We start from the raw sequence: 98573 nt of genomic DNA on the forward strand, positions 1-98573 counted from the left end.
TCAGGGCTTCCAGCCGCGTTCGCTTGCGGCCTTTTCTGCTTCGGCGTCGAGCGCGCCGCCTGCGGCCATATCCTGTGCGGCGGCGAGCAGATCGGCCTCGCTTCCGGCCTGGCGGAACTGCCCCCCGGCACTTTCGCCCAGCGCGAATTGCTGTTCTATCTTCCAGCCGGTGTCGTCGCGGCAGGCGATCCCTCCCTCGCTGCCGCCCCGCCACGCGCGGCACAACCCGCCGCCGTCGCGTTCGAAGCTGAGCAGGATGCGGGTCTCAGCATCGGTGGGCTGGGTGGCGACCAGCTGGCTGTCGAGTGCAGCGGCGAGCGCCGGTTCGGCATAGCCTTCGGGGCTCGCGCCGTTCCATGGTTGCAGCACCGCCAAGACCAGCGAGGCCGCCAGCGCAGGCCCCGCGATCGGCCCCCAGCGCCGCAGCACCGGCACGAGGCCGCGCTTCTGGCGTGCGGCTGCAAAGCTGATCACGTCGCCGCCATCCGCTTTGTCCTTGTTCTGCCCGCCGGAAAGCAGCGCGGCGAGATGCGGCGGGACGGCCTGTTCGGCAATCGGCGCGTAGTGGGCTGCAAGCCGTTCCTTGAGAGCACGGTGCGCCGCGATCCTGGCGACCAGCGCCGGATCGGCCGCGACCGCCGCCGCGACGCGCGCGCCCTCGACCTCGTCCAGCTCGCCGTCGGCATAGGCGGCAAGAATGTCATCGGTGATGTTCATTCGTTCACCTCCAACAGCGCCATCAGCGCGTCGCGCCCGCGCACGAGCCGCGAATTGAGTGTGCCGACCGGACAGCCTACGATCGCGGCGGCTTCCTTGTAGGAATAGCCCTCGACCATCACCAGCAGCACCGCCTCGCGCTGATCGGCGGGCAGGCGTGCCATTGCCCGGTCGACCAGCGCCAGCTCGACCCCAGCCTCCTGCCCGCCATCGGCACCCACTCCAAGACCGGCTTCCTCGTCGACGAAGGTCTCGCCGCGTCGCGTGCTCGCCCGTCGCTCATCGATGAAGATATTGCGCATGATCCTGTACATCCAGCTGTCGAGCCGCGTTCCTTCCTGCCACTGGTCGCGGCGGGACAGAGCGCGCTCTATGGTCATCTGGCACAGGTCGTCGCCATCGGCAGCCGAACCGGCAAGACCGATCGCGAACCGCCGCAACCGCGGCAGCAGCTCAAGAGCTTGCTGTTCGAAGCTTCTGGACAGCGTTTTGTGCCTTTCTGAAGGATGAAACGGATGGCGGCGTTCGTTTCATCCATGCTTAAGATGAAATGATCGAAGGAAATAGAGATGCGTCCGCTTCTGCCCACCATTCTTGCCGCGATGGCGCTAGCCGCCGCACCGCTCGCCGCGCAGCTGCAATTGCCGCGCGTGCCTGGCGTGGGCGGGATTGTCGGCAATGTCACGGGCACGGTGGACGACACGCTTGAGACCGCCGACCGCCTGACCGCGCGCGAGGCGCGGCGCCTGCTGCGGGTCCGCGATCAGACGCTGGCGCGGCTGCTGCGCCAGAACAGCGACGTGATCGAGCGCGATGTGCGCGGGGAGCTCGCCCGGCGGGGCGAATTGCTCGCGATCGAGGCCAGCGCTGCCCAGATCGCACAGCTGGAAGCGGCGGGATTTCGTGTGCTCGGCCGTGAGCGGATCGAGGGATTGGACATCGCGGTCACGCGGCTCGGGATACAGTCGGGCCAGTCGCTCGCACAGGCACAGGCGCGCGCCGCCGCCATCGTGCCGGAGCTGGAACTGGGCGCGGACAATCTGCACTTCGCCGCCGGAACGGTTGTTGCGGCTTCTACCTCGGCCCCGCTCGCGGTGTCGCTTGCCGCCGCTCAGGCCGCGCCGATCACCGTCCCCATCGGCATCATCGATGGCGCACCGGGCAATGCCGTGCCGGTTGCCGCGATCAAGGGATTTGCCGAGGGTGCGCCAACGGCCTCGGACCACGGGAGCGCGGTGGCGAGCCTTCTGCGGGCGACCGGGGTGCGGACCATCCGGGTGGCGGATGTCTATGGGCAGGAACCCGCAGGCGGCAATGCGCTGGCAATTTCAAAGGCGCTCGGCTGGCTCTCTGCCAGCGGCTGCAAGGTGGTGACGATCAGTCTCGTCGGCCCCCGCAATCCGCTGGTTGAACGCGCCATCAAGGCGGCGCGCGAGCGTGGCATCATCATCGTCGCAGCGGTCGGCAATGATGGCCCCGCCGCGCCGGCCGCCTATCCCGCCTCCTACGACGGCGTGCTGGCGATCACCGGCGCAGACCGAAAGGGACGCGCGCTGATCGAGGCCGGACGGGCGCTGCATCTCGACTATGCTGCTCCAGGGGCGGACGTGTATGCGTTCGACGCGAAGGGACGGAGCAAGCTGTGGCGTGGCACCAGCTTCGCCACGCCGCTGGCTGCCGCACGGGTGGCCGCCGCTCTCTCGAATGGCCAGCGCTGGCGCGCCGCGCTCGACACAGAAGCGCGCGACCTTGGCGCCAAGGGCGCAGACAAGGTGTTCGGCCGCGGTCTGCTTTGCGGCGGCTGCGGCAAGAAATGAGATAAATTTTCCATCCGCGTGAATTAAACCTCGCGGCCCGTCCGTTTTCCTTTCGAGCGAGCGAACACACCGGCTCGCTGTAACTGACGAAAGGATATGGACATGAAGAAGCTCATTCTGGCCGCAAGCGTTCTTGCGCTCCTTCCCGCTACCGCAAATGCGCAGCTGCTGGGCGGCGGCGGTCTTGGCGGGGGCCTCGGCGGCACCATTGGTGGTACCGTCGGTGGAACGCTCGACACTTCCACTCGCAGCGTGCGCGGCGCGGTCGACGGCACTGTGCGCGGCGAAGGCACGACCCGTGGCAGCCAGTCGGTTGACGCGCGGCGCGGCACGGTCTCGGCCGAGCGCAGCGCAGGCGGTTCGCTCACCGGCTCCACCGCCAGCCTTGCCGACCTCGTCGTTCCGCCGATGACCGGGATGGCGAGCGCGAACGGAACCGGTTCGGCGAGCGGACAAGGCTCTGCCAATGCCCAGCTGATCGGCACCGATGCAGTGACGGGCGCGCTGGCACCTGCGGCTGGCGAAGCGCGCGGCCTTGCCACCAATGCAGCGGGAACCGCCACCGGAGCCGCAAGCGATGCAGTCGCTGCGGCGCCCATGCCCGGCATGTCTACCCTGCCGGGTGCGGGCATGATCAGCGGCAACGGGGGCGGTTCGGCTGAAGGCAATGGCGCGGCTTCGCTCACCAACCCGCTGCTTGCGGTGGCTGGCTCGGCTGCTGCCGCTGGCGAGGGCGCGGCCACCGTCGCTCCCGGCATGCCGGTGATGACGTCGGAAGGCGCCTCGCTCGGCAAGGTGCGCCAGGTTGTCGCCAACGGTCGCGGCGAAATCGAGCAGGTCGTGGTCAAGCAGGGCAAGGTTACCCGCACGCTGCCTGCCGGCATGTTCAGCGCCTCGGGGAACGCGCTGGTGGCTGGCAACGCCAGCGGCAGTGCTGTCGCTGAAGGCGCTCAGCCTGCCCCGGCCACGGACGCTACGGGCGAATAATAGACCTGCCCCCGCTCCGCCGCGTTTTCCCGATGAGCGGCGGACTGACAACTGAGGGCGGTCACATCCTGTGGCCGCCTTTCCTTTTTTGGATAAGCTGCAACTACACCGCGCCGTCTGAGGTGCCGTTACACCAGGGCCGCACTTAAACCCTTGATGTCGGCTTCCGGTGAAGTCTGTCGTTCGACACGGCGCTCATAAACGACGGCTAGGTCCCAGAACGGGCAATTGAGACCTGCTGGTCCACTGCGCGCGGCGATCCCGGGGGCAACGCTTTCAGGCTTCGATTTCCTCGTCGAGTGGGGGGCTGGGCTCTAGCTAAAAAGCCCGAAACATAGGCACACCGTACGCGACTAATCGCTGCTCTATTGCCCTGAATTCACTTATAAAATAGGCAAGAACTGCATGTGGCAGCTTCTCAATCAAATCCGACTGGTCAATCGGATCCGATTAATTGGACGTTATGCCACTGAAATTCCGTCAAACTTTGCCAAGGCCAGTCATCCGGATCTGATTGACGATTCCCAACTTCAAGTTCGAACCGGACTGTCCCAGGTTTTCCACAAGCATCCAGGAAATTTGGGGTGTCGGTTGGGGGCCAGAAAAATTTTACCGTGGAAAATTGGTTGGAAACATCAATTAAATATGCCAACTTTTGGCTTCCCGCTACCCGCTCCATTCCCTTTCGAGCCGTTGCACGCCGCTGCCTCAGCCGTCTTCCCCCGTGATCCGCTGCATCACCCATCCGGCGGTCAGGCCGTGGATGATGGTTGAGGCGAAGATGCCGAAGGCGACGGCGGCCCAGAGCCGTTCGATGCTGCCGAAGCTTGCCTCGCTCGCGGCGTAGGCGACATAGAACACCGTGCCGATCCCGCGCACGCCGTAGAACGACACCGCAGCCCGGTGCGTTCCGCCTAGCGTTCCGCCTGCGAGCGACAGCCATGCGACCACCGGACGCACCACGATCAGGCTCAGGGCGATCAGCACCGCGATCCGCCAGTCGAGCCATGGCCACAGCTGCGGCAGGCTCGCGCCGATCGCGACAAGGAGCATCGCGGTCAGTGCATGTTCGATCGTTTCGCTGAAGCTGTGGAGCGAGGTGTGGAAGCTGTGCTCCGCCTCCTCGCGGCGCAGCAGCAGGCCCATCACGAACACCGCGAGGAAGCCGTAGCCCTCGGCGAGTTCGGTCAGGCCATAGGTCGCCAGGATCGCCGCCAGCGCGACCACGCCGGCATTGGCGTCTGCGAGGGTGTGGCCGTGCGGCACGGTGAAAAAGCCCTTGCCCAGCAGCCAGCCCGCCGCTGCTCCGCAGCCCAGACCGACTAGGATTTTCCAGACGACGTAAAACCCCGCCCACGCGCCCCAATCGAGCGTTCCGGCGGCGAGCAGGATCGCAGCATAGACGAAGGGAAAGGCCAGCCCGTCGTTAAGCCCGGCCTCGGTGGTGAGGGCAAAGCGCAAGGGGTGTTCTCCGCCCTCGCGCGGCGGGCCGACCTGCAAGTCGCCCGCCAACACCGGATCGGTCGGCGCGAAGGCCGCGCCCAGCAGCACGGCAGTTGCCAGCGGCAGCCCCGCCCACAACCCCAATCCGGCAATCGCTGCAATCGTCAGCGGCATCGCGATCAACACCAGCCGCAGCGCCGGGGTCCAGCGCGCAAAACTGGCGATATTGTCGATCCTGAGGCCCGTTCCGAACAGCGCCACAATCACCGCGATTTCCGCCACCACCGACCACTCGGGCGCGTTGGTCACGGGATTGAAGACGGCGGGCATCCCCGGCACCAGCCCGAGCACCGCCGCGCCGAGCACCACCAGCAACGCAGACGCGGTCGGCTCGCGGCCGCCAACGAAGCGCGGCAGCCAGAAGGCCAGGATGATCGCCGCTCCGATCCCGGCCAGCGCGATGTGATATGGGGTGAGGTCGAAGGTCATCGGTTCAGCTGGAGCACTTTCCGACGTTGAAAGCAAAACGGCGACCCGAGCGCTTTCGCATTCGGGCCGCCGTCGGGAGTTCGCACGCCTGTAGAGCGAGGGGGAGAGCGGCGTGCGAAGGGGGAGAGTTATTCAGGCTTAGTCACAGCGTCTTCGACCGCCGCTCCGGCCTCGGATGCGGCATCGCCGATCTGGCCCGCCGCTTCGCCGACGTCGCCCGCCGCTTCGGCAATGGCGGTATCCTTGGCGGCTTCGGCGTTGGCCATCTGGCTGATCATGAAGATACCGGCAACAAGTGCGACCAGTGCGAGAACCACCAGCGCCCAGCGCGCGCCGCCGCCGGCGCTGCTGGCGGGTTCGCCATGGGTGATGGTGTGGGTGGTATGCGTGCGTCCGAGGCTGTCGGTCGTTTCGGTAATGCGTTCTTCGGTCATGTTTCGATCCTCCCTTGGGGGGCGTGTGCGGGATGAATTGCACCGCCGAGGGAATGTTCCATCACCCAGTGACGCGCGGTTACGGTCAGCTCTCCTCGCGGATCAACCGGTCGGTGGTGACACCGCGCGCGTGAAGGGCGGTTGCGACCGCGTCTTCCATTGGCGGCGGGCCACACAGGTAGAACAGCCCGCTGAAATCGGTGACAGCCCGGTCGAGATAGTCGCCATCAAGCCGCGTGTGCTCGGCGCCCGGCGCAGGTTCTTCGGTCAGCAGCAGATCGAGCGCGAGGCCCGGCATCGCCTCCAACTCATCGCGCAAGATGATGTCGCGGGCGCGGCTGTTGGTGAAGATCAGGCGGTAGCCATCGAGATTGCCCGCTTCGGCCTGCCGCGCGCGCAGGATCGCGATGAAGGGCGTGATCCCGGCTCCGCCTGCGATGATCGTTCCGGGGCCGCGATCCTCGATCGCGCCCCACGGATCGCCGATGATGACCTTGTCGCCCGGCGTCATCTGCCCGATCCGCGCAGTGACGCCATCGTGATCGGGGTAGGACTTGATGACGAATTCCAGCAGCGAGGAACCGGGCAGCGAGGCGAAGGTGAAGGGCCGCTTCTCGTCGCGCCAGCCATCGCGGTCGAGCGCGAGTTCGGTCGCCTGTCCGGGGCTGAAATCGAGACCCTCGGGCCGGGGAAAGGTCAGGGCGTTGACGTTGTGCGTCACCGGGCGGATCGATTGCAGGCTGAGGGTGTGGGGCATCGGCAACTCCTTGTGTTCGGAAGGCCAACCGGCTGGGCGCGGGGGATGTTCCATCGCCCTGTCCCATGTGCGCGGAGCAGGTTCGGTGAGCTCGCACAGCGCTTCAAAATTTTTTCGTTTGGCCATGAAACAAAGTCGGTTCGGCGCACTTTCCCCTGACGCATCCCGAAGTGACCCGGATGCGCCCCGATTGACTGAGCCCCGCCACGCTTCGCGCTGGCGGGGCTTTTTTCGTGCTGTCGGACGAGCGCAAGCGCTACAACAAACACCCGGCGAGGGATGCCTCGCCGGGTGTCGTGAGATCGCGATGATTTGGTGTGGCGAGGATGCCGAGCGTCAGACCGCGACCCGTTCCGTCTCGCCTTCGATGATGGACTTGATCGCCGCACGGGCCCGGTTGAGGCGGCTCTTGATCGTGCCAATCCCGACCCCGACGATGTCGGCTGCGTCCTCATAGCTCATGCCTGCCCCGGCGATCAGCCACAGGACTTCAGCCTGATGCTCGGGCAGCCGGGCCATGGCCGTATCGACATCATTGACATGAAGCGCGTGTTCCTGCGTCGCTTCCTGCACCAGCGTGCGCTCAGCGACTTCGGGGTCGAGCGACGTCTCGCGCCGCAGCTTTTTCGCGGCGCCGTAAAAGTGGTTGCGCAGGATGCGGAACATCCACGCGCGGAAATTGGTGCCCGGCGTAAAGGTGTGGCGCGAGGCCCAGGCCCGCATCATGGCTTCCTGCGTCAGGTCATCGGCCAGATCGGGGTTGCGGCACAGCCCGCGTGCGAAGGCGCGTAGCGAGGGGATGAGCCGGACCATGTCGCTGCGAAACTGTTCGTAATCGTCATCGGTCGGGGCGTCGGTTGTGGTCGCTTCCATCACGCTTCGCCCGGCCGGGTCTTGCCCAGTTTGGCCACGAGGTCCGCGAAATCATCGGGCACCGGCTCGCTTTCGATCCCGTCGAAAATTTCGCGCAGCGCCGCCTCGATCGGATCGAAGGCCGGAATCTCGGCAGTGCGGGCGGCAGTGGGAGGGAGCTTCTTTTTCATCATAATGTCTCGCGCTGCGGAAAGACCGCGGGCGGCATCCTTTGCTGGGGCTGTTCCTGACTGACATCGTCGATGCGATGCAGGCCTTTCAAGCGCCCCGCCAAAAAAATGTTCCCTGCGGGTGGAACTTTTATCCTGAGTACCGCTTGGCGGATCAGGGAGTAAAGAGCCACCATGACATTCCAATCCGAAATCGCCCGTGAACTGCCCTTTCTGCGCCGCTACGCGCGCATGTTGACCGGGACGCAGGAGGCTGGCGATGCCGCCGTCCGCGAAACCCTGCAGGTACTGATCGCCGCACCCGAAGAACTACGCTCGGACACCGCGCCGCGCGTGGAACTCTACCGGGTCTTCCACAAGCTGTGGGGAGACACCTCGCTGCGCTCGATCGATCTGCCCACCGCGGTGATCGGCGCGCTGCCCCATGCCGCGCGCAAGGCGCTGCTGCTGACAACGATCGAAGGCTTCACCCATGCCGAAACGGCGGTGATCCTCGATCTCGATGAGGACGAGTTGCGCGATCGCATCGCCGAGGCGCGCGAAGCGGTCAACGCGATGCTGTCGTCGCGGGTGATGGTGATCGAGGACGAGGCCGTAATCGCGCTGCATCTCAAGCAGCTGCTGATCGGCATGGGCAATGATGTCGCCGCAGTCGCACGCACTGCGAGCGAGGCGATTGCCGCCGCGCGCGATGTGCGGCCCGAGCTGATCCTCGCCGACATCAATCTTGCCGACGGGTCGAGCGGGATCGACGCGGTCGACCAGATCCTTACCGAGATGACGGTTCCGGTGATCTTCATCACCGCCTTCCCGGAAAAGCTGCTGACCGGCGACCGGCGCGAACCGGCCTATGTGATCGCCAAGCCGTTCAATCCCGACGATGTCGCCGCCACGGTGCTTCAGGCGCTGCTGGTCAGCCGTGAAACCATCGCCCGTCCCGAGCCTGTCTGAGCCAGAGCAAGCACGGCGCGAAGCGTCGTCTTGCCGGGGCAATCCTGCCCGCCGCGCCCGTGCCCGGCTGCGAAACACGCAGCCGGTCGGCCGCGTATCAAGTTGAACCATGACAATCCGACCTTTCGACCTGCGCTTGCTCTACCTGCCCGATCCCGCCCGCGAGGATCGGGGTCTGGTGCAGGCGCTGGCCGAGAAGGGGTTCGATGTCACCGCTATGCCCGGTCTGGATCGCGGCCTGCCCGAAGGGATCGTGGCGGATGCGGGCGTAGTGCTGATGGACGGCTCGCAGCTGCCGCACTGGCGGTGGCGGGCGGACGATCCGCCGGTGGTGGTTCTGCTGCCCGATAGCGATCCGGGTGCTGCCGCCGACGTGCTCGAGGTCGGTGCCAGCGACTGGGTCGCGGAGAGTGAGGGGCCGGATTTCGTGCGGCTGGTGGCCACCGTGCTGCTGCGTGCTGCCGCTGCCGACCGGACGGCCCGCGGGGCCCGGACGGCCGCCGACGACGCCGCCGTCATGCGCGAGCGGGCTGAGACCCTGTTCACCGAAATCCGCCACCGCATCGCCAATTCCATGGCGCTGGTCGTGTCGGTGGCGCATCTGCAATCGGCAATGATGCCGCCCGGCCCCGGTCGCCGCGCGCTCGACGATTTCGCCGACCGGGTGCTGGCCATCGCGCAGGTGCACAAGGGGCTCTACACCGCATTCAATGTCGGTGCGGTCGCGCTCGATGCCTATCTCGGCGGGGTCGCGCGGGAGCTTCAGCGTAAGCATGTCGGGCGGCGCGCGTTGAGCGGGATTGTGTTCGAGGGCGATCCGATTACCGGATCGGTCGACACCGCGATTTCGCTCGGGGTGGTCCTGTCCGAACTGGTCTCGAACGCCGCGCGCCACGCCTATGGCGACGAGCAGCGCGGCGAGGTGCGCGTGACGCTGCGGCGGGTCAGTGCGCTCGAAGCCGCTCTGATTGTCGAGGATGACGGGGCTGGTGTCGCGCATGGCGAAGCTTTTGCCGAAGGGCTCGGGTCGCAGCTTGTCGCGGTTCTCGCGCATGGGGTGGGCGGGCACTTCACCTTGCGCCCGCGCGAACGTGGCACCACGGCGGTGCTTACCTTCTCGACGGTCGAGCCCTGAGAGGCCACGACGTCGTGGCCGAGCCAACATTTGTTACATATATTGGATTCGCCAAGCGCAAGTGCGAGTTGTAGGGCGACACGATGGCCGATCAGCGCGTTCTCGACATTATCGACGCAGGTCGCCTGCTTTACACCGCGAGTCCCTCGCCGATGCTGATCTATGCCCCTGATCTGACGCTGCTCTATGCCAACGCGGCCTATGAACGCATGATCGGACGAAAAGCGGAGGATCTCATCGGCCGCCACATGTTCGATGCCTTCCCCCCCGGCCCGGGCGGCGACGAAACCAACGCGGTGGGGATCATCGAAGATACGGTCGCGCAGATGGAGCAGTCCGACGATCCGGTGATCATTCCCGAATTGCAGCACGATCTGCCCAACGAGTCGGGCGAGTTCGAGGATCGGTTCTGGTCGGTGGTGCAATGGCCGATCCGGCAGGATGGCAAGCTGGCCGCGATCGTGCAGCGGTCGGAGGACATTACCGTCCAGATCCGCCAGCGCCGGTTGATGGAGACTGTGCGGCAATCGGCCGAGGCCGTTTCCGGCATGTCGTTCTTTTCGTACAATCCGGTCACCGACCGCTTTGCGCGCGGTGCCGAGATCGACGCGATGTTCGGTTTCGAACCGGATGAGGCCGGGCCCATGGCTGCGCCGTTCTTCGCACGGATCCTGCCCGAAGATCTGCCCGCCGTGCATCAGGAGGTCGATCGCGCCTTTGCGGGCGGGGCGGGCACCAATGCTGCCTATGATTACCGCGTGGCGATCCCCGGCGATCCGCGCCTGCGCTATATCCGGGTGCGGGCCGGGGTGGAGCGTGATCCGAAGGACGGCATTCTCAAACTGTTCGGTGCCTTTGTCGATCTGACCGATCTCGAAAACTCGCGCCAGCAGCTGCGCGAATTGTCTGAACGCAATGCCGCTCTGGTGATGGAGAGCAACCACCGCATCAAGAACTCGCTGGCGATTGCCTCGGCGATGCTGTCGTACCCGATGCAGGCGAGCCAGGATCCGGTGGTCAGGCAGACATTGTCGGCGGCCTCGACCCGGATCATGGCGATCGCCGATGTGCATGGCGAGCTGTTCGGCGACACCGGGGTCGAATGGGTCGATGCCGGTCGTCTGCTGGAACGCTTCGCCCGAAGCTTCGCGCGCACCGTGGATCATGAAGGCGCCACGTCCCGGATTGCGATTACCACGCAGCGCGTGATGCTGCCGTCGCGCTATGCGGTCACGATGGCGCTGATGGTAAACGAATTGCTGACCAACGCGGTCAAATACGGCCTGTCGGAGGGTGGCGGCTGCGATGTCAGGGTCGATCTTTCCGCGACCACCGGCATGGCGCATCTCGCGGTCGAAAACGCGGTGGCGGACGAAAGATTCGCGCAGATCGTCTCCGAAGGGGTCGGCACCGAACTGGTCCAGGCCTTTGCCGCCCAGCTGCGCGGCACGGTTGAGACGCGCGAGGACGAGGGGAGGTTCCGGGTGGCATTCGAATTTCCCATCCCTGACGAAGACGAAGCCACGCGCGAGGCCGATCCGCGCACCGCGCTCTGAATTGCGCTCCGAAGCCCCTGCGCCGCAGGCCGTGCCGGGAAAGGGTCAGTCCGAGTGGCCCGGCCACCGCCGGTGGAACATTTGCCCCGCCATCCTCTTGTTTCGTTCATACACGTAACAGGAGAAGCACCATGTTTAACTGGGCAATCGCATTTCTGATCATCGCCGTCGTCGCCGCCCTTCTTGGTTTCGGCGGAGTCGCCGGCGCAGCCACCAACATCGCCTTCATCGTCGCCATCGTGGCGCTGGTGCTGGCCGTGTTCGGCTTCATGCGTCGCCGCGCATAAAGAGCCGGCAAGGCAAGACTTTTGCCAAGCTAGAGCGGGGTGCCCGAGCGGGCGCCCCGCTTTTTTGTGTGCAGTGCGGGGCGAGCGGTGAGAAGGCAGCCGGGCAGGCGCCTCACCACATCAGATCGGCGCCGTACAGATAGGCCGGATCGAACTGGGCGTACTGCTTCAGATTGTCCCAATCATTGGCATACAGCGTCCCGCGGCGGATTTCGGCCAGCTCGATCTCGCGCAACTTGGCCACCGCGCGGTTGGCGTGAACAGCGCTGACGCCGCACATGTCGGCGAGGTCGAACTGGGTAAAGGGCGCGCGCACCACGCTATCTTCCGCCCGCCTGGTGAAGGCCAGACGGGTGTGAAGCTCGCAATAGATATGCGCGATCCGGCGCGGGGCATCGTGCTGTTCGAGCATCTGGATCCAGCGGCGGTGCACGGCGGCATCGAGCAGCGAGGCAAACCACAGCGCCCGCGCCAGCGTGGGACGGGTTTCGAAGGCGTGCCCGATCGCGGCATGATCGACCTCGACCAGTTCGACATTGCCGACCGCAACGATGTCATGATCCAGCCGCCGCAGCGCAAAGCCTTGGAGGTCGACGAAATCGCCCGGAACGCACAGGCCGACGATCGAGCGCCGCTCGCCGCGCGCGATCGTGCGAAACATCAGCCCTTCGCGCAGCAGGCAGGCGTGGGTCAGCACCTTGCCGCGGCGCGTCAAGGTCTCCCGATCCCCCAGAACGAAGCGGTCGCCCGCCATCGCCTCGAGGTGATCGAGGTCCTCGCGCGCCATTTCATGCCGCAATCGTCCCGCCAGAAAGCTGCCGGTCAGCGGATGCTGCGGCCTGTCCGGCACCAAAATGTCCCTCGCCATCCGTAAGGCGATAGGTGCGCGGTGGAACGAGCGTCTATTGACGGATGTTAACTTCATTGCGGTTCTCGCAAATAAATTTGCAGTCACAACAAAGAAGCGGTCGAAAGCGGCGATGTGCCACGCCCCGTGCCAGTCAGCGCACGGGCTGCCGCACTTGCATCAGGTGCAAATGTCCCGGCGCAGGCTGAGCGCGCCTTCGCCGTAGAGATAATCGGGCTCGAACCGGCCGAAATCCTCGAGCAGTGCCCGGTCGGCAATATCGACGCGGCCGCCGCGCATTTCGGCGATCCCGGAATCGCGCAGCTCGCCCATCGCGCGGTTGACGTGAACCGCGCTCGCGCCTGACAGCTCGGCCAGCGCCGCCTGAGTGAGCGGTGTGGCAAAGCCGCCCGCATCGCCCAGCCCCACCATCTCCAGCCTGCGCCACACCTCGGCAAAGATATGCGCGATCCGCCGCGCGGTGGTGAGCTGTTCCAGCTTCATCACCCATTCGCGGTGCATTGCCGCATCGAGCAGGGTCGAAAACCAGAACAGCCGGGCAAGATGCGGATGCTCCTTCATCACGAAAGCGATCCGGTCGTGCGGCACCAGGCCGAGCGTCACCGTGCCGATCGTATCAATGTTGTGATCCAGCCGGCGCAGCGCGAAACAGTGCAGATCGACGAAATCGCCGGGAACGTGGAAACTCACCCCGTAGCGCTGCAACGGCCCGTCGAGCGTGCGCAGCACGAAGCCGTCGATCAGCATGGTCGATTGGGTGTAGACCTTGCCCTTTTCGAGAATGCGGGTCGGGCGGGTGAGGGTAACGGTCTCTTCGATCAGCGTTTCGAGTAGCGCCTTCTCGTCCGCCGACATGTCGTGGCGCAGACGGCCCATCAGGAACCGCCCGGTCTGGGGGTAGGCGGCGAGCTCGGCTGCGATGTCATCGGACTGCATAGGCTCACCCCCTTGTTCGTGTCGCACCCGCACACGCCGCCAGCTTGCAACACACGCACCATCCTGCGCAAGCGCGTTCATGGCTGGCTGATGCATTATCGGGATACCGTGTGTCGTGCCCGATAGGGCCCGTCGTACGCAGGTTCCCAATCCAACATTTGTCAGTAAGTATCTACAAGAACGGAACAATCATTCCGCGCCCCGCTTGCTTCAACCATGGAACAAGCCCCTGCCCCCCCACAGCGCATTCTGGTTGTCGAGGATCATCTGATCCTTGCGATGCAGACCGCAAGCGTCCTCACCAGCATGGGCTGCCATGTGGTCGGCCCGATCACGTCGCTCAGCGATGCCATCACCGTCGTGGGGCTGCATCCGATCGACGGGGCGGTGCTCGATTTCGATATCGGGGGCGAGCCGGTCAGCCCGCTCGCGCGGCTGCTTGATGAAAACGGAACGCCCTACATCATCTGCACCGGCACGCCCGAACAGGCGCGGGGCGCACTCGGACTGCACCCCGATCGCATCATGGAAAAGCCGGTGTTCCGGCCAAGGCTTGAAGAGCGTCTGCGCAGGCTGCTCGACGCCTAGAGCCCTATTCGAGTGGTCGGCCCGCATCGAGAATATCCGCCTCAGCACCGCCGCCCTGCGCCCGCTCCTCGGCGACCTTGCGGGCGATATGGCTGTCTGCGCTCGTATCGATTTCCTCGCAAGGCGTGCGCGGTTTCGCCTGCGCCTTCGCGCTCTTGGCGGTGGCGTCGCCGCCACCTAGCTGTTGGTTGCCCGAAGCGATCGTGAGCGGTGTCGCACCATCGAAGCGCAGTCGGTAAATCGGTTCCGGCAGGCCAAATCCTTCGGCCTCAAGCACCTGCATCGTCGCCGCGATCGCACTGGTGCGCGCCTTGGGAAAGGCGGTCTGCGTCTGGTCGATCCAGGCGAGGAACCGGATCACGATATTGGAATCGCCGACCTCTTCGATAAAGGCCGTCGCCGCAGGATCGCTTAGCACGAAGGGCAGTTCGTTGAGCCGCGCGAGGCCGGTGGCGATGGCGGCTGCGGGATCATCCTCGGCATCGATCCCGAGCACGAAGGAAAAGCGCCGCTGCGGGTTGGTCGTGTAATTGAGGATTTCCGATTTGAACACGGTCGCATTGGGCACCCGCAGATGGTTGCCATCGAGCGTCATCAGGATCGTGGCGCGTGAGGTGAGACGGATGACGTGCCCTTCGAATTCGCCGATCACGACATGGTCGTTGGCGCGAAAGGGCTGCCGGATCGAAAGCATGATGCTGGAGACGTAGTTGTCGACCGTGTCGCGGATCGCAAAACCGACGGCGAGGCCGATCACCCCGGCACTCCCGAGGATGGCCCCGAGCAAAGCGGTCGCCTCGAGCAGGTCGAGTGCGAGGATCAGCCCGATGATGACGAACACCACGCGCACCCCGGTAGCGACCAGTTCCGCAAGGAAGGCATTGGGTGTGATAGCGCGCCACAAACCTGTAAACCGCGCCAGCAGGCCGCCCAGAATCCAGAACCCGGCCACCAGCGCCAGTGCCAGCCCCAAGAGGGGCAGGCCCGCACTGATGGTGTCCAACCTGTCGGACAGCTGTGTCGTCAGCGGGTCGATCTTGCCCGCGACGGCGAGGTCACGCTCCAACCCGTTCTGAACCGTCACCACCCCGGCCACCCGCGCTGCGATACGTTCTGCACGTTCGATATCGGCGTTGGTCGCCACCGTCCCGCTAAGCGTGACCACGCCCGATTTGACCTCTACCGCGATGCCTGCAAGCGGGTCGATTTCGGCAAAGATGCCATTGAGGCGCTCGGCAATGGCGGCATCGGTGGGTGTGGCGTCGGCAGCCTCGATCACCGGTTTGGGATCGGCGGTGGCTTCGCCGGCTGTGTTCTCCGGAATGAGCTGGGCGCTGGCGGGAGTAGGGGCGAGGCTTGCCGCGATCAGTAGCGCAAGCGCGGCGAGATCGGACAAAGCGCCTGATTGGGGCGCGGCGATCCTGCGGCCACGGCGGGCAGGCAGACAGAACGAGAGCAGTTGCATATTACCAAAGGCCAAGCCCCCGGCGCGATGAATGTTCCGCTTGCGCCGAGCCTTTCGGGAATTGAACTGCCTCAGTCGCCGACGAAATCGCCCGGCGTGCCTTCATGGGGGGCTTCGTAGGTCGCCCAGGTCGCGCCGGTCGGCGGCGCATCGGGCGTGCCGGCGGGGCCGCGCACTTCACCCGGCTCGCCGGTCCGCAAGCGGTGCAGGTGGACCTTGGCGATCATGTTCGCGCTGATCGGCGCGGTGACGAACAGGAACACCGACACGAGGATTTCGTGGGTGGTCCACACGCCCTCGGCCAGCTGGAACCACGCCACTGATGCCACCAGCATCGCGCCCAGCCCCAGCGTGGTCGCCTTGGTCGGCCCGTGCAGCCGTTCCATCAGCGAGGGCAGGCGCACCATCCCCCAGCTGCCGATCAGCGCAAAGCTGGCGCCCAGCACGATCAGCGCGCTCACCAGAAGCTCGACGAGGAAGGGTGCATCGCTCATTCGATGATGTCCCCCCGCAGCAGGAACTTGGCGTAGGACACCGTACCGACAAAGCCCACCATCGCCAGCAGCAGCGCGGCCTCGAAGGCGGTTTCGCTGCCGCGCGCGATCCCGGCGAGCACGATCAGCCCGATGACATTGATCACCATGGTATCGAGCGCGAGGATCCGGTCGGTCACGCCCGGCCCCTTGAACAGGCGCCACAGGTTCAACGCCAGCGCGATGCCGAGGCCTGCGAAGCCGAAGGCGAGCGCACCTGCGATCATGCGTAAATCTCCTTCAGCCGGCGCTCGTAGCGCGCCTTGATCTTGGCGACCTCCGCCGCCGGATCGGTCGCGTGGAGCGCATGGACGAGCAGATATTTCCCGCAGGCCGAGACATCGGCCGACACCGTGCCCGGCGTCAGGCTGATGGTGCCGGCAAACACCGTGATCGCCTCGGGCGTGTCGAGTTCGAGCGGGATCGTCAGCCATGCAGGGCGAAGCTTGCGATTGGGCTTGAACAGGATGATCGCGGCGACCTCGAAATTGGCGACGACGATATCCCACAGCACAAGGCCGCAATAGGCAAGGCCGGGGATGAAGCGCACGTGAGGGCGGCCCGGCCACCAAGGCGCGGTGAAGATCGGCACCACGATCCCGAACACCAGCGCCAGGAACAGCGTGCCGAAGCTGACATCGTTGACCATCACCACCCACATCGCGATCAGCAGGGCGGAGAGGCCGGGGTGGGGGAACAGGCGGCTCATGGCGCGGCCTCCGTCAGCACGGCGGCTGCGCTCTGCGCCGGGTCAAGCACCTGCGCTGCGGCGGCATCGGCATAGGCGGTCGCCCAGCCAGCCCCGGCGGCAAGCGCGGCGAGCAACGCCAGCGCCAGCGCGGGGGCGGCGAGATCGGCACGGCGGGTCACGGGGGCGGCTGGTGTCTCACGATCCTCGCGGACCTTCCAGAACACCGTGCTGCCGACCCGCGCAAAGCCGACCACGCCGAAGAACGTCGTCACCAGAATAACGCTCCACGCCCAGCCCCAGTCGGGCAGGGCCGCGACCGAGCGCAGGATCAAGAGCTTGCCGATAAAGCCCGACAGCGGCGGCAGGCCGCAGGTGGCAATCGCAGCGATCATGAACATCAGGCCCACCGCGCTGCGATCGGCAAAGGCCGGGCCGGGGCTGGCGGTATCGCCATAGGCCCTGCGCCGCCGCGCCGTCACGTCCGCCACCAGAAACAGCGCCGCCGCCGCCAGCGTCGAGTGGGCGAGGTAATAGAGGCCCGCGCCAAGGCTCGCCGCGCTCCAGCTTGCCACCGCGATCAGCAGCGTTCCGGCCGATCCGATCACGCCGTAAGCCGCCTGTTCGGACATTGTCCGGGCGACGAACACTCCGGCAAAGCCCACGCAGGCGCTCAGCAACGCCGCCGGAAGCAGCCATGGCGCGCCCGCCCAGGCTGCGGCCCCGGCGCCTTCGCCAAACACCTGCGGCACCACGCGGATGATCGAATAGACCCCAACCTTGGTCATGATCGCAAACAGCGCCGCCACTGCGGGCGTGGCCACGGCATAGGTGCGCGGCAGCCACAGGTGGAGCGGCACCACCGCGGCCTTGAGCGCGAAGACGCTCACCAGCAGCAGCGCGGCGACGCGCAGCATCCCCTGGTCTTCTGCGGCGACAGCGGCCACGCGCAGGCCCATGTCGGCCATGTTGAGCGTGCCGGTGAGCGCATAGAGCATCCCCAGCGCGATCAGGAACACCGACGATCCAACGAGGTTGACCACCACATATTGCACCCCGGCCTTCAGCCGCGCCGCGCCCTGTCCGTGAAGCATCAGCCCGTAGGACGCGATCAGCAGCACCTCGAAGAACACGAAGAGGTTGAAGAGGTCGCCGGTCAGGAAGGCGCCGTTCAATCCCATCAGCTGGAACTGGAACAGCGGGTGGAAATGCCAGCCCTTGCGGTCCGCGCGGGTGATCACCGCATGGGTCAGCGCGATCAGGCCAAGGCACGACGTGAGCACCAGCATCATCGCGGCCAGCCGGTCTGCCACCAGCACGATGCCGAAAGGCGCGGGCCACGCGCCGACCGCATAGGCGAGTGTCGCCCCGCCCGAGACCTGCGCCATCACCGCCAGCGCGGTGACCAGCAAGGCCAGGCACGAGGCAAAGCCGATTGCGACCCCCAGTGCGCGCCGCCGCCGCATTACCAGCAGCGCGGCGGGCGCGGCCAGCGCCGGGATCGCGACGGGAAGGACAATCAGATGATCGGCGAAGGTCACGGCTGCGCGTCCTCCACATCAGGCGCGACCGTAGCGTTCTTTGCGGCCATCCCGTCCTGCGGATCGCACGGCACCGTGTCGCCATCGACATGATCGCTGCCGCTTTCGAGAAAACCGCGCAGGGCGAGGATCACGACAAAGGCGGTCATGCCGAAGGTGATGACGATCGCGGTCAGAACCAGCGCCTGTGGCAGCGGGTCGGCATAGTTGCTGACGGCCTTGTCCCAGATCGGCGGGCGGCCGATCACCAGACGACCGCTGGCGAACAGGAACAGGTTCACCGCGTAGGAGATCAGCGTCAGCCCCAGCACCACCTGAAAGGTGCGCGCTCGCAAAGCGAGGAACACGCCCGCCGCGACCAGCACGCCGATGGCGCTCGCGACGAGGAATTCGTAGCTCATCATGCGCGGCCCTCACCCGATTGAGCTGCGCGGGCGGCGCGCTGGGAGATGTGGCTTAATTGCGCCAGCGCCAGCATCACCGCGCCCAGAACGGTCAGGAACACGCCGGTGTCGAACAGCATCGCACTCGCCAGCTCGAACTTGCCGATCAGCGGCAGGCTGAAATAGTCGAACCAGCTGGTCAGGAACGGCGATCCCAGCGCCATTGCGCCAAGGCCCGTCGCCATCGCCACCAGCACGCCCCAGCCGATCAGCTGGTGCTCGCCGAAGGGCAGGCGCTCGTCCGACCAGTCGAAGCCGGCGGCGAGATACTGGACAAGGAAGGCCACCGCCACCACCAGCGCCGCGATGAAGCCGCCGCCCGGCTGGTTGTGGCCGCGCAGGAACAGGAAGATCGCCACGGTCAGGGTCAGCGGCAGGATGATCCGGCTCGCCATCACCAGCATCATCGGGTGCCGCTCGGGCGAGAGCGGCATGTCCGCACGCCAGGCCCTCAGCCGCGCGCCCGACGCCCCCGTCGCCGCGCTGTCGAGCAGCGCGAAGATCCCCAGCCCGGCGATCCCCAGCACGATGATCTCGCCCAGCGTGTCGAAGGCGCGGAAATCGACCAGCGTGACGTTGACGACATTGGTGCCCCCGCCGCCCGATTTGGCATTGGCGAGGTGGAAGGCCGAAATGCTCGCCCCCGGATCACGGGTCAGCATCGCCCAGGCCACCCCGCCGATCAACACACCGCACAGCGTCGCCAGCGCGCCGTCGCGCCACTTGCGCGAGGGGGCGGAGAGGTAGGGCGGGTTCTTGGGCAAGAGGTGCAGCGCCAGCAGCAGCAGCAGGATCGTCACCACCTCGACCGAAATCTGCGTCAGCGCCAGATCGGGGGCGGAGAACTGCACAAAAGCGAGGCTGATGACGAGCCCGATCACGCTGATGTAGATCAGTACGCGAAGGCGGTTGCGCGCATCGTTCACCACCGCGGCGGTCGCTGCGATCAGCAGCACCCAGGCGGCGATGGCGGGCGGCGAGGCGGGGATGAGCGTGCGGGTGCCGGTCAGCGCGCCGCCAGCCTGCGCACCGTCCACGATCAGGAAGGCGATCACGCCGAAACTTGCCAGCAGCATCCGTTGCAGCGAGGGCGTGTGTGTGGCGACGATCGCCTTGCGCACCCACGTATCGGCAAAGGCGAAGGTCGCTTTGAACATGCGCTTGGCATCGGGCAGACCGGCGCGCTCCCACAGACCCAGCAGCGCGCGGTGCTGCCAGAACAGCAGCGCCCCGCCGGCGACCGCGATCAGGCTGAGGATCAGTGCCAAGTTCACCCCGTGCCACAGCGCCAGGTCGAATTCGGGTACGCCCGCGCCGGTCACCACCCCCGTCACCGCGCCCACCAGCGGCGCGGCGAGGAGCATCGGGATCAGCCCGAGCAGCACCGCGAGCAGCGTGAGAAAGGCTGGCGCGGCCCACATGCCGATGCCGGGATCATGCGCGCGCGCATGGGGCTCGGCCTCGCGCGGCTGTCCGAAGAACAGGTGCCCGGCCAGCCGCAGCGAATAGCCGACCGAGAAGGTCGCGCCCACGGTAGCAAGCACCGGCAGCAGCCACGGGAGACCGAGCAGTGCGAGCTTGGGGGTCTGGTAGAGCATCAGCTCCTTCGAGATGAATCCGCCCAGCGGCGGCAGGCCGGCCATCGAGGCGGCAGCGAGCGTCGCCACGGCGGCAGTGATCGGCATCGCCTTCGCCAGCCCGCCGAGGCGGCGAATGTCGCGCGTGCCGGTCTCATGTTCGACGATCCCGGCGCTCATGAACAGCGCGGCCTTGAAGGCAGCGTGGTTGAGAATGTGGAGCACCGCCGCCAGCGCCGCCGCTTCGAGGCTGAAGCCCAGCAGCATCACCAGCATCCCCAGCTGCGAGATGGTGGAATAGGCGAGGATGCTCTTCAGATCGTGCCGGAATAGCGCAACCACCGCGCCGAAGATCATCGTGACGAGGCCGACCGTGGTGACGGTGAGGGTATAGGCCTCGGTCCCCGCCAGCACCGGCCACAGGCGCGCGAGCAGGAACACGCCCGCCTTCACCATCGTCGCCGAGTGGAGATAGGCGCTCACCGGGGTCGGCGCGGCCATCGCGTGCGGGAGCCAGAAGTGGAACGGAAACTGCGCCGACTTGGTGAAGCAGCCCAGCAGGATCAGCGTCAGGATCGCAGGGTAGAGCGGCGAGTCCTTCACGATATCGCCCCGAAGCAGGATAGTGGCGAGGTCGAAGCTTCCGGCCGCTATCCCCAGCAATACCATGCCCCCGATCAGCGCGAGCCCGCCGCCGCCGGTCACCGCCAGCGCCATGCGCGCGCCTTGCCGGGCTTCCGCCTTGTGCTGCCAGAAGCCGATCAGGAGGAACGACGCGAGGCTGGTCATCTCCCAGAACACCAGCAGCAGCAGCACATTGCCCGCGATCACGATGCCCAGCATCGCGCCCTGAAACAGCATCAGACTGGCGAAGAACCGCCCCGTCGCCTCACCGGCGTAGAGGTAGAAATGCCCGAAGATCACCACCGCAAGGCCGATGCCCAGGATCAGGCCGGCAAACATCAGCCCCAGCGGATCGACCATCAGCGTGAGATCGAGGCCGAGAGTGGGCACCCATTGCCACGTTGCGGAAGGCACTGCACCGCCGATCACCGGCCCGGCCAGGCTCGCCAGCAGGACGAGCCCTGCGGCACTTGCGCCCGCGGCAATCCCCGAATGGACGGCGCGCGATGCCTGGTGCAGCACCGCAATCGCAAGCGCCGCAGCGAAGGGGAGCGTCACCAGCGTCAAGAGCGTCAAGGCATAAGCCATTGGCGGTTCGGTTGCGTCCTTCGAGGGTGGTTCTAACGGGCGGAAAGGGCGCGCCCGGCACCCGGATGGGGCATAGACGAGCGATTGACATTCTTACAACCCCGACCGCCCTGCCGAGGTTCCCTGAAGGCGAACTCAGCCTTCAGTCGCCCTCGAATTCCATTAGCGCATTGACCGTGATGCCCGCTCCGCGCAGCCGTTCCGCTCCGCCCAGATCGGGCAGATCGATCACGAACAGCGCATCGCTGACCACCGCCCCGGCCTTGCGCAGCAGAGCGGCCGAGGCGAGCGCCGTGCCGCCGGTGGCGATCAGATCGTCGACCATCACCACTGTCTGCCCCGGCAGAACCGCGCCCGGGTCCATCTCCAGCCGATCGGTGCCGTATTCGAGCGCATAGTCGATGCCGATGGTGTCGATCGGCAGCTTGCCGGGCTTACGCACGGGCACGAAGCCAATGCCGAGTTGCACTGCCACCGCCGCGCCGAAGATAAACCCGCGTGCCTCCATCCCCGCGATCTTCTGCGCCCCGGCGGCATCGGCCAGCGCGGCGAGGTGATGCACGCTCGCGGCCATGCCCTGATGGTGGCCGATCAGCGTCGTGATGTCGCGGAACTGGATCCCCGGCTGCGGGAAATCCGGCACGGTGCGCACCAGCGCCTTCAGCTCTTCGGGAGAAAGATGTGGCGATGTCATGTTGGCGAGCCCCTTTCCTTGCCCTCAAAGCAGAGCGCCCCGCCATCCGCAAGGGATGACGGGGCGCCGCTGTGCCTCGATGAAGGCGGGCCTCAGCCCTTCTTCGGTTTGATCCCGGCCCAGATCTGCTTGTAGCTCAGGAAGGCCAGCACCGTGGCGAAGAGCAGGAAGCCGATCACGAACCAGCCAGTCTGCTTGCGCTGGATCAGCGAAGGCTCGGCGGTCCAGGTCAGGAACGCGGCCACATCGGTCGCCATCTGCGGAATGGTGGCATTGGTTCCGTCCGCGTAGGTAACCTGACCGTCCACCGCGAGCGGCGGCGCCATGGCAATGTTCACGTTAGGGAAGTGCTTGTTGAAATAGAGGCCCGGAGGGGTTTCGAACCCGACCTTCGCCGCCTTTTCCGGATCGGGCTCGCCATAACCGGTCAGCAGCGAATAGACGTAGTTCGAACCGTCATGCCGCGCCTTGGTCATCAGCGAAAGATCGGGCGGAATGGCGTTGTTGTTGGCCGCAGCCGCCGCAATGCTGTTCGGGAACGGCATCGGGAAGTAGTCGGTCGGCTCGCCCGGACGGGTTGTGGTCTCACCGGTCGCCGGATCGATGCCCGGAACAGTCCAGCTGGCGGCCTCGGCGTCAACCTCGGCTTCGGTGTAGCCGAGTTCCTGCAAGTTGCGGAAGGCGACGAACTTCAGGCTGTGGCAGGCCGAGCAGACCTCCTTGTAGACCTGATAGCCGCGCTGCAGCTGGGCATAGTCCCACTTGCCGAACGCGCCGTCGAACGAGAACCCAGCCTCGGGGCCTTCGCCATGCTCGTAGAACGCGTAGGAGGGCTGCTTTTCCGGCGCCGGGCCGAATGCGTAGTTGTAGGCACCGGGCAGGAGCGACCACAGCACCAGCACCGCAGTGATGGCGAGGCCGAAAAGGATGCCTCCGAGACGAATAGACATGTCCGAACTCTTTCTCGTTATCGGTTCAGATTGCGTGAGACTGCGGGCCGCCGATCACTCGGCGGGCTGCAGCGACCCATCGGTGGCGGTACCGGGAAGACCCTCGACCACGCTTCCGGCATCGATCGCACCGCCGCCCGAAGTGCCGCCGGGCTTGTCCTTGCCGACCACCGCTTCGGTGATCGAGAAGGGCAGGGGCTTGGGCACTTCGACCTGGCTGACGATCGGCAGGATCACCAGGAAGTGGAGGAAGTAATAGGCCGTCGCGATCTGGCTGATCACCACGTAGGGCTCTTCCGCCGGCGCACCGCCGCAGATGAACAGCGCGATCATGGTCGGGATCAGGCCGAACCAGAAGAACTTGCGGAACATCGGGCGGTAGTGGCCCGAACGCACCGGGCTCTTGTCCAGCCAGGGCAGGAAGAACCACAGCAGGATCGAGCCGAACATCGCGATCACGCCCAGCAGCTTGGCGGGGATCAGCACGATGCCGGTGAAGGGGATGCTGAGGTCACCGGTGAAGGCGCGCAGGATCGCGTAAAACGGCCAGAAGTACCATTCGGGCACGATGTGCGCCGGGGTCGAGAGCGGGTTCGCCTCGATGTAGTTGTCCGGGTGGCCGAGGTAGTTGGGCAGGAAGAACACCATCGTGGTGAACAGGATCAGGAACACGCCGAGACCGAAGCCGTCCTTGGCGGTGTAGTAGGGGTGGAACGGAACGGTGTCCGATTCCTGCTTCACTTCCACGCCGGTCGGGTTCGACGAGCCGGGAATGTGCAGCGCCCAGATGTGGAGGATCACCACGCCCGCAATCACGAAAGGCATCAGGAAGTGCAGCGAGAAGAAGCGGTTCAGCGCGGCGTTATCCGGCGCGAAGCCGCCCAGCAGCCACACCTGCAGCGGCTCACCCACCAGCGGGATCGCGCTGAACAGACCGGTGATGACCTGCGCACCCCAGAAGCTCATCTGGCCCCAAGGCAGCACGTAGCCCATGAAGGCGGTCGCCATCATGAGCAGGAAGATCACCACGCCCAGCAGCCAGATCATCTCGCGCGGGGCCTTGTACGACGAATAGAACAGGCCGCGGAAGATGTGCATGTAGATGACGATGAAGAAGAAGCTCGCCCCGTTGGCGTGGGCGTAGCGCAGCATCCAGCCGTAGTTGACGTTACGCATGATGTGCTCGACCGTACCGAACGCGACCTGCGCGTTGGCGGCATAGTGCATCGCAAGCACGACGCCGGTGACGATCTGGATCATCAGGCAGAAACCGGCCAACACGCCGAAGTTCCACATGTAGTTGAGGTTGCGCGGAACCGGATAACCGGCCCCCACCGCGTTGTAGACGAGCCGCGGGAACGGCAGTTTCTCGTCCAGCCACTTGGTGAAAGCGGTCTGCGGTTCGTATTGCTTGGCCCAGGCGAAACTCATGGCGTTCTCTCGGCTTGATCGTTGATGAAGATCGGGACGATTATCGTTGTGATATCAGATACGCAGGATCAGCCCACGCGGATGACGGCGTCGGACTTGAAGCTGTATTCCGGCACCTTGAGGTTGAGCGGCGCGGGGCCCTTGCGGATGCGGCCGGCGACATCGTAGTGCGAGCCGTGGCAGGGGCAGAAATAGCCGCCGAACTCGCCCTTGTTCTCGCCTTCGGCCGCGCCTAGCGGCACGCAGCCGAGGTGGGTGCAGACGCCCATTGTCACGAGGATGTCCTCGTGCCCTGCCTTGGTGCGATCGGCCAGCGTGGCGGGATCGCGCATGTTGGCGCCATCATCGGCCTTGGCCCGGGCGATTTCCTCGGGCGAAAGACGCTTCACGAACAGCGGCTGCTTGCGGAAGGTGGTCTTGATGCTCTGACCCGGCTGGATCGCGCTGACATCGACTTCGGTTGAGCTGGCGGCGAGCACGTCCCGCGACGGAGCCATCTGGCTCACCAGCGGGAACAGCACTGAAGCCCCGCCGACTCCCGCCGTGCCGAGCGCGGCAATGTGGATCCAGTCGCGGCGACGCACGCCGTCTTCGGTGCTGAGTTCGCTTGCGGCGGCCGTGTCAGAAGCCATGTCGTCTTACCCTGCTCGTTTTGCCGCGGCGGAAAGAGTGCCCGCGCGGCGTGATGTTTCAGTGGCGGGGCACGCGCCCCGGTTCCGATCCGTCGATTGGTCCCTGCTTCAGGCCCCGGATACGCCGTATGCGCACCTTGGCTGGAGCTTGGGCGGGGCAATTAACGGCAATCTATCCAGAATCCAACCGTGTTTTAAACAAGCCACGTTCGCCGCCGTGCAAGACAAACTCAGGGCAGCGCGATCATGCTGATCTGCCGACCATAATTGGCCTCACCCGCCTGACTGGCGCGTCTGTGAGAATGGTAACGCGCGACATGTGAGAATGTATCCCGGCCGATATCAGCAATTTTGCTAAGGCCTGCTGCGGCCAGCCGATCCATGATGAAGCCGGGCAGGTCGAACTGCCAGCGCGCCAGCCCGTCGCGATCCGGCGCGGGGGCGAAGAAGCGCTCGGCAGTGGCGGGGAAGCGCGCGCGGAAGGGGGCGTCGACCTCGTAACTCGCCTGCGCGATGGTCGGCCCGAGCACCGCGATGGTATCGCCGCGCCGTGCGCCGAGCGCTTCCATCGCGGCGAGGGTGTTCTCCAGCACCCCGTCCACCGCTCCGCGCCACCCGGCATGGGCCGCGCCGATCACGCCCGCAGCCTCGTCGGCGAAGAGGATCGGGCCGCAATCGGCGGTGACGATCCCGAGCACCACGCCCGGCGTCGCCGTGACCACCGCATCGGCTACCGGGCGGCCTTCGGCGGCATCGTCCCAGACCGCGCTGACGGTGACGACGTCGGGCGAATGCACCTGATGCGGCGCGGCGAGTCGGCCTCCCGGCAGGATCGCCGCTGCGGCCGCTGCGCGCAAGGACCGCACCTCGGCCCCGTCGCCCGGCCCGCCGAAGCCGAACTGGTGCGTGCCCCCCGCGCTGCCGAAAAAGCCGTGCGGCACGCTGCCGAGCAGCGGGTGAGTCTCGATCTGGAAACCCGTCACCTCAGCCGTCCAGCGAGCGGCTGACCTGCTCGAAGGTATCGCGCGACAGGTTCCCGGCGGCGAGGATGCGCTCCAGCTCGCCCTTCATCAGCGCCGCCCGGCCCGGCTCGATCCGCCGCCAGCGGCCGAGCGAAGGCACGAAGCGCGCGGCGGTCTGCGGATTCATCGGGTCGAGCGCGAGGATCACGTCGGCGACCATGCGGTAACCCTCGCCGTCTGCCTCGTGGAAGCCCTTGGGATTGCCCGCGAAAGCCATGTGGAGCGAGCGCACACGGTTGGGGTTTTTCATGGTGAAGTCGGGATGCTCGGCGAGCGCGCGGACGTGCTGGATCACATCGGGGTGGAGCGACAGCGCCTGCAGCGTGAACCACTTGTCCACCACCAGCGCATTGTCCTTATAGCGCTCGTAGAACGCCGCGAGCTTCTCCGCGCGGGCCGGGTGATCGAGGCCGCACAGCACCATCAGCGCGCCCTGCCGGTCGGTCATGTTGTCCGCCGCGTCATACTGCGCCGCGGCCAGATCGGCGGCCTTGGCCGGATCGGCGGCGGCTATCAGCGCCAGCGCAATCGTCTTGACCTTCCGCGCGCCGCGCCCTGCCGGATCCTCGGTGGCGACCGCCGATGCGCGGGCGTGGAGTGCGCCCAGATCGTCCGCCAGCGCGGTGCCGATCGCGGCCTTCAGCCCCTCGCGCGCGGCATGGATCGCGCCGGGATCGGCCTTTCGTGTCCCGCTGGCCATGACTTCGAATAGGTAGGTTTCGGAGGGCAGCACCAGCAATTCGCCCCGCATCGCATCGTCGAGCGCATTGTCGGCGAGGCTCGAACGGAATGCGCCGATGATCGCCGCCTCGCCTGCCGCCTGCTCGTGGGCGGAAAGCGAGCCGCTCGCTGTGCCCACGAGGTGCCCCACGCCAAGTTCCTGCAAGGCTTCCGAGCGCGCGAAGGGGTCATTGTCATGCGCGGCGAGGAACACCAGATCATCGCGCGCCAGATCGCGCTCGATCACCACCGGGGCGGTGAAGCCGCGGTTGATCGAGAGCACCGGATCGGCCCCGGCGAGGGGCAGGGTAAAGGTCTGCTCGGCCTCGGTCAGCACGACCAGCTGCTCGGCCCCGAGCGCGCCGCCACGGGCATGGACCGCCAGCTTGAGCGGGATCGGCATCGGCGCCTTGTCGGGCTGACCGGGCGTGGCCGGGACGGTCTGCTTGAGGGTGAGTTTCAGGCTGTCACCTTCGACTGCATGGCTCACGCTGACGCGCGGCGTGCCGGCTTGCGAATACCACAGCCGGAACTGCTTGAGGTCGACCTCGGCCCCGTCCTCGATCGCCTTGACGAAATCCTCGCAAGTCGCGGCCTCGCCGTCGTGGCGGTCGAAATAGAGGTCGGTGCCCGCCCGGAAGCGCGCCTCGCCCACCATCGAGCGCATCATGCGGATCACCTCCGCGCCCTTGTTGTAGACGGTCGCGGTGTAGAAGTTGCTGATCTCACGGTAGGAATCGGGCCGGATCGGGTGGGCGAGCGGGCCCGAATCCTCGGGGAACTGCGCCGCGCGCAGGATGCGCACATCCTCGATCCGCTTGACCGCCTCGCCCCGCATGTCCTGCGAGAAAAGCTGGTCGCGCAGCACGGTGAAACCTTCCTTCAAGGACAGCTGAAACCAGTCGCGGCAGGTGATGCGGTTGCCCGACCAGTTGTGGAAATATTCGTGCGCGATCACGCCCTCGACCGCGTCGAAATCGGCGTCGGTCGCGGTGTCGGGGTCGGCCAGCACGTACTTCGTGTTGAAGACGTTGAGCCCCTTGTTCTCCATCGCCCCCATGTTGAAATCGCTGACCGCGACGATGTTGTAGAGATCGAGGTCGTATTCGCGGCCGAACACATCCTCGTCCCACTTCATCGAGCGGTGCAGACTTTCGAGCGCGTGATCGGTGCGCGCGAGGTCTTCCTTGCGCACCCAGACATTGCACTCGACCTCGCGGCCTGAGCGGGTGGTGAAGGGTTTGGAATTGGCGACCAGATCGCCTGCGACCAGCGCGAAGAGGTAGGACGGCTTGGGCCAGGGATCGTGCCACTCGGCCCAATGGGTGCCATCCGGGTTCTCGCCCTCGGCGACGCGGTTGCCGTTGCACAGCAGGATCGGGAAAGCGGCCTTGTCGCCCTCCATCCGCACGGCATAGGTCGAAAGCACGTCGGGCCGGTCGGGGAAGAAGGTGATGCGCCGAAAGCCCTCCGATTCGCACTGGGTGCAGAGCATCCCGTTCGAAGCGTAGAGGCCCATCAGCTGGGTGTTGGCGCTAGGGTCGATGGTGGTGACGACCTCCACTGTGTGCTTGGCGCCGGGCAGGGTGACGATCAGGTCCGGCCCGTCCATCCGCCACTCGGCCGCTGCGCCGTCGACCGTCACGCTTGTCGCCGTGAGGCCATCGCCGTTGAGGCGCAGCTCGGGCGAGGCGTCGGCGGCGGGGTTGCGTTCGACCGTCAGCGTCGCGGTGACGCGGGTCGCGCTCAGCCCCAGCCGGAAATCGAGCTGCGTCGTCGGCACTGCCCACGGGAGCGGCTTGTAATCCTCGCGCCGGATCACCGGCGGCTCGTGCGGGGTGGGGGCGGCATCCGCGAGTTCGGGGTTGCCTTCGGGGTTCTGGGGGGTGGTTGCGATATCCATGCAGGCCGATTTAGGTTGATTCGGCCCCGCGTCCAATCTTTAGCTTGCGCGCATGGGCAATCTGCTGATCTTCGGACTGGGTTACACGGCGACACGGATCAAGGATGCGATGCGTGCGCGCGGGTGGCAGGTGCGCGCCACCGGAAGCGCGGGCGACATCGACTTTGCCGACCGCGCGGCGGTGCTGGCGGCGCTGGGCGAGGCGAGCCATGTCCTCTCCTCGGTCCCGCCCGACCGGGCGAGCGGGCTCGACCCGGTGCTCGATACCTATGGGCGATCCTTTCCCCCGGCATGGTACGGCTACCTGTCCTCCACCGGCGTCTATGGCGACCGGCAAGGGGCTTGGGTGGATGAGGCGACGCCGACGATTGCCGAGACGGGGGAAGGCCGCCGCAATGCCCGTGCCGAGGCCGACGCGCTGTGGGTCAGGCTGGGCGCGCGGGTGTTCCGCCTGCCGGGGATCTACGGGCCGGGACGATCGGCGCTCGACCGGGTGCGGGAGGGCAAGGCGCGGCGAATCGACTTGCCCGGTCAGGTGTTCAGCCGGGTCCATGTCGACGACATTGTCAGCGGCGTGGTGGCTGCGCTGACGCAGGATGTACCGGAGGGCGCCTATAACTTGGGGGACGATCTGCCGTGCAGCGGCAATGAAGTCACCGAATACGCCTGCCGCTTGCTGGGGCTGGATCCGCCCCCGCTCGAGACACTGGAAGAAGCCGACCTGTCGCAGATGGCGCGCGGCTTTTACATGGAGAACCGCCGCGTCGCCAACGGCAAGGCCAAGCGGGTGCTGGGGTGGTCGCAGAAATATCCGACCTATGTCGAGGGGCTGGAGTCTTTGTTTGCGCCTCAGGCGCCGACGGGCGCATCCGCGCCCTTGGCTTCCGCGCCATAGGGCGCGACGGGCGGTCGCCCTTGCGGCCCTTCGGGCCGATTAGTCCTCACCTCCTCAAAGCTCCCGACTGCTGCACCTGCAGCGACTTCACGCGCCGCGCCCGGAGCGCCAATCCCATGCCCAGCAGCGCCAACGCCATGCCGCTGGCCGAGAGCGCGTCCCACCGGAACCCCTCGAACACGGTCGACAGCAGCATCGCCACGCAGACCGTGACGATGGCGTTGTAAGCCGTCTTCCCCGCGCCGATCTCGCGCACCAGATTGTAGTGCAGCGGGAAGGTCACGACCGATCCGATGATCGCGAGATAGGCCGTTCCCGCCCAGAACTGCCAGCCGCTCGGCAGGGTCGGCGGGCCGGCGGTGACGAAGGCATAGACCAGATCGAAGGCGGTGCCGTAGAGCATCGCCCAAGCGAGGAAGCTCACCATCGGAACGCCGCGCCCGGTGGGGTTGGCCTGCACCACATTGGCGATCGAGGCCGCCAGCATCCCGCCGATCGCGAGCACGATGCCGAGCCCGACATTGCCACCGAGCGGCGCGGCGTTCCATTCGTGCACCAGCAGCATCGCTACGCCGGCGATGGCGACAAGGCTCCCGCCGATGAAGCCGCTCTGCACCCGCTCGCCGATGAACACCCGCGCAAACACCGCATTGGGCACCATCAGCAGCGCAAACATCACCGCGACGATGCCGGAGGTGATGTGCTGCTCGGAATGGTAGACGAACAGGAAATTGCCGCTGAACTGCGCGATCCCGACGCCCAAAGCCAGCAGGTGCTCGGGCCGGTTCAGCCGCAGCCGGTTGCCCATCACCACGGCGAGCGCAAACAGCGCCGGGGTTGCCAGCATGAAGCGGAAGAACACCCCCCACGCGGCGGGCACGTTGCTGATCTGCCCGGTTATGACGAACCAGGTCGAGCCCCAGATCGTGCCGGTCAGCATGAAGGGGATCAGCACCTTGGGGCTGAGCATGGAAGGCGCGTTGGTGTCGCTCACAGCGCAGCGATGGCCTTGCCGAGCGCGCTCGCGTCCTCGGCCCGCGTGTTCCAGGCGGTGACGAAGCGCGCCGAGTCCGTGCCCCAGTCGTAGAAGGCGAAATCCTGCGCCCGCAGTGCCTCGCGCTCCGCAGGGGTCAGGCGCACGAACAGTTCATTCGCCTCGACCGGGTGAAGCAGCCGGTCGCCGCAGCCCGCCGCCACTTCCTGCGCGGCGGCGTTGGCGTGCGCGGCGTTAGCGAGCCACAGCCCGTCGTCGAGCATCGCGAGGATCTGCGCGGCCAGATAGCGGCCCTTGCATTGCAGGTGCCCCGCGCGCTTGCGGCGATAGCGCACCTGCCGCGCAGCTTCAGGATCGAACAGCACCACGGTCTCTGCGCCCATCCCGCCGTTCTTGATGAAGCCGAAGGCGAGGCTGTCGACCGGGCCGCTCGCGCTGCGCGCCGCATCCTCGGGCGAACCGCCGAGGAAGGCCGCCGCATTGGCGAAGCGCGCGCCGTCCATGTGCAGGCCGAGCCGGCGCGCCTTCGCGAAGTCCCCAAGCGCGGCGAGTTCGTCCGGGCGGTAGCTGCGCCCATATTCGCTCGCCTGCGTGATCGCGACCGCATGGGGCTGCACCTGATGCACATCATTGCGGATCGGGTCGATCAGCGCGGCGATGCTCTCCGGCGTCAGCTTCGCGCCTTCGCTCCCAAAACCGTCATCCACCAGCATCAGCTTGGCGCCGTGGAGGAAGAAGCCCGGTGCGCCGCCCTCGTCGACTTCGATATGCGCCTCGCGGTGGCACACCACCCCGCCGTGCGGCGCGCACATGGTGGCGAGCGCCAGACAATTCGCCGCCGTCCCCGTCGCCACCCACAGCGCGGCGCATTCGCGCCCGAACAAAGCGGTGAAGCGCGCATCGAGCTCGGCGGAGAGCGCGTCCCCGTCGTAGGGATTGTCCGGCTCATCGGCCTTGCGCATCGCCTCCCACAGGCGGGGGTGGACGGCAGCGGCGTTGTCGGACAGGAAAGGCTTGGGCAATGTCATGGAACATCGCCTCTAGCCGCACATTCACGTCTGACAACCCGGAGTCATCAATCGTGAGCGAACAAACGCCCAAGCTGACCATCACCCACCATGTCGCAGGACAGGGCGGTCGCTATGTCGCCGTGGTCGAGGGTGCTTCCGAGGAAGGCTATCTCGAATGGGAGGCCGGCGGGATGCGCGATGGCAAGGAGGTGTGGGTGGCCGCCCACACCATCGTCCCGCGCGCGATCGGCGGACGCGGGGTGGCCGCTGCGCTGGTAGCGCGGCTGGTTGCGGATGCGGAGCGGCAGGACTTCCTGATCCGCCCCGATTGCTCCTACGTCGCCAAGCGCTTTGCCGAGAACCCCGACTGGGCGCGTTTCAGAGTGTAAGCGCAGGTTCCTCCAGCGGCGCGTCGATCCGCGCGTAATCGGTGGCGGCAATCGTGGCGAGGATGCTCGCCCGCAGCGCGCGCGCATCGGCCAGCGGCACGCCGGGGATGGCGAAGCTGCCGCCCGCCAGCCCAAGATGGACCGTCGCATAGCCATGCAGCCGCGCCAGCGGGCCCTGCGCGATCTCGACCGAATGAAGCTTCAGCCGCGTCGCGATCCTGCTGGTTGGGGACAAGAGCCCGGTGGTCGCAAAGATCTGCGTGTCGCTCAGCGCAAAGCGGCGGAAGTGCCAGGCGTAGAGCTGGGCTCCCACCATCAACACTGCGAGGCCGAGCGGGATCAGGAACACCCCCGTCGGCGCAAACACTGCCGCCGCGATGGTCGCCAGCACGAACAGCGCCGATCCCAGCACCGCCCGGTCGTTGCGGTGCCGCTTGCTTGATCGCTGCCACCGCGTGCCTTCATCCGGCAGATCGAAGCCCGCCGTCGCCACGATCGGGGCCAGCTCCTCCATCTGCGCAAAGGGCGCAACCACGTGGCTCTCGTCCTCGGCATCCTGCGCCAGACTGACGAAGCTGAGGCCGTGCCAGCCGAAGCGATAGCGCAGCAGGCCAGTGCCGATCACCAGCCCCTGCACCCGGTGCACGGGCATCACCACGTCGGTGCGGGTCAGCAATCCGCGCTGCCGTCGGAACCCGCGGGGGCTGCGGGTGAGAGTGAAGCCCCAGTCGCGCAGCACCGTGCGCGCGATGCCGGTGGCAAAGCCGACCCCGATCAGCCCGATCACCCCCGCTACGGCCCCGATCGCCTGCGCCATCGGGCCGAGGCTGGCGACGGTTTCTCCCGACTGGCTCAGCCAGCTGCGCCACAGATCGACATCCCAGACATTCACTCCGGTGACATTGTCGACATATTGCAGCACGCCGCCCAGCACCGCGAAGACGGCGAGCGAGAATTCGAACATCCCGAAGGTCAGCAACCGCTTTGGGGTGAGGGCATAGAGCACCTCGGCTTCCTCGGCGCGCGGCGGGGCCTGCGGGTCGGCGGGGGTACCAGGATCCGCGCCCGCCGCCTCGTCCTCGCGCCGCTCGCGCACCAGCTGGCGCAGGCGCTCACCCTCGGCCGCAGTGAGGTATTGGAGCGCAAGGTCATCGCCCCCGCCCGCCCCGGTCTCGAACTTGACCGCAACCACCCCCGCCAAGCGCGCCAGCGGGGTGGCCTCGAGGCTGACATCCTGAATGCGCTCATAGGGCACCGCGCGCGCGGTGCGGCTGATGACGCCGCTTTCGACCCGCACGTCGCTCTCGCCGATGGTATAGGTCAGCCGCCGCCAGCCGAGCCAGCTGAACCCCGTGCCGATCAGCGCCGCGGCCATGCCCACCCCTATGGCGAGCGCATAGCGCCCGTCGCCGCCGATCCCGGAAAAGGCGATCGCGGCGGCAGGAAGGATCGCGCTGCGGATGCTCCCGAGCGCGCCCAGAATGACGCTCACCGGGGCGGTGCGCTGCGGCGCGGTCATAGCGTCTCGCGGCGGATATGCGCGCGGATCGTCTCGCGCATCTCGCGCGCCAGCGGCTCGCCGAGGCCGGGCAGGGCGACGCTCGAATTGTGATTGCCCGCGGTGTGCAAAGTCAGCGTGGCGATGCCGAAGAACCGCTCGATCGGGCCCTGATCGACATCGATATGCTGCACCCGGCTGAAGGGCACCACCGTGTCCGAGCGGAAAAGCAGGCCGCGCACCACGCGCAGCCGGTCGGCGCTGATCTGATAGCCGCGCGCGCTGTAACGGCGGGCGGGAATGCGGATGATCAGCGCCGCGGCGATCACCAGCACTGTCCCGGCTATCAACCCCTTCGGCAGCAGCCCTTCGCCCGCCAGCGCGGTTTCGAGCACCAGCGACCCGATCAGGAAGGGGATCGCGGTCAGCGTCGTGCGCACCCGCAGCGCGTGGGCATAGTTGGGGTGCAGCTTGGTCAGCGCGCCCTCATCGTCGAGCGGCACGGCGGGGAGCGGCGGAGAGGTTGCGTCCATGGTGCCTTATCTGCGCAATACAGCCGCCCCGTGCAAGCGCTTTCGCAGCACCGGCCTAGCGGAAATATGAGGGCGACGACCAGCCCCCCGCGCCCTAGAACCACCCGGCAAAACCACCTCCCGGAGCAACCCGCCATGACCATCCTGCATTCCAGCCTCGGCCCCAACCCGCGCCTCGTGCGGATGTTCATGATCGAAAAGGGGCTGGAGGAAGGACACGATTTCACCCGCGTGCACTACGACATCATCACCGGCCAGAACCGGCAGGATGCGGGCTACATGGCGAAGAACCCGCAAGGCACCACCCCGACGCTGGAGCTGGATGACGGCACCTGCCTCACCGAAAGCTGGCCGATCTGCGAATTCATCGAGGAGCAGCATCCCGACCCCAACCTGTTCGGCGCAACTCCCGTGGAGCGCGCCACGGTGCGCAAATGGGCGCGCCTGTTCGATCAGGAGGTGGTGGTGCCGATGACCATGGGCTTCCGCGCCGGCGCCGGCCGCCCGATGTTCGCCCCCCGCATGAGCGTCGTCTCGCCCGAGGCCGGGGCGGAGCTTTCGGCGCTGGCGGACGAGAAGTGGCGGCTGTTCGATACCTATCTGGGCGCAAGCAACCACATCGCGCTGGGCCGCTTCACCTTTGCCGACCTGCTGATCTTCGCCTTCGCCAATTTTGGCTTCACGGTGGGGTGGAAGCTGCCCGAAGGCACCGACAACCTCGCGCGCTTTGTCGCGGCGCACAACCAGCGGGCCTGTGCGGCGGTATGGAGCGAGGCGGAGTAGCGCGCGGAAGTGGTCTGCTGACCGGGTGGCCGCACTTAAGCGTTACAAAGCGGACACCGTGTCCGCTTAGTGGGTGTGAATTTTAGCTCGATAGCGCAGAGGCTTAACCTGTTTTCTGCCATGCGGACGGACAGGGGAGAGGGGGCTTGTTCGGCCCTTGGCGGTCACGCGACCACCCTGACAGCGATGGGAAAGAGCGGGCGCGGAGGATAGCGGCGGGGAGAGGTGTAGGAAATGTCGGCAATCGCGGCTTTGTCGCCGAAAGCTGCCGTTCGGGAAGTGACCCCATAGCGGTCCTTTACTACTCGTCGCCCCGTGCTTGACACGGGGTTTGGCTTTTCTTCCTCTCAGGTGGCGAAGCAAAGGAGCCAAGCCCCGTGTCAAGCACGGGGCGACGGTGAAGAGAGGCGGCAGAGAACCACCCCCAAGCGGTCATGGGCGGGACCGATCCGTGATCCCGAAAGCGGCATGGCGGCTTTGCCCCGCTCGCATAAAATTTCCGCCATTCAGCAAGCGACCCCATTGCTGCCGCCGCCCGATCCGTGTAAGATTTGCAAAATGAAACCATACGCTTGCACGTTCGCGCTCGTCTTACTTTTGTTCGCGTGCTCAGATAATGAGGTCACAAAAAGCGAAAGTGTGGAAGAGGTTGATGGCGAAGTTCCGATGACGGCCTATTCCCTTACAAGTGCCGACGTGATTAAGGCCGAACAAGCGGCGGCGAGAGGAGATATTGAGGCTGATAAGGACTTGGCCTTTCATTTCGGGCTGGTCGGTGAACAAGCTAAATCTGAAATGCATCTCAGTCGTTGTTTAAAGGCTCTGCACCCAGAGTGCTTGGCGGAAAAAGCGGCTCTTTTGATCAGAGACTCAATGGATCCCCAGACAAGTCAATCTGATCGTGTCAAATTATTGAATGAGGCTTTGCACTTCAATGATCAGGCAATTGAGTCAGACGGACGCAAGGGCAGTTCTCGCAAGAACGATTATCTCGCTCAACGCCAGTTTATAACCGACCTTCTTCAGGGCAAAAGCCTCAACGAGCTCGGCCCCTGAAGCTGTCCGCTTTCCACCCATCTCCCGCCATCCATCTGCGTTCCAGATGCCCCCAAAAGCGGACACAGAAAAACCCCGGCGGATCGCTCCGCCGGGGTTTTCTTGTCTTGAGGCTGGGCTGACTCCGGCAAAGCCCGAGTCGTCAGTCGGAGCTTCGCCCCGCTGGCCGGCCTGCGGCGTGGACGGGTCAGCCGAGGCTGGCCCGCCCGCCTTAGGCTTAGAACCCCATGCCGCCCATGTCGGGCATCGGGGGCGAGGCCGGCTTGTCGTCCGGGCGTTCCACGATCGCCGCTTCGGTGGTGATCAGCAGGCCGGCGACCGAGGCCGCATCCTGCAGCGCGGTGCGCACGACCTTGGTCGGGTCGATCACGCCGGCCTTCACCAGGTTTTCGTAGACATCGGTCGAAGCGTTGAAGCCCTGCGTTTCGTCATTCTCGCGCAGCAGGTTGCCCGCAACAACCGCGCCATCGTGGCCGGCGTTCTGGGCGATCTGCTTGATCGGGGCGGTGATCGCCTTGCGGATGATGTCGATGCCGCGGGTCTGGTCTTCGTTCACGCCCTTCAGCCCTTCGAGAGCCTTGGTGGCGTAGAGCAGCGCGGTACCGCCGCCGGGGACGATGCCTTCTTCCACCGCAGCGCGGGTCGCGTGGAGCGCGTCGTCGACGCGGTCCTTGCGCTCCTTCACTTCGACTTCGGTCGCACCGCCAACCTTGATCACGGCCACACCGCCAGCGAGCTTGGCAAGGCGTTCCTGCAGCTTCTCGCGGTCGTAGTCGGACGAGGTGTTGTCGATCTGGGTGCGGATCTCGGCGACGCGCGCCTTGATGTCGTCAGCCGAACCGGCGCCATCGACGATGGTGGTGTTGTCCTTGTCGATGGTGACCTTCTTGGCCTGACCGAGCATGCCGACAGTGACATTCTCGAGCTTGATGCCGAGGTCTTCGCTGATCATCTCGCCCTTGGTCAGGATCGCGATGTCCTGCAGCATCGCCTTGCGGCGATCGCCGAAGCCCGGAGCCTTCACGGCCGCAACCTTCAGGCCGCCGCGCAGCTTGTTGACCACCAGGGTCGCCAGCGCTTCGCCTTCGATATCCTCGGCGATGATCAGCAGCGGACGGCCCGACTGCACCACAGCTTCGAGGATCGGCAGCATCGCCTGCAGGTTCGACAGCTTCTTCTCGTGGATCAGGATGTAGGGATTATCCAGTTCCACGGTCATCTTGTCGGGGTTGGTGATGAAGTAGGGGCTGAGGTAGCCGCGGTCGAACTGCATGCCTTCGACGACATCGAGCTCGAATTCGAGGCCCTTGGCTTCCTCGACGGTGATCACGCCTTCCTTGCCGACCTTTTCCATGGCTTCGGCGATCTTCTCGCCGACTTCACGGTCGCCGTTGGCCGAGATGATCCCGACCTGCGCGATCTCTTCCGAGCCCGAGACGTCCTTCGAACGGCTCTTGAGGTTTTCGACCACGGCGAGCACGGCCTGATCGATCCCGCGCTTGAGATCCATCGGGTTCATGCCGGCTGCGACCGACTTCATGCCTTCAGTGACGATCGCCTGGGCGAGCACGGTGGCGGTGGTGGTGCCATCGCCTGCGCTGTCATTCGCCTTGCTGGCGACTTCGCGCAGCATCTGCGCGCCCATGTTCTCGTACTTGTCCTTGAGCTCGATTTCCTTGGCGACGGTAACGCCGTCCTTGGTGATGCGCGGGGCACCGAAGCTCTTGTCGATGACGACATTGCGGCCCTTGGGGCCGAGCGTCACCTTGACGGCGTTGGCGAGAATGTCGACGCCGCGCAGAATGCCTTCGCGGGCTTCGCGGCCGAACTTGACGTCCTTGGCTGCCATGATTGTTTCTCCTGAGATTGGGTTGGTAGTGAAAGGAAGCGGATGGGATCAGGCGATCAGCCCATGATCCCCATGATGTCGCTTTCCTTCATGATCAGCAGGTCTTCCCCGTTGATCTTGACTTCGGTGCCCGACCACTTGCCGAACAGCACGCGGTCGCCCGGCTTGACGTCGAGCGCGATGCGCGCGCCGCTGTCGTCACGGTTGCCTTCGCCGACGGCGATGACTTCGCCTTCGCTGGGCTTTTCCTGAGCGCTGTCGGGGATGATGATGCCGCCAGCGGTCTTCTGGTCGGCTTCGATGCGACGGACCACAACGCGGTCGTGCAGCGGACGAAATGCCATGGTGATGACCTTTCCTTGAGTGAATGAGATGGCTTGGCACTCTCCGTCCGAGAGTGCCAACGCAGCGGCATTTGGTCGCGGGGCTTCAATGAATCAAGCCCCGCGCGCGCAAAAAATTTTTGCCGCGATGCCACATTTCCGGCGCTGGGCAGTTGGACTACCAAGGCCCCCGGGCCACACGCCTGCCCGCAGACACTCGCAAGGATAGCTTTTCTCCCGATGACCTCCCCGAAGATTCCCCCCCGCATCGCCGAACGCCTCGGCGACGAATTCGACATGGCCGCGCAGGCCTGGCTGTGGCTGCGCGAAAGTATCCCGCATCTGCTCGGCGCGGTGGCGGTGCTGGTTATCGGCGTCATCCTCGCCAAGCTGCTGTCGAAAGCGGCCGACAAGGCGCTCAGGCGGGCCACCCATATCGAGCCGACGGTGGCGCGGTTCCTCAGCAATATTATCAAATATGCTCTCTGGGTCGTGGTCGCGGTTACGGTGCTGACCCAGTTCGGCGTGCAGACCACCAGCATCATCGCTGCGCTTGGCGGTCTGGCGCTGGGGGTGGGCCTCGCGCTGCAAGGCACATTGTCGAATGTCGCAGCCGGGGTGATGATCCTGATCCAGCGCCCGTTCCGCGTGGGCGAGACGATCACGGCGGGCATCGTTACCGGCGAGGTGCGCGGCATCGGGCTGTTCACCACCGAGATCACCCAGCCTGACGGGGTCTATGTGATGGTCCCCAACAACGAGCTCTGGAACAAGCCGATCGTCAACATCTCGCGCCTGCCCACGCGGCGGTTCGAGCTGCTGATCGGCATCGGCTATGGCGACAGCATCGAACAGGCGCGCAAGGAAATGCTCGCGCTGGCAGAGGCGGACGAGCGGGTGCTCGACGATCCGGCCCCGGTGGTGTTCGTCTCTGCCCTCGCCGACAGTGCGGTGACGATGGGCATGCGGGTGTGGTGCAAGACCGGGGACTATCTCGCGCTGTCATGGGCGCTGACCGAAGCGGCCAAGAACCGCTTCGACAAGACCGGCATCTCGATCCCCTTCCCGCAGCGCGAGGTACATCACATCACCGAGCAGCCCTCAGCCGCGGGTCAGCCCGAGCGTGTCGCGGCGGTGCCAGCGCCAGATCAGCAGCATGGCGGCGAAGAATAGACCGGTCGCAAGGCCGATCCACACGCCGGTGCCTTCCAGCGGGGTGAAGAAGCCGAGTCCGATCGATACGCCGATGCCGGGCACCCAGTAGCTGAAGATTGCGATCCACATCGGCACGCGGGTGTCCTGCAAGCCGCGCAGCGCCCCTGCGGCGACGGCCTGCACCCCGTCGGCCAGCTGGAAGATCGCGGCGAGCGCCAGATACTGCAGCGCGAAGGCTACCAGCGCGGCATTCTTGGCGGCGTCGGGATCGACATAGAGGCGCAGCAGCCACTCGGGCATCAGCACCATCGCGCCTGCGGTCAGCGACATGAAGCCCGTGCCGATCGCCAGCGCCACCCACCCGGCGCGCTTCACGCCGACGGGATCGCGCGCGCCGTAGAAATAGCCGACCCGGATCGCCGCGGCCTGCCCCACGCCGAAGGGAACCTGAAAGGCGAGCGCCGCCAATTGCAAGGCGACCGTGTGCCCGGCAAGTTCCGCCGCGCCGAAGCGCCCCATCAGAAACGCCGCCGCGCCGAAGATTCCGGCCTCGGCGGTGATCGTCAGCGCGATCGGGGTGCCGATTACGACGATCTCCCGGAAGCGCGCCCAGTCGGGCGCCCAGATCCTCCCGAACACATGATAGCGGTGCAGCCGCCGGTCGAGGCGGATCGCCGCAACATAGGCGGCGAGCGTGAACAACGCGGTGATGATCGTCGCCACCGCCGCGCCGGGCAGGCCCAGCCGCGGCGCGCCCAGCTCGCCGAAGATGAAGGCGTAATTGGCGAGGCCATTGACGAAGATCCCGGCCCCCGTGATCGCCGTGGCGAAGATCGGGCGGCCCAGCGCCGAGACGAAGTTGCGCAGCACCGCGGCGAGCAGCATCGGGATCATCGAGAAGACGATCACCACGTTGTAGGAATTGGCGAGCGCGCGGATGCCCGGTTGCTGGCCCGAGACCTGCATGATCGGATCGAGCAGCAGGCACAGGCCCATGCCCGCAGCGCCCGCGATCACCGCCAGCCACAGCGCCATGCGGACCGCGCGGCGCACCGCCCGCAGCGCCGGCGCGCGCGCGCCCAGCTCCTCGGCGATCAACGGGGCGACCGCGCCAGTCAGCCCGGTCAGCGCCCACAGCACCAGCCCGAACAGCGACACCGCCAGTGCCGATCCCGCCAGCTGCTCGTCACCCAGCCGGGCGATGAAGATCACGTCGATGGCATAGGTCAGCATCTGCAACAGATTGGCAGCCGCCAGCGGCCCCGCGAGCCCGAGAGTCGCGCGCAGTTCCTGCCCCCAGCCGGGCGTTTCGAGAGAACGGTCCTGTTGCATTATCGCCTGTCTGCCCACCGCAAGGCGAGCCGGCCCGGATAGGCGCAAGGGCGATTCGGGGGAAGCGCAAAGGTGCGGCGGTCACATTTTGCGCTGTGGTGCAGCCGAGGCTGATTTCCAAGACACTGAATAGTCATGCGAAAAATCCGGCGATCCTGCTCGCGGCCGGATTCCGCTTTGCCGAATGCCCTGATATTCATATAGTTGTGGATTGGGGGCAATGTGACTGACAAGCGACGAATTTTTGAAGAGGAATCTGCCGTGCGCACCGCGCGCGCGGGTGGCTCTTCGCGTCGCGGATCCATCGCGCGCGGCCTGATGTCGCGGGTGCTGCCGGGCGGGATCGTGGTGGTCGCGGCGTTGACCGTGCCCGAACTTTCGGTGGGTGCGGGCGATCTGGCCGGGGGCAATCACGCGGACGATCCGCCGTTGCCGCCGCCGCCCTCATTCAAGCAGACCCCGACTGCGCGGCCGGGCGCGGCCAAGGCGAAGCCGGGGCTTGCCGGGGTGCGCTATGCTCCGATCATCGATCTCGAACCGGTGCCCTTGCTGACGCTGACTGCGGCGATGGAATTGCCCGGTGCGCGCGAGGCTGAAGCGCCCGTCACGGCACCCGCTCCCATTGCCTCTCCCGTCGCCACAAGCCTCCCGGTCGAGGCCGCGCCGCTGCCCGCGCCGCTGCCCGCGCTGGTGCCACCGCCGATGGTGCCGACAATCATCAATGCCCCGAGCGCCGCTGAGGCTGCGCCTTTGGCGGCGATTGCCCCGCCGCCCGCAACGCCGGTCGCGGCGACGCCGACCATGCCCGCCGCGTCGCTCCCCGCCGCGCCGGAGCTGGCCGCTGCGGCGGTGCCCGCTCCTCATCTCTCCGTGCCTGCGGGGCTGGATCAACCGGCCCAGGCGCCGACCGCAGCCGTCGCAATGGCCGTTTCCCCACCCGAGCCCGTGGCCGCACCATCCCGGATCGCGGCGATTGCGACAACCGCGCCTTCCGGTCGGGGTGTCGGGGCAGGGGCGATGGCCGAGCCGACCGCTTCGGCACAGACCATCCCTCAGCCCCCGGTTGCGTCCCCCGTTTCGCGCCCTGCGCCTGCCCCGGCCACGCGCGCCGCCGCACCGCAGCCCACGCAGCAACCGGCAGCTGGCCTGCGCGCACCTGTTGCCGCGCCGTCCCCGGCCCCTGCACCCGCCATCGCCGCGGTGCCGCAGGCCCGGCCCGCGCTGAGCGCGCCGCTCGCCGCCGGGAACAGCCCCTTTCCGCTCGATGTCAAAGCGCAGCTTATCACCCGCGTCGACGGCAAGACTGCCGGGGCAGTCGATTTCCAGCAGACGCCCGAGGGGCTCAAGCTGCGGCTCGGATCGGTGGTCGAGGTGCTGGCCGATCGCTTCGCCCCGGACGAGATCGCCCGCATCCGCGCCTCATCGGCGGGCAATGCCTATGTCTCGCTCGCCGAGTTGCAGGCCAAGGGCATCCCGATCAGCTATGATCCGGTCTATGACGAGTTCAATGTCGGGCTGACCGACACCCGGCCCAAAGCCGCGCGCAAGGTGCATATCGACCAGATCACCACGCCCGAGCGCGGGATCGATGCGACCGGCATGGCGCAGGTGCCGCGCCCTCGCTGAGACGGATCAACCGGCGGTGCAGGGCCCGCGGGTGATTTCATAGGGCGCGCGGCCCTCTTCCTCGGCGGTCAGTTTCACGCACCAGTCCGCGCCGACATTGGTGCGCATCGTCGAAAGCACCGCGCGGGTGTCCGCCGCCAGCGTGGTCGCGCCGCGGTGGCGCGAGGTCGATTGCCCGGTCACCTCCAGCGCATAGCTGACCGCCTGCGCGCGCGGCGAGTGGCCGATCAGCTGGATTTCGACGGTCCCGTCATGTTCGTGGACATCGAGCGTCAGGGCGTGGGGCTGTTCGGGCATGGCGGACACCGTGGTGTGAGAGAGCAGGGCCAGCGCGAGGGCACCGGCGGGCAGGGCGGACAGGGTCATGGCGCGCGGCCTCCGAGCTGGTTGATGAGGGCGTTGAGCAGCGCCTGCGTTTCCTCGCCGAAGCTGGCGGTATCGGGTTGCTCCTCCTCGCGCGGGCGGGCGGGGGCGGCGGGGGTGGTGCCGAGCGCGATCGAGGCGATCGCCTGATTGCTGAAATCCCCGCTCGACGCGCCGCCGCGCGCCAGCCGGTCGATCACCTGCGCGATGCTGGGCAGGGCCGCGCTTTCGAGATTGCCGCTGAGCAGCCGGTCCTCGGCACTGAGCGAGCGTTCGGAGGTTGGGGCGAACTCGGTCGAGCGGGTCTCGATCCGGTTCTGGCACAGCGTCACCACCGCCGGGATATCGGGCGGATCGTTGCAGATGTCGGTGCCCTCGATCGCTTGCAGCAGCACCCGGCGTTCTGCCGGGGAGAGCTGGGCGAGGGTCGCTTCGAGATCGGCCTTGGAAAGCTGCGCGATGCCCGGCCCGCCATCGCCGCGGGCGCTGATCTGGCTGGCGGGCGCGCTGCCCTTGCCGCGGATGATCCCGTCGCTGCGCGCTTCCACCAGGCTGGCGCGGGGCTGCGGCGGCGCTGCGGGGTGGGCCGCGCTCTCGAGATAAGCGCTGCCCGGCCCGGTTGCCGCCTGCGGCATTTCGATCTGGCTCGCCTCGGTGCGGCTGGCGGGGCTTTCGTTCTCGTCAGCCACCTGTCCGGAGAGCGCAGGCACGGCGCACACCGCCACTGCGGCAAGCGCGATCCGCATCGGGGGCCGCCGGTGCCGCATCACCCGCCCCCGCCCGGCGGCGGCAGGAACTGCGCCCCGCCGGTATTGCTCTGCGTCACCTGCATATTGGCCCCGCCCTGCTGGGTGATCTGGAGATCGGCGAGGCCATCGCCGTTCTGGCTCCATTGCAGGCTGTTGTTGCTGCCAAGCTGCGCGGCGCTCATGCTGTTGGCATCGCCCACCTGATTGAGCGTGGCGGTGTTGTCGCTGCCATCCTGCGTAAGGCTGATGCTGTTGCCATTGCCGCTCTGCACGATCTGCGCTCCGGTGGCGCCCGCCGCAGCGGTTTCGCGCTGGAAGATCAGCGCGCTGTTGCCGTTGCCTTGCTGAAGCAGGGCGAGATCGGCCGAGCCATCGCCGTCCTGCCGCGCGGTGGCGACATTGCCATCGCCATCCTGCGCAATCTGCGCACGGTGCGGGGCGCTACCGGTCTGGGCGAGGTCGGTCTGGTTGTCGTTGCCGTTCTGCACCACGCGGGCGAGGCTGTCGGAATTCTGCTGGGTGATGGTCGCGCTGCTGCCATCGCCGATCTGGGCGACGAAGACCCCGCGCGTCGGCTCGCTCTGGGCGAGGGCGGGGGTGGTCAGCAGCGAACCGGCGGCAAGCGCCAGCGCGATGATCGGAGCGTGAGACTGCATGGCGTTCGTGGCTCCCGGTGAACTTGAGATCGAAGTGTAGTCGAAAAAGTGGTCCCGGGCGAGAGCCGTGCTCCCGCCCGGGGCCGTGGGGTTCAGAGGCCGGTCTGCGTAACAGTCGCCATGTTACCCATGCCGTTCTGGTTGACGGTCGACATGTTGCCGGTGTTCGACTGGTTCACCGTGGCGCTGTTGCCGGTGCCGGACTGGGTGATGAACGAGTCGTTATCCAGCCCACTCTGGTTCAGCGTTGCGCTGTTGCCGGTGCCGCTCTGGGTCAGCTCGGAGAGACCTTCGTCCCCGGTCTGGTTGATGTCGGCGCTGTTGTTCACGCCGCCGGCGAGCTGGCTGACGGTCGAGCGGTTGTCGTTCCCGATCTGGTCGATGAAGGCGACATCGTTGAGGCCCGACTGGGTCAGGGTAGAGGTGTTGTCATCCCCGGTCTGCACGATGGCGGCAGACGTGAAGGCGACCACGCCCCGATCCTGCGTTCCGTTCTGGGTCGCCGTGGAGGTATTGCGGTTCCCGGTCTGGTTCGTCTCAACGATTGACAGCGTGTTCGACGGGGTGGCCGCGCCAAGGATCACATTGTTGACATTGTTGTTCCCGAACTGCCGCGCGATCGAATAGTTGTTCTCGCCGGTCTGCATGGTGGTCATGCTGTTGGCGTCGCCTCGCTGTTCGGCATAGGCCAGCGTGGAGTTGCCGAGCTGTTGGAAGTCGACATTGTTTCCGATGCCGTCCTGAATGACGACCGCGCTGGGCGATGAGGTCGGGATAGTGCCGACCCGCCACACGTCATGGCTGCCGGTCTGGTTGATGTTGGAGACGTTGTCCGCACCACTCTGGTCGACGAATGCGCCCGGGAAGCGGTTGAAAAAGTTGGCCTGCGACTCCTGATTGATCGTCGACTGCTGGTTGTCGCCGGTCTGGTTCACCGAAGCGAAGGCATCGACCACACCCGACTGGGTGATGTCCGAACGGCTGTTCGTGGCATTCTGGGTCACGTTGGCGGTGCCGCGCGTCCCGGACTGATCCGTGATCGAGCTGTTGTCGCTGCCGCTCTGGTTGACGTTTACGGTGTTGAAGGTGCCGCTCTGCGTCGACGTCGAGGTGTTGCCATCGCCCGACTGGATGATCGACGCGGTGCCATCGGTCCCGTTCTGCAGAACGGTGGCGGTCAGATTGATGCCATCCTGGCTGACGTTCGAAGCATTGTCGTCGCCGTTCTGAGTCACGGTGGCGGTGTTCGAAGCCTCGACCGCTGCGAGTGCGGTGTTGGTCTGGCTGATCGTGCTTTCGTTGCCGGAGCCGACCTGCGTGCTGGTGGCGGTCATCAGCCGGGCCGAGTTGGTGCCGCTGCCACCGGTCTGGTTGATGGTGCTTTCGTTGTCGTCACCGCTCTGGTTGATCGTCGCGGTAGCAACACGCGGATCCGGGGCGCCCGAAGGGTTCGGCGCGTTGAGGATCGACTGGTTGATGGTCGCGGTGTTGAAGCCGCCGCCCTGATTGATCAGGGCATCCGACAGCTGCCCGTTCTGGGTCACGAAAGCGTCGTTGTCGCTGCCCGACTGAAGGATCCCGACCAGCACCGGATCGCCCGGATCGCCCGAGGCATTGCCGAAGCCCGACTGGCTGACGGTTGCATCATTGTTGTTGCCGCTCTGCAGCACATTGAGCTCGCCGTCGGTTCCGGCCTGCGAGGCCAGAATGCCGTTGTCGTCACCGGTCTGCACCAGCAGCGCGGTCTGGCTGTCGGTCTGGAACGGATTGCTGGCGGCGCGGCCCTGCGTCAGTGTCGCTTCATTGCGATCGCCCGACTGTTCGACCTGAGCGTCCGAGCCTTCCGAGGTCTGGCCGACCGAGGCGGTGTTGAAGGTGCCCGACTGATCGATCAGCGCGGCGCCGCCGGCATTGGCTTCCTGGTTGATGGTCGCGGTGTTGTTCGCGTTGCTCTGGATCACCGTGGCCGATGCTTCCTCACCCGTCTGGGTCACAGTCGCGGTCTGGGTGCTGCCGGTCTGGGTAACGGTGGATTCGTTGCTCTGCGCAAAGGCCGGAGCAGCAAAGGCGAGGGCCAGCATCGAAGCGCCGGCAAGAATGGTATTTTTCATGAGGAAGTCCTTTCAGGTCTTCAGGATAATGGTCAGGCTGGGGCAAACCCGGGCGGAGCAACCGCTCCGCCCGGGCGCCTTGGCGTCAGTTGCCCTGCGTCACCGTGGCGGTGCTGTTGGTGCCGAGCTGGTTGACGGTCGAGGCGTTGCCGTTGCCGGTCTGCGTCACGAAGGCATCATTGTTGCTGCCGCTTTGCAGAATGTCCGACTCGTTCCCGATGCCGGTCTGCGAGACGTCCGCGAGGTTGTCGTCGCCCGACTGGTCGAGGAAGGCATCGTTCGACAGCCCGTTCTGGCTGAGCAGCGACGTGCCGTTGTCACCCGACTGGATGGTCTCGGCCACGTTGTAGAGCGATGCCGGCGGCAGGCCGGTCAAGGTCCCGGTCTGGGTGGTCGTGCTGGTGTTGTTCACGCCCGACTGGGTGGTGGTCGCCTGATTGCGCGTGCCGTTCTGGGTGATGGTCGCATCGCTCAACGAACCGCTCTGATCGATCGTCGCGGTGCTGAAGCCCTGCGAGCCGCTGACACCGTTCTGGTTGATCGTCGCTTCGTTGTCGATCGAGCTGACCTGCTGGATGATCACCGCTGCATCATTGCGCGCGCCAAACTGGTTGACGGTGGCAATGTCGCTGGTGCCCAGCTGATCGATATCGGCCGAGGAGTTGAGCGCGTTCTGGTTGACGTCGGCGAGGTTCTCGGTGCCGCTCTGGAGTATGTTGGCATTCATGCCCGCACCGTTCTGATCGACAAAGGCGTCGTTGAGATCGCCCGTCTGCAGCACCGTGGCGGTGCCCGACTTGTTGAGCTGGTTCACGGTCGAGTCGTTGTCGAAACCGCTCTGGGTGACGGTGGCGGTCAGCCCGCTGTCCGGCGCAGAGGTGAAGTCGCTCTGGGTGATGTTCGACACGTTGCTGCTGTTGGTCTGGTTGACCGTGGCGAGGAAGGTGTTCGAACCGGCGCCGTTGAAGGTCTGGGTGATCGAGGAATCGTTGAGCCCGGTCTGGTTGACGATCGCGTCCTGCGTGACCGAGTTGGCGCCGTTGGCCGACTGGGTAACGCTCGAGGTCGCGCCGCCCGACTGGGTGACGCTGGCGAACAGATCGCCGCCGCCGGCACCATTGACGGTCTGGGTCACGCCCGAATCCGATCCGCCGGTCTGGTTGATCACCGCCCGCAGCGCCGGGTTGTTGGCGCCGGTCGAGGCGTTTCCGGTCTGGATCACCGACGAGGTCGAATCGTCCTGGGTCACATCGGCCCGGAAGTTCTTCGAGCCATTGTTGGCTTCCTGCACTACGGTCGAATCCGCACCATTGCTCTGGGTCACGGTTGCGCGCAGCGTGCCGGTGAAGCCCGGGCCGTTGGCTTCCTGCGTGATCGACGAAATGTTGTCGTCACCGTTCTGGATGTTGTCGGCGATCAGGTTGAAGCTCGACGCCACGTTGGTCTGGCTGATCGAGGAATCGTTGCCGTTGCCCTGCTGGGTGATGCGGGCCTCGGGGTCTTCGGGCAGGGTGCCGATCGTGCCGTTCGCCGAGGCATCGTCCTGCGTGACGTTGGCGATGTTGTTGTCGCCGTCCTGAGTCACGTTGCTGAAGCCCGCGATCGAGGTCTGGTCGACGGTGGCCTGGTTGCCCACGCCGCTCTGTTCGACACCCGAAATGCCATTGATGCCGGTCTGGGTGACGGTGGCGGTGTTGGTGTCGCCGTCCTGATCGACGTCGGAATCATTGCCCGACCCGTTCTGGGTGACCATGGCGGTCTGGGCGTTGCCGGTCTGGTCGACGGTCGACACGTTCTGCGCAAGGGCCGGAGCGGCCAGGGCGAGGGCCAGCACCGAAGCGCCGGCAAGGATGGTATTCTTCATAACAAATTCCTTCATTGTTTCAATGACCTGCGATACTTGCGACATGCGATCCGGGGTTTTGCCCCGGTTATTGTATTGCGGGCGGAGGCATGGCCCCCGCCCGGATCAATCAGGTTCAGAACCCCTGCGTCACGGTCACCGTGCTGCCGGTGCCGGTCTGCGAGACGTTCGACAGGTTGTTGTTGCTGGACTGGGTGACGCTCGCCGAGTTGAGCGAGCCGGTCTGGGTGATGTTGGATTCATTCCCGTTGCCCGACTGCAGAACGTCGGCGCTGTTGCCGAGGCCATCGACCGTGCCGGTCTGGTTGATGTTGGACTCGTTCCCGCTGCCCAGCTGGGACAGTTCGGCGGTGCTGTTGAAGCCATCCTGCGTGACGAAGGAAACGTTGCTCGCGCCGCCCTGCGTGACGCTGGCCGAATTCTCCGAACGCGGCCCGCCCGCACCTGTCTGGGTGATGGTCGAGCTGGAGCCGTCCGATCCGACCAGCTGATCGACGAAGGCCAGATCGTTGCGGCCGGTCTGGTTGATGGTCGAGGTCGCCCCGATACCCGCCTGCAGCACGTCGGCCGCGTTGTTGAGCCCGGTCTGGCTCGAGTTCGAGGTGTTGCCGTCACCCGACTGGAGCACGATCAGGTCCTGCCCGGCCGTGCCCTGGAAGGCGAGGACATTGTTGCTGTCGCCGGTCTGGTCGATATCGGCAAAGGCGCTCTTGTTTTCCTGCACCAGATTGGAGGTGTTGCCATCGCCCATCTGGTTGACGTTGGCGGAGAGGTTCCCGTCGGCATTGCCGATCACGCCGAAGCCTTCGTCGCGCTGGGTCACGTTCGACAGGTTGCCGTTGCCCTGCTGGTTGACGACGGCAAGGAAGGTGTTGCTGCCGTCATTGTTGAAGGTCTGGGTGATGTTCGACGTGCTCGCCCCGTTCTGGGTAACGATCGCGTCCATGTTCACCGATTGGTCACCGCCTGCGTTCTGTTCGATCCGGGAGATGGCGCCGTTGCGCTGAGTCACGTTGGCCACCAGATCTCCCGCCCGGAAGCCCGAGGCGGTCTGTTCGATGATCGAGTCCGAGAAGCCCCGCTGGTTGACCGTCGCCCGCAGCTGCGAGGAACGCTCCCCGGCGGCCAGCTGGGTCACGGTCGAAGTGGAATCAGTCTGCGTCACCCGGGCATTGAGGTTGAGCGAGTGATCATTGGTCGCCGACTGGTCGATCAGCGAGTCCGAATTGCCGCGCTGGTCAACCGTGGCCCGCAGCGAACCGTTCTGGATCCCGACGCTCAAGTCCTGGATGATGGTCGAGACGTTGTTGTCGCCGGTCTGCTTCACATGCGCGTTCGAGTTGAAGTTGCCGGTGATGTTGATCTGCGAGATGTCCGAGGTGTTGTTGTTGCCGGTCTGCTCGACGAGCGCCTCGGGGTCATGCGGCATCAGCCCGATGGTGCCGCGCGGATCACCGTCGGTCTGGGTGATGTTCGAGGTGTTGTCGTTGCCGGTCTGGGTCACGTCGGCGCTGGCGTTGATCGCATCCTGATCGATCATCGAGCTGTTGCCCGAGCCAGTCTGGGCGACTTCGACAAGGTTGTCGTCGCCGTTCTGATCGACGTCCGAGGTGTTGGAGCCCGTCTGGCCGACGGTGGCGATATTGCCATCGCCGATCTGGTCGAGGGTCGAGGTGCTCTGCGCACCGGCCGAAGCGGCCATGGCGAGAGCGACGAGGGAAGCGCTGCTTACGAGAAAGGTCTTCATGGTTCAGTTGTCCTTGAAAAAAGAGACAGGATGCCGGGGCCGGATGAGGCTGCGCCCTCTCACCCGGCTGGCATGTTCGGCGGTTACGGCTGGCTCTGGAACACGGTCGCGTTGTGGCCTGTACCGGTCTGGCTGACGCTCGACGCGTTGTCGGCACCGCCCTGGGTGACACTGGCGGTGTTGCCGGTGCCGAGCTGGGTGATGGTCGATTCATTGAGCAGACCGCCATCGAGCTGGTTCAGGCTGGCGGTGTTGAAATCGCCGTTCTGCATGACATCCGATGTGCCCTGATCGCCACTTTGCGTGACATTGGCGGTGTTGCCGTCGCTCGCGGCCCCGGTGATGAACGTCAGGCTGCCATTGGTGCCCTGATTGATCACCGAGCTGTTGCCATTGCCTTCCTGACGCAGGGTAGCGGTCTGGTTTTCGCCGACCTGCGTGATCCCGACAGCGCCACCCGGTGCGCCCGAGATGTTGCCGTCGCCGATCTGGGTGATGTCGGCGATCTGGTTGCGACCATACTGGTTCAGGCGCTGGATGTTGGCGTTCCCGTTCTGGGTGACGCTCGCGCTCTGGTTTTCATTGAGTGCGGCAGACAGCGGCAGATTGACCGCGTTCTGATCGACTTCCGAGCGGTTGCCGACGCCGTCCTGGTCGATCGTGACGTCCGAATTGTTGGCAATGCCGACCACATCGGAGAAGTTGCTGGTGCCGTTCTGGTTCACGCTCACATCCGCGCCGCCGGCCAGCTGCCGCACGATCGAGACGTTGGTGGTCCCGTTCTGGATTACCTCGACATCGGCCCCCACCGCGCCGAACAGACCCCCTGCCTGAAACACCGAGCTGTCATTGCTGGTGCCGGTCTGGCTGACATTGACCGTCGCGCCGATCGCAGTGCCGGTCACCGACGAGGCGTTGCTGGTGCCGTCCTGGAAGATGTCGACTTCCGAACCCGCGCCGTTCTGGGTCACGCCCGAAGTGTTGCCGGTGCCCATCTGGGTTACCGCAAGGTTCGATGCCAAGCCGGTTTCGCTCGCTGTCGAGACGTTGCCGTCACCGGTCTGGTTGATGACCGCCACGGCGCCGAGGCCCGACTGGGTCAGGGTCGACTGGTTGAGCGTGCCGTTCTGGTTGACGGTGGTATTGGCCAGCTGGCCACTCTGGATGACGATCGAGCTGTTGTCGCTCGCACCGGCCGCCGAGGTGGTCTGGGTCACGCGGGTGATCGAGCCGTTGCCCGACTGGGTCACGCGCGAGAAGTCCGAATTGCCCGACTGGCTGACGATGGTGGTCGAGGCGCTTCCGGTCTGGCCGACGATGGACTCGTTGCCGATGCCTTCCTGACCGACCGTGACGGTCGAGCCGAAGCCGCTCTGGCCGACGGTCGACATGTTGCCCTCGCCGCCCAGAAGGCCCTGATTGACGGTCACGTTCGACAAGCTGCCCGACTGGTTGACGGTCGACATGTTGCTGGCACCGCCCTGATTGACGGTGGTGGACGACAGGCTGCCGGCCTGAGTCACGGCCGAGCCATTGTCGTCGCCGCCCTGATTGATGGTGACGAGCGAGCCGTCGCCCGACTGGGTCACCAGCGAGTCCCCGCCTTTGCCGGTCTGCGTCACCAGCGTATCGGAATTGTCGCCCGACTGGTTGACGTTCGACATGTTGCCGCCGCCCGACTGGCTGACGCTGGTCAGCGAATCATTGCCGCTCTGCGTGACGGTGGAGGTGTTGCCGACGTTGGTGATGCTCGAATCCTGCGTCACCATCACGGTCGCGCCGTCGCCGGTCTGGCCAACGATGCTGCCGTTGCTGGCGCCGGTCTGCATCACGTCCACCATCGATTCCGTGGCATCCTGCGTCACGCTCGAGATATTGTCGCTGCCGGTCTGGGTGACTTCGACGTCGCTGTCTTCGCCGTCCTGAGTGACGCCGCTCTGGTTGCCCTCGCCGGTCTGGGTGACCGTGGCGGTGTTATCGGTGGCGCTGGCCGATTGCAGGATGATCGAGCTGTTGGCGTCGCCCGCCGCGCTGGTCTGGGAAACGGTCGCCTCGTTGTTGCTGCCGTCCTGATCGATGTCGCTGGTGTTGGTGCCGGTGCCGCCCTGCGAGACCGAGGCCACTTCGCCGGAACCGGTCTGCTCGACGTCAGAGGTGTTCGGCACCCCCTGCGCCATCGCAGCCCCGGCCAGCGACAGCGCCATCAGTGACACGCCCGCCTTGATTGCCTTCTTCATAGCTGATTTCCTTCTGCGTTCTTGAAACTGTGCGACAGGTTCCAGCCCTGCGGGCGTTCGTGCGCCGCGGGTGCGTGAAATTGGGTGGTGAGGCGGGGAGCGCGGGCCGCGCGGACAGCAGCCACCGCGCCGGACGCAAGCGCCGGGGCGGGAGTGGATATGCTGACAGCAATGGGCCGCTCGGTAATCATGGTTGCATCCGCCTTGACGATAGGCGATACCGAGCATCGGCCACGGCGCATCAGACGCCGAGCCATTCTGGTGATCGCATACCATTCACTCGCGCGCATCGGAGTTGCCGCTCCTTTGCGTGCTTTGTTTTTTGCGGCCCGGCCGGCGTTTTTCACGCTCTTCCGGTTTGACCGCGAAGCCCCGTCTCAGGGCTTACGGAATTCCCCCATCAAGGCGTCACGATCCGTCACGCCTCTCATCGTCCTTGTCGCCATCGACCACAGTCAGCGCGGTCAGCGAGCCTGCCCGCTTGACCGCCTTCTGGATGTCGCTGGCATCGTAAAGTCCATCGCGCTCGGCGCGGTAGGCGGCGAGCAGCGGCATGGCCCCAGCCATGTCGTTGAAGCGCCACAGGTCGAGCTCCACGCCTTCGAGCACAAGGCCATAGACGGCCTTCTCGATCGCTTGCTGGAGCGCAATCTGATCGGGTTCGTTCGAGGTGATCCCGGCTTCGGCCTCCAGCAGCTCGCGGAAGGCGACGAATTTGAACGCGCTTGCGCCCAGCGCCTGGCTGGCGATGGTCTTGGAGGCGGTGACATTGGCGAGAACCTCGCCCGTCCGCACCGAGACCGCGCGCAGATACACGGTCACCGTGTCCTGCCGGTATTCGGTCCGCGCGCCGATGCCGAGGAAGGCCGCGCCCGCACCGCCGGTGACGGTGTTGGTGTCGTAGCCGACAATCCCGCCTTCCAGCAGCACGCCGGCAAACAGCAGCGCGGGCAGAGCGTTGGGATCGACTTCCTGCTCGCCCAGATAGCGCTTGCGCATTTCGCCAATGATCTGGCGTTCTTTCAGCAGGTTATCTAGCCGTTCACGCTCGACCACGGTGAACCAGTTGCGGTTGCCCGCATCCTGCAACGCCTTGACGAGGATCGAGCTCGCCCCCTGCGTCACCGCGCGCGACAGGGTCTGGCCCTGCTCGCTCGGCTTGAACTGGCCGGTCTGGTCGGTGAAGCCATAGACCGCGATCGCCACCGGCCGCTGCGGCGGCGGAAGCTGATTCAGCAGGGTCTGGGTCTGGGTCTTCTTGGGGAAATAGGCGAGGCTGGTGGTGGTCGGCAGGGCATTTCGCCCGTCCTGCGGCATGCTCATGCAGCCGCCCGTGGCCAGCGCGGTGAGGGACATCAGGGCAAGGGATGCGAGCTTGCGCATGTCCTGCCTCAATTCACTTCGATGAACAGCGGCACGACGATCCGGGTTTCCTCACCCGTGGTGTCGTTGCGGATGATCAGCGTGACCTCTTCAAGCGAGCGGAAGAACTCGATCGTCTGGCCGCCGAAGCTGATGGTTCCGGATTCTTGCGGATTGTCACCGAAGATCGCATCGACGATCTGGGACGACAGCGCCGACAGCAGCCGCGATTGCAGCTGGCGGGCGAAAATGTCGGCCTGGGAGTTGCTGGAGGTAGCGCGCGGATCGCGGAAATCGTTGTTGGCGTTGGCGACGCCGAGCACATGCTGGGAATTGAACGGATTGCCACCAAAGGTCGGGCTGATCGGTTCGTGGACGAGATCCTGCGCTGCCAGCGGCGCCGTCAACGCAACCGCGCACGCCCAAAGGCCTGTCTTCCAGATACTCATTGTAATCCCCCAAACTTACCAAGGAACGTGGGTCTGGGGTATTTTCCCCATTTGACGTTCGAAGTCTTTCGACTCGGCGACTCGGTAAGGCAATGTTAGGGGTTATTAACAGTCTGTAAAGTAACTTCGCTCTGACATCGCGGAATCGTCCGGTTCCTAGACGGTTGCAAAGCCTGCATTAATTTCGGGCGCGCCGAGGGGGCGGATGATGCCTCCAAAATGGATGTTTGTGCGAAAAATCACCTGCCGCGCGGCGTTTTCTGCGACGGTTCCGGGCACATCATCCGGGCCTGCGCCGCTCTCATGCGGGTATGCAAAGGGGCGGCGCAATCGCTCGCGCCGCCCCCCGCATCGCTCACGCGATTACTCGGTTTCGCTCAACCCTGCCGACATCGCGCCGATGGTCTTGGCGACATCTTCGCGGACCTTGTCGTTGTGCTCGTCGACGGTCATGAGGTCCTTGCCGTCCTTGTCGAGCAGCATCGCCTTCTGGCCCGAGCCGACCGGCGCCAGGCGCACGCTCAGCGGACGCGGAGCGAGGGTGTTGCTGGCGCCATTGCCGCCATCGACCACCCCGCCGATGATCCCGCCGGCCAGAATGTTGCCGAAGGTCGAACCGGCCAGCCGCGACTGGATCAGCACATAGACCGGCTCGTAACCCGGCTTTGAGATGTCGACGCGGGTGTCGGCGCCGCGCTTCAGTTCCAGCGTGCAGGGCGAGGTGCACTTGAGCCCGTTGAGGAACACGATATCCGCGCCCGTGGGGTCGGTTTCGGTCATGTAATCGATATTGGTGCCGTTCATGACGGTGGCACAGCCCGACAGCGCAGTGCCCGCCACGATGGCGAGCACCAGAGACTTCATTTTCATATTGGAGCGTTCCCTGTTTGATGATCCCCCCTCGGGATCAACCCGTCCAGTTAACGCCATCGCCCGACCGGGCCAACAAAAAAGGCGGCACCATCGCTGGCGCCGCCTTTCTCTTGTCGGTCAAAGACCGCGGTATCGAGCTTACTTCAGCTCGACGGTGCCGCCGGCTTCTTCGATCTTCTTCTTGATTTCTTCGGCTTCGGCCTTGTTCACGCCTTCCTTGATCGCCTTGGGGGTCGATTCAACGAGGGTCTTGGCTTCGGTCAGGCCGAGGCCGGTGATGGCGCGGACTTCCTTGATGACCTGGATCTTCTTCCCGCCGTCGCCGGTCAGGATGACGTCGAATTCGGTCTGCTCTTCGACAGCTTCGGCAGCAGCGGCCGGGCCGGCAGCAACCGCGACAGCAGCAGCGGCGCTGACGCCCCATGCTTCTTCGAGGGCCTTGGCGAGGTCGGCGGCTTCGAGCACGGTCAGCTTCGAAAGTTCTTCAACAAGCTTGGCAATATCGGCCATGATGGTTCACTCCAAATTGTGGCGGGGCAAATGGCACTATTGCCTTGGCCCCAACAGATTGTTTCGTCTGGCGAAAAACGTCTCTTAGGCGGCCTTGTCCGCATACGCGGCAAACACACGGGCGACCTTCGCGGCGGGCGCGGTAACGACCTGGGCGATCTTCGTCGCCGGGGCGTTGACCAGACCGATGAGCTTGGCGCGCAGTTCGTCGAGGCTGGGCATCGAGGCAAGCGCCTTGACCCCGGCTTCGTCGAGAACGACCGAACCCATCGAACCGCCGACGATTTCGAGCTTGTCGTTCGTCTTGGCGAATTCGACAGCGGCCTTGGCAGCCGCGACCGGATCTTGCGACCAGGCCAGCCCGACCGGACCGGTGAGCATGTCACCGAGCCCGACATAGTCGGTGTTTTCAAGGGCGAGATTGGCGAGACGGTTCTTCGCAACCTTGTAGGTCGCACCAGCTTCGCGCATCTTGTTACGCAGGGCAGTGGACTGGGCCACCGTCATGCCGAGGTTGCGGGTGACGACCACCACGGAAACCTCGTTGAAGACCGCATTGAGCTGGGCAACCGCGTCGGCTTTCTGCGAACGATCCATGCCATACTCCTTCACAAATGGCCGCGAAGGATGGCTCCCGCGCGACCGGCTACGTTTTGTCCATGCCGGAGCGAATGCTCCGAACACGGGCGAGTCCGTCGATAGGGAAGGAGGGTGTGCCATCAGGCCTGCTGGCCGACACGAACGGACAAGACCGCACAGCGGCTGCCCGAAAAATCTCGTTTCCCCGTCTAGGCTGGACATTAAGAAGGCCAGATTGCCTTCACCAACTGTCTCGGACGGATGACCGGGCGTGGGCACGAGGCCCGCCGGTCGGAGCGGGCCTCTAGGGAAATCGCTGGAAGAGTCAAGGCTGCTGTTGGTTCGCCAGCGCAGCGCGCGCCTCGGCGATCGCGGCGTCGAGCTGCGGTTCCGGGAAATGCGGGCGGGCCAGTTCCATCACCTTCAGCGCGGGTGCCAACATCGCCGGATCGCCCTTGGCCTGAAGCGCGCGGTAATAGCCCCAGATCGCCACCAGCGGCACATCGATCCGCCCGTCCTGCTGCAGCCCGGCGGCGAGCGGCGCAGCATCGCCCGCCACGGCCTGCGCGACCAGAGCGAGGCTGCGTTCGTCAGGCCAGAGTTCGCGCGGCGCAGGCGTCTTGCCTCGTGCCGCGACCACCGCATCGGCGGCGGCGGCGACGGAAAAAGGGTTCTGGCCGGTCACGAGCCGCCCGTCGGTGACCACGTGGGGCAACATGATCGGCGCATCCGAGACGTCCGCGCCCAGCCTGCGAAGCTCGCTTTCAAGCAGGAACGGGAAATGCGGCACCCATTGCTTGCCGAACATCTGCTCTTCCTCGTCGGCAAAGCCGGTGACGCGGCGGCCGCTGATCCAGTGGGTTCCATCGGCGTTGCGGATGCGGGCGAAGACGGCCGGGCCGTGACAGACAGCCGCAACCACACCGCCGCGCGCCTCGGTCTCGACCAGCAGGGACTGGAGCAGCTGGCTGAAAGGCAGATCGAACATCGCGCCCTTGCCGCCGATCACCATGATGGCGGCATATTGGCCGTTCATGTCGGCAGACAGGGGCAGGGTCTGCGCCAGCTTGCGCAGCGCCTCGGCATCGGCGGCAAAGGCGGCGTTGTAGGGCTTGGCCGGGTCGTGTTCGTCGGCGACGACCGCGCCGCCTGCCGGGCTGGCGATGTCGACGCGGAACCCGTTGGCGCGCAGCACGAGCCAGGCTTGCGACAGTTCATCCATCTCGAACCCCGGCTGTGTCTTGCCGTCGTCTCGGCCGTGACTGCTGACGACCAGAAGAACGCGGTCGGTCGGTGTGGCGGCGTGGGCTTGAAAGGCGCCCAGCAACAGGGCGCAAAACAGGGTGATCCAGCGGACCATGATATTCTCCGGATTGTGAGGGACAGGGTAGGGCCGCCGGTCGGCGGCGGCGGCCCTTGGTGCCGGGTCAGTCGGCTTCGTAAGCGAGCAGGTCGCCCGGCTGGCATTCCAGTTCGCGGCAGATCGCGGCGAGGGTGGAGAAGCGGATCGCCTTGGCCTTGCCGGTCTTCAGAATCGACAGGTTGGCGAGGGTGAGGCCGACGCGCTCCGCCAGTTCGGTGAGCGTCATGCGGCGGGCGTGGAGCAGGTCGTCGAGCTTCACCATGATGCGGGTTCCTTCGAGATCGTCGTTGATGGGGGGCATCACACGGTTCCTTCCAGATCGTCCCGCATCGCGGCACCGTGGCGGAACACCCGGGCGAGGATGAAGAGGACGATGACCAGCAGGACCGGGATCACGTCGATGTCGAAGGATGTGTCCATCGTCACCTCGCGGAACTGGTCGACCCAGTCCGCCATCCCGACGGCGGCGCGTTGGGCTGCGAACTTGGCAGCGTAGATAGCGACTTGCAGCCACGCCATCGCGGCCAGCCGGTCGGCGTTTTCAGGGACGAAGGGGTCCCCTGCCGCCACAGTGTCGATGATGCCGCGCAGCTTTCCGAAGAACAGGAAGACCAGCGCCACCACCACGAGAACGCAGGCGAGCAGCAGCATGAGCGGCAGGATCGGCATGGCGAGCGCATCGGGCCCGACTTCGGCGATCACCTCGGCGTTCATCTGGTCCTTGATGAACAGGATGGCGGGTATAATCAGGACGATCACGGCTGCAGCGACAGCCATGGCCCCCTGGATCAGCAGGGTCAGCGTCTTGCCCGCCAGCAGCAGCGGGTCTTGTTTAGGCGCGTTCATGATGTGGTCTCCTTGGATCGGGCTGTGTCCGGCAGCTCAGGCGAGTTCAGCGACGGACAGCGTCACAGGCGCGGCGGCCTGTGCGGGCGGGACGGTGACAATCGCGCCGATCGAGGCGATCGACAGGACGAAGGCGGCGCAGGCGGCAAGAACGCTGTTGGTCAGGCGGGTCATATCGTTTTCCTTTCGGTTGCTCATTGTTATTCAATAAAACCCCTCTAACCCGATTCGCGGCATATCGTCAATCAATAATATTGAAAAACGATATTGAGCGCGTCGTTTTTCGGCAAGGCCCCTGTGATTGGCGCTGCTGGAAGGCCCTGTTCTCCCCCGCATTGACAACGCCGGGAGCGGCTCCTACATCGCGCTCTCGCCCGCTTCGAGCAGGGCCGATTCATGCGCGGGAATCGGCTTTCGGATGGAAGCGGCGACACGCCATTATCGCGACGCTAGACGAATGCTGCTGCCGACCTGCGAAAAGCGCGGGGCTGGGCAAGCAGCTTTTGCGCGTTCGCAATGGCGGCTTTTATCGCGTGGAGCACAGCGATTTTCCCCGTCCGCGCGGCACTCCCCGCGCGGCCCAATTGAAGAGGCCCACTCCCTCATGGCAACCAAGGCGAAGCCGCCCGTCACCCGCAGCCGCAAGGCGCAAGGGACCGCCAAGAAGCGCATCCGCAAGATCTTCGGCGACATCCACGAAGTGGTGCAGATGCCGAACCTGATCGAGGTTCAGCGCGAAAGCTACGAACAGTTCCTGCGCTCGGACAAGGCCACGGGCTATGTCTCGGGCCTCGAAAAGACCCTGCGTTCGGTGTTCCCGATCCGCGATTTCGCCGGCACCGCCGAGCTTGATTTCGTTCATTACGAACTAGAAGAGCCCAAGTACGACACCACCGAGTGCCGTCAGCGCGGCATCACCTATGCCGCCCCGATGAAGGTCACGCTGCGCCTGATTGTCTTTGAGGTCGACAGCGAAACCGAAACCCGCTCGGTCCTCGATATCAAGGAGCAGGATGTCTACATGGGCGACATGCCCCTGATGACGGACAACGGCACCTTCATCATCAACGGCACTGAGCGCGTGATCGTCAGCCAGATGCACCGTTCGCCGGGCGTGCTGTTCGATCACGATCGCGGCAAGACCCACTCCTCGGGCAAGCTGCTGTTTGCTGCCCGCGTGATCCCGTACCGCGGTTCGTGGCTCGATTTCGAATTCGACGCCAAGGACATCGTCAACGTCCGCATCGACCGCAAGCGCAAGCTGCCGGTCACCGCGCTGCTCTATGCGCTTGGCCTCGATGCCGAGGACATTCTTGCGCACTTCTACAACACCGTTGTGTGGGACCGCGCCAAGGACGGGTGGAAGATCCCCTTCGTGGCCGAACAATGGCGCGGGTCCAAGCCGACCTTCCCGCTGATCGACGCGGCCACGGGCGAGGAAGTCTTCGCCGCGGGCACCAAGATTTCGCCGCGCGCCGCCAACAAGGCCGCCAAGGATGGCCTCGCCGATCTGCTGCTGCCGACCGAGGAAGTCGTCAGCCGCTACGCCGCGCGTGACATGATCGACGAAAGCACCGGCCGCATCTACATCGAAGCCGGTGACGAATTGACGCTTGAGCATGTCGAGATGTTCGACAAGGCCGGGATCGACCGGCTCGAACTGCTCGACATCGACGAGATCAACACCGGCCCGTGGATCCGCAACACGCTCAAGGCCGACAAGGCCGAGAACCGCGACGAGGGTCTCGAAGCGATCTACAAGGTCATGCGTCCGGGCGAACCGCCGACGAAGGAAACCGCCGAAGCGCTGTTCGAAGGCCTGTTCTTCGATGCCGAACGCTATGACCTGTCGGCCGTGGGCCGCGTAAAGCTGAACATGCGTCTGGGTCTCGAGTGCGAAGACACCATCACCACGCTGCGCAAGGAAGATATCCTCGCGGTGGTGAAGGAGCTTGTCGGCCTCAAGGACGGCAAGGGCGAAGTCGACGACATCGATAACCTCGGCAACCGCCGCGTGCGTTCGGTGGGCGAGCTGCTGGAAAACCAGTATCGCGTCGGCCTGCTGCGCATGGAGCGCGCGGTGAAGGAGCGCATGAGCTCGGTCGACGTCTCGACCGTGATGCCGAACGACCTGATCAACGCCAAGCCCGCCGTGGCCGCGGTGCGCGAGTTCTTCGGTTCCTCGCAGCTGTCGCAGTTCATGGACCAGACCAACCCGCTGTCGGAAGTCACCCACAAGCGCCGCGTGTCGGCCTTGGGCCCGGGTGGTCTCACCCGTGAGCGCGCGGGCTTTGAAGTCCGCGACGTTCACCCGACCCACTATGGCCGCATCTGCCCGATCGAAACGCCGGAAGGCCCGAACATCGGTCTGATCAACTCTCTTGCGAGCTTCAGCCGCGTCAACAAGTACGGCTTCATCGAAACCCCCTACCGCAAGGTCGTGGACGGCAAGGTGACCGCAGACGTGATCTACCTCTCCGCGATGGAAGAGCAGAAGCACACCGTGGCGCAGGCTTCGGCCGAGCTGACGGAAGACGGCTCCTTCGTGGAAGAGCTGGTCTCGGCGCGTCACAATGGCGACAACCTGATGGCCCCGCGCGAACACGTCACCCTGATGGACGTGTCGCCCAAGCAGCTCGTCTCGGTCGCGGCATCGCTCATTCCGTTCCTGGAAAACGATGACGCCAACCGCGCGCTGATGGGTTCCAACATGCAGCGTCAGGCCGTGCCGCTCGTGAAGGCGGAAGCGCCGTGGGTCGGCACCGGCATGGAAGAAACCGTGGCGCGCGATTCCGGCGCGGCGATTGCGGCCAAGCGCGGCGGGATCGTCGACCAGGTCGACGCCACCCGCATCGTGATCCGTGCGATCGGCGATGTCGAACCCGGCCAGTCGGGCGTCGACATCTACACGCTGCAGAAGTTCCAGCGTTCGAACCAGAACACCTGCATCAACCAGCGTCCGCTGGTGAAGGTGGGTGACGTGATCGAAGCCGGCGACATCATCGCCGACGGCCCCTCGACCGATCTGGGCGAGCTGGCGCTGGGCAAGAACAGCCTCGTCGCCTTCATGCCGTGGAATGGCTACAACTACGAAGACTCGATCCTGATCAGCGAACGCATCGTGAAGGACGACGTCTTCACCTCGATCCACATCGAGGAGTTCGAAGTCATGGCCCGTGATACCAAGCTCGGGCCGGAAGACATCACACGCGACATTCCCAATGTCGGCGAGGAAGCCCTGCGCAACCTCGACGAAGCGGGCATCGTCTATATCGGTGCGGAAGTTCACCCCGGTGACATTCTGGTCGGCAAGATCACGCCCAAGGGCGAATCGCCGATGACCCCGGAAGAAAAGCTGCTGCGCGCGATCTTCGGCGAAAAGGCGAGCGACGTGCGTGACACCTCGCTGCGTCTGCCGCCAGGTGTGGCGGGCACGATCGTCGAAGTCCGGGTGTTCAACCGCCACGGGATCGAGATCGACGACCGTACCCGTGCGATCCAGAACGAGGAAATCGAACGCCTCCGCAAGGACGCGGCTGACGAACGCAACATCCTCAACCGGGCAACCTACAACCGCCTGCGCGACATGTTGGTCGGTCAGACCGCTTCGGCAGCGCCCAAGGGCGCGAAGAAGGGTGCGGAAATCACCGCCGAAATGCTCGACGAGCTCGAGCGCTTCGAATGGTTCAAGTTCGCGGTCGCGGATGATGGCCGTCAGGCGCAGATCGAAGCGGTGAAGTCGCAATACGACGAAGCCGTGGCGGTGATCGATGCCAAGTTCCAGGACCGCAAGGAAAAGCTGGAGCGTGGTGACGAGCTGGCGCCGGGCGTGCTCAAGATGGTCAAGGTCTTCGTCGCGGTGAAGCGCAAGCTGCAGCCGGGCGACAAGATGGCCGGCCGTCACGGGAACAAGGGTGTCATCAGCCGCATCCTGCCGGTCGAGGACATGCCGTTCCTCGCCGACGGGACGCATGTCGACCTCGTGCTCAACCCGCTGGGCGTGCCGTCGCGCATGAACGTCGGGCAGATCTTCGAAACGCACCTCGGCTTTGCGGCCCGCGCCTTGGGTCACGAAATCAAGGATATGCTGACGGAATGGCATGCGGCCAATCCGAATGCTGCCGAAGATTACGCCAATGTCGCTCCGCCGGCCGCGGTCGTGGATCGTCTGAAGGACATCTACGGCGATCAGTATTTCGAGGATCTCGAAAGCCGCACTACCGCCGATATCGTCGAGCTGGCGGGCAACCTTTCGGCCGGTGTGCCGATGGGGACTCCGGTGTTCGACGGCGCGCGCGAAGCCGACGTTTCGGACATGCTGGTCAAGGCGGGGATCGATTCCTCGGGCCAGAGCGTCCTTTATGACGGCCGCACCGGTGAGGCGTTCGACCGCAAGGTGACCGTGGGCATCATCTACATGCTCAAGCTTCACCACCTTGTGGACGACAAGATCCACGCGCGTTCGATCGGGCCCTACTCGCTCGTTACCCAGCAGCCGCTGGGCGGCAAGGCGCAGTTCGGCGGCCAGCGCTTCGGCGAAATGGAGGTCTGGGCGCTCCAGGCCTACGGTGCGGCTTACACCTTGCAGGAAATGCTGACGGTGAAGTCCGACGACGTGGTCGGTCGCACCAAGGTCTACGAAGCGATCGTCAAGGGCGACGACACCTTCGAGGCCGGTATTCCCGAGAGCTTCAACGTGCTCGTCAAGGAAATGCGCTCGCTAGGTCTGAACGTCGAACTGAAGTCGCTCCTCGACGAGGATGACGCCGACCAGACCGACTACAGCGCGATTGCAGCGGAGTAAGGCGCGGGGCCTCACGGCCCCCGCCACCCCCGCCTTCGAGTTTCATCCCCCTAAGGGAACACAGTCATGAACGACCTGACCAAATTCACCAACCAGCTGGCGAAGCCCGAAACCTTCGACCAGATTCAGATCGGCATCGCCAGCCCCGAGCGCATTCGCTCGTGGTCCTATGGCGAGATCAAGAAGCCGGAAACCATCAACTACCGCACGTTCAAGCCCGAGCGTGACGGCCTGTTCTGCGCGCGCATCTTCGGCCCCGTGAAGGACTACGAGTGCCTGTGCGGCAAGTACAAGCGCATGAAGTACAAGGGCGTCGTCTGCGAAAAGTGCGGCGTCGAAGTCACGGTGACCAAGGTTCGCCGCGAGCGCATGGGCCACATCGAACTGGCCGCGCCGGTCGCGCACATCTGGTTCCTGAAGTCGCTGCCCTCGCGCATCGGCCTGCTGCTCGACATGCAGCTCAAGCAGCTCGAGCGCGTGCTCTACTTCGAAAGCTACATCGTCACCGAGCCGGGCCTGACCCCGCTCGAAAAGTACCAGCTGCTGACCGAGGATGAACTCCTCGAAGCGCAGGATGAATATGGCGAGGACGCCTTCACCGCCGATATCGGCGCGGAAGCCGTGCGCACCATGCTGATGCAGCTCGACCTCGAAAACGAGCGCGATGTGCTCATGGAAGAGCTGGCGACCACCAAGTCGGCGCTGAAGCCCAAGAAGATCATCAAGCGCCTCAAGGTCGTCGAAAGCTTCATCGATTCGGGCAACCGCCCGGAATGGATGATCCTCGAAGTGATCCCGGTCATCCCGCCCGAACTGCGCCCGCTGGTGCCGCTCGACGGGGGCCGTTTCGCGACCTCGGATCTCAACGATCTCTACCGCCGCGTGATCAACCGCAATAACCGTCTGAAGCGCCTCATTGAACTGCGCGCGCCGGACATCATCGTGCGCAACGAAAAGCGCATGCTGCAGGAAGCGGTCGACGCCCTGTTCGACAACGGCCGCCGTGGCCGCGTCATCACCGGCGCCAACAAGCGTCCGCTCAAGTCGCTCTCCGACATGCTCAAGGGCAAGCAGGGCCGCTTCCGTCAGAACCTGCTCGGCAAGCGCGTCGACTATTCGGGCCGTTCGGTGATCGTGACCGGGCCGGAATTGAAGCTGCACCAGTGCGGCCTGCCGAAGAAGATGGCGCTCGAGCTGTTCAAGCCGTTCATCTACGCCCGTCTGGATGCCAAGGGTCTCTCGATGACCCTGAAGCAGGCCAAGAAGTGGGTCGAGAAGGAGCGCAAGGAAGTCTGGGACATCCTCGATGAGGTGATCCGCGAACACCCGGTTCTGCTTAACCGTGCGCCGACGCTGCACCGTCTGGGCATCCAGGCGTTCGAGCCCGTGCTGATCGAAGGCAAGGCGATCCAGCTTCACCCGCTGGTCTGCTCGGCCTTCAACGCCGACTTTGACGGTGACCAGATGGCGGTCCACGTGCCGCTTTCGCTGGAAGCCCAGCTCGAAGCGCGCGTGCTGATGATGTCGACCAACAACATCCTCTCGCCCGCCAACGGCAAGCCGATCATCGTGCCGTCGCAGGACATGGTTCTGGGGATCTACTACCTCTCGATGGAGCGGCAGGAGAAGCACCCGGAATATATCGAAGAGAAGGACGGCACCAAGATCGAGAAGCTGCCGCGCTTCAGCGACATGGCCGAAGTGCATCAGGCGCTGGAAACCAAGGCGGTCACGCTCCACACCCGTATCATCGCCCGCGTTCCGCAGGCCGACGAAAGCGGTGTGGTGGCGATGCAGCGCTTCGTGACCACGCCGGGTCGGATGCTGATCGGCGAATGCCTGCCGAAGAGCCACAAGGTGCCCTTCGACATCGTCAACCGCCTGCTCACCAAGCGCGAGATCGGCGACGTGATCGATCAGGTCTATCGTCACACCGGCCAGAAGGACACGGTGCTGTTCGCCGACGCCATCATGGCGCTGGGCTTCCGCCACGCGTTCAAGGCGGGCATCTCCTTCGGCAAGGATGACATGATCATCCCCGACGCCAAGGAAAAGCTGGTCGACGAGACCAAGGAACTGGTGGCCGGTTACGAGCAGCAGTACCAGGACGGTCTCATCACCCAGCAGGAAAAGTACAACAAGGTGATCGACGCCTGGTCGAAGTGCGGTGACATGGTCGCCGACGCGATGATGGCCGAGATCAAGGCGCAGCCGATCGACAGCGAGACGGGCAAGGAAGCCCAGATCAACTCGATCTACATGATGAGCCACTCCGGGGCGCGTGGTAGCCCGGCGCAGATGAAGCAGCTGGCCGGGATGCGCGGTCTGATGGCCAAGCCTTCGGGCGAGATCATCGAGACCCCGATCATCTCGAACTTCAAGGAAGGTCTGACCGTTCTTGAATACTTCAACTCGACCCACGGCGCCCGCAAGGGCCTCGCGGACACCGCGCTGAAGACCGCCAACTCGGGTTACCTCACCCGCCGTCTGGTCGACGTGTCGCAGGATTGCGTCATCGTCGAGGAAGATTGCGGCACCCAGAACGCGCTCGAAATGCGCGCCATCGTGCAGGGCGGTTCGGTGATCGCCTCGCTCGGCGAGCGCATTCTCGGCCGCACCGTGGCGGAGGACATCCTCAACGCTGCGACCGGTGAAGTCATCGTTCCGGCGGGCACGCTGCTCGACGAAGCGATGGTGAAGGATATCGAGGCGGCTGAAGTCCAGTCGGCACGCATCCGCTCGCCGCTGATCTGCGAAGCCGAAATGGGCGTGTGCGGAACCTGCTACGGGCGCGATCTTGCCCGCGGGACTCCGGTCAACATCGGCGAAGCGGTGGGCGTCATCGCGGCGCAGTCGATCGGCGAGCCCGGCACCCAGCTGACGATGCGGACCTTCCACATCGGCGGCGCGGCGCAGCTCAACGAAACCAGCCACCTCGAGGCGATTTCGGAAGGTCGCGTGGAATACCGCGACATGCCGACCATCAGCGACAAGCAGGGTCGCATCCTCAGCCTCGCCCGCAACGGCGAGCTGGCCGTGATCGACGCCGAAGGGCGCGAGCGCGAGATGCACAAGGTGCCTTACGGGACCGTCCTGAAGTTCAAGGACGGCGATCACGTCAAGGTCGGCGATCGTCTGGCCGAGTGGGATCCGTTCACCCTGCCGATCATCACCGAGCAGTCGGGTGTGGTGAAGTATCAGGACCTGATCGAGGGCATCACGCTCGAAGAGGCGGTCGATGATGCCACCGGCATCGCCCAGCGCGTGGTGACCGAAAACCGGGCGACCGGCCGCAAGAAGAAGGAAGACCTGCGTCCGCGCATGACCCTTCTGGCGGAAGGCAGCGGAGAGACCGAAGCGGCGCGCTACATGCTTGCTCCGGGCACGACGCTGTCGGTGGGTGATGGTGACACGGTGCAGGCGGGTGACATTCTCGCCCGTGCCAGCCGTGAAGCTGCCAAGACCCGCGACATCACCGGCGGTCTGCCGCGCGTGGCCGAACTGTTCGAGGCGCGTATGCCCAAGGACGTGTCGGTCATCGCCAAGATTTCCGGCCGGATCGAATTCGTCCGCGAATACAAGGCGAAGCGCAAGATCGCGATCATTCCCGAGGCCAATGAGCACGGGAATGTCGAGCCCGTCGAATACCTGATCGCCAAGACCAAGGTGATCGACGTGCAGGAAGGCGACTACGTGAAGAAGGGTGACACCCTTGTTTCCGGATCGCCCAACCCGCACGACATCCTCGAGGTGATGGGCGTCGAAGCGCTGGCCGAGTATCTCGTGAACGAGATCCAGGAAGTCTATCGCTTGCAGGGCGTGAAGATCAACGACAAGCACATCGAGGTGATCGTTCGCCAGATGCTGCAGAAGGTCGAGATCACCGATGGCGGGGACACCACCCTGCTGCCGGGCGAGCAGGTCGATCTGGCCGAAATGCTCGAGATCAACGGCAAGCTGGCCAAGGGCAAGCAGGGTGCGAGCGGGACTCCGGTGCTGCTCGGCATCACCAAGGCGAGCCTCCAGACCCGTTCGTTCATCTCGGCAGCCTCGTTCCAGGAAACCACCCGCGTGCTGACGCAGGCGGCGGTTGAAGGGAAGAAGGACACGCTGATCGGGCTGAAGGAAAACGTGATCGTCGGCCGTCTCATCCCCGCCGGGACCGGCGCGGGCATGAACCGTCTGCGCGTCACCGCCAACAGCCGCGATGCGGCGCTGAAGGCGGCGTGGAAGAAGCAGCAGGATGCGCTTGCTGCCTCGGGCCAGCGTGAAGCCGAACCGGAAGCCGATGCGATCGGTTCGGAAGAGAAGATGAAGGCCGCAATGGCCGCGATGGCGGGCTCCGCCCCGGCGGCTGACGTTGAGGATGCAGGCGAAGAGTAAGCTCTAACGCCTCGCCCTCGCGGCTTTGAGAAGGCCCCGCCCGAGCGCAAGCTTTGGCGGGGCTTTTCTTTGGGGTTTGCCAGTCTCCGGGCTTGCGTGACTAAAGCTTTCTCATATGCTCCTGCGCCAAGGGGGGCGCATGTTTCATGCAATCAAACAATGGTTCGTCAGCGCGGACAATGCGCGCCGGCTGCTCGGACTGTTCGCGTTCGAGTTCGTGGTGGTGCTGCTCGGCGTGCTTGCGGCGCAAAGCTTGCAGACGGTTTATGCATCGCGCCAGCTGAAGCAGCTTGCCGATGACGCCGTCGCCGAACATCGCGACGACCTTCAGGACTTCGTCGATTTCATGGAATACCAGCGCCGCGCCAATGATTGCCAAAGGGACTATCTGCGCCGCTTGCGCAATGCGGCGGCCAGCGGCACGAAGCCCGACGACCTGCCCTTCAGACCGCCGGCCTACCCCCAAGTCTGGGTCGCACAATGGGACAGCGAGACACGGCGCGCGGTTCGGCGGTTCTACGGCCGCGAACTGCTGCTCGAACATACGAGGCTTGAGAGAGGCTCCGAGCTTCTCAAGCTGCGACGCGATCAGGCGATCATCGAATGGGGAACGACCTCTCTCGTGGCCACTCCTGATTTTGGCAAGGATGCCGGCGTGCGCAGTGCGATCATCATTTCTACCGGGAAGCTCTACGCCATCACGGTCGATATGCGGAACCTTGCGATCAATGCCGGCACCACCTTCGATCGCAGCCCCTATACGCCTGACGAAACCAAGATCGGGCAGGCGCTTTCCTCGCTGGTCGGTTGCGAGCTGACGGAGAAAAAGGCGGTGGCCGGCTCTGGTCAGTGATGTGGCGCCGTTCGGCCTCTCTAATGATACGATAGACTTGTGACTCTCGCTATTGCGAATCAATTGCAATTAGGCTATCCGGAGTCGTCCCAGCCAAACGATCCGGAGCAACCGCGCCATGTCCGAGAAGCCGACCTCGCTTTCTTCTGCCAAGGCGACCATCGCCCGTCTTGCTGTCGCTCCGCGGGTCGAGGATCTGGGCCCGATCGGCGGGCGCTTCGTTCATGCCCTGCGGCTGATCGCGCTGCACGAGCGGATGGGGCGTGATCCGGTGCCAGAACTCGCGGTGCGGCTTGGCGGAGTCGAAGTGGCGGCCAAGGCCCTCATCCTCGCTCAGACCATCGCGGCCAGCTGGCCCGAGAACATCCATGTCTCGCGCTTCTGCTGCCGCCTGCTCAGCCATGACGAGACCACCATCGGGATGTTCGTCGACGCTGCCGCGCAGGGAGACCGGTACGGCTTCGAAGGGGCGCTCGGCGGGCTGGTCCGCTCTGACCGGATGCCGCGCCTGTGGGAGGGCGCGCTGGCTCTGGCGGCGGCGGAATTGCGCGCGGTGTGAACCCTTGCGGGGCGTTGCGGCGCGCTCTACCGCGCACCCATGACCACTACCCGCTTCGCCCCTTCGCCCACGGGCCGGCTCCATGTCGGCAACATCCGCACCGCGCTCCACAACTGGATGCTCGCGCGGCAAGCGGGGGCCACCTTCATCCTGCGCATCGACGACACCGACGCTGAGCGGAGCCGCGAAGAGTATGTCGAGGCGATCCGAACCGACCTTGCCTGGCTCGGTCTGACCTGCGACCGCGAAGAGCGCCAGTCCGCGCGGCTCGACCGCTACGAGGCGGCGTTCGATGCGCTCAAGGCAGCGGGGCGCATCTATCCCTGTTACGAGAGCGCGCAGGAGCTCGAGATCAAGCGCAAGATCGCGCTCGGGCGCGGCCTGCCGCCGATCTACGACCGTGCGGCGCTGAAGCTGACCGAGGCCGAGCGCGCCGCCAAGGAAGCCGAGGGCATTGCGCCGCACTGGCGGTTCCTGCTCGACCATGCCGAGCCGATCGCATGGGACGATGGCATTCGCGGCCCGCAGAAATTCGACCCCGCGCAGCTTTCCGACCCCGTCATCCGCCGCGCCGATGGATCATGGCTCTACATGATGCCGAGCGCGGTCGACGATATCGACATGGGCGTGACGCAGGTGCTGCGCGGCGAGGATCACGTCTCGAACACAGCGGTGCAAATTCAGATCTTTACCGCACTTTATGCTGCACAGTTCAGTGCAGCAAAACCGCTTCCCGTCTTCGCCCACGAGGCGCTGCTGGTGGGCAAGGAAGGCAAGCTGTCCAAGCGCCTTGGTTCACTCGGCTGCGATGCCTTTCGGGAGCGCGGGATCGAGCCCGAGGCGATCATCGCGCTGCTGGCGCGGCTGGGCACCTCGCAGCCGGTGGAACCCATCGCCGACCGCGCGGCGCTGACCGCCAGCTTCGACCTTTCGACCTTCGGCAGGGCGCCTGCGAAGTTCGACGAGGAGGATCTCGAACGGCTCAACGCCGGGATCGTCCACCAGCTTCCCTTCGAGGCGGTCGCGGCGCGGCTGCCCGAGGGCATGGACGCGGCGGGCTGGCACGCGGTACGGCCCAACCTCGCCCATGTCGGCGAGGCGGCGGAGTGGTGGAAGCTGGTCACCGGCCCGATCACGCAGCCAGACTTTGCGGCCGAGGACAAGGCGTTCCTCGCCGAGGCCGTAAGGCTGCTGGCATGGGGCGACAACCCGTGGGGGGCGCTCACCAACGCGCTTAAGGAGGCGACGGGCCGCAAGGGCAAGCCGCTGTTCCTGCCGCTGCGTCAGGCGCTTACGGGCATGGACCACGGCCCCGACATGGGAGAACTGCTCCCCCTGATTGGTGAGGCCGAGGCGCGTGCAAGGCTGACCCGCGCCGCCGCCTGATCTTCAGGCCCAACCTGCCTCGCGCGTGGGCCGGTCGATGCGGATCGCCGGGCGCTCGTGCTCGCCTGGGGGGCGGTGGATGAAGCCGGGGGTCTCCGGGTTCTCCCAATCGCCCGGGGTCATCGGAGCGCCATCGAGCGTGAGCCATTGCCCGTCTTCGGGGAACTGCGCGAAGGCGGCGACATGCGCCGCGCGCTTCGCCGAAAGCGCCGCGACATGGTCTTCCAGCGTCGTATCGCGGCCCTCCCAATCCACCGGCATGTCCTGACAATAGGCATTGTTGTTGCCCTGCTGGCTGCGCCCGCATTCGTCGCCCGCGGTCAGCATGATCGTGCCGGTTGAAGCGAACAGCGTGCCTAGCAGCGCGCGCAGATCGTCGGCGCGGCGGACGAGGATGTGCGGATCATCGCTCGGCCCTTCGGCGCCGCAGTTCCAAGAATGGTTTTCGCCATGCCCGTCGCGATTGTCCTCGCCGTTGGCCTCGTTGTGGCGGTGCTCGTAGGCGACCGTGTCGGCGAGCGTGAACCCGTCATGCGAGGCAAGAAAATTGACGCTGCGGCAGTCATCTCCGAACAGGTCGGCTGATCCGGCAAGGCGCGTGGCGAGCGCGCCGAGGCTGCCCGTGCCCTTCCAGAACCTGCGGACATCGTCGCGGAACACATCGTTCCATTCGAGCCAGTTGGGGGCGAAATTGCCCAGCTGATAACCGCCCGGGCCGATATCCCACGGCTCGGCAATCATGATGCGGTCGGAGAGCAGCGGGCGGGCGGAGATCTCGGCGAAGATCGGCGCGGCGGCGTCGAAACCGGGGCCGCGCGCCAACACCGGGGCGAGATCGAAGCGGAACCCGTCGATCCCGCAGTGGCGCACGAAATGCTCAAGCGCGTCGAGTGTGAGCCGCCGCACCGCCGGATTGGCGTAATCCAGTGTGTTGCCGCAACCGGTGTCGTTGATGAGGCTGCCGTCGGGCGCGTGGGCATAGGCTTCAGGATCAAGCCCGCGCAGGCTCAACGTGCCGCCATGAATGTCGCTCTCGCCCGAGTGGTTGAACACCAGATCGAGGATCACGCCGATCCCGGCAGCGTGCAGCGCCGCCACGGTCTCGCGCAGTTCGGCCACCCCGCCGGGACACAGGCCGGGATCGAGCGCCATCATCGCCACCGGATTGTAGCCCCAGTTGTTCGCAAGGCGGAGCGGCGGCAGGTGGCGCTCGTCGATCCAGGCTATGATCGGCATCAACTCGACGGCGCTGACGTGGAGCTTTTTGAGGTGCGCGATCACCGCCGGATGCGCGAGCGCGGCAATGGTGCCGCGCTGTGCGGGGGGCACATCGGGATGGAGCAGGCTGAAGCCGCGCACGTTGACTTCGTAGATCAGCCCGCCGCGCTGGAAGTGGGGCGGGGCGGGGTGCACTTGCGCCAGCGGCCCCGTCACCACCGCGCGCGGCACGATGTCAGCGGTGTCCTCGCCATAGGCAGCAAGGCGCGGGTGCTGCATGAAGCGGCGGTCGAGTTCCAGCGCGTAGGGATCGACCAGCAACTTGGCTGGATCAAACCACAGGTTGCGCGCTGGATCATAAGGCCCATGCGCGCGGTAGCCGTAGCGGGTGCCGGAGCGCTCGCCGGGCAGCTCGGCGAGCCAGATGTCGCCTTGCCGGATCATGGGTCGGCGCGTTTCGGCCTCGCCATCGAACAGGCACAGCTCCACCGCCTCGGCCAGCGGTGCGCGCACCGCGAAGCGGGTCACGCTGCCCGCACAATGCGCCCCGAGCCGTGGTGTCACGTCACCACATCGGGCGCGGTGCGGCCCGTGTGCGCGGCGATTCCGGCGATGGCCTCGGCCGCCGCGATCAGGTCGGCGAGCATCGCGGGGGTCTCTTCCGCAAGCCGCCCATCGGGGGCCTCATAGCGTTCGAGATAGACCCGCAAGGTCGCCCCTTCCGTGCCCGTGCCCGACAGGCGGAATACGATCCGCGATCCGCAGGCGAACATCACGCGCACGCCCTGCTTGTGGCTTTCCGAGCCGTCGACCGGGTCGGTATAGGCGAACTGGTCGGCGGCGCTGACGGTCAGTGCGCCGAAGCTCTGCCCCGGCAGGCCTGAGAGCGAGGCTTCCAGCGCCGCCATCAGCGCATTGGCTTTGTCGGTCGCGATCGCCTCGTAATCGTGGCGCGCATAGTAATTCCGCCCGAAGCGCGCCCAATGCTCGCTCGCGATCTGCGCTACCGGCTTGCCCGTCACGGCGAGGATGTTGAGCCACAGCAGCACCGCCCACAGCCCGTCCTTCTCGCGCACGTGATCGCTGCCGGTGCCGGCGCTCTCCTCGCCGCAAATGGTGGCTTTGCCCGCATCGAGCAGCGTGCCAAAGAACTTCCATCCCGTCGGCGTCTCCCACAGCGGAATGCCCAGCGCCTCGGCCACCCGATCGGCAGCGGCGCTTGTGGGCATCGAGCGGGCGATCCCTTTCAGCCCCCCGGCGTAGGCGGGGGCAAGGTGGGCATTGGCCGCCAGCATCGCCAGCGAATCCGAAGGGGTGATGAAGACCCCCTTGCCGATGATGAGGTTGCGGTCCCCGTCTCCATCCGAGGCTGCCCCCAGCGCGGGCGCATCGTCCGACATCATCAGGTCGTAGAGCACCCGGGCATGGACGAGGTTGGGGTCTGGGTGGTGCCCGCCGAAATCCTCGAGCGGCTGGCCGTTGTGCACGGTGCCCGCCGGAAAGCCCAAGCGGCGTTCGAGGATCTCGTGCGCATAGGGCCCGGTGACCGCGTGCATCGCGTCGAAGGCCATCGACAGCCCGCCGCGCACCGCAGTGCGGATCGCGTCGAAATCGAACAGTTCTTCCATCAGTTCGGCATAGTCGGCGACCGGGTCGATCACCTCGACGACCATATCGCCGACTTGAGACGTGCCGATGCGGTCGAGATCGACTTCGCCTTCGACCATCATCCAGCGGTCGATGGTCTGGGTGCGGGCGTAGATCGCCTCGGTCACGGCCTCGGGCGCGGGGCCGCCGTTGGCGATGTTGTACTTGATGCCGAAATCCTCGTCCGGCCCGCCGGGATTGTGGCTGGCCGAGAGGATCAGCCCGCCGCTCGCACCATATTTTCGGATCACGTGGGAGGCGGCGGGGGTCGAGAGGATGCCGCCTTGCCCCACCAGCACGCGGGCGTAGCCGTTGGCCGCCGCCATCTCGATTGCTCGCGCGATCACGGTGCGGTTGTGGAAGCGCCCGTCGCCGCCGATAACCAGCGTTGATCCCGCAGGCCGCTCGGCGACGTCGAACACCGACTGGATGAAGTTCTCGGCATAATCCGGCTGCTGGAACACACGCACCTTCTTGCGCAGGCCCGATGTGCCGGGCTTCTGGCCGTCGAAAGGCGTGGTGGGGAAGGTCTGGATCATGCCTGTTCCTCGATCAATTGGCGGTAGAGCGCCGCATAGGCCGCGCCGCTCGCGCCCCACGAAAAGTCGGCCTTCATCCCGTTTTTCTGGAGCCGCTTCCATTCCGCCGGGCGGTGGTAGAGATCGACCGCGCGGCTCACCGCCATGGCGAGTGCATTGTGGCTGACGGCGTTCATCTGGATGCCGGTCGCGACCCCTGCGGAAAGGGCAGCGGGGTTGGCGTCGATCACCGTGTCGGCGAGCCCCCCGGTGCGCGCAACCACGGGGACGCAGCCATAAGCGAGGCCGTAAAGCTGGGTCAGGCCGCAGGGCTCGAAGCGGCTCGGGATCAGGATCGCATCGCCGCCTGCCTGCAAGCGGTGCGACAGCGCCTCGTCATAGCCGATCTTGACGCCAATGCGGCCCGGATGGCGCGTCGCGGCGGCGAGGAAGGCCTGTTCGATCTCGGCATCGCCCGATCCCAGCAGCGCGAGCCGCGCGCCGATCCCGGCGAGGTGGTCCATCACCCCGGCGAGCACATCCATGCCCTTTTGCCAGGTCAGCCGGGTGACGACGACGAACAGCGGCCCGTCGGAGCGATCGAGGCCAAAGGCCTGCTCGATTGCGCGCTTGTTCTTGCGGCGGACTGCGAGGGTTGTTGCGGTGTAGTTGGCGGCCAGATGCGGGTCGGTAGCAGGGTTCCACTCGGCGGTGTCGATGCCGTTGAGGATGCCGTGCACGCGGTTGGAGCGGGCGAGCACGATCCCCTCCAGCCCCATCCCGAATTCGACCGAGCGGATTTCGCCCGCATAGGTGGGGCTGACCGTGGTGATCGCATCGGCCAGCTGCATCCCGGCCTTGAGGAAACCGACCCCGCCGTAGCTTTCGACCCCGTCGACCGTCCATGCCTCTGGCGGCAGGCCCAGCTTGGGGAAGACCTCTGCGGGGTAATAGCCCTGGAACGCCATGTTGTGGATCGTCATGACGCTCGGCACCGCACGCCCGCCCGCAAAGGGCGCGAGGCGCAGATAGGCGGGCACCAGCCCCGCCTGCCAGTCGTGCGCATGGACGAGATCGAAGCTGCGACCCTTTACCGTGCCCCCGGCAATATCGGCGGCGGCGCGGGCGAATGCGGCGAAGCGGTGCCAGTTGTCGTCCCAGTCGCGGCCCGAGGGATCGGCATAGGGCCCGCCCTCACGCCCAAACAAAGCAGGGGCATCGAGCACCAGCACCGGTTGATCGCCCAGCTTGCCTGTAAGCAAACGCGCGGGCACGCCCAGCAGCGCATCCCACTTGTGCACCGCCCGGGGCTTCTTGCCGAGCTTTGCCAGCACCGCCGGGTAGCCGGGGACGAAGGTCGTCACCGCCACCCCCTGCGCCGCCAGCGCCGCAGGCAATGCGCCCGCCACATCGGCGAGCCCGCCGGTCTTGACCAGCCCCGCCGCCTCGGATGCGACCGACAGGACTGTCATGCTCACAGCTTCAGCTTCGCCATCATGTCGCGGGTGACGAGCACCACGCCCTTTTCCGACACCCGGAACCGCCGCGCGTCGAGCTCGGGGTCTTCGCCGATCACGAGGCCTTCGGGGATGCGCACGCCGCTGTCGATGATCACCTTGTTCAGCCGCGCCCCGCGCCCGATGTTGCAATAGGGCAGGATCACCGCCTCCTGAACGTTGGAGTAGCTGCCGATCTTCACGCCCGTGAACAGCAGGCTGCGACGCACTTCGGAGCCCGAAATGATACAATCGCCCGAGACCAGCGATGACACCGCAAAGCCGCGCCGTCCGTCCTCGTCGTGGACGAACTTTGCGGGGGCCGCGACCACCGCATCGGTCCAGATCGGCCAATCGCGGTCATAGAGGTTCAGCTTCGGCACGGTGTCGGTGAGGTCGAGATTGGCTTCGAAATAGGCGTCGAGCGTGCCCACGTCGCGCCAGTATTCCTCGATCTCCTCGGCCGCGCGGATGCAGGAGTTGGTGAAGCGGTGCGCGACCGCTTTGCCGTGCTTGACGATGTAGGGGATGATGTCCCCGCCGAAGTCGCGCTTGGACGCCGGATCGTCGGCATCGCGGCGCAATTGCTCGAACAGGAAATCGGTGTTGAAGACGTAGATCCCCATCGATGCGAGCGCCATGCCCTCATCCCCCGGAATGCCCGGCGGGTCCTTGGGCTTTTCGACGAAGGCGGTGATGGTGTCCTTGTCATCGACATGCATAACGCCGAACCCGGTCGCCTCCATGCGCGGCACGACGAGGCACCCGACCGTGACGTCGGCGCCTGAATTGACGTGCTGTTGCAGCATCAATTCGTAGTCCATCTTGTAGATGTGGTCGCCCGCCAGGATCACCATGTATTTGGGCGCGAGGCTGGCGATGATGTCGATGTTCTGGAACACCGCGTCGGCCGTGCCTTCGTACCACTGGTTTTCCGACACGCGCTGGCTGGCGGGCAGGATGTCGAAGCTTTCGTTGCGCTCGGGCCGCAGGAAGGTCCAGGCGCGCTGCATGTGGCGGATCAGCGAGTGCGCCTTGTATTGCGTCGCCACCCCGATGCGGCGGATGCCGGAGTTGATCGCGTTGGACAGCGCGAAGTCGATGATGCGCGACTTGCCGCCGAAATAGACCGCGGGCTTGGCGCGGCGGTCGGTCAGTTCCATCAAGCGGCTGCCGCGCCCGCCGGCCAGCACATAGGCCATCGCGTCACGCGCCAGCGGGCGCCCTGAAGTCCTCTCGATCATCCCATTCTCTCCCCAGAGTGTTTTGGCTTTATTATCCGGTGAATTGCAGCATTATCGTGGCGAGCGGCGGCAGCACGAGATGCGCCGCGCCGTCCGATGCAGTGACGCTCCCCATGTTGCCCTGCCCGCTGCCGCCGTAGAGGGCGGCGTCGGAATTGAGCACCTCGGCCCACACGCCATCATGCGGCAGGGGCAGGCGGTAGTGGGTGTGGAGCGCAGGCGTCATATTGGCGATCACCGCCACGGGTGCCTCGCCCGGCGCCTTGCGGAGCCATGCGAAGACCGAATTGTCGGCATCGTCGGCGATCAGCCATTCGAAGCCTTCGCCCTCGCAATCGCGGGCGTGGAGCGCGGGCGTTTCGCGGTAGAGGCGATTGAGGTCCCGGATCAGATCGGCGACGCCGCGATGCGCAGGCGCGTCCATCAGCTCCCAATCCAGCGCGCGCTCCTCGCTCCATTCGCGGCGCTGGGCGAATTCCTGCCCCATGAACAGCAGCTTCTTGCCGGGATAGCCCCACATCATCGCGTAATAGGCGCGCAGATTCGCGAATTGCTGCCAGTCGTCCCCGCTCATCTTGCCGAGGATCGTGCCCTTGCCGTGCACCACCTCGTCGTGGCTGAGCGGCAGGACGAAGTTTTCGCTGAACGCATAGACCAGCCCGAAGGTGATCTCGGAATGGTGGTATTTCCGGTGGATCGGATCACGCGCCATATATTGCAGCGTGTCGTGCATGAAGCCCATGTTCCACTTGAACCCGAAGCCCAAGGCCGTGCGCGGCCCTTCGTCGAAAGCGGGCTGCGAGACGCCGGGCCACGAGGTCGATTCCTCGGCAATGGTCATTACGCCAGCGTGGGAGCCGTAGAGCGCGCGGTTGGTGGCGCGCATGAATTCGACCGCCTCCCAATTCTCGCGGCCGCCGTCGGCATTGGGAATCCACTCGCCGTCCTTGCGGGAGTAATCGCGGTAAAGCATCGAGGCGACCGCATCCACGCGCAGGCCATCGACATGATATTGCTCGGCCCAGAACAGCGCGTTGTTGACGAGGAAGGAGCGCACTTCCTTGCGCCCGAAATTGTAGATCGCGGTGTTCCAGTCGGGGTGGAAGCCGAGGCGCGGGTCTTCGTGTTCGTAAAGCGCCGTTCCGTCGAAGCGGGCGAGGCCGTGCTCGTCGACCGGGAAATGCGCGGGCACCCAATCGACAATGACCCCGATACCAGCCCGGTGCGCCCCGTCGACGAAGCGCGCAAAACCTTCCACGTCGCCGAACCGCGCGGAGGGCGCGTAAAGCCCGGTGGTCTGGTAGCCCCAGCTCGGGTCATAGGGATGCTCGGAGACCGGCAGGAACTCGATATGAGTGAAGCCCATATCGGCTGCATAGGGGATCAGCCGCGCGGCCATTTCGTCCCAGGTCAGGAACCAGCCATTGTCGTCGCGCTGCCACGAACCGGGGTGGACTTCGTAGATCGATATGGCCTCGCGCCGGGGATCGACACTGGCCCAGTGCGCGCGGTGGGCATCGTCGCCCCATTCGCGCTTGCCGGGCCGGGCGACGATGCTCGCGGTCTTGGGGCGCAGCTCGCTGGCGAAGGCGAAGGGATCGGCCTTGAGCGGCTGGACCGTGCCGTCCGGGCCGGTGATGCGATACTTGTAGGCCGCGCCCTCGCCGATATCGGGGATGAAGATCTCCCACACGCCGATATCCACGCGGCGGCGCATCATGTGGGCGGCGGGGTTCCAGCCGTTGAAATCACCCACGAGGTTCACGAGCTGCGCGTTCGGCGCCCAGACCGCGAAGTGCACGCCAGTCGCGCCCTCATGCGCGATCACATGCGCGCCGAGCTTGTCGAACAGGCGCAGGTGCGTGCCCTCGGCGATCAGGAAATCGTCCATCGGGCCGAGCACCGGGCCGAAGCTATAGGGATCAGTCACCCACCATTCGTTGCCATAGCCCCGGCAGCGATATTTGACCGGCTTGGGCTTGCCCTTCAGCTTGCCCTCGAACAGCGGGCCATCAACGCGGGTCATCTTCCCGAGCCGGCCGCCCTTCAGCGAAAAGGCCTCGGCCTCCTCCGCCCCGTGCAGGATCGCGCGAGCGAAGGTGCCTTCCGGCCCATCATGCGGCCCCAGCAGCGCGAAGGGATCGGCGTGGGTGCCGTCCAGCAACGCAGCAAGGGCCTCGGGCGGTGGCTTCACTTCACGCCCCAGATATCGCGCGCATATTCGCCGATGGTGCGGTCGGAGGAGAACCAGCCGACATTGGCGATGTTCATGATCGCGGACTTGCGCCACGCTGCACGGTTTTCCCACCGCGCATCGACCTCGCGCTGGGCGGCGGCATAGGCGTCGAAATCAGCGGCGACCATGAACCAGTCGGAGCTGTAGAGCGCGTCCATCAGCCCCTGATAGCGCGTCGGTTCGTCCGGGCTGAACACCCCGCTCGCGATCGAATGCACCGCCTGCGCCAACTCGCGCGAGCCTTCGATCACCGCGCGCGGCTGGTAGCCATCGGCGCGCTTGGCCGCGACTTCCTCTGCGGTGAGGCCGAAGATCACGATATTCTCGCGCCCCACGTGTTCCATGATCTCGATATTGGCGCCGTCCAACGTGCCGATCGTCAGCGCACCGTTGAAGGCGAACTTCATGTTGCCCGTGCCCGAAGCTTCCATCCCCGCGGTCGAGATCTGCTCTGACAGGTCGGCCGCCGGAATGATCCGCTCGGCGAGGCTGACGTTGTAATTGGGGACGAACACCACCTTCAGCACCTCGCCCACGCTGGGGTCGGAATTGATCCGGCGGGCGATGTCGTTGGCGAGTTTGATGATCAGCTTGGCGGTGTGATAGGTCGGCGCGGCCTTGCCGCCGAAGATCTTCACCCGCGGCACCCAGTCACGCTCGGGATGGCTGCGGATCTGGTCGTAGAGCGCCACGGTCTCGATCAGATTGAGCAGCTGGCGCTTGTATTCGTGGATGCGCTTGATCTGCACGTCGAACAGCGCATCGGGATCGAGCCTGAGGCCGGTCAGCTCGCGCAGGTGGTTCGACAGATCGACCTTGTTGGCGCGCTTCACCTCGTCCACCCGTTCGCCCAGCGGCCCGTCGCCCGCCATGGCAGACAGTGCGGAAAGCTGCTCGGCATCGGCGAAGAAACCGTCGCCGATCGCCTCGCGGATCAGGCCGGTGAGGCGCGGGTTCGACTGGTGCAGCCAGCGGCGCGGGGTGACGCCGTTGGTCTTGTTGTTGATGCGGGTCGGGTAGAGCTTGTGCAGATCGGCAAACACGGTCTGCTTCATCAGGTCGGTGTGCAGCGCCGCTACGCCGTTCACCGAGTGCGCACCGACAAAGGCGAGGTTCGCCATCCGCACGCGCCGCTCGCCATGCTCGTCGATCAGCGAGATCGCGGCGATGGCGGCATCGTCGAGCCCGGCCTTCCTCGCCTCGCGCAGCACTTTGGCGTTGATCGCATAGACGATCTGCATGTGGCGCGGCAGCAGACGTTCGAACAGCGGCAGCGGCCAGCTTTCAAGCGCTTCGGGCAGCAGAGTGTGGTTGGTGTAGGCGATGGTGCGGCGGGTGATGTCCCACGCCTCGTCGAAGGTGAGGTGCTGCTCGTCCATCAACAGCCGCATCAGCTCGGCCACCGCCACGGAAGGGTGCGTGTCGTTAAGCTGGATCGCCGCCTTGTCGGGCAGGCTGCGCACGTCGCCGTGATACTGGATATGGCGGCGCACGATGTCCTGAATGCTGGCGGAGGAGAAGAAGAACTCCTGCCGCAGCCGCAATTCCTGCCCCGCCGGGGTAGAGTCGGCGGGATAGAGCACCCGCACCAGACTGTCCGCGCGCACCTGCGACGCGAGCGCGCCGGCGTGATCGCCCGCGTTGAAGGCGGCAAGCTGAATCGGATCGAGCGCGGCGGCATTCCACAGCCTGAGGGTGTTGACCCGCTTGCCCTGCCAGCCGACTACCGGCGTATCGAAGGCGGTCGCCTCGATCTTTTCCGCCGGGCTCCAGCGGATCACCCCGTCCTTGCTCGTCACCTCGCCGCCAAAGCCGACCAGATAGGCGCTTTCCCGCCGCTCAAACTCCCAGGGGTTGCCGTGGGCAAGCCAGGTTTCGGGCAGTTCGACCTGCCAGCCTTCGTCGATGCGCTGGCGGAACATGCCGTTGATGTAGCGGATGCCATAGCCGAAGGCGGGGATATCGAGGCTGGCGAGACTTTCCATGAAGCATGCCGCCAGCCGTCCGAGCCCGCCATTGCCGAGCGCCGCGTCGGGCTCAAGTTCCTCCAGCCGGGCAAGGTCGAGCCCGTGTTCGCGCAGCGCCTGCTCCATCGCGCGGGTGCAGCCCATGTTCGACAGCGCATCGCGCAGCAGCCGCCCGATCAGGAATTCGAGGCTGAGGTAATAGACCCGCTTGGCCCCATCCTCATGCGCACGGCTGGTGGAGGCGAACCAGTTGTCGATGATCTCGTCGCGCAGCGCGAGCACCGTGGCATTGTACCAGTCGTGCGGCTTGGCGGCACGCTCGGTCTTGCCGACGCGGTGGCGCAGCGCGCGCAGGATTCCGGCATCGAGCTGGGCTGACTTGCTGTTCGGGCTGTTGGTCACGCGGTTCATTCCCCCTGTTGCGCATTCGGCCGGTCGTTTTGCGACCCTGTCCGCGGATTCACCTCGCCCAAGGCGGTTGCCTCGCGGTCACACTAATCAGGTGTCCCGCCGCGCAGCAATCAAAGATGTGCTGCAACAGTCGTATTCATGCGCCAGAAGGCGGTGCGGGGCTTGCGAGACCGCCGGGATGGCCCGATGCGCAAAGGCTCATGAGGAGACCGCGATGGAGCAGTTGCACGCGCTGGCACGGGCCTGCGGGGTGGCGCGCGAGTGGACCGATGTCGAGGGCCACCAGCAGCGGGTGAGCGACGGTGCGCTGGCTACCGTACTCGCGGCTCTGGGTTATGAGGCGGACGGCGAGCGGCAGGCGGCGCGCAGTCTCGCTGATCTCACCGCGCGCAACGTCGCGCTCCCGCCGATGCTGGTGGGCGATTGCGGTGGGCACCTGACGCTGCCCTTCGCCACCACCCGCGCCGAGGCGACCGGCGAGGACGGCCTTACCCGCCCGCTGATGGTGGAGGGCGACCGGCTGCATCTGCCAGATGCGCCGGGCTATTTTGATCTCGTGCTGGATGGCCGCACCGCCCGGCTGGCGGTGGCCCCGCCGCATTGCCCCCTGCCACGCGACCTCATGCCGCCTGATGCGCGGCGCCGCCCGTGGGGCGTGTCGGTGCAGATCCCGGCGCTGCGCGGCGCGCGGCCTGCGCCCATGGGCGGCTTCGGCGAGCTGGCCGAGGCGGCGCGGGCCTTCGGCGGGGCGGGGGCGGATGCGCTGGCGATCAATCCGGTGCACGCGCTGTTCCCCGGCCATGGCGAGGGCTACAGCCCCTATTCGCCCTCCAGCCGCCTGTTTCTGAACGGCGCGCTCGCCGATCCGGCGCTGGCGGGCCTGCCGCCGCTGCCCGCGCGGGAAGGGCCGCCGCTGATCGACTGGCCGCGCGCCCTGCCCGAGCGGCTGGCGCAGCTGCGGCAGGTCTTCGCCGCGCTCGATCCTGCCCGCCGCGCGGCGCTCACCGCCACCGACGATGCCATGCTGCGCCGCCATGCGCTGTTCGACGCGCTCGATTGCCACTTCCGCCCCGGCGGCGCGCATGGCTGGCGCGATTGGCCCGCGGCGTTTCACGACCCCGCCGGCCCCGCCGCCACGCGCTTTGCCGCCGAGCACGCCGAGGAGGTCGCCTTCCACCTCTTCGTGCAGGCGCTGGCGCGGCAGGGGCTCGCGGCGTGTCAGGCCGCCGCGAAGGAGGCAGGCATGGGGATCGGGCTGATCGGCGATCTTGCCGTGGGGGTCGATCCTTCGGGAAGCGACGCCTGGTCGCTGCGCGATGCCATGCTCACCGGCCTCACCATCGGCGCGCCGCCCGATCCGCTCGGGCCGCTGGGGCAGAACTGGTCGATCACCAGCTTCTCTCCGCAGGGCCTGCGCGACAGTGGCTATGCGCCTTGGATCGCGATGATCCGCGCCGGACTGGCGGCGGGCGGGGGCCTCAGGATCGACCATGCCTTCGGCCTTGCGCGGCTCTGGGTCATCCCCGAGGGCGCTGCGACCGGGGAGGGGGCCTACCTGAGCTATCCGTTCGAAGACCTGATCCGCCTCGCCACGCTCGAAGCGCACCGCGCAGGCGGGCTGGTGATCGCCGAGGATCTCGGCACCGCGCCCTATGGTTTCACCGACGCGGTGACCGAGCGGCGGATGCTGGGGATGCGCGTGCTATGGTTCGAGCGCGCCGCCGATCACGGCTTCATCGGTGCGGCTGACTACGCCCCGCTCAGCGCCGCGATGACGGGGACCCACGATATCGTCACCGTCGCAGGCTGGTGGCGCGGGCGCGATCTCGACTGGGCCGAGCGGCTGGGTCGCCTGCCAGAAGGCGTCACCCGCGCCGAGGCCGAGGCGATCCGCGACTGGGACCGGGGCCTGCTGTGGTCGACCCTGAATCACGGCGCAGGTGGGCATCTTGGCCCGCGCCCCGCGCCCGACAATCCCACCCCGGTGGTGGACGCCGCGATTGCCCATACCGCCCGCACGCCCGCCGCGCTCGCGCTGGTCTCGCTCGAGGATATGCTGGGCGAGGAGGAGCAGCCCAACCTGCCCGGCACGGTCGCTGTCCACCCCAACTGGCAGCGCCGCACCGAAGGGCCGGTTAGCGACCTGATCGCCGATCCGCAGGTCGCCGCCCGCTGCACGATGCTGCGGAGCCTGCGCCCATACGGCAATTCCTGACGAGAACGCCCCGGTGCTGCGTTGCAATTCCATGACGCATCGCTAGGCGGTCTGTGTCCAGCGCCAACGGGGATTCGCGTTTCCATGAAGATCATGTCCGGCAATTCGAACCTGCCGCTCGCCCGCGCGATCGCGGCCTATCTCGAAATTCCGCTGACCGATGCCAGCGTGCGGCGCTTCTCGGACGAGGAAGTCTTCGTCGAAATCCACGAGAACGTGCGCGGGGAGGACGTCTTCGTCGTCCAGCCGACCAACTTCCCGGCCAACGACAACCTGATGGAGCTGCTGATCTGCATCGACGCGCTGCGCCGCGCCTCGGCCAAGCGGATCACGGCGGTGGTGCCCTATTTCGGCTATGCCCGGCAGGACCGCAAACCCGGCCCGCGCACGCCGATCTCGGCCAAGCTGGTGGCGAACCTCATCACCGAGGCGGGGGCCGACCGCGTGCTGGCGGTGGATCTTCACGCCGGGCAGATTCAGGGCTTCTTCGATATCCCCACCGACAATCTCTATGCTGCCCCCGTGATGGCCGCCGACATTCAGGCCCGCTACGGCGATCAGGCGCTGATGGTGGTCTCGCCCGACGTCGGCGGCGTGGTGCGCGCCCGTGCGCTGGCGAAGCGGCTCGACAACGCCCCGCTCGCGATCGTCGACAAGCGCCGGGATCGTCCGGGCGAATCGGAAGTGATGAACATCATCGGCGATGTCGCCGGGCGGCACTGCATCCTGATCGACGACATCGTCGATTCGGGCGGCACACTCTGCAACGCCGCCGAAGCGCTGCTCGAAGGCGGCGCGGCGAGCGTGGCGGCCTATATCACCCACGGCGTGCTCTCGGGCGGCGCAGTGGCGCGGATCAACGGGTCCAGCCTCAAGGAGCTGGTGATCACCGATTCGATTCGGCCGACCGAAGCCGCCGAAGCCTCCGACCGCATCCGCATCCTGCCCATCGCCCCGCTGGTGGGCGAGGCGATCCGCCGGATTGCGGATGAGAGCTCGGTCAGCTCGCTGTTCGATTGATGTTTGACCCTGCCGAAGTGCGAGGCTTGCTGATCGAGGCGGCCCGCACGCGGCAGGTCTTCACCTACGGCGCGCTCCTCAACATCCTCGGCCACACCTTCACACGGCCCTTGATGCGCCAGCTGTGCAAGGTGCTCGACCGGATCGACGAGGATGGCCGCGCTTGCGGTGAGCCTGGCCTTGCGGTGCTGGTGGTGCGCCAGTCGGACGGTCTTCCCGGACAGGGCTGGTTCGTCGGCCGCACCGAGGTTCACGACGACTTGCCGCTGGCGTGGGAGGGGCCGGAGGCGCGCCGCTATACCGAGGCTCGACAGGCCGAAGCCTTCGACTATTGGAATGCCGCATGACTGATAAAGACCTCGCTCTCGCCCTGCGCCTTGCCGATACCGCCGGAGCCGCCATCCGCCCGCTGTTCCGCGGGGCATGGAGCGAGGAGCGCAAGGCCGACCGCTCCTACGTCACCGAAGCCGACCGCGCCGCCGAGGCCGCGATGCGCAGGCTGATCGAGGCCGAGTTTCCGCGCGACGGGATCATCGGCGAGGAATACGGCACCCGCAACGAGGGCGCGGGGCGGCAATGGGTGCTCGATCCGATCGACGGCACCACCAGCTTCATCGCCGGCCGCCCGATCTTCGGCACGCTGATCGCACTGCTTCAGGACGGCTGGCCGGTGCTCGGGATCATCGACCAGCCGATCGCGGGCGAGCGCTGGGTCGGCCGCATCGGCCAGCCGACGCTGTTCAACGGCAAGCCCGCCGCTTGCCGGCCGCTGAAAGACCTTGCCGACGCGGTTCTCGCCACGACCAGCCCGCATCTCTTCACCAACGAAGAAGCCGACGCCTTCATGTCGGTCGCCAAGAGCGTGGCGGAGCGCAAGATCATCTATGGCGGGGACTGCTACAACTACGGCCTCGTCGCCAGTGGGCACATCGACGTGGTGATCGAGGCGGGGCTCAAGCTCCACGATTACGCGGCGCTGGTGCCGGTGGTCGAGGGCGCAGGCGGCATGATGGCCGACTGGCAAGGCAACCCCCTCGACGCCGGCAGCGACGGCACGGTAATCGCCCTGGGCGACCCGGCGCGGCTGGAAGACGTCCTCGAAGCGATGGGTTAAGCAACCCCGGCGCGAAGGCCGAAGCTAAGGGATTCCCCGCCGGTTTTTGGTGTTTTGGTGCCAGAAGGGGCATCCCTTTTTTACGTTCAACCAGCTGATGTATAGATCATAAAGATTTGGAAGAAGGCGCTTGCCCCCATGCTTGCTCCGGGACTTTTCGGCTAGAGCGGTTCGAGTCTCCTCTGTCGAAGAGGGCCATCATGTCGTCTCGGTTAGCCGCGCAAGGTTGACCTTGCCATCATCCAAAGCTTTGGCAAGCAACGAGAGGCGACCCCCTTGCAAGCAAGGCCGTGCGTTTCCCAACCCCAGATAGTGCCCAGATTTTGCTCGGCTCTTTCTGTAGGGAAGCTAGGGTCGTGTAGCGCACTGCAAATCGGCAGCTCTCGACCCAGAGGCGGTCATTCACGGGGCTGAGATCGAACTTCCGGTTCCGCTACGAGCTGTCATGACGGTTTCGGGATTACGCGAGCATCATGTTCATCACTTCAGCTGGTCGTTTTGAAGATTGTCAGCTTCAGGCCAAAAACTTTGCAAGCCCGTGTCTGCTGTCCGTGCCGCAGTCCAACTCTCATCATCTGGCTTTGGGCGGACATCATCGCTCGAGGGAGCGAGGACATCCATCAATGCCAATGACTGGCGGGCCGCAGCTTCGCGCTCCAGTCGAGAGAAAAATGCGCCATGCTGGACCGGATCGAGGTTCGGCACATCGACATTCCCCGTAGCGCCTGCCGCGCTGCTCCTCGTTCCGAAGTTCGCTCGCACGCTGGCCCCTTCGAGGCGTTTCTCAACCCACACCTGCGCTCTCTTGGTTTCCCGGGCGACGACCATTCCGCGGAAATCGAGCCTTACCTTGTCGTGACCGGAAGCCTCAGCAATGATGAGGCCGGTATCGAGATCTGCACTTTGGATCCGGAAACCCTCATCCATCAGAACCGCCATTACAGCGCCAAAAGCAGCGTCCTTTGCAATCGGCAAAGTTCGGGTCTGCATGCTCCTGAGTTCGAATGGCTCAAGTGTGGGCTGGGCCGCAGTCGGCACCAAGTTGCCGGATAGCGCACCGATGGCAGGAACCGGCGATATCCCGGCGCAACCTGATAACGTCAGGAGCAGGAGCGAACCCGTAACAAATTTGATTGGCAAGGTCTTTGTCACAGACGCTGCTGGTTTTCCAAGAAGTCCAAGCTTCGGCTTACCGATGCATGAAAAATGGCGAAGCGTGCCGGACGGCAATGGGCGACGGTCCTTGTGCCTCAATCGACCGTGACCGTTACCGCCCGGCGATTGCGGGCCCAGGCGCTTTCGTCGCTCCCGAGAGCCACAGGGCGTTCCTTGCCGTAGCTCACCACTGTCAGGCGCGAAGCGTCGATCCCGAGCGAGACCAGGTAGTTCTTCGCGGCATTGGCGCGGCGTTCACCCAGGGCGAGGTTGTATTCACGGGTGCCGCGCTCGTCGGCATGGCCCTCGATCCGCGCCCTCTTGGCCGGATAGCGCGCCAGCCACTGGGCCTGCGCTTGCAGGGCGGCGGCGTCGATATTGTCGATGTTGAACCGATCAGTATCGAAGTAGATCGTGTCCGAACCTGCCATCTGCTGGACGAAATCGGCCTGGCTTCCGGGCACGATCGCGGCCGATCCGCCGAAGCCGCTCTGCGTTTCATTCATGCTCGCCGGCGGAGGCGGCGGCAGGTCCGCGGGCTTCTTCTTTGCGCACCCGCTTGCGACCAGTGAGAGGGACAGAGCGATGGCAGAGGCAAGGGCACGGTTCATGGCGGTCGGCTCCATTGGGGCTGCGATAGGGACTTAGCGCGATTAACCGGGACAGGGCCGGCCGCGTTAGTATGTGATTTTGACACGGCGTGCCGCTTGGCCGAAGCATGTGAAAATCCCGTGCTAACCAGATGCCGGGCGGCTTGCTACTGGAGCTAGGTCGGCCAGCGTAAAGGCGCGGCACGACAGCGATCGATAGCCGGCGGGTCCCCCCCGACTGCAGCCCTGATGCAGCCCGCCGGCTATTTTTCGTCAGGTCTCTGGCCGCATGACGACGTTGAAGCGATAGCCGACCCCCGGCTCGGTGAGGATCAGTTCCGGGTCTGACGGATCGGCCTCCAGCTTGTCGCGCAGCATCGCCATGTAACTGCGCAGATACTGCCCTTCGACAACCGGACTCGCCCAGCCTGCGATCATCAGCTGGCGCTGGGTCACCACCTGACCGGAATGGCGGGCAAGCAGCTCGAACAGCGCGAACTCTTTGGGCGAGAGGTGGACGGGTTCACCCATGAGCACAACCTCGCGCCGGGCGATGTCCAGTGTCAGCTCCTCCGAGACATATCGCATGGCGGCCGCGCCTGCGATCTCCGCACGCCGCCTCTCGACTACGCGGATGCGGGCGAGAAGCTCGTCGATGCTGAAAGGCTTGTCGACATAGTCATCCGCGCCTTCATCAAGCGCACGAACCTTGTCACGTTCAAGATGGCGGGCGGAGATAACGATCAGACCGGCGCCCGCGATCTGCTTGATCGGATGGATGAGGTCGCAGCCGTCCGTATCCGGCAGGCCAAGATCGAGGAGAACAAGATCCAGCGACTCAGAGCCGATGGCAGCGAGTGCCTGAGCCCCGTCATGGGCCGCAAACACATCGTGGCCGGCTGACACGAGCACTGGCCGCAGCGTGTCGATGATCGGCTCCTCGTCGTCGACAATCAGGATGCGCATCAGGCGGCCATGGAAGTGTCGTCAGAAGCGACCAGCGGCAAGGTCACCACCACGCGGGTGCCGCTCCCGCCATCGAGGGGGGACTCAACCGCGATCGCCCCGTCGAAGGCCTCGATGAAGCCCTTGGCGATGTAAAGGCCGAGGCCCATGCCCGCCTTGGCTCCGCCGCGCTTGCCCTTGAAGAAGCGGGTGAAGACCTGTTCGCGTTCGTCCCCATGAATGCCGGGCCCCCGGTCGGTGATCGCGATTCTCGCCACCGACCCGTCATTGGCGAGGCTGACCGTCACCGGCCCGGCACCGCCGCCGAACTTCTGGGCATTGTCGATGAGATTGACGAGCGCCTGTTCCAGCATGACGGCATTCGCCTGCGCATAATGCGGCCCCTGCGCGAGCGAGCGCTCGATGGTAACCTGCGGGTGCACGGCGCGGGTGTGCTTGATCGCGAGGCCGACGATCTCGGTAAGGTTGACGGTTTCGAGCCCGTCTTGGGCAATACCCACCTGAATCCGGCCGACATCGAGCAACTCGGCCGTATAGCGATCGAGCCGCGCGCATTGTTCGAGAATGGACGAAAGCAGACGCGCGTTCTCCTCGGGAGGAAGCGAGATCTGCGACGAGCCCAGCGCTCCGGCAGCAGCCTGAATGACGGTGATCGGTGTGCGCAGGTCATGCGAGACCGAGGACAGCAGCGCGTCCTTCAGCGCTTCGCTGCGCACGCGCACCCGGGCCTCGGCTAGCTCCTCGAGCAGGAGGCAGCGTTCGACCGCGAGCGCGAGCATGGCGCTGATCGACTGGAGCTTGGAAGAACCTCGCCGCTCGGAAAGAGGTTCGCTCAGCCGGAACTTGACGAAACCGAGCGAGCCTCTCGCCCCCTCAAGCTCCACGATGACCGCTTTGCCGCGCGAGATTGCGGTGTCGGCTTCCTCTCCCACGAGCGGTTTAAGCGTGTCAAATTCGACCTCGCCCGTGGACGGCCGCCAATAGGCCTTTCCACGCGCCAGGAAGATCTCCACCGATGTCACGCCCTGCCGCGGAATCACGCCGCGCACTGCGGTTTCGACTTCCTCGACCTTGACCGCCGATTGCAGCCGGTCGCTGACCGTGAGCATGAAAGCGGTCTCGGACTGCGCTTCGTATGCCTCGCGCGCCGAGTCCTTCAGACGCCCCACCATCAATGCGGCAAGACACGCGGCGACATTGAAAGCGATCAGCGGCACTGCCTCGTCGGCCGACGTTATGCCGAAACGAAAGGTCGGCTCGCTCAGGAGGAAATTGTACGCAAGCGAGGCACAGATGGCTGCGATCAACGCACTGACGAGGCCCGACCGGAACGCGATTACGATGACGCCCGTAAGGAAGACGAGAACGGCGGTGATGGGCCGGTCCGCGTTCTGTGCATAGTGAGTGCCGATAAACGCGATCAGGAAGATCGACAGGTCGATCGCAACGCGCTGTGCCGGTTGGCTGGTCATTTTCATCGTCCTTTGGGAAGGCCATTCGGAGAAGCTCTAGCGGTCTAGCGGGGTCAGAGCATCATCGGGATTTTTATGACCGAGGAGCCCGTCCCTGATGCAATGTCCGAAAGCTTCGTCGACGAATCCTGACATCTGATAGGCGTGCGAGGGATCAGAGCCGTGCTCCGGCCCTGCTTCCTTGCAAAATCCGGCCAGACAGCAAGCTGCCATTCGCGGCCTGAGTTGGGCGGTGTCGGTCGACGACTCACAGCTGGTCGCTCACCAATATCGCTGGGAGCGACCGTCCCGGCCAGAACCCAAATAAGGAACACCAGAGCTTCAGGTCAGAAAAGCGCCCCACCAAAGACGTGAGCCCCATCGATTGGAACGTCAGAAAGCGACCACAAGTGGAAGTGCTGCGTGCTGTGCGGAGGCTGCGCCAAGCCAGCCAAGCACCCGGATCTCGCCGACTATCAAACCGCGTTAGAGATGATTTCTTAACCATGTTCGGGCCATTGCTCTGCCATGGAAACACTGCCCGTGTCCCCGATGCGAAGACCCCTGATGCAGCACGCTCGCGGCTTCATCAGCTTACTGGTGGCGGGGGCGATCTTCGGCGTTCTCGGTTACCTCGGGGTCAATCTGACGCTCGAAACAGGTCGCATCGCGGCGTTCTGGATCGGGAATGCATTGGTCATCGGCTTCTTGCTGGGGCGGCGACCGGCTTACCAGATGACGATGGTGGCCGTGTGCTTTCTTGCCAACGTCCTGTCCAATTTCGCCATTGGCGACAAACCGGAGGTCGCGTTCGGCCTCGCCAGCGCGAACCTGCTGGAAATCACGCTCGCCATTTACGTCTTGCAACGGTTCGTGCTGCGCAGTCAGACGTTCGATACCCTGCTTGATTTCGCCAAGCTGGCTGGCATCAGCGTCTTGATCCCGTTCGGCCCTGCTTTGGTCGCTGCGACAGTGTTCGCCAATGTTAGCGGAGCGGACTTTGCGACGACGGTCGTTCAATGGCTTGCAGCACATTGTCTGCCTATCCCGATCTTCGGGTCGATGGTGTTAATTGTCAGACAAACGATCCAGTCCGATCAACCTTTGGACGGTGCGACAGCCCGCAAGTGGGCAGCGGTACTCGTTGCGGTGGCAATCGCCGTTCCGGCGATTTTCGTCCAACGCACCTTTCCATTCCTGTTTCTGGCCGCTCCCGTCGTGGTTTTCGCAGCGTTCCAGACAGGGCGGCTGGGAACCACCATTGTCGTTGCGATCATTGCCGTCGCCGCCACTGCTGCGACCATGCTCGATAGCGGCCCGATCTCCCTCGTCCGGGGCGGGCCGCGCGAGGAAGTGATCGCCTTGCAGGTCTTCCTTGCCTCTTGCCTTTCGGTCGGTCTTCCGGTGGCCGTGGTGCTCGCCAATCGGGCCAAGATCCGGGCCGAGCTCAAGGAAAGCCGGGATTTCGTCAACACGATCCTCGATGGCATCGGCGACCTAGTTTTCAGGGTCGATGCCGACTGGCGTTTCACCTACCTCAATCGCCGCTGGGAGGAGCTGACCGGTTATCCGAGCGCCCAGTTGCTTGGAGAAACTCCCTTCGAGCGGCTGCTCGACAATTCCGCCTTCGACTTCAAACGGCAGCGGATCGCCATCGAAACCGGCCGCGCCGACAAGGACAAGCATATTGTCCAGACGCGTACGGTCGATGGCCGCCCGCTCCAGATTGCGATCGGGTTGGAAGCCCAGTTCGACGCGGACGGATCATTCGTCGGCGCGATCGGAACCGGAACCGACGTCACCGAGAGCATCGCCCGCAGCCACGCGCTCGCGGAAAGTGAAGCGCGCTTCCGCAAGCTGGCCGAAGCTGCGCCGGTCGGGATCTTCCAGGCTGATGCGCGCGGCAGCATCACCTACGTCAATTCAGTGTGGCTCAATCGCTTCGGCCTCGAACGCGAGGCGATGCTGGGTGACGGATGGAAATCGGCCCTCGCGACCGGCGAGGAATACGAAGACGATCCGGCCTTCACCGGGTTCCACAAGCCCGGCGACGTCCGGCGCCGTATCATCAGGTTCCGCGATCGCGACGGCGAGGATCTCTGGTGCGAAACGGTCAATGCAGCGGAGTTCGACGAAGCGGGCAATATCTCCGGTTATGTCGGCGTTCTGCACGACATCACCGCGCGCAAACAGGCGCAGGACCAGTTGGCCGAGCGCGAAGCCCAGCTCGCTCTGCTGGCCGACAATGCCACCGACGCCGTGCTTCGGCTGGATCTGGACGGGACGTGCACCTATGCCTCGCCGTCCGCAGAGCAGATTTTCGGCATCGATCACAGTTTGCTGATTGAACAGCAGTTCATCACCGGATTTCACCGCGACGATCAGCAACGCGTCCAGAGCGAGTTCGATGCGTTGGCGGCGGGCCAGCGCGATCGGGTGCGCATCGCATTCCGTTCCGAAAGCTTGCTCCGTCGGGGCACCTTTCACTGGCTCGAAGCCAATTGCGGCCTCGTGCGCGACCCGGAGACCGGCGAGCCCCGAAATATCATCGCGTCGCTGCGCAACATCGACGAGACGAAGCGGCTGGAGGCCGCGTTGCTCGAAGCGAAGGAGAGGGCGGAAGCGGCGGTCGAAGCCAAATCGACCTTCCTTGCCAACATGAGCCATGAAATCCGCACGCCGATGAACGGCGTGATCGGCTTTACCGAGCTTGCGCTTTCAGGCGACCTTGACGAGGAGCAGCGGCAGAATCTCGAAATGATCGCGGATTCAGGCCGCGCAATGATGCGCCTTCTCAACGATCTGCTCGATTTCGCGAAGATCGAAGCCGGTCAGATGAGCCTGGCGTCCGAACCGACCGACATCCGTCACAAGCTGCAAGGCGCCTTGAGGATCATGGAGCCGGTTGCCGTTCGCAAGGGGCTGGCGCTGCGGATGACGGTCGAGGACGATGTTCCCGAATGGGTGGTTTCTGACCCGCTGCGTCTGCGCCAGATCATGCTCAACCTCGTCGGCAATGCGCTGAAGTTTACCGAGACGGGATCGGTTTGCGTCCATGTCTCCCACAGCAAGTCGACACGGCACCTGACGATCGAGGTCATCGACACGGGAATTGGAATTCCGGCCGATCAGATCGACAAGGTGTTCGAAAAGTTCACTCAGGCGGACTCGAGCATTGCCCGCCGGTTTGGCGGAACCGGACTTGGCTTGCCGATCTGTTCCCAGCTGGCGGGCTTGCTCGGCGGTTCGTTGCGAGCGGAGAGCGAGGTCGGCGTCGGATCGCGTTTCATTCTCACCCTTCCATCCGTTGAATGCGATGCGCCTCCGAGGGCTGAAGCCCCGACAACGCTGGATGAACCTTCGGGCGCAGCCCTGTCGCTGCGTGTGCTGGTTGCCGAAGACAACCAAATCAACCAGCAGCTGACCATGGCCATGCTGAGAAAGGCAGGATGCACCGCCTCGCTCGCGGAAGACGGTGCGGAGGCCATTGCCATGATCGCCGAGCGCCACGGCACCGGCGAGGCTTTCGATATCGTGTTGATGGACATGCAGATGCCCCATCTCGATGGCTTGCAAGCGACCCGGAAAATCCGCGCTGCCGGGATCGGGCCTGATACGCTGCCGATCATCGCGCTGACGGCCAATGCCTATCAGGAAGACGTCGATGCGTGCCGCGATGCGGGGATGCAGGCGCATCTGACAAAGCCGCTGCGGCTGCGTGATCTGCAGGGGGTGCTGCGCTTATGGGCCAGACGGGGAAGCACCGAAGCGAGCATAGACCCTGCCGACGAAAGCGATGCGCTGGAGACCGATCCGCGGCTTCAGACGCTCTACCGCGAACGCAAGCAGCGCGCGCTGGAGCTCATCGACGGATTGCTTGCGCAGCCCGGACTTGAAGGCACGACCATCGCCAAGCTTGCCTCGGAACTGCATCAGATTGCCGGCATCGCCGCCTTTTTCGGACAGGCGCAGCTTGGCGAGGAAAGCCAGCGGCTGGAGCGGGAGCTGCAAGGCGCCGATGGTGACAAGCTCGACCTGCTGGTCCGCGCAAGAGCGCTGCTCGCCGCCTGATCCTGCCTCCGAGACGACGCCAGCTCCGCTTGCCCGCCGGCAGGTCGCTGTCCCGGATGACTGGTTCTTTCGTCGGCTGCCGCCCGCTCCGGTGATCAGATCCGCGCTGATTGCTGCTTGTGACGGGCTGTGCAGGCGGCTCAGCTAGGCTGGTTGAATCCGATCCGCGGCACAGCTTCCCACTTTGTGTCGCTGCGCAGGAAGCTGCGGATGCCGCGCAGGCGGTAGATGAGGTTCATCTGCCTGAACCCGAAATTCTCGAGCAATGCAGCCTCACCGATGCGGTAAAGATCGCGGGCGGTCGGGGTGCGGCGCAGTTGCACCTCTTCTAGCGCAAGGCTGCCGAGGCTCAGTCCGGTGCCGAACAGCACAGTGACGCCGAGGAAAGCGAGCGCCATCATCGGATCGAGAATGCCGAGCGCGATCGCTGCAGGTATCACGAGGTAGCCGATCACCTCGGCGGGCGGGCCGATCACATCTTCGAGGATCAGTTGCGGCATGGCGATCATGCCGATCCGTCCGTAACGCGGGTTGAAGATCATCCGGCGATGCCGCTGCAGCGTCTCCAGCGCGCCCTGCTGCCAGCGCGAACGCTGGCCCTTAAGTCCGGCGAGATTGGCAGGCGCTTCGGTCCAGCAGACGATGTCCGGCACGAACTTGATGGCGTATTCGCGCTTCTGTTCGCGCATGTAGCGGTGGATGCGCACCACCAGCTCGAGATCTTCGCCAACCGTGTCGTGGCGATAACCGCCGATCTCGATCAGCACATCGCGGCGAAACATGCCGAAGGCACCGGAGATAAGCAGCAGCGTGTCAGTGTGCGCATTGGCGACGCGGCTGGACAGAAAGGCACGCAAATATTCGACAATCTGGAAACGCGGCACAAGCTTGGTGTCCACGCCGATCCGGCGCAGCGCTCCGCCCTCGATCTCGCAGCCATTGGCGATCCGGATCGTGCCGCCGACGGCCACCAGACGTCCGTCATCATGCATGAAAGGCTCGGCAGCGCGCAGCAGCCCGTCGGTTTCGATGATTGAGTCTGCGTCGATCACGCACACCAGCGGCGTACGGGCAAAGCCGATCCCGGCATTGGCGGCATCGGCCTTGCGCCCGTTTTCCTTGTCGACGACGAACAGGTTCGGATAGCGCCGCGAGCGGTAGGTGCCGCGGATTTGGGTCTTCTGCAGAGCCGCGATCTGCATCCGCTCGTGCGGCTCCATGTCGAAACCGCGGATCAGGGCGCCTAGCGTGTCGTCCTTCGATCCGTCATTGACGACGATCACCTCGTGATGCGGGTATTCAAGCGAAAGCAGCGACTTGACGCTTTCGACAATCGAAAGCTCCTCGTTGAAGGCAGGCGCGATCACCGAAACCGGGAGAGCCAGATCGCCATAGCGTCGCCAGAGCTCAATCGAGCTGCGGCCAGGTTTGGTGCGGGTGGCAAACACCCAGGCGGCAAGAAGGAGCTGCAACAAGCTGATCCCGTTGCGTGCCGCGACGACCAGAAAGCAGCCGAAAGCCAGAAACAGGATCGCATTGGCAGAGGCGATCTGAAGCTCGTTCAAGGTCATGCCAAAAGTCCCTTCGCATCGAGATTGAGCCACTGGTATTGCAGCACTTCGAGAGCGTGTTCAGCCCGCAACCGGACCCAAAGCGACTCATCCTCAAGCAGCAGGTGCAATGCCGGTATCGCATCGTTGAGCCCCAATGACGCGCAGCAATTGGCCGCCTGCAGGCGCACGAAGTCGACCGGGTCCTGCAAGCGCTCCATCACCCACGGCTCGACCGAAGGCAGAGCGAGCTGGGCCGCCGCCTGCAATGCCGCGCTGCGGATCTCAGGGTATTCCGAGCGGCTCGCCGCTTCCAGCAAGGGGAGCGCATTCGCATCGCCGGACCAGCCCAGAGCGTCGATGATCAGCGCCCGGTGTTCGTTCGAGATCGGATCGTCGAGCAGCAGAGCCATCTGCTCCGGATAGTCCGGGGCCGATGCGCGAAAAAGCGCCCGGTCCAGTCGGTTGACCTTACGTTCGAAGATACCGAGCAGACGGATCGTCTCACGCGGGGGCGGCAAGGCGTGCACCGCCGCCAACGCAAAGGCCGCTTCCAGCCGGGCTGCCATGCTGCGATCACGCGAGAAGATTTCCCGCAGCCGCGCAATGCATGCCTCGCTGCCGAATTGCTGCAACAGCCGGATCGCATCGATCCGCCGCGCGGTGCGCCAGCTGTGCGACTTGGCGAGGGTCGCGCGCAGCAATCCGTCAAGTTCCGCCATCTGCATCAGCCGGTGGCGCTCGCCGCCGCGCAGCAGCAGGTGGATGTGGCTGACTGCCGCCAGCCTGAGATCGTCGCTCCATTTCGCCGAAGCATCCTCGTCGATTTGCCCCGCGACCCTTCGCATATAGCTGCGGGTGATCGCAGCGAGGTTTGCTCGGTCGCCTTGTCGGCAGCGTTCCTGATACCAGCGGCGCAGCAGCAGGATCCCGAACAGCATCACCATCACCAGCGCCGCCGCCGCCGACACGATGAAGACCAGCAAAGCGCTCATGATCGTTTTCCTATGCGCAAGCGCAGGTCGAGCGAGATCCCGGTGCGATCATAGCTGTTTGCGCGCGTCTCGTATTCGCCGGTGACACCAAGCGAGAGCCGATCCGACAGAGGGCGGCGCACCCCGATCGCCACGGAGCGTAATTGCTGCGCGCCGTCATTTTCGACATCGGGGTAGCTTGCGAGGATCGCGAAGATATCGCCGATCTGCGGGTGGCTGTAATCGGCCCGCAGCGCAGCGCCGAAACGGTAGTCGTCCCCGCCGCCCAGCAGGTGGATCGATCGGGCAGAGACCTGCAAGCGCGAGGACAGGGTTTGCCGCAGGCCAACCCCGAAGGCGGTGACATCGTCGCCGGTATATTCCGCAAAGCGGCCGTCGATCAGCACGGTGCTGCGCTGGCCCAGCGCGATCTCTGCCCCGCCGCCAAAGCTCCAGGTTTCCCGGAAATCGGGGTTCGGCGTGATCGTGCCCGCAACGAAAAAGCGGTTGTTTCCTTCCGCTAGGTCGACCCGTCCCGCGATGTGGGTGTCGGTGACGCGGCGCTCCTCGCGCTCGACATTCAACGAGGCCGACCGCCCATCACCCCACTCTGCGGACAGGGATCCGCGTTGCACGTACCAAGTCTGGTCGGCACCAGACGCGAAGCGGGCGTCCGAGACCGAGACGCCCGCCCCGGCGGAGCGAAATCTGAACTTGCGGGCGTCCACCGCCTCGCGGAGCGATGTCCTTAAACTATCCAGACCGGGATAATCCGGGTTTCGCTGGGCAATCTGATCGGCCTGAAGCCCGGCTTCAGCGATCTGGCCGCGCCAGAACAGGATGTTCGCGCGGGCGAGCTGGATGTCGGTATCCGTGGGGGCAAGATCATACGCCCTGTCGATGGTCGCCTGGGCCATGTCCAGATTGCCCCTGGCCGCCTGCACCGCCGCCAGACGGCGTAACAGGTCGGGGTCCAAAGGGCTCTTTGCCAGTAGCTCGCCGAGCAATTGTTCGGCGCGGGCAAAGTTGCCTGCCAAATAGGCTGCCTGCGCGGCCTCGCGCTCGCTAGTGCTGACTTGAGCACCTGCCGGTAACGCTACCGCGGCTGCAACGGCCATAATCACCGCATGTGTGCGCCAACGCGTCACAACGAGGACAACAGCAACTTTTCGATGCGTACCATCAATTCCTGGGGGATGAAGGGCTTGGTGAGATATTCGTTCGCACCGCCCCTGAGCGCCGCGACGATATCGCCTTCTCCGTTCCGCGCCGTCAGCATGACCACCGGCGTTGCCGCTGATTGGGGATTCGCTCTCAACCGTGCCAAGACCTCGGGCCCGGCGATTACCGGCATCATGGAGTCGAGAATGATGAGGTCGGGCCGTCCCTCCTTGGCCTTGTCGAGGGCTTCCAGCCCATCTGCTGCGGTAATGACCTCATGGCGCGCGCCCTCGAGCCTGAAGCGGAGCATCTCCGTCAGGATGACATCGTCGTCCGCAATGAGGATCTTGGCCAATGCAACCTCCGTGATTGCCGATTTGGCTACAGGACTATGGTTAATTTTCTGGAAACATTGCGCCTGCAATTTTGGAAGAATCACGGCGATGCCGAAGGGCCGCTTTGCCAAAATGCTCAAGCAAATGCGGGCGTTCTATATTTCGCCCGGTTGCCACCGGACTGTTCGAACGGTTGGATATAGGTTCTTTGTCGGCTCTCGGGCTCAAAGCCGCAATTCGGCCATTCGGTACGGGAGAGTGGGGCAGTCCGAACTGCCTTCGGCAACAACCGGCCCACGCCCCATCGTTCAAATCAGCCACTGCGAACATCTGCTTCAGAGAAAGGCTGCCAACAGCACGGCACCGCCTTTGTCGTCAGAACCCCATGCCCAACCTAAGGCCGATACGTGCATCGGGGGCATCGGTCGACAGCCCGGCCCTTGCATCAACGCCAAGCTGTAGCCGATTGGTCAGACTGGTGGCGAAACCCAAGCCGACGGATTGATTGTCCCCAACCAGCTCGGTCGCAGCCTGATCGTAACTGTAGGAAACTGTCACTGAACTCAGATTGCTCACAAGAAATTGGCTACCGACAGCGCCAGACAAGGTGTTGCGAACATCAAAGCCAGCGGGTTCGCCTACGACGGTGTAACCGGCGGTGACGAACGGGATCACATTGCCGAAACGCTGCGAGATTTGGCCATTAATGCCCAAATCCACCTCGCCGGTACCAAGGGCGGCTTCTCGCGAAGCAGTGGGCACCTTGATGATGCCGCCGAATGACGCGTTTAATCGGCCCACCGGGAGCTGATAATCGGCCTGCAATGTGAGATCGCCGATCCCTTCGCGGGTAACCGTGCCGGGCTGAGTGGATGGGCGCGACAGGAGCGCCGTGCCCAGCAGCCCGCCACCGCTCACAATCAAATCTTCCGGAGCAGATGTGACGATGTAAGGGATTGAAGCGGCGAAGGAGAATCTGCCTGAGGTCACTCGAGCGCCGGTGGAAAAGCTTACTGTGTCATATTCGCGGTCCGCGAGGTCGCCGGTGACGTAATCCGCGGCTACGAACAAGGTGATTGCGGTCTCTGGCTTCGGGTCGTCGGAAGAGGCTGGCGCGGCCTCTTGAGCAAATGCGGGACCGCCGATGAGAGTAAGGACGAGAATGAATTTCGACTTGCGCATGATGTCGCTCCAGAATTGAAAGGTCGCAGCCGGGGCTGCTTCATCTCTGAAACGAACGGGTCTTCCGATTTCATCCATTCTATCTTGATTATGGCT

Annotated in this window: 84 protein-coding genes; 24 read left to right on the forward strand and 60 right to left on the reverse strand. The window is 65.2% G+C overall.

What is annotated here, in order from left to right:
* Positions 1–717: a hypothetical protein gene (locus tag BZF59_RS00135; protein WP_086606208.1), complete on the reverse strand. Its 717-nt coding sequence runs from the start codon at positions 715–717 to the stop codon at positions 1–3.
* Positions 714–1157, reverse strand: a complete 444-nt coding sequence (locus BZF59_RS00140) for an RNA polymerase sigma factor (RefSeq protein ID WP_245805944.1) — start codon at positions 1155–1157, stop codon at positions 714–716. Before BZF59_RS00140 ends, BZF59_RS00135 begins: the two co-directional genes overlap by 4 nt.
* Positions 1158–1286: 129 nt before the next feature.
* Between BZF59_RS00140 and BZF59_RS00145 the strand changes: the two genes are divergently transcribed.
* The 3 genes from BZF59_RS00145 (at position 1287) to BZF59_RS15920 (ending at position 4295) form a co-directional block, all read left to right on the forward strand.
* On the forward strand, positions 1287–2534 hold the full coding sequence (locus BZF59_RS00145; RefSeq protein ID WP_245805943.1) for a S8 family serine peptidase: 1248 nt from the start codon (positions 1287–1289) through the stop codon (positions 2532–2534).
* Between the two features lie 102 nt (positions 2535–2636).
* Positions 2637–3521 carry a hypothetical protein gene (locus BZF59_RS00150; RefSeq protein WP_143738029.1) on the forward strand — a complete coding sequence of 295 codons (885 nt, stop codon included), beginning with the start codon at positions 2637–2639 and terminating at the stop codon, positions 3519–3521.
* Between the two features lie 405 nt (positions 3522–3926).
* Positions 3927–4295 (forward strand): hypothetical protein, encoded by a 369-nt coding sequence (locus tag BZF59_RS15920; RefSeq protein WP_143738033.1) that lies wholly within the window; start codon positions 3927–3929, stop codon positions 4293–4295.
* Here the strand turns inward: BZF59_RS15920 and BZF59_RS00155 are convergent.
* The 5 genes from BZF59_RS00155 to BZF59_RS16130 all read right to left on the reverse strand — a co-directional run bounded on the left by BZF59_RS00155 (position 4230) and on the right by BZF59_RS16130 (position 7687).
* On the reverse strand, positions 4230–5453 hold the full coding sequence (locus tag BZF59_RS00155) for a cation:proton antiporter (protein ID WP_086606228.1): 1224 nt from the start codon (positions 5451–5453) through the stop codon (positions 4230–4232). The two genes, BZF59_RS15920 and BZF59_RS00155, sit on opposite strands and share 66 nt — an antisense overlap.
* 128 nt (positions 5454–5581) lie before the next feature.
* Positions 5582–5887 carry a hypothetical protein gene (locus BZF59_RS00160; RefSeq protein WP_086606229.1) on the reverse strand — a complete coding sequence of 102 codons (306 nt, stop codon included), beginning with the start codon at positions 5885–5887 and terminating at the stop codon, positions 5582–5584.
* An 85-nt stretch (positions 5888–5972) separates the two neighbouring features.
* Positions 5973–6644: a ferredoxin reductase domain-containing protein gene (locus BZF59_RS00165; protein WP_086606230.1), complete on the reverse strand. Its 672-nt coding sequence runs from the start codon at positions 6642–6644 to the stop codon at positions 5973–5975.
* A 336-nt stretch (positions 6645–6980) separates the two neighbouring features.
* On the reverse strand, positions 6981–7517 hold the full coding sequence (locus tag BZF59_RS00170) for a sigma-70 family RNA polymerase sigma factor (RefSeq protein ID WP_086606231.1): 537 nt from the start codon (positions 7515–7517) through the stop codon (positions 6981–6983).
* The gene (locus BZF59_RS16130) at positions 7517–7687 is read right to left on the reverse strand and encodes a NepR family anti-sigma factor (RefSeq protein WP_158094219.1); all 171 of its coding nucleotides are present in this window, start codon (positions 7685–7687) and stop codon (positions 7517–7519) included. Before BZF59_RS16130 ends, BZF59_RS00170 begins: the two co-directional genes overlap by 1 nt.
* 174 nt (positions 7688–7861) lie before the next feature.
* On the opposite strand from BZF59_RS16130, the gene BZF59_RS00175 reads away from it, so the two are divergent.
* The 4 genes from BZF59_RS00175 to BZF59_RS00190 all read left to right on the forward strand — a co-directional run bounded on the left by BZF59_RS00175 (position 7862) and on the right by BZF59_RS00190 (position 11616).
* On the forward strand, positions 7862–8638 hold the full coding sequence (locus BZF59_RS00175; RefSeq protein ID WP_086606232.1) for a response regulator: 777 nt from the start codon (positions 7862–7864) through the stop codon (positions 8636–8638).
* Between the two features lie 109 nt (positions 8639–8747).
* On the forward strand, positions 8748–9773 hold the full coding sequence (locus BZF59_RS00180; RefSeq protein WP_086606233.1) for a sensor histidine kinase: 1026 nt from the start codon (positions 8748–8750) through the stop codon (positions 9771–9773).
* An 83-nt stretch (positions 9774–9856) separates the two neighbouring features.
* The gene (locus tag BZF59_RS00185) at positions 9857–11329 is read left to right on the forward strand and encodes a sensor histidine kinase (RefSeq protein ID WP_086606234.1); all 1473 of its coding nucleotides are present in this window, start codon (positions 9857–9859) and stop codon (positions 11327–11329) included.
* A gap of 131 nt (positions 11330–11460) precedes the next feature.
* The gene (locus tag BZF59_RS00190) at positions 11461–11616 is read left to right on the forward strand and encodes a DUF1328 domain-containing protein (RefSeq protein WP_086606235.1); all 156 of its coding nucleotides are present in this window, start codon (positions 11461–11463) and stop codon (positions 11614–11616) included.
* A gap of 112 nt (positions 11617–11728) precedes the next feature.
* Here BZF59_RS00190 and BZF59_RS00195 read toward each other — a convergent pair whose 3' ends face one another.
* Together BZF59_RS00195 and BZF59_RS00200 are read right to left on the reverse strand one after the other, a co-directional pair.
* Positions 11729–12466 carry a Crp/Fnr family transcriptional regulator gene (locus BZF59_RS00195; protein WP_245805947.1) on the reverse strand — a complete coding sequence of 246 codons (738 nt, stop codon included), beginning with the start codon at positions 12464–12466 and terminating at the stop codon, positions 11729–11731.
* 177 nt (positions 12467–12643) lie between these two features.
* A complete protein-coding gene (locus BZF59_RS00200; protein WP_086606237.1) occupies positions 12644–13420 on the reverse strand; it encodes a Crp/Fnr family transcriptional regulator in 777 nt (258 codons plus the stop codon).
* Between the two features lie 216 nt (positions 13421–13636).
* On the opposite strand from BZF59_RS00200, the gene BZF59_RS00205 reads away from it, so the two are divergent.
* Positions 13637–14008: a response regulator gene (locus tag BZF59_RS00205; RefSeq protein WP_086606238.1), complete on the forward strand. Its 372-nt coding sequence runs from the start codon at positions 13637–13639 to the stop codon at positions 14006–14008.
* Between the two features lie 4 nt (positions 14009–14012).
* Here the strand turns inward: BZF59_RS00205 and BZF59_RS00210 are convergent, their stop codons facing one another.
* The 13 genes from BZF59_RS00210 to pepN form a co-directional block, all read right to left on the reverse strand.
* The gene (locus BZF59_RS00210; RefSeq protein ID WP_245805948.1) at positions 14013–15404 is read right to left on the reverse strand and encodes a mechanosensitive ion channel domain-containing protein; all 1392 of its coding nucleotides are present in this window, start codon (positions 15402–15404) and stop codon (positions 14013–14015) included.
* A gap of 140 nt (positions 15405–15544) precedes the next feature.
* Positions 15545–15967 carry a Na+/H+ antiporter subunit G gene (locus tag BZF59_RS00215; RefSeq protein WP_086606240.1) on the reverse strand — a complete coding sequence of 141 codons (423 nt, stop codon included), beginning with the start codon at positions 15965–15967 and terminating at the stop codon, positions 15545–15547.
* A complete protein-coding gene (locus BZF59_RS00220; protein WP_086606241.1) occupies positions 15964–16233 on the reverse strand; it encodes a K+/H+ antiporter subunit F in 270 nt (89 codons plus the stop codon). Before BZF59_RS00220 ends, BZF59_RS00215 begins: the two co-directional genes overlap by 4 nt.
* A complete protein-coding gene (locus tag BZF59_RS00225; protein WP_086606242.1) occupies positions 16230–16715 on the reverse strand; it encodes a Na+/H+ antiporter subunit E in 486 nt (161 codons plus the stop codon). Before BZF59_RS00225 ends, BZF59_RS00220 begins: the two co-directional genes overlap by 4 nt.
* The gene (locus BZF59_RS00230) at positions 16712–18235 is read right to left on the reverse strand and encodes a monovalent cation/H+ antiporter subunit D (protein ID WP_086606243.1); all 1524 of its coding nucleotides are present in this window, start codon (positions 18233–18235) and stop codon (positions 16712–16714) included. Before BZF59_RS00230 ends, BZF59_RS00225 begins: the two co-directional genes overlap by 4 nt.
* The gene (locus tag BZF59_RS00235; RefSeq protein WP_086606244.1) at positions 18232–18636 is read right to left on the reverse strand and encodes a Na+/H+ antiporter subunit C; all 405 of its coding nucleotides are present in this window, start codon (positions 18634–18636) and stop codon (positions 18232–18234) included. Before BZF59_RS00235 ends, BZF59_RS00230 begins: the two co-directional genes overlap by 4 nt.
* A complete protein-coding gene (locus tag BZF59_RS00240; RefSeq protein WP_086606245.1) occupies positions 18636–21467 on the reverse strand; it encodes a monovalent cation/H+ antiporter subunit A in 2832 nt (943 codons plus the stop codon). The genes BZF59_RS00235 and BZF59_RS00240 overlap by 1 nt, the downstream gene beginning before the upstream one ends.
* Positions 21468–21609: 142 nt before the next feature.
* A complete protein-coding gene (locus tag BZF59_RS00245; RefSeq protein ID WP_086606246.1) occupies positions 21610–22161 on the reverse strand; it encodes an adenine phosphoribosyltransferase in 552 nt (183 codons plus the stop codon).
* Positions 22162–22253: 92 nt separating this feature from the next.
* Positions 22254–23111, reverse strand: coding sequence for a cytochrome c1 (locus BZF59_RS00250; protein WP_086606247.1), 858 nt, complete (start codon positions 23109–23111; stop codon positions 22254–22256).
* Between the two features lie 54 nt (positions 23112–23165).
* Positions 23166–24542 (reverse strand): cytochrome b, encoded by a 1377-nt coding sequence (locus BZF59_RS00255; RefSeq protein ID WP_086606248.1) that lies wholly within the window; start codon positions 24540–24542, stop codon positions 23166–23168.
* A 68-nt stretch (positions 24543–24610) separates the two neighbouring features.
* The gene (gene petA, locus BZF59_RS00260) at positions 24611–25174 is read right to left on the reverse strand and encodes a ubiquinol-cytochrome c reductase iron-sulfur subunit (protein WP_086606249.1); all 564 of its coding nucleotides are present in this window, start codon (positions 25172–25174) and stop codon (positions 24611–24613) included.
* 230 nt (positions 25175–25404) lie between these two features.
* Positions 25405–26157 carry a peptidoglycan editing factor PgeF gene (gene pgeF / locus BZF59_RS00265; RefSeq protein WP_245805949.1) on the reverse strand — a complete coding sequence of 251 codons (753 nt, stop codon included), beginning with the start codon at positions 26155–26157 and terminating at the stop codon, positions 25405–25407.
* Position 26158: 1 nt separating this feature from the next.
* Complete coding sequence (pepN, locus tag BZF59_RS00270) at positions 26159–28819, reverse strand: aminopeptidase N (protein ID WP_086606250.1); 2661 nt, start codon at positions 28817–28819, stop codon at positions 26159–26161.
* 52 nt (positions 28820–28871) lie between these two features.
* On the opposite strand from pepN, the gene BZF59_RS00275 reads away from it, so the two are divergent.
* Positions 28872–29714 carry a Rossmann-fold NAD(P)-binding domain-containing protein gene (locus tag BZF59_RS00275; protein WP_086606251.1) on the forward strand — a complete coding sequence of 281 codons (843 nt, stop codon included), beginning with the start codon at positions 28872–28874 and terminating at the stop codon, positions 29712–29714.
* Between the two features lie 46 nt (positions 29715–29760).
* Here BZF59_RS00275 and BZF59_RS00280 read toward each other — a convergent pair whose 3' ends face one another.
* Entirely contained in the window at positions 29761–30684 is a 924-nt protein-coding gene (locus BZF59_RS00280; protein ID WP_086606301.1) for a DMT family transporter, read from the reverse strand.
* 20 nt (positions 30685–30704) lie between these two features.
* Positions 30705–31736, reverse strand: coding sequence for a threonine aldolase family protein (locus tag BZF59_RS00285; protein WP_086606252.1), 1032 nt, complete (start codon positions 31734–31736; stop codon positions 30705–30707).
* Between the two features lie 53 nt (positions 31737–31789).
* Between BZF59_RS00285 and BZF59_RS00290 the strand changes: the two genes are divergently transcribed.
* The gene (locus BZF59_RS00290) at positions 31790–32107 is read left to right on the forward strand and encodes an N-acetyltransferase (RefSeq protein WP_245805950.1); all 318 of its coding nucleotides are present in this window, start codon (positions 31790–31792) and stop codon (positions 32105–32107) included.
* Here the strand turns inward: BZF59_RS00290 and BZF59_RS00295 are convergent.
* Complete coding sequence (locus BZF59_RS00295) at positions 32097–33626, reverse strand: PH domain-containing protein (protein ID WP_086606254.1); 1530 nt, start codon at positions 33624–33626, stop codon at positions 32097–32099. The two genes, BZF59_RS00290 and BZF59_RS00295, sit on opposite strands and share 11 nt — an antisense overlap.
* A complete protein-coding gene (locus BZF59_RS00300) occupies positions 33623–34138 on the reverse strand; it encodes a PH domain-containing protein (RefSeq protein ID WP_086606255.1) in 516 nt (171 codons plus the stop codon). Before BZF59_RS00300 ends, BZF59_RS00295 begins: the two co-directional genes overlap by 4 nt.
* Positions 34139–34273: 135 nt before the next feature.
* Here BZF59_RS00300 and BZF59_RS00305 point away from each other — a divergent pair, with 135 nt between their 5' ends.
* Both BZF59_RS00305 and BZF59_RS00310 read left to right on the forward strand, forming a co-directional pair.
* Positions 34274–34921: a glutathione S-transferase family protein gene (locus BZF59_RS00305; RefSeq protein WP_158094220.1), complete on the forward strand. Its 648-nt coding sequence runs from the start codon at positions 34274–34276 to the stop codon at positions 34919–34921.
* Positions 34922–35479: 558 nt separating this feature from the next.
* Positions 35480–35977 (forward strand): hypothetical protein, encoded by a 498-nt coding sequence (locus BZF59_RS00310; RefSeq protein ID WP_086606257.1) that lies wholly within the window; start codon positions 35480–35482, stop codon positions 35975–35977.
* 217 nt (positions 35978–36194) lie between these two features.
* Here BZF59_RS00310 and groL read toward each other — a convergent pair whose 3' ends face one another.
* Complete coding sequence (gene groL, locus BZF59_RS00315) at positions 36195–37826, reverse strand: chaperonin GroEL (protein WP_086606258.1); 1632 nt, start codon at positions 37824–37826, stop codon at positions 36195–36197.
* Between the two features lie 56 nt (positions 37827–37882).
* Entirely contained in the window at positions 37883–38170 is a 288-nt protein-coding gene (gene groES / locus BZF59_RS00320; RefSeq protein ID WP_086606259.1) for a co-chaperone GroES, read from the reverse strand.
* A gap of 219 nt (positions 38171–38389) precedes the next feature.
* Here groES and BZF59_RS00325 point away from each other — a divergent pair, with 219 nt between their 5' ends.
* On the forward strand, positions 38390–39322 hold the full coding sequence (locus BZF59_RS00325; RefSeq protein ID WP_086606260.1) for a mechanosensitive ion channel family protein: 933 nt from the start codon (positions 38390–38392) through the stop codon (positions 39320–39322).
* Here the strand turns inward: BZF59_RS00325 and BZF59_RS00330 are convergent.
* A complete protein-coding gene (locus BZF59_RS00330; protein WP_086606261.1) occupies positions 39251–40636 on the reverse strand; it encodes an MATE family efflux transporter in 1386 nt (461 codons plus the stop codon). The genes BZF59_RS00325 and BZF59_RS00330 overlap by 72 nt on opposite strands.
* 261 nt (positions 40637–40897) lie before the next feature.
* Here BZF59_RS00330 and BZF59_RS00335 point away from each other — a divergent pair, with 261 nt between their 5' ends.
* Positions 40898–42262, forward strand: a complete 1365-nt coding sequence (locus BZF59_RS00335; RefSeq protein WP_086606262.1) for a hypothetical protein — start codon at positions 40898–40900, stop codon at positions 42260–42262.
* 6 nt (positions 42263–42268) lie between these two features.
* Here the strand turns inward: BZF59_RS00335 and csgH are convergent, their stop codons facing one another.
* From csgH to BZF59_RS16285, 16 genes are all read right to left on the reverse strand, one after another.
* On the reverse strand, positions 42269–42628 hold the full coding sequence (csgH, locus tag BZF59_RS00340) for a curli-like amyloid fiber formation chaperone CsgH (RefSeq protein WP_086606263.1): 360 nt from the start codon (positions 42626–42628) through the stop codon (positions 42269–42271).
* Positions 42625–43371 (reverse strand): hypothetical protein, encoded by a 747-nt coding sequence (locus BZF59_RS00345; RefSeq protein ID WP_086606264.1) that lies wholly within the window; start codon positions 43369–43371, stop codon positions 42625–42627. Before BZF59_RS00345 ends, csgH begins: the two co-directional genes overlap by 4 nt.
* A 20-nt stretch (positions 43372–43391) precedes the next feature.
* Entirely contained in the window at positions 43392–44030 is a 639-nt protein-coding gene (locus tag BZF59_RS00350) for a hypothetical protein (RefSeq protein WP_086606265.1), read from the reverse strand.
* 92 nt (positions 44031–44122) lie between these two features.
* Positions 44123–46141: a beta strand repeat-containing protein gene (locus tag BZF59_RS00355; RefSeq protein ID WP_086606266.1), complete on the reverse strand. Its 2019-nt coding sequence runs from the start codon at positions 46139–46141 to the stop codon at positions 44123–44125.
* Positions 46142–46226: 85 nt separating this feature from the next.
* Complete coding sequence (locus BZF59_RS00360) at positions 46227–48005, reverse strand: beta strand repeat-containing protein (protein ID WP_143738035.1); 1779 nt, start codon at positions 48003–48005, stop codon at positions 46227–46229.
* A gap of 115 nt (positions 48006–48120) precedes the next feature.
* A complete protein-coding gene (locus BZF59_RS00365; protein ID WP_086606268.1) occupies positions 48121–49752 on the reverse strand; it encodes a beta strand repeat-containing protein in 1632 nt (543 codons plus the stop codon).
* An 83-nt stretch (positions 49753–49835) separates the two neighbouring features.
* Positions 49836–51989: a beta strand repeat-containing protein gene (locus BZF59_RS00370; protein ID WP_158094221.1), complete on the reverse strand. Its 2154-nt coding sequence runs from the start codon at positions 51987–51989 to the stop codon at positions 49836–49838.
* Between the two features lie 408 nt (positions 51990–52397).
* On the reverse strand, positions 52398–53372 hold the full coding sequence (locus BZF59_RS00375; RefSeq protein WP_086606270.1) for a CsgG/HfaB family protein: 975 nt from the start codon (positions 53370–53372) through the stop codon (positions 52398–52400).
* Between the two features lie 8 nt (positions 53373–53380).
* Positions 53381–53800, reverse strand: coding sequence for a curli assembly protein CsgF (locus BZF59_RS00380; protein WP_086606271.1), 420 nt, complete (start codon positions 53798–53800; stop codon positions 53381–53383).
* A 363-nt stretch (positions 53801–54163) separates the two neighbouring features.
* Positions 54164–54670 carry a PEGA domain-containing protein gene (locus BZF59_RS00385; protein WP_143738036.1) on the reverse strand — a complete coding sequence of 169 codons (507 nt, stop codon included), beginning with the start codon at positions 54668–54670 and terminating at the stop codon, positions 54164–54166.
* Positions 54671–54811: 141 nt separating this feature from the next.
* Positions 54812–55183 carry a 50S ribosomal protein L7/L12 gene (rplL, locus tag BZF59_RS00390; protein ID WP_086606273.1) on the reverse strand — a complete coding sequence of 124 codons (372 nt, stop codon included), beginning with the start codon at positions 55181–55183 and terminating at the stop codon, positions 54812–54814.
* 84 nt (positions 55184–55267) lie between these two features.
* Positions 55268–55780 (reverse strand): 50S ribosomal protein L10, encoded by a 513-nt coding sequence (rplJ, locus tag BZF59_RS00395; RefSeq protein WP_086606274.1) that lies wholly within the window; start codon positions 55778–55780, stop codon positions 55268–55270.
* 307 nt (positions 55781–56087) lie between these two features.
* A complete protein-coding gene (locus BZF59_RS00400; RefSeq protein ID WP_086606275.1) occupies positions 56088–57122 on the reverse strand; it encodes a type 1 glutamine amidotransferase domain-containing protein in 1035 nt (344 codons plus the stop codon).
* A gap of 67 nt (positions 57123–57189) precedes the next feature.
* Positions 57190–57426, reverse strand: a complete 237-nt coding sequence (locus BZF59_RS00405; RefSeq protein WP_086606276.1) for a helix-turn-helix domain-containing protein — start codon at positions 57424–57426, stop codon at positions 57190–57192.
* Positions 57426–57971 (reverse strand): DUF2975 domain-containing protein, encoded by a 546-nt coding sequence (locus BZF59_RS00410; protein WP_086606277.1) that lies wholly within the window; start codon positions 57969–57971, stop codon positions 57426–57428. The genes BZF59_RS00405 and BZF59_RS00410 overlap by 1 nt, the downstream gene beginning before the upstream one ends.
* Before the next feature lie 36 nt (positions 57972–58007).
* Positions 58008–58145, reverse strand: a complete 138-nt coding sequence (locus BZF59_RS16285; RefSeq protein ID WP_169712037.1) for a hypothetical protein — start codon at positions 58143–58145, stop codon at positions 58008–58010.
* A gap of 430 nt (positions 58146–58575) precedes the next feature.
* Here BZF59_RS16285 and rpoB point away from each other — a divergent pair, with 430 nt between their 5' ends.
* The 5 genes from rpoB (at position 58576) to gltX (ending at position 69956) form a co-directional block, all read left to right on the forward strand.
* On the forward strand, positions 58576–62775 hold the full coding sequence (rpoB, locus tag BZF59_RS00415; RefSeq protein ID WP_086606278.1) for a DNA-directed RNA polymerase subunit beta: 4200 nt from the start codon (positions 58576–58578) through the stop codon (positions 62773–62775).
* A 66-nt stretch (positions 62776–62841) separates the two neighbouring features.
* Positions 62842–67158, forward strand: coding sequence for a DNA-directed RNA polymerase subunit beta' (gene rpoC, locus BZF59_RS00420; protein ID WP_086606279.1), 4317 nt, complete (start codon positions 62842–62844; stop codon positions 67156–67158).
* 139 nt (positions 67159–67297) lie between these two features.
* Positions 67298–68011 carry a hypothetical protein gene (locus BZF59_RS00425; RefSeq protein ID WP_143738037.1) on the forward strand — a complete coding sequence of 238 codons (714 nt, stop codon included), beginning with the start codon at positions 67298–67300 and terminating at the stop codon, positions 68009–68011.
* Between the two features lie 118 nt (positions 68012–68129).
* Complete coding sequence (locus BZF59_RS00430) at positions 68130–68570, forward strand: DNA-directed RNA polymerase subunit beta' (RefSeq protein WP_086606281.1); 441 nt, start codon at positions 68130–68132, stop codon at positions 68568–68570.
* A 39-nt stretch (positions 68571–68609) separates the two neighbouring features.
* Positions 68610–69956, forward strand: a complete 1347-nt coding sequence (gltX, locus tag BZF59_RS00435) for a glutamate--tRNA ligase (RefSeq protein WP_086606282.1) — start codon at positions 68610–68612, stop codon at positions 69954–69956.
* 3 nt (positions 69957–69959) lie between these two features.
* Here gltX and glgX read toward each other — a convergent pair whose 3' ends face one another.
* The 6 genes from glgX to BZF59_RS00465 are packed head-to-tail and all read right to left on the reverse strand — an operon-like array spanning position 69960 to position 80693.
* The gene (gene glgX, locus BZF59_RS00440) at positions 69960–71738 is read right to left on the reverse strand and encodes a glycogen debranching protein GlgX (RefSeq protein ID WP_086606283.1); all 1779 of its coding nucleotides are present in this window, start codon (positions 71736–71738) and stop codon (positions 69960–69962) included.
* Positions 71735–73360, reverse strand: coding sequence for an alpha-D-glucose phosphate-specific phosphoglucomutase (locus tag BZF59_RS00445; protein WP_086606284.1), 1626 nt, complete (start codon positions 73358–73360; stop codon positions 71735–71737). Before BZF59_RS00445 ends, glgX begins: the two co-directional genes overlap by 4 nt.
* Positions 73357–74817, reverse strand: a complete 1461-nt coding sequence (glgA, locus tag BZF59_RS00450) for a glycogen synthase GlgA (protein WP_086606285.1) — start codon at positions 74815–74817, stop codon at positions 73357–73359. The genes BZF59_RS00445 and glgA overlap by 4 nt, the downstream gene beginning before the upstream one ends.
* Positions 74814–76079 carry a glucose-1-phosphate adenylyltransferase gene (gene glgC / locus BZF59_RS00455; protein ID WP_086606286.1) on the reverse strand — a complete coding sequence of 422 codons (1266 nt, stop codon included), beginning with the start codon at positions 76077–76079 and terminating at the stop codon, positions 74814–74816. Before glgC ends, glgA begins: the two co-directional genes overlap by 4 nt.
* Before the next feature lie 31 nt (positions 76080–76110).
* A complete protein-coding gene (gene glgB, locus BZF59_RS00460; protein WP_086606287.1) occupies positions 76111–78273 on the reverse strand; it encodes a 1,4-alpha-glucan branching protein GlgB in 2163 nt (720 codons plus the stop codon).
* Complete coding sequence (locus tag BZF59_RS00465) at positions 78270–80693, reverse strand: glycogen/starch/alpha-glucan phosphorylase (RefSeq protein WP_086606288.1); 2424 nt, start codon at positions 80691–80693, stop codon at positions 78270–78272. The genes glgB and BZF59_RS00465 overlap by 4 nt, the downstream gene beginning before the upstream one ends.
* A 214-nt stretch (positions 80694–80907) precedes the next feature.
* On the opposite strand from BZF59_RS00465, the gene malQ reads away from it, so the two are divergent.
* The 4 genes from malQ (at position 80908) to hisN (ending at position 85042) form a co-directional block, all read left to right on the forward strand.
* Complete coding sequence (malQ, locus tag BZF59_RS00470) at positions 80908–82908, forward strand: 4-alpha-glucanotransferase (RefSeq protein ID WP_086606302.1); 2001 nt, start codon at positions 80908–80910, stop codon at positions 82906–82908.
* An 84-nt stretch (positions 82909–82992) separates the two neighbouring features.
* Entirely contained in the window at positions 82993–83928 is a 936-nt protein-coding gene (locus BZF59_RS00475; protein ID WP_086606289.1) for a ribose-phosphate pyrophosphokinase, read from the forward strand.
* Complete coding sequence (locus tag BZF59_RS00480; protein ID WP_086606290.1) at positions 83928–84275, forward strand: ribose-phosphate pyrophosphokinase; 348 nt, start codon at positions 83928–83930, stop codon at positions 84273–84275. The genes BZF59_RS00475 and BZF59_RS00480 overlap by 1 nt, the downstream gene beginning before the upstream one ends.
* A complete protein-coding gene (gene hisN / locus BZF59_RS00485; protein WP_086606291.1) occupies positions 84272–85042 on the forward strand; it encodes a histidinol-phosphatase in 771 nt (256 codons plus the stop codon). Before BZF59_RS00480 ends, hisN begins: the two co-directional genes overlap by 4 nt.
* 480 nt (positions 85043–85522) lie before the next feature.
* Here hisN and BZF59_RS15925 read toward each other — a convergent pair whose 3' ends face one another.
* From BZF59_RS15925 to BZF59_RS00505, 4 genes are all read right to left on the reverse strand, one after another.
* The gene (locus BZF59_RS15925) at positions 85523–86272 is read right to left on the reverse strand and encodes a hypothetical protein (protein ID WP_143738038.1); all 750 of its coding nucleotides are present in this window, start codon (positions 86270–86272) and stop codon (positions 85523–85525) included.
* A 20-nt stretch (positions 86273–86292) separates the two neighbouring features.
* Positions 86293–86808 (reverse strand): peptidoglycan-associated lipoprotein Pal, encoded by a 516-nt coding sequence (gene pal, locus BZF59_RS00495; RefSeq protein WP_086606303.1) that lies wholly within the window; start codon positions 86806–86808, stop codon positions 86293–86295.
* Positions 86809–87060: 252 nt separating this feature from the next.
* Positions 87061–87753, reverse strand: a complete 693-nt coding sequence (locus BZF59_RS00500; protein ID WP_086606293.1) for a response regulator — start codon at positions 87751–87753, stop codon at positions 87061–87063.
* The gene (locus BZF59_RS00505; RefSeq protein ID WP_158094223.1) at positions 87753–89225 is read right to left on the reverse strand and encodes a sensor histidine kinase; all 1473 of its coding nucleotides are present in this window, start codon (positions 89223–89225) and stop codon (positions 87753–87755) included. The genes BZF59_RS00500 and BZF59_RS00505 overlap by 1 nt, the downstream gene beginning before the upstream one ends.
* Before the next feature lie 546 nt (positions 89226–89771).
* Between BZF59_RS00505 and BZF59_RS00510 the strand changes: the two genes are divergently transcribed.
* Complete coding sequence (locus tag BZF59_RS00510) at positions 89772–93275, forward strand: PAS domain S-box protein (RefSeq protein WP_158094224.1); 3504 nt, start codon at positions 89772–89774, stop codon at positions 93273–93275.
* A gap of 140 nt (positions 93276–93415) precedes the next feature.
* Here BZF59_RS00510 and BZF59_RS00515 read toward each other — a convergent pair whose 3' ends face one another.
* The 5 genes from BZF59_RS00515 to BZF59_RS00535 all read right to left on the reverse strand — a co-directional run.
* Positions 93416–94846 (reverse strand): glycosyltransferase, encoded by a 1431-nt coding sequence (locus BZF59_RS00515; protein WP_086606296.1) that lies wholly within the window; start codon positions 94844–94846, stop codon positions 93416–93418.
* Positions 94843–95820 carry a HEAT repeat domain-containing protein gene (locus tag BZF59_RS00520; RefSeq protein ID WP_086606297.1) on the reverse strand — a complete coding sequence of 326 codons (978 nt, stop codon included), beginning with the start codon at positions 95818–95820 and terminating at the stop codon, positions 94843–94845. Before BZF59_RS00520 ends, BZF59_RS00515 begins: the two co-directional genes overlap by 4 nt.
* Entirely contained in the window at positions 95817–96917 is a 1101-nt protein-coding gene (locus BZF59_RS00525) for a tetratricopeptide repeat protein (protein ID WP_086606298.1), read from the reverse strand. Before BZF59_RS00525 ends, BZF59_RS00520 begins: the two co-directional genes overlap by 4 nt.
* Positions 96918–96943: 26 nt before the next feature.
* Complete coding sequence (locus BZF59_RS00530) at positions 96944–97435, reverse strand: response regulator transcription factor (RefSeq protein ID WP_245805952.1); 492 nt, start codon at positions 97433–97435, stop codon at positions 96944–96946.
* 235 nt (positions 97436–97670) lie between these two features.
* Positions 97671–98573, reverse strand: a 903-nt coding sequence (locus BZF59_RS00535; RefSeq protein WP_211277322.1) for a transporter, incomplete at its 5' end; no start/stop codon positions are given.

This window comes from Erythrobacter donghaensis, from assembly GCF_002155425.1.
GTDB lineage: Bacteria > Pseudomonadota > Alphaproteobacteria > Sphingomonadales > Sphingomonadaceae > Erythrobacter > Erythrobacter donghaensis.

Excerpts from the sequence above, each read along its gene's own strand:
- BZF59_RS00200 (WP_086606237.1), bottom strand. The coding sequence starts at position 13,420 with ATGCAGTCCGATGACATCGCAGCCGAGCTCGCCGCCTACCCCCAGACC.
- BZF59_RS00370 (WP_158094221.1), bottom strand. The coding sequence starts at position 51,989 with ATGAAGAAGGCAATCAAGGCGGGCGTGTCACTGATGGCGCTGTCGCTG.
- petA (WP_086606249.1), bottom strand. The coding sequence starts at position 25,174 with ATGGCTTCTGACACGGCCGCCGCAAGCGAACTCAGCACCGAAGACGGC.
- BZF59_RS00295 (WP_086606254.1), bottom strand. The coding sequence starts at position 33,626 with ATGACCGCGCCGCAGCGCACCGCCCCGGTGAGCGTCATTCTGGGCGCG.
- BZF59_RS00360 (WP_143738035.1), bottom strand. The coding sequence starts at position 48,005 with ATGAAGAATACCATCCTTGCCGGCGCTTCGGTGCTGGCCCTCGCCCTG.
- BZF59_RS00170 (WP_086606231.1), bottom strand. The coding sequence starts at position 7,517 with ATGGAAGCGACCACAACCGACGCCCCGACCGATGACGATTACGAACAG.
- BZF59_RS00330 (WP_086606261.1), bottom strand. The coding sequence starts at position 40,636 with ATGCAACAGGACCGTTCTCTCGAAACGCCCGGCTGGGGGCAGGAACTG.
- BZF59_RS00365 (WP_086606268.1), bottom strand. The coding sequence starts at position 49,752 with ATGAAGACCTTTCTCGTAAGCAGCGCTTCCCTCGTCGCTCTCGCCATG.
- BZF59_RS00175 (WP_086606232.1), top strand. The coding sequence starts at position 7,862 with ATGACATTCCAATCCGAAATCGCCCGTGAACTGCCCTTTCTGCGCCGC.
- BZF59_RS00240 (WP_086606245.1), bottom strand. The coding sequence starts at position 21,467 with ATGGCTTATGCCTTGACGCTCTTGACGCTGGTGACGCTCCCCTTCGCT.
- BZF59_RS00180 (WP_086606233.1), top strand. The coding sequence starts at position 8,748 with ATGACAATCCGACCTTTCGACCTGCGCTTGCTCTACCTGCCCGATCCC.
- BZF59_RS00345 (WP_086606264.1), bottom strand. The coding sequence starts at position 43,371 with ATGCGGATCGCGCTTGCCGCAGTGGCGGTGTGCGCCGTGCCTGCGCTC.
- BZF59_RS00375 (WP_086606270.1), bottom strand. The coding sequence starts at position 53,372 with ATGCGCAAGCTCGCATCCCTTGCCCTGATGTCCCTCACCGCGCTGGCC.
- groES (WP_086606259.1), bottom strand. The coding sequence starts at position 38,170 with ATGGCATTTCGTCCGCTGCACGACCGCGTTGTGGTCCGTCGCATCGAA.
- gltX (WP_086606282.1), top strand. The coding sequence starts at position 68,610 with ATGACCACTACCCGCTTCGCCCCTTCGCCCACGGGCCGGCTCCATGTC.
- hisN (WP_086606291.1), top strand. The coding sequence starts at position 84,272 with ATGACTGATAAAGACCTCGCTCTCGCCCTGCGCCTTGCCGATACCGCC.
- BZF59_RS00380 (WP_086606271.1), bottom strand. The coding sequence starts at position 53,800 with ATGAGTATCTGGAAGACAGGCCTTTGGGCGTGCGCGGTTGCGTTGACG.
- BZF59_RS00235 (WP_086606244.1), bottom strand. The coding sequence starts at position 18,636 with ATGAGCTACGAATTCCTCGTCGCGAGCGCCATCGGCGTGCTGGTCGCG.
- BZF59_RS00355 (WP_086606266.1), bottom strand. The coding sequence starts at position 46,141 with ATGAAAAATACCATTCTTGCCGGCGCTTCGATGCTGGCCCTCGCCTTT.
- BZF59_RS00165 (WP_086606230.1), bottom strand. The coding sequence starts at position 6,644 with ATGCCCCACACCCTCAGCCTGCAATCGATCCGCCCGGTGACGCACAAC.
- BZF59_RS00225 (WP_086606242.1), bottom strand. The coding sequence starts at position 16,715 with ATGAGCCGCCTGTTCCCCCACCCCGGCCTCTCCGCCCTGCTGATCGCG.
- BZF59_RS15920 (WP_143738033.1), top strand. The coding sequence starts at position 3,927 with ATGTGGCAGCTTCTCAATCAAATCCGACTGGTCAATCGGATCCGATTA.
- BZF59_RS00500 (WP_086606293.1), bottom strand. The coding sequence starts at position 87,753 with ATGCGCATCCTGATTGTCGACGACGAGGAGCCGATCATCGACACGCTG.
- BZF59_RS00280 (WP_086606301.1), bottom strand. The coding sequence starts at position 30,684 with ATGCTCAGCCCCAAGGTGCTGATCCCCTTCATGCTGACCGGCACGATC.
- BZF59_RS00510 (WP_158094224.1), top strand. The coding sequence starts at position 89,772 with ATGCAGCACGCTCGCGGCTTCATCAGCTTACTGGTGGCGGGGGCGATC.
- BZF59_RS00465 (WP_086606288.1), bottom strand. The coding sequence starts at position 80,693 with ATGAACCGCGTGACCAACAGCCCGAACAGCAAGTCAGCCCAGCTCGAT.
- BZF59_RS00305 (WP_158094220.1), top strand. The coding sequence starts at position 34,274 with ATGACCATCCTGCATTCCAGCCTCGGCCCCAACCCGCGCCTCGTGCGG.
- rplJ (WP_086606274.1), bottom strand. The coding sequence starts at position 55,780 with ATGGATCGTTCGCAGAAAGCCGACGCGGTTGCCCAGCTCAATGCGGTC.
- BZF59_RS00220 (WP_086606241.1), bottom strand. The coding sequence starts at position 16,233 with ATGATCGCAGGTGCGCTCGCCTTCGGCTTCGCAGGCCTCGGCATCGCG.
- BZF59_RS00300 (WP_086606255.1), bottom strand. The coding sequence starts at position 34,138 with ATGGACGCAACCTCTCCGCCGCTCCCCGCCGTGCCGCTCGACGATGAG.
- glgC (WP_086606286.1), bottom strand. The coding sequence starts at position 76,079 with ATGATCGAGAGGACTTCAGGGCGCCCGCTGGCGCGTGACGCGATGGCC.
- BZF59_RS00310 (WP_086606257.1), top strand. The coding sequence starts at position 35,480 with ATGAAACCATACGCTTGCACGTTCGCGCTCGTCTTACTTTTGTTCGCG.
- BZF59_RS00475 (WP_086606289.1), top strand. The coding sequence starts at position 82,993 with ATGAAGATCATGTCCGGCAATTCGAACCTGCCGCTCGCCCGCGCGATC.
- pepN (WP_086606250.1), bottom strand. The coding sequence starts at position 28,819 with ATGGATATCGCAACCACCCCCCAGAACCCCGAAGGCAACCCCGAACTC.
- rpoC (WP_086606279.1), top strand. The coding sequence starts at position 62,842 with ATGAACGACCTGACCAAATTCACCAACCAGCTGGCGAAGCCCGAAACC.
- BZF59_RS00325 (WP_086606260.1), top strand. The coding sequence starts at position 38,390 with ATGACCTCCCCGAAGATTCCCCCCCGCATCGCCGAACGCCTCGGCGAC.
- malQ (WP_086606302.1), top strand. The coding sequence starts at position 80,908 with ATGGAGCAGTTGCACGCGCTGGCACGGGCCTGCGGGGTGGCGCGCGAG.
- csgH (WP_086606263.1), bottom strand. The coding sequence starts at position 42,628 with ATGACCCTGTCCGCCCTGCCCGCCGGTGCCCTCGCGCTGGCCCTGCTC.
- BZF59_RS00190 (WP_086606235.1), top strand. The coding sequence starts at position 11,461 with ATGTTTAACTGGGCAATCGCATTTCTGATCATCGCCGTCGTCGCCGCC.
- rpoB (WP_086606278.1), top strand. The coding sequence starts at position 58,576 with ATGGCAACCAAGGCGAAGCCGCCCGTCACCCGCAGCCGCAAGGCGCAA.
- BZF59_RS16130 (WP_158094219.1), bottom strand. The coding sequence starts at position 7,687 with ATGAAAAAGAAGCTCCCTCCCACTGCCGCCCGCACTGCCGAGATTCCG.
- BZF59_RS00525 (WP_086606298.1), bottom strand. The coding sequence starts at position 96,917 with ATGGCCGTTGCAGCCGCGGTAGCGTTACCGGCAGGTGCTCAAGTCAGC.
- groL (WP_086606258.1), bottom strand. The coding sequence starts at position 37,826 with ATGGCAGCCAAGGACGTCAAGTTCGGCCGCGAAGCCCGCGAAGGCATT.
- BZF59_RS00250 (WP_086606247.1), bottom strand. The coding sequence starts at position 23,111 with ATGTCTATTCGTCTCGGAGGCATCCTTTTCGGCCTCGCCATCACTGCG.
- BZF59_RS00425 (WP_143738037.1), top strand. The coding sequence starts at position 67,298 with ATGTTTCATGCAATCAAACAATGGTTCGTCAGCGCGGACAATGCGCGC.
- BZF59_RS00255 (WP_086606248.1), bottom strand. The coding sequence starts at position 24,542 with ATGAGTTTCGCCTGGGCCAAGCAATACGAACCGCAGACCGCTTTCACC.
- BZF59_RS00520 (WP_086606297.1), bottom strand. The coding sequence starts at position 95,820 with ATGAGCGCTTTGCTGGTCTTCATCGTGTCGGCGGCGGCGGCGCTGGTG.
- BZF59_RS00150 (WP_143738029.1), top strand. The coding sequence starts at position 2,637 with ATGAAGAAGCTCATTCTGGCCGCAAGCGTTCTTGCGCTCCTTCCCGCT.
- BZF59_RS00245 (WP_086606246.1), bottom strand. The coding sequence starts at position 22,161 with ATGACATCGCCACATCTTTCTCCCGAAGAGCTGAAGGCGCTGGTGCGC.
- BZF59_RS00385 (WP_143738036.1), bottom strand. The coding sequence starts at position 54,670 with ATGAAAATGAAGTCTCTGGTGCTCGCCATCGTGGCGGGCACTGCGCTG.
- BZF59_RS16285 (WP_169712037.1), bottom strand. The coding sequence starts at position 58,145 with ATGACCCGCCTGACCAACAGCGTTCTTGCCGCCTGCGCCGCCTTCGTC.
- BZF59_RS00350 (WP_086606265.1), bottom strand. The coding sequence starts at position 44,030 with ATGCAGTCTCACGCTCCGATCATCGCGCTGGCGCTTGCCGCCGGTTCG.
- BZF59_RS00205 (WP_086606238.1), top strand. The coding sequence starts at position 13,637 with ATGGAACAAGCCCCTGCCCCCCCACAGCGCATTCTGGTTGTCGAGGAT.
- BZF59_RS00160 (WP_086606229.1), bottom strand. The coding sequence starts at position 5,887 with ATGACCGAAGAACGCATTACCGAAACGACCGACAGCCTCGGACGCACG.
- BZF59_RS00155 (WP_086606228.1), bottom strand. The coding sequence starts at position 5,453 with ATGACCTTCGACCTCACCCCATATCACATCGCGCTGGCCGGGATCGGA.
- BZF59_RS00445 (WP_086606284.1), bottom strand. The coding sequence starts at position 73,360 with ATGATCCAGACCTTCCCCACCACGCCTTTCGACGGCCAGAAGCCCGGC.
- pal (WP_086606303.1), bottom strand. The coding sequence starts at position 86,808 with ATGAACCGTGCCCTTGCCTCTGCCATCGCTCTGTCCCTCTCACTGGTC.
- BZF59_RS00285 (WP_086606252.1), bottom strand. The coding sequence starts at position 31,736 with ATGACATTGCCCAAGCCTTTCCTGTCCGACAACGCCGCTGCCGTCCAC.
- BZF59_RS00215 (WP_086606240.1), bottom strand. The coding sequence starts at position 15,967 with ATGAGCGATGCACCCTTCCTCGTCGAGCTTCTGGTGAGCGCGCTGATC.
- BZF59_RS00515 (WP_086606296.1), bottom strand. The coding sequence starts at position 94,846 with ATGACCTTGAACGAGCTTCAGATCGCCTCTGCCAATGCGATCCTGTTT.
- rplL (WP_086606273.1), bottom strand. The coding sequence starts at position 55,183 with ATGGCCGATATTGCCAAGCTTGTTGAAGAACTTTCGAAGCTGACCGTG.
- BZF59_RS00410 (WP_086606277.1), bottom strand. The coding sequence starts at position 57,971 with ATGAACGCGCCTAAACAAGACCCGCTGCTGCTGGCGGGCAAGACGCTG.
- BZF59_RS00505 (WP_158094223.1), bottom strand. The coding sequence starts at position 89,225 with ATGACCAGCCAACCGGCACAGCGCGTTGCGATCGACCTGTCGATCTTC.
- BZF59_RS00145 (WP_245805943.1), top strand. The coding sequence starts at position 1,287 with ATGCGTCCGCTTCTGCCCACCATTCTTGCCGCGATGGCGCTAGCCGCC.
- BZF59_RS00430 (WP_086606281.1), top strand. The coding sequence starts at position 68,130 with ATGTCCGAGAAGCCGACCTCGCTTTCTTCTGCCAAGGCGACCATCGCC.
- BZF59_RS00400 (WP_086606275.1), bottom strand. The coding sequence starts at position 57,122 with ATGGTCCGCTGGATCACCCTGTTTTGCGCCCTGTTGCTGGGCGCCTTT.
- BZF59_RS00405 (WP_086606276.1), bottom strand. The coding sequence starts at position 57,426 with ATGCCCCCCATCAACGACGATCTCGAAGGAACCCGCATCATGGTGAAG.
- BZF59_RS00185 (WP_086606234.1), top strand. The coding sequence starts at position 9,857 with ATGGCCGATCAGCGCGTTCTCGACATTATCGACGCAGGTCGCCTGCTT.
- BZF59_RS00135 (WP_086606208.1), bottom strand. The coding sequence starts at position 717 with ATGAACATCACCGATGACATTCTTGCCGCCTATGCCGACGGCGAGCTG.
- BZF59_RS00275 (WP_086606251.1), top strand. The coding sequence starts at position 28,872 with ATGGGCAATCTGCTGATCTTCGGACTGGGTTACACGGCGACACGGATC.
- BZF59_RS00480 (WP_086606290.1), top strand. The coding sequence starts at position 83,928 with ATGTTTGACCCTGCCGAAGTGCGAGGCTTGCTGATCGAGGCGGCCCGC.